General features: G+C 73.3%; 94 protein-coding genes (2 of these 94 only partly in view). 60 read left to right on the top strand and 34 right to left on the bottom strand.

Annotated elements, in window-relative coordinates:
* On the top strand, window positions 1-511 hold the 3' portion of the coding sequence (locus tag ACWEN6_RS11300; protein WP_452570084.1) for a DUF72 domain-containing protein. 401 nt of this gene lie to the left of the window's left edge; 511 of the gene's 912 nt are visible here — the last part of the coding sequence; its start codon lies off the left edge, out of view; the stop codon is at window positions 509-511.
* Window positions 512-593: 82 nt separating this feature from the next.
* Window positions 594-2,114 (top strand): purine-cytosine permease family protein, encoded by a 1,521-nt coding sequence (locus tag ACWEN6_RS11295; protein ID WP_452570083.1) that lies wholly within the window; start codon window positions 594-596, stop codon window positions 2,112-2,114.
* A gap of 112 nt (window positions 2,115-2,226) precedes the next feature.
* Here the strand turns inward: ACWEN6_RS11295 and ACWEN6_RS11290 are convergent, their stop codons facing one another.
* Both ACWEN6_RS11290 and ACWEN6_RS11285 read right to left on the bottom strand, forming a co-directional pair.
* Window positions 2,227-2,826 carry a DUF2087 domain-containing protein gene (locus ACWEN6_RS11290; protein ID WP_452570082.1) on the bottom strand — a complete coding sequence of 200 codons (600 nt, stop codon included), beginning with the start codon at window positions 2,824-2,826 and terminating at the stop codon, window positions 2,227-2,229.
* Window positions 2,827-2,919: 93 nt separating this feature from the next.
* Window positions 2,920-4,017, bottom strand: a complete 1,098-nt coding sequence (locus ACWEN6_RS11285; protein WP_452570081.1) for an NADH:flavin oxidoreductase/NADH oxidase — start codon at window positions 4,015-4,017, stop codon at window positions 2,920-2,922.
* Between the two features lie 139 nt (window positions 4,018-4,156).
* Between ACWEN6_RS11285 and ACWEN6_RS11280 the strand changes: the two genes are divergently transcribed.
* The 6 genes from ACWEN6_RS11280 (at window position 4,157) to ACWEN6_RS11255 (ending at window position 9,938) form a co-directional block, all read left to right on the top strand.
* Complete coding sequence (locus ACWEN6_RS11280) at window positions 4,157-4,513, top strand: ArsR/SmtB family transcription factor (RefSeq protein WP_452570080.1); 357 nt, start codon at window positions 4,157-4,159, stop codon at window positions 4,511-4,513.
* Between the two features lie 202 nt (window positions 4,514-4,715).
* Window positions 4,716-5,585 (top strand): MurR/RpiR family transcriptional regulator, encoded by an 870-nt coding sequence (locus ACWEN6_RS11275; RefSeq protein WP_452570079.1) that lies wholly within the window; start codon window positions 4,716-4,718, stop codon window positions 5,583-5,585.
* A gap of 5 nt (window positions 5,586-5,590) precedes the next feature.
* Window positions 5,591-6,343, top strand: a complete 753-nt coding sequence (locus ACWEN6_RS11270; RefSeq protein ID WP_452570078.1) for a sugar isomerase domain-containing protein — start codon at window positions 5,591-5,593, stop codon at window positions 6,341-6,343.
* A gap of 152 nt (window positions 6,344-6,495) precedes the next feature.
* A complete protein-coding gene (ngcE, locus tag ACWEN6_RS11265) occupies window positions 6,496-7,923 on the top strand; it encodes an N-acetylglucosamine/diacetylchitobiose ABC transporter substrate-binding protein (RefSeq protein ID WP_452570077.1) in 1,428 nt (475 codons plus the stop codon).
* Window positions 7,924-8,032: 109 nt separating this feature from the next.
* The gene (locus ACWEN6_RS11260) at window positions 8,033-9,001 is read left to right on the top strand and encodes a carbohydrate ABC transporter permease (RefSeq protein WP_452570076.1); all 969 of its coding nucleotides are present in this window, start codon (window positions 8,033-8,035) and stop codon (window positions 8,999-9,001) included.
* 16 nt (window positions 9,002-9,017) lie between these two features.
* Entirely contained in the window at window positions 9,018-9,938 is a 921-nt protein-coding gene (locus ACWEN6_RS11255) for a carbohydrate ABC transporter permease (RefSeq protein WP_354835527.1), read from the top strand.
* An 85-nt stretch (window positions 9,939-10,023) separates the two neighbouring features.
* Here ACWEN6_RS11255 and ACWEN6_RS11250 read toward each other — a convergent pair whose 3' ends face one another.
* The 4 genes from ACWEN6_RS11250 to ACWEN6_RS11235 form a co-directional block, all read right to left on the bottom strand.
* Window positions 10,024-10,305 carry a WhiB family transcriptional regulator gene (locus ACWEN6_RS11250; RefSeq protein ID WP_452570075.1) on the bottom strand — a complete coding sequence of 94 codons (282 nt, stop codon included), beginning with the start codon at window positions 10,303-10,305 and terminating at the stop codon, window positions 10,024-10,026.
* A 93-nt stretch (window positions 10,306-10,398) separates the two neighbouring features.
* Window positions 10,399-15,096 (bottom strand): SbcC/MukB-like Walker B domain-containing protein, encoded by a 4,698-nt coding sequence (locus tag ACWEN6_RS11245; protein ID WP_452570074.1) that lies wholly within the window; start codon window positions 15,094-15,096, stop codon window positions 10,399-10,401.
* On the bottom strand, window positions 15,093-16,493 hold the full coding sequence (locus tag ACWEN6_RS11240) for a DUF2398 family protein (protein WP_452570073.1): 1,401 nt from the start codon (window positions 16,491-16,493) through the stop codon (window positions 15,093-15,095). Before ACWEN6_RS11240 ends, ACWEN6_RS11245 begins: the two co-directional genes overlap by 4 nt.
* The gene (locus ACWEN6_RS11235; RefSeq protein ID WP_452570072.1) at window positions 16,490-18,040 is read right to left on the bottom strand and encodes a TIGR02677 family protein; all 1,551 of its coding nucleotides are present in this window, start codon (window positions 18,038-18,040) and stop codon (window positions 16,490-16,492) included. Before ACWEN6_RS11235 ends, ACWEN6_RS11240 begins: the two co-directional genes overlap by 4 nt.
* 327 nt (window positions 18,041-18,367) lie before the next feature.
* Between ACWEN6_RS11235 and ACWEN6_RS11230 the strand changes: the two genes are divergently transcribed.
* On the top strand, window positions 18,368-18,856 hold the full coding sequence (locus ACWEN6_RS11230) for a MarR family winged helix-turn-helix transcriptional regulator (protein ID WP_452570071.1): 489 nt from the start codon (window positions 18,368-18,370) through the stop codon (window positions 18,854-18,856).
* A gap of 34 nt (window positions 18,857-18,890) precedes the next feature.
* On the opposite strand, the gene ACWEN6_RS11225 is transcribed toward ACWEN6_RS11230, so the two are convergent.
* The 3 genes from ACWEN6_RS11225 to ACWEN6_RS11215 form a co-directional block, all read right to left on the bottom strand.
* Window positions 18,891-19,496: a TetR/AcrR family transcriptional regulator gene (locus tag ACWEN6_RS11225; RefSeq protein ID WP_354835539.1), complete on the bottom strand. Its 606-nt coding sequence runs from the start codon at window positions 19,494-19,496 to the stop codon at window positions 18,891-18,893.
* Window positions 19,493-19,840 carry an SPW repeat domain-containing protein gene (locus ACWEN6_RS11220; protein ID WP_354835541.1) on the bottom strand — a complete coding sequence of 116 codons (348 nt, stop codon included), beginning with the start codon at window positions 19,838-19,840 and terminating at the stop codon, window positions 19,493-19,495. The genes ACWEN6_RS11225 and ACWEN6_RS11220 overlap by 4 nt, the downstream gene beginning before the upstream one ends.
* Before the next feature lie 191 nt (window positions 19,841-20,031).
* On the bottom strand, window positions 20,032-20,649 hold the full coding sequence (locus ACWEN6_RS11215; protein ID WP_354928250.1) for a TetR family transcriptional regulator: 618 nt from the start codon (window positions 20,647-20,649) through the stop codon (window positions 20,032-20,034).
* A gap of 142 nt (window positions 20,650-20,791) precedes the next feature.
* Here ACWEN6_RS11215 and ACWEN6_RS11210 point away from each other — a divergent pair, with 142 nt between their 5' ends.
* Entirely contained in the window at window positions 20,792-22,000 is a 1,209-nt protein-coding gene (locus tag ACWEN6_RS11210; protein WP_452570070.1) for a cytochrome P450, read from the top strand.
* 208 nt (window positions 22,001-22,208) lie between these two features.
* Here ACWEN6_RS11210 and ACWEN6_RS11205 read toward each other — a convergent pair whose 3' ends face one another.
* Window positions 22,209-22,502 (bottom strand): hypothetical protein, encoded by a 294-nt coding sequence (locus ACWEN6_RS11205; RefSeq protein ID WP_452570069.1) that lies wholly within the window; start codon window positions 22,500-22,502, stop codon window positions 22,209-22,211.
* A gap of 418 nt (window positions 22,503-22,920) precedes the next feature.
* Here ACWEN6_RS11205 and ACWEN6_RS11200 point away from each other — a divergent pair, with 418 nt between their 5' ends.
* Complete coding sequence (locus tag ACWEN6_RS11200) at window positions 22,921-24,144, top strand: oxidoreductase (RefSeq protein WP_452570068.1); 1,224 nt, start codon at window positions 22,921-22,923, stop codon at window positions 24,142-24,144.
* A 66-nt stretch (window positions 24,145-24,210) separates the two neighbouring features.
* Here the strand turns inward: ACWEN6_RS11200 and ACWEN6_RS11195 are convergent, their stop codons facing one another.
* Window positions 24,211-25,893: an alpha/beta fold hydrolase gene (locus ACWEN6_RS11195; protein WP_452570067.1), complete on the bottom strand. Its 1,683-nt coding sequence runs from the start codon at window positions 25,891-25,893 to the stop codon at window positions 24,211-24,213.
* Window positions 25,894-26,140: 247 nt separating this feature from the next.
* The gene (locus tag ACWEN6_RS11190) at window positions 26,141-29,359 is read right to left on the bottom strand and encodes a glycosyl hydrolase 115 family protein (RefSeq protein WP_452570066.1); all 3,219 of its coding nucleotides are present in this window, start codon (window positions 29,357-29,359) and stop codon (window positions 26,141-26,143) included.
* A gap of 478 nt (window positions 29,360-29,837) precedes the next feature.
* Here ACWEN6_RS11190 and ACWEN6_RS11185 point away from each other — a divergent pair, with 478 nt between their 5' ends.
* The 5 genes from ACWEN6_RS11185 (at window position 29,838) to ACWEN6_RS11165 (ending at window position 32,982) form a co-directional block, all read left to right on the top strand.
* Complete coding sequence (locus ACWEN6_RS11185) at window positions 29,838-30,437, top strand: molybdopterin-dependent oxidoreductase (protein ID WP_452570065.1); 600 nt, start codon at window positions 29,838-29,840, stop codon at window positions 30,435-30,437.
* The gene (locus ACWEN6_RS11180; protein ID WP_452570064.1) at window positions 30,434-31,174 is read left to right on the top strand and encodes a ferredoxin reductase; all 741 of its coding nucleotides are present in this window, start codon (window positions 30,434-30,436) and stop codon (window positions 31,172-31,174) included. Before ACWEN6_RS11185 ends, ACWEN6_RS11180 begins: the two co-directional genes overlap by 4 nt.
* A 1-nt stretch (window position 31,175) precedes the next feature.
* The gene (locus ACWEN6_RS11175; RefSeq protein WP_452570063.1) at window positions 31,176-31,478 is read left to right on the top strand and encodes a DUF6510 family protein; all 303 of its coding nucleotides are present in this window, start codon (window positions 31,176-31,178) and stop codon (window positions 31,476-31,478) included.
* A gap of 139 nt (window positions 31,479-31,617) precedes the next feature.
* Entirely contained in the window at window positions 31,618-32,700 is a 1,083-nt protein-coding gene (locus tag ACWEN6_RS11170) for a WD40/YVTN/BNR-like repeat-containing protein (protein ID WP_452570062.1), read from the top strand.
* 3 nt (window positions 32,701-32,703) lie between these two features.
* A complete protein-coding gene (locus ACWEN6_RS11165; RefSeq protein WP_452570061.1) occupies window positions 32,704-32,982 on the top strand; it encodes a MoaD/ThiS family protein in 279 nt (92 codons plus the stop codon).
* Window positions 32,983-35,957: 2,975 nt separating this feature from the next.
* Here ACWEN6_RS11165 and ACWEN6_RS11160 read toward each other — a convergent pair.
* A complete protein-coding gene (locus tag ACWEN6_RS11160) occupies window positions 35,958-36,701 on the bottom strand; it encodes an SRPBCC family protein (RefSeq protein ID WP_452570060.1) in 744 nt (247 codons plus the stop codon).
* Window positions 36,701-37,312: an ArsR/SmtB family transcription factor gene (locus tag ACWEN6_RS11155; RefSeq protein WP_452570059.1), complete on the bottom strand. Its 612-nt coding sequence runs from the start codon at window positions 37,310-37,312 to the stop codon at window positions 36,701-36,703. Before ACWEN6_RS11155 ends, ACWEN6_RS11160 begins: the two co-directional genes overlap by 1 nt.
* A gap of 110 nt (window positions 37,313-37,422) precedes the next feature.
* Here ACWEN6_RS11155 and ACWEN6_RS11150 point away from each other — a divergent pair, with 110 nt between their 5' ends.
* Entirely contained in the window at window positions 37,423-37,656 is a 234-nt protein-coding gene (locus tag ACWEN6_RS11150; RefSeq protein WP_354835572.1) for a zinc-ribbon domain-containing protein, read from the top strand.
* 55 nt (window positions 37,657-37,711) lie between these two features.
* Window positions 37,712-38,173: a nucleoside deaminase gene (locus ACWEN6_RS11145; protein WP_380829848.1), complete on the top strand. Its 462-nt coding sequence runs from the start codon at window positions 37,712-37,714 to the stop codon at window positions 38,171-38,173.
* Between the two features lie 117 nt (window positions 38,174-38,290).
* Here the strand turns inward: ACWEN6_RS11145 and ACWEN6_RS11140 are convergent, their stop codons facing one another.
* Window positions 38,291-39,904: a sensor histidine kinase gene (locus ACWEN6_RS11140; protein WP_452570058.1), complete on the bottom strand. Its 1,614-nt coding sequence runs from the start codon at window positions 39,902-39,904 to the stop codon at window positions 38,291-38,293.
* Between the two features lie 223 nt (window positions 39,905-40,127).
* Between ACWEN6_RS11140 and ACWEN6_RS11135 the strand changes: the two genes are divergently transcribed.
* The 3 genes from ACWEN6_RS11135 to ACWEN6_RS11125 all read left to right on the top strand — a co-directional run bounded on the left by ACWEN6_RS11135 (window position 40,128) and on the right by ACWEN6_RS11125 (window position 43,038).
* Window positions 40,128-41,249, top strand: a complete 1,122-nt coding sequence (locus ACWEN6_RS11135) for an LLM class flavin-dependent oxidoreductase (protein WP_452570057.1) — start codon at window positions 40,128-40,130, stop codon at window positions 41,247-41,249.
* A 229-nt stretch (window positions 41,250-41,478) separates the two neighbouring features.
* Window positions 41,479-42,096: an FMN reductase gene (locus ACWEN6_RS11130; protein WP_452570102.1), complete on the top strand. Its 618-nt coding sequence runs from the start codon at window positions 41,479-41,481 to the stop codon at window positions 42,094-42,096.
* 147 nt (window positions 42,097-42,243) lie between these two features.
* Entirely contained in the window at window positions 42,244-43,038 is a 795-nt protein-coding gene (locus tag ACWEN6_RS11125) for a ribonuclease HII (protein ID WP_452570056.1), read from the top strand.
* Here the strand turns inward: ACWEN6_RS11125 and ACWEN6_RS11120 are convergent.
* Complete coding sequence (locus ACWEN6_RS11120) at window positions 43,025-43,945, bottom strand: LysR family transcriptional regulator (RefSeq protein ID WP_452570055.1); 921 nt, start codon at window positions 43,943-43,945, stop codon at window positions 43,025-43,027. The two genes, ACWEN6_RS11125 and ACWEN6_RS11120, sit on opposite strands and share 14 nt — an antisense overlap.
* A gap of 58 nt (window positions 43,946-44,003) precedes the next feature.
* Between ACWEN6_RS11120 and ACWEN6_RS11115 the strand changes: the two genes are divergently transcribed.
* Entirely contained in the window at window positions 44,004-45,230 is a 1,227-nt protein-coding gene (locus ACWEN6_RS11115) for an NAD(P)-binding domain-containing protein (protein ID WP_452570054.1), read from the top strand.
* 75 nt (window positions 45,231-45,305) lie between these two features.
* On the opposite strand, the gene ACWEN6_RS11110 is transcribed toward ACWEN6_RS11115, so the two are convergent.
* The 5 genes from ACWEN6_RS11110 to ACWEN6_RS11090 all read right to left on the bottom strand — a co-directional run bounded on the left by ACWEN6_RS11110 (window position 45,306) and on the right by ACWEN6_RS11090 (window position 48,617).
* Complete coding sequence (locus ACWEN6_RS11110; RefSeq protein ID WP_452570101.1) at window positions 45,306-46,127, bottom strand: NAD-dependent protein deacetylase; 822 nt, start codon at window positions 46,125-46,127, stop codon at window positions 45,306-45,308.
* Between the two features lie 126 nt (window positions 46,128-46,253).
* The gene (locus ACWEN6_RS11105; RefSeq protein ID WP_452570053.1) at window positions 46,254-47,015 is read right to left on the bottom strand and encodes an ABC transporter permease; all 762 of its coding nucleotides are present in this window, start codon (window positions 47,013-47,015) and stop codon (window positions 46,254-46,256) included.
* Window positions 47,012-47,857 (bottom strand): ABC transporter ATP-binding protein, encoded by an 846-nt coding sequence (locus ACWEN6_RS11100; protein ID WP_452570052.1) that lies wholly within the window; start codon window positions 47,855-47,857, stop codon window positions 47,012-47,014. Before ACWEN6_RS11100 ends, ACWEN6_RS11105 begins: the two co-directional genes overlap by 4 nt.
* Window positions 47,858-47,880: 23 nt before the next feature.
* Window positions 47,881-48,285: a DUF1048 domain-containing protein gene (locus ACWEN6_RS11095; protein WP_452570051.1), complete on the bottom strand. Its 405-nt coding sequence runs from the start codon at window positions 48,283-48,285 to the stop codon at window positions 47,881-47,883.
* Window positions 48,282-48,617 carry a PadR family transcriptional regulator gene (locus tag ACWEN6_RS11090; protein ID WP_452570050.1) on the bottom strand — a complete coding sequence of 112 codons (336 nt, stop codon included), beginning with the start codon at window positions 48,615-48,617 and terminating at the stop codon, window positions 48,282-48,284. The genes ACWEN6_RS11095 and ACWEN6_RS11090 overlap by 4 nt, the downstream gene beginning before the upstream one ends.
* Window positions 48,618-48,838: 221 nt before the next feature.
* On the opposite strand from ACWEN6_RS11090, the gene ACWEN6_RS11085 reads away from it, so the two are divergent.
* Window positions 48,839-50,164, top strand: coding sequence for a trypsin-like peptidase domain-containing protein (locus ACWEN6_RS11085; protein ID WP_452570049.1), 1,326 nt, complete (start codon window positions 48,839-48,841; stop codon window positions 50,162-50,164).
* Between the two features lie 484 nt (window positions 50,165-50,648).
* Here the strand turns inward: ACWEN6_RS11085 and ACWEN6_RS11080 are convergent, their stop codons facing one another.
* The gene (locus ACWEN6_RS11080) at window positions 50,649-53,396 is read right to left on the bottom strand and encodes a LuxR C-terminal-related transcriptional regulator (RefSeq protein WP_452570048.1); all 2,748 of its coding nucleotides are present in this window, start codon (window positions 53,394-53,396) and stop codon (window positions 50,649-50,651) included.
* Between the two features lie 336 nt (window positions 53,397-53,732).
* Between ACWEN6_RS11080 and ACWEN6_RS11075 the strand changes: the two genes are divergently transcribed.
* From ACWEN6_RS11075 to ACWEN6_RS10980, 20 genes are all read left to right on the top strand, one after another.
* A complete protein-coding gene (locus ACWEN6_RS11075; RefSeq protein WP_452570047.1) occupies window positions 53,733-54,461 on the top strand; it encodes a 2OG-Fe dioxygenase family protein in 729 nt (242 codons plus the stop codon).
* Between the two features lie 155 nt (window positions 54,462-54,616).
* Window positions 54,617-54,802 (top strand): lysine biosynthesis protein LysW, encoded by a 186-nt coding sequence (locus ACWEN6_RS11070; protein ID WP_354835614.1) that lies wholly within the window; start codon window positions 54,617-54,619, stop codon window positions 54,800-54,802.
* Entirely contained in the window at window positions 54,795-55,703 is a 909-nt protein-coding gene (locus ACWEN6_RS11065; RefSeq protein ID WP_452570046.1) for a RimK family alpha-L-glutamate ligase, read from the top strand. The genes ACWEN6_RS11070 and ACWEN6_RS11065 overlap by 8 nt, the downstream gene beginning before the upstream one ends.
* Window positions 55,700-56,728 (top strand): N-acetyl-gamma-glutamyl-phosphate reductase, encoded by a 1,029-nt coding sequence (gene argC / locus ACWEN6_RS11060; protein WP_354835618.1) that lies wholly within the window; start codon window positions 55,700-55,702, stop codon window positions 56,726-56,728. The genes ACWEN6_RS11065 and argC overlap by 4 nt, the downstream gene beginning before the upstream one ends.
* A complete protein-coding gene (locus ACWEN6_RS11055; protein ID WP_452570045.1) occupies window positions 56,719-58,731 on the top strand; it encodes a M20/M25/M40 family metallo-hydrolase in 2,013 nt (670 codons plus the stop codon). The genes argC and ACWEN6_RS11055 overlap by 10 nt, the downstream gene beginning before the upstream one ends.
* Complete coding sequence (locus tag ACWEN6_RS11050; protein ID WP_452570044.1) at window positions 58,728-59,501, top strand: 1-deoxy-D-xylulose-5-phosphate synthase N-terminal domain-containing protein; 774 nt, start codon at window positions 58,728-58,730, stop codon at window positions 59,499-59,501. The genes ACWEN6_RS11055 and ACWEN6_RS11050 overlap by 4 nt, the downstream gene beginning before the upstream one ends.
* Complete coding sequence (locus ACWEN6_RS11045; protein WP_452570043.1) at window positions 59,498-60,538, top strand: transketolase family protein; 1,041 nt, start codon at window positions 59,498-59,500, stop codon at window positions 60,536-60,538. The genes ACWEN6_RS11050 and ACWEN6_RS11045 overlap by 4 nt, the downstream gene beginning before the upstream one ends.
* 13 nt (window positions 60,539-60,551) lie before the next feature.
* Window positions 60,552-61,448, top strand: coding sequence for a family 3 encapsulin nanocompartment shell protein (locus tag ACWEN6_RS11040; protein WP_452570042.1), 897 nt, complete (start codon window positions 60,552-60,554; stop codon window positions 61,446-61,448).
* A 22-nt stretch (window positions 61,449-61,470) separates the two neighbouring features.
* The gene (locus ACWEN6_RS11035) at window positions 61,471-62,442 is read left to right on the top strand and encodes a sulfotransferase (protein ID WP_452570041.1); all 972 of its coding nucleotides are present in this window, start codon (window positions 61,471-61,473) and stop codon (window positions 62,440-62,442) included.
* Window positions 62,427-63,209, top strand: coding sequence for an SDR family oxidoreductase (locus tag ACWEN6_RS11030; protein WP_354835630.1), 783 nt, complete (start codon window positions 62,427-62,429; stop codon window positions 63,207-63,209). The genes ACWEN6_RS11035 and ACWEN6_RS11030 overlap by 16 nt, the downstream gene beginning before the upstream one ends.
* A complete protein-coding gene (gene cysD / locus ACWEN6_RS11025) occupies window positions 63,206-64,126 on the top strand; it encodes a sulfate adenylyltransferase subunit CysD (RefSeq protein ID WP_452570040.1) in 921 nt (306 codons plus the stop codon). The genes ACWEN6_RS11030 and cysD overlap by 4 nt, the downstream gene beginning before the upstream one ends.
* A 127-nt stretch (window positions 64,127-64,253) precedes the next feature.
* Entirely contained in the window at window positions 64,254-65,519 is a 1,266-nt protein-coding gene (locus tag ACWEN6_RS11020) for a sulfate adenylyltransferase subunit 1 (protein WP_354835635.1), read from the top strand.
* A gap of 204 nt (window positions 65,520-65,723) precedes the next feature.
* Window positions 65,724-66,974 carry a glycosyltransferase gene (locus ACWEN6_RS11015; protein ID WP_452570039.1) on the top strand — a complete coding sequence of 417 codons (1,251 nt, stop codon included), beginning with the start codon at window positions 65,724-65,726 and terminating at the stop codon, window positions 66,972-66,974.
* Complete coding sequence (locus tag ACWEN6_RS11010) at window positions 66,971-68,131, top strand: radical SAM protein (protein WP_452570038.1); 1,161 nt, start codon at window positions 66,971-66,973, stop codon at window positions 68,129-68,131. Before ACWEN6_RS11015 ends, ACWEN6_RS11010 begins: the two co-directional genes overlap by 4 nt.
* Window positions 68,132-68,140: 9 nt before the next feature.
* On the top strand, window positions 68,141-69,739 hold the full coding sequence (locus ACWEN6_RS11005; RefSeq protein WP_452570037.1) for a flavin-containing monooxygenase: 1,599 nt from the start codon (window positions 68,141-68,143) through the stop codon (window positions 69,737-69,739).
* A 27-nt stretch (window positions 69,740-69,766) separates the two neighbouring features.
* Window positions 69,767-71,032, top strand: coding sequence for a sugar efflux transporter (locus ACWEN6_RS11000; protein WP_354928139.1), 1,266 nt, complete (start codon window positions 69,767-69,769; stop codon window positions 71,030-71,032).
* Window positions 71,029-72,051: a glycosyltransferase gene (locus ACWEN6_RS10995; protein ID WP_452570036.1), complete on the top strand. Its 1,023-nt coding sequence runs from the start codon at window positions 71,029-71,031 to the stop codon at window positions 72,049-72,051. Before ACWEN6_RS11000 ends, ACWEN6_RS10995 begins: the two co-directional genes overlap by 4 nt.
* Window positions 72,041-72,784 (top strand): PIG-L deacetylase family protein, encoded by a 744-nt coding sequence (locus ACWEN6_RS10990; protein ID WP_452570035.1) that lies wholly within the window; start codon window positions 72,041-72,043, stop codon window positions 72,782-72,784. The genes ACWEN6_RS10995 and ACWEN6_RS10990 overlap by 11 nt, the downstream gene beginning before the upstream one ends.
* Window positions 72,781-75,420, top strand: coding sequence for a glycoside hydrolase family 3 N-terminal domain-containing protein (locus tag ACWEN6_RS10985; RefSeq protein ID WP_452570034.1), 2,640 nt, complete (start codon window positions 72,781-72,783; stop codon window positions 75,418-75,420). Before ACWEN6_RS10990 ends, ACWEN6_RS10985 begins: the two co-directional genes overlap by 4 nt.
* A gap of 198 nt (window positions 75,421-75,618) precedes the next feature.
* Window positions 75,619-76,233: a response regulator transcription factor gene (locus ACWEN6_RS10980; protein WP_354835651.1), complete on the top strand. Its 615-nt coding sequence runs from the start codon at window positions 75,619-75,621 to the stop codon at window positions 76,231-76,233.
* A gap of 113 nt (window positions 76,234-76,346) precedes the next feature.
* On the opposite strand, the gene ACWEN6_RS10975 is transcribed toward ACWEN6_RS10980, so the two are convergent.
* On the bottom strand, window positions 76,347-77,774 hold the full coding sequence (locus ACWEN6_RS10975; RefSeq protein WP_452570033.1) for an MFS transporter: 1,428 nt from the start codon (window positions 77,772-77,774) through the stop codon (window positions 76,347-76,349).
* Between the two features lie 138 nt (window positions 77,775-77,912).
* Between ACWEN6_RS10975 and ACWEN6_RS10970 the strand changes: the two genes are divergently transcribed.
* Window positions 77,913-78,509 carry a TetR/AcrR family transcriptional regulator gene (locus ACWEN6_RS10970; protein ID WP_452570032.1) on the top strand — a complete coding sequence of 199 codons (597 nt, stop codon included), beginning with the start codon at window positions 77,913-77,915 and terminating at the stop codon, window positions 78,507-78,509.
* 131 nt (window positions 78,510-78,640) lie between these two features.
* On the opposite strand, the gene ACWEN6_RS10965 is transcribed toward ACWEN6_RS10970, so the two are convergent.
* Window positions 78,641-79,444: an NPP1 family protein gene (locus tag ACWEN6_RS10965; protein ID WP_452570031.1), complete on the bottom strand. Its 804-nt coding sequence runs from the start codon at window positions 79,442-79,444 to the stop codon at window positions 78,641-78,643.
* 504 nt (window positions 79,445-79,948) lie between these two features.
* Here ACWEN6_RS10965 and ACWEN6_RS10960 point away from each other — a divergent pair.
* On the top strand, window positions 79,949-80,896 hold the full coding sequence (locus ACWEN6_RS10960; RefSeq protein ID WP_452570030.1) for a zinc-binding dehydrogenase: 948 nt from the start codon (window positions 79,949-79,951) through the stop codon (window positions 80,894-80,896).
* 89 nt (window positions 80,897-80,985) lie between these two features.
* Window positions 80,986-81,123 carry a hypothetical protein gene (locus tag ACWEN6_RS10955; protein WP_452570029.1) on the top strand — a complete coding sequence of 46 codons (138 nt, stop codon included), beginning with the start codon at window positions 80,986-80,988 and terminating at the stop codon, window positions 81,121-81,123.
* A 55-nt stretch (window positions 81,124-81,178) separates the two neighbouring features.
* On the opposite strand, the gene ACWEN6_RS10950 is transcribed toward ACWEN6_RS10955, so the two are convergent.
* The 6 genes from ACWEN6_RS10950 to ACWEN6_RS10925 all read right to left on the bottom strand — a co-directional run bounded on the left by ACWEN6_RS10950 (window position 81,179) and on the right by ACWEN6_RS10925 (window position 88,026).
* Window positions 81,179-82,276 (bottom strand): serine hydrolase domain-containing protein, encoded by a 1,098-nt coding sequence (locus ACWEN6_RS10950; protein WP_452570028.1) that lies wholly within the window; start codon window positions 82,274-82,276, stop codon window positions 81,179-81,181.
* 183 nt (window positions 82,277-82,459) lie between these two features.
* Window positions 82,460-82,744 (bottom strand): SHOCT domain-containing protein, encoded by a 285-nt coding sequence (locus tag ACWEN6_RS10945; protein ID WP_452570027.1) that lies wholly within the window; start codon window positions 82,742-82,744, stop codon window positions 82,460-82,462.
* A 184-nt stretch (window positions 82,745-82,928) separates the two neighbouring features.
* Window positions 82,929-83,573, bottom strand: coding sequence for an SRPBCC family protein (locus tag ACWEN6_RS10940; RefSeq protein ID WP_452570026.1), 645 nt, complete (start codon window positions 83,571-83,573; stop codon window positions 82,929-82,931).
* A 14-nt stretch (window positions 83,574-83,587) separates the two neighbouring features.
* A complete protein-coding gene (locus ACWEN6_RS10935; protein WP_452570025.1) occupies window positions 83,588-85,186 on the bottom strand; it encodes an aldehyde dehydrogenase family protein in 1,599 nt (532 codons plus the stop codon).
* A 29-nt stretch (window positions 85,187-85,215) separates the two neighbouring features.
* Entirely contained in the window at window positions 85,216-86,367 is a 1,152-nt protein-coding gene (locus tag ACWEN6_RS10930) for an acyl-CoA dehydrogenase family protein (RefSeq protein WP_452570024.1), read from the bottom strand.
* A 21-nt stretch (window positions 86,368-86,388) separates the two neighbouring features.
* Window positions 86,389-88,026: an AMP-binding protein gene (locus ACWEN6_RS10925; RefSeq protein ID WP_452570023.1), complete on the bottom strand. Its 1,638-nt coding sequence runs from the start codon at window positions 88,024-88,026 to the stop codon at window positions 86,389-86,391.
* Window positions 88,027-88,514: 488 nt separating this feature from the next.
* On the opposite strand from ACWEN6_RS10925, the gene ACWEN6_RS10920 reads away from it, so the two are divergent.
* The 4 genes from ACWEN6_RS10920 (at window position 88,515) to ACWEN6_RS10905 (ending at window position 95,847) form a co-directional block, all read left to right on the top strand.
* On the top strand, window positions 88,515-90,917 hold the full coding sequence (locus ACWEN6_RS10920; protein WP_452570022.1) for a TOMM precursor leader peptide-binding protein: 2,403 nt from the start codon (window positions 88,515-88,517) through the stop codon (window positions 90,915-90,917).
* Between the two features lie 37 nt (window positions 90,918-90,954).
* Window positions 90,955-92,493, top strand: coding sequence for a SagB/ThcOx family dehydrogenase (locus tag ACWEN6_RS10915; RefSeq protein ID WP_452570021.1), 1,539 nt, complete (start codon window positions 90,955-90,957; stop codon window positions 92,491-92,493).
* Window positions 92,494-92,762: 269 nt separating this feature from the next.
* Window positions 92,763-92,996 (top strand): hypothetical protein, encoded by a 234-nt coding sequence (locus ACWEN6_RS10910; RefSeq protein ID WP_452570020.1) that lies wholly within the window; start codon window positions 92,763-92,765, stop codon window positions 92,994-92,996.
* Between the two features lie 241 nt (window positions 92,997-93,237).
* The gene (locus ACWEN6_RS10905; RefSeq protein WP_452570019.1) at window positions 93,238-95,847 is read left to right on the top strand and encodes a sensor histidine kinase; all 2,610 of its coding nucleotides are present in this window, start codon (window positions 93,238-93,240) and stop codon (window positions 95,845-95,847) included.
* An 18-nt stretch (window positions 95,848-95,865) separates the two neighbouring features.
* Here the strand turns inward: ACWEN6_RS10905 and ACWEN6_RS10900 are convergent, their stop codons facing one another.
* On the bottom strand, window positions 95,866-96,516 hold the full coding sequence (locus tag ACWEN6_RS10900) for a TetR family transcriptional regulator (protein ID WP_452570018.1): 651 nt from the start codon (window positions 96,514-96,516) through the stop codon (window positions 95,866-95,868).
* Between the two features lie 116 nt (window positions 96,517-96,632).
* On the opposite strand from ACWEN6_RS10900, the gene ACWEN6_RS10895 reads away from it, so the two are divergent.
* The 7 genes from ACWEN6_RS10895 to ACWEN6_RS10865 all read left to right on the top strand — a co-directional run bounded on the left by ACWEN6_RS10895 (window position 96,633) and on the right by ACWEN6_RS10865 (window position 104,258).
* Window positions 96,633-97,241, top strand: a complete 609-nt coding sequence (locus tag ACWEN6_RS10895; RefSeq protein WP_452570017.1) for a (2Fe-2S)-binding protein — start codon at window positions 96,633-96,635, stop codon at window positions 97,239-97,241.
* On the top strand, window positions 97,238-98,233 hold the full coding sequence (locus ACWEN6_RS10890) for an FAD binding domain-containing protein (protein ID WP_452570016.1): 996 nt from the start codon (window positions 97,238-97,240) through the stop codon (window positions 98,231-98,233). Before ACWEN6_RS10895 ends, ACWEN6_RS10890 begins: the two co-directional genes overlap by 4 nt.
* Window positions 98,230-100,590 (top strand): xanthine dehydrogenase family protein molybdopterin-binding subunit, encoded by a 2,361-nt coding sequence (locus ACWEN6_RS10885; RefSeq protein WP_452570015.1) that lies wholly within the window; start codon window positions 98,230-98,232, stop codon window positions 100,588-100,590. Before ACWEN6_RS10890 ends, ACWEN6_RS10885 begins: the two co-directional genes overlap by 4 nt.
* 78 nt (window positions 100,591-100,668) lie before the next feature.
* Window positions 100,669-101,886, top strand: coding sequence for an acyltransferase family protein (locus ACWEN6_RS10880; protein WP_452570014.1), 1,218 nt, complete (start codon window positions 100,669-100,671; stop codon window positions 101,884-101,886).
* 142 nt (window positions 101,887-102,028) lie between these two features.
* Window positions 102,029-102,625 carry a PadR family transcriptional regulator gene (locus ACWEN6_RS10875; protein ID WP_452570013.1) on the top strand — a complete coding sequence of 199 codons (597 nt, stop codon included), beginning with the start codon at window positions 102,029-102,031 and terminating at the stop codon, window positions 102,623-102,625.
* Window positions 102,622-103,818 (top strand): FAD-dependent oxidoreductase, encoded by a 1,197-nt coding sequence (locus tag ACWEN6_RS10870; RefSeq protein WP_452570012.1) that lies wholly within the window; start codon window positions 102,622-102,624, stop codon window positions 103,816-103,818. Before ACWEN6_RS10875 ends, ACWEN6_RS10870 begins: the two co-directional genes overlap by 4 nt.
* Window positions 103,819-103,895: 77 nt before the next feature.
* Window positions 103,896-104,258, top strand: a complete 363-nt coding sequence (locus ACWEN6_RS10865) for an MmcQ/YjbR family DNA-binding protein (RefSeq protein ID WP_354835695.1) — start codon at window positions 103,896-103,898, stop codon at window positions 104,256-104,258.
* A gap of 92 nt (window positions 104,259-104,350) precedes the next feature.
* Here the strand turns inward: ACWEN6_RS10865 and ACWEN6_RS10860 are convergent, their stop codons facing one another.
* Complete coding sequence (locus ACWEN6_RS10860; RefSeq protein WP_452570011.1) at window positions 104,351-105,055, bottom strand: TioE family transcriptional regulator; 705 nt, start codon at window positions 105,053-105,055, stop codon at window positions 104,351-104,353.
* 91 nt (window positions 105,056-105,146) lie between these two features.
* Here ACWEN6_RS10860 and ACWEN6_RS10855 point away from each other — a divergent pair, with 91 nt between their 5' ends.
* Complete coding sequence (locus ACWEN6_RS10855) at window positions 105,147-106,304, top strand: erythromycin esterase family protein (RefSeq protein ID WP_452570010.1); 1,158 nt, start codon at window positions 105,147-105,149, stop codon at window positions 106,302-106,304.
* A 346-nt stretch (window positions 106,305-106,650) separates the two neighbouring features.
* A complete protein-coding gene (locus ACWEN6_RS10850) occupies window positions 106,651-112,116 on the top strand; it encodes an ATP-binding protein (RefSeq protein WP_452570009.1) in 5,466 nt (1,821 codons plus the stop codon).
* A 69-nt stretch (window positions 112,117-112,185) separates the two neighbouring features.
* Here the strand turns inward: ACWEN6_RS10850 and ACWEN6_RS10845 are convergent, their stop codons facing one another.
* Both ACWEN6_RS10845 and ACWEN6_RS10840 read right to left on the bottom strand, forming a co-directional pair.
* Window positions 112,186-113,061, bottom strand: a complete 876-nt coding sequence (locus tag ACWEN6_RS10845; protein ID WP_452570008.1) for an NmrA family NAD(P)-binding protein — start codon at window positions 113,059-113,061, stop codon at window positions 112,186-112,188.
* Between the two features lie 32 nt (window positions 113,062-113,093).
* The gene (locus ACWEN6_RS10840; RefSeq protein ID WP_452570007.1) at window positions 113,094-114,107 is read right to left on the bottom strand and encodes a saccharopine dehydrogenase NADP-binding domain-containing protein; all 1,014 of its coding nucleotides are present in this window, start codon (window positions 114,105-114,107) and stop codon (window positions 113,094-113,096) included.
* Between the two features lie 78 nt (window positions 114,108-114,185).
* Between ACWEN6_RS10840 and ACWEN6_RS10835 the strand changes: the two genes are divergently transcribed.
* Window positions 114,186-114,650, top strand: partial view of a TetR/AcrR family transcriptional regulator gene (locus ACWEN6_RS10835; protein WP_452570006.1) — the 5' portion only. Its footprint extends 144 nt past the window's final position; only the first 465 of its 609 coding nucleotides appear in the window; its start codon is at window positions 114,186-114,188; the stop codon falls past the right edge of the window.

The following is a 114,650-nucleotide window of genomic DNA, read 5'->3' as shown; positions in this document are numbered from 1 at the left end:
GCACGAGGCCGGCAAGCTCGGGGCCATCCTGCTGCAGTTCCCGCCGTGGCTGGTCCCCGGCGAGCGCGGCCTGCGCTACGTGCTGCACTGCGTGGAACGCTGCCGGCCCATGCGCGCCAGCGTGGAGTTCCGCAACGCCGGCTGGATGGCCCCCGAGCGCCGCGACGAGACCATCGGCTTCCTGGCCGAGCACGGCATCCCCTACGTGGCGGTCGACATGCCGCAGGGGCACTCCTCCTCGGTCCCGCCCGTGCTCACGGCGACCGCCGACCTGGCCGTCGTCCGCTTCCACGGCCACTCCGACAAGTGGACCAGCAAGGTCATCGAGGAGCGGTTCGGCTACCTGTACTCGGAGCAGGAGCTGGAGAAGTGGGCCGTCGACATCGCCGGCCTGGCCTCCCGCGCCCGCACCGTCCACGTGCTGATGAACAACTGCTGCGCCGACAACGCCCAGCGCAACGCCGCCCACCTGGCCTCTCTGCTCGCCGCCGGGGCGCCCGCCGCAGGGTGATCCGGCCCCGGGCCGCGGTTGCTCTTGACGGTGGAGCGACGGGGACCATACATTCCCCGGCAACTGAGGCAGGTGGGGAAATATGGCCGGCACGCAGGACGAACCCATAGATCAGCCGTACGGCCGCGCGGGCGGCGGCGGGCTCAAGGTGGAGGTCCACGGGCTCGACGTCATCGGTGACGCCGAGCGCAAGGGACGCCCCCGGCAGCTGTTCTGGCCCTGGTTCGGGGCCAACGTGTCCATCCTCGGGCTCAGCTACGGCTCCTTCGCGCTGGGGTTCGGCGTCTCCTTCTGGCAGGCGGTCGCGGCCGGGCTGGCCGGCATCCTGTTCTCGTTCCTGCTGTGCGGGTTCGTGGCGCTGGCGGGCAAGCGGGGCTCGGCGCCCACGATGGTGCTGAGCAGGGCCGCCTTCGGCGTGCGGGGCAACCGGCTGCCCTCGGCGATCTCGTGGCTGCTGACCGTCGGCTGGGAGACGGTGCTGACCGCCCTGGCGACCCTGGCCACCGCGACGGTGTTCGACCGGCTCGGCTGGGGAGGCGGCACCCCGACCAAGCTCGCCGCGCTCGTCGTGGTGACCCTGCTGATCATCGCGGGCGGCGTCATGGGCTTCGACGTGATCATGCGCATGCAGACGGTCATCACCGTGGTCACCGGCGCGCTGACCGTGGTCTACATCTTCCTGGTCGCCGGCCACATCCACTGGGACGCGGTCGCCGCCATCCCCGCCGGGCCCCCGCAGGCGTTCATCGGGGCGCTGGTCTTCATGATGACCGGCTTCGGGCTCGGCTGGGTCAACGCGGCGGCCGACTACTCCCGCTACCTGCCCCGCCGGTCCTCCGGCGCGGGCGTGGTGGGCTGGACGACCTTCGGGGCATCGCTGGCCCCGGTGGTGTTGCTGATCTTCGGCCTGCTGCTGGCCGGGTCGTCCAAGGGGCTCAACGAGGCGATCGCCGCCGACCCGATCGGCGCGCTGACGACCGTGCTGCCCACCTGGTTCCTCATCCCCTTCGCCGCGGTGGCCGTCCTCGGCCTGGTCGGCGGCGCGGTGCTGGACATCTACTCCTCGGGGCTCGCGCTGCTGGCCGCCGGCCTGCGCGCGCCGCGCTACGTCGCCGCCCTGATCGACGGCGTGCTGATGGTCGCGGGCACCGTGTACATCGTGTTCTTCGGCGGCACGTTCCTCGGGCAGTTCATCGGGTTCCTGACGACGCTCGGCGTGCCGATCGCCGCCTGGTGCGGGGTCATGCTGGCCGACGTGGCGCTGCGCCGCCGCGACTACGACGAGGCCGACCTGTACCGCCCGGCGGGCCGCTACGGGGACGTGCCCCTGACGCCGGTGGCGGTGGTCGTCGTGGCCACGGCCATCGGGTGGGGCCTGGTCACCAACACCTCGGCGAGCTGGCTCGGCTGGCAGGGCTACCTGCTCGGCGCGCTCGGGCTCGGCGGGACCTCCGGCTCGTGGGCCTTCGCCAACCTCGGCGTGCTGGTGGCGCTGGTGCTCGGTTTCGCGGCGACGCTGCTCGCCCGCCGCGTCCACGTCCGCGCGCAGGAGGACCTGCCGTCCACCGGCCCGGACGCCGAGCCCGCCGGCGCCCGCCCCTGAACGGCTCCCGACGCCGGGGCGCCCGCCCCTGAACGGCTCCCGACGCCGGGGCGCCCGCCCCTGAACGGCTCCCGACGCCGGAGCCGGCCCGTCCCCGCGGGCGGGCCGGGCGTCAGACGTCCACGATGCCGCCGGTGCGCCAGTACACGTTGTTCTCCCTGCCGAGCAGGCCCTCGTCGATGAGGTAGCGCCGCAGGGCGGCGTAGTCGTCGTGGAAGGCGCGCAGCACCACGTTCACGTCCTTCTCGGCGTAGCGGACGCCGGGCTCGAACGCCCGGGCGATGTAGTTGAGCACCGCCAGGCGCTTCTCGCGCCGCGTCGGGATCGCCCGCAGGCGCCCCTCGACCAGGAAGGTGCGCACGACGCGCTCCTCGGCCGAGACCGGCGCGGCGGGCGGCCTGGCGCCGGCGTGCAGCAGTTCACGGAACCGCTCGCGCCGCACCCGCCAGGCCGTGCCCTTGGTGCCCTCGGTGCCCTCGCGCACGGCCAGCCCGCCGCGCTCCAGCCGCTCCAGCGCCCGGCGCGCGACGTCCGGGGCGAGGCCGCAGCCGTCCGCCGACCCGTGCAGGACCAGGGCGGACAGCACGCGCAGGGTGTCCTCCTGGTACAACAGGCCGAGGACGCGCCTGACCGCTTCGTCGATTTCGCCGGTCTCGCCGGTCTCGCCGGTGCCGCCCGTCGCCCCGATGCCCTTGATGTCGTGCTCGCTCATGGTCTCCAGCCGATCGACGCCGCGCGGGCCTGGTCCCTTCGCCCTGGTACGGCCCGCCACGTCGATCCTCGCACTGGTCGAGGACTCGATCGGTCACACGGCCCGGTCGTACTGGTGCGGCCAGCGGGGTCCGGCGCCGAGCTCGCGGGCGGCGCGGTTCGGCCAGTACGGGTCGCGCAGCAGCTCGCGGCCGAGCAGGACGGCGTCGGCCTGCCCCGAGGCGACGATCTCCTCGGCCTGCCGCGGCTCGGTGATCAGGCCGACCGCGGCGGCGGGCAGGTCGGTCTCGGCCTTCACCCGGGCGGCGAACGGCACCTGGTAGCCGGGGCCGAGCGGGATACGCGCGTCCGCCGCGTTGCCGCCGGAGGAGGCGTCCAGCAGGTCGACGCCGTGGGCCAGCAGCTCCTTGGCCAGCAGCACGGTGTCTTCGGCGGTCCAGCCCTGACGAGGCTCCTCGGCGTTCTCGGTGAGCCAGTCGGTCGCCGAGACGCGGAACAGGACGGGCAGGTCGTCGGGCCAGACGGCGCGCACGGCGTCGACGACCTCCAGGGCGAGGCGGACGCGGTTGCCGTGGGAGCCGCCGTAGGCGTCGGTGCGGTGGTTGCTGTGCGGCGAGAGGAACTCGTTGATTAGGTATCCGTGGGCGCCGTGCACCTCGACCACCTGGAACCCGGCGGCGAGCGCCCGGCGCGCGGCCTGCGCGAAGGCCTCGACGACGCGCCCGATCTCCGCGACGCTCAGCTCGGCGGGCTCGGGGTGCCCGCCGGCGAACGGGATCGGGCTGGGCGCGACCGGCCGCCAGCCCCCGTCCTGCGGCCCGACCGGGCGGCCCCCGCGCCAGGGCCGGTCGGTGGACGCCTTGCGCCCCGCGTGGGCGAGCTGGATGCCGGGCACGGCGCCGTGCTCGCGCAGGAAGCCGGTGACGCGGGTGAACGCCTGCTGCTGCCGGTCGTTCCACAGGCCGAGGTCGTAGGGGCTGATGCGGCCCTCCGGCGTCACGGCGGTGGCCTCGGTGATGATCAGACCGGCCCCGCCGACGGCCCTGGCCCCCTGGTGGGCGAGGTGCCAGTCGGTGGGCGCCCCCCGGTCGGGGCCGTCGGAGGCCGCGCTGTACTGGCACATCGGGGACATCCAGACCCGGTTGGGGATGGTGAGGTTCCGCAGGGTCAGCGGCTCGAACAACGCGCTCACGTCTTCGCTCCTTGAGGTCAGGGCCGGAGTTCCGTCCCGTGTGCCGGGCGGCAGCTTGTACGATACATGACGTACTACGGTAAGTGTCAAACTACGGCGACCGTCGTACAATGGGTCACTGATCGAAGGAGGGAACACCGTGACGTCGACGTCCGCCAGAGAGCTGGAGCATCCTCAGTGCGGGGAGATCCGGCTGGAGGCGGTGCTGCACGCGCTCTCCGACCCCATGCGCCTGCAGATCGTGCGCTACCTGGCCACGCTCGGCCGTGACGGCGAGGCGCCGTGCTCGGCCATCGACCTGGTGGTCACCAAGTCCACCTCCACCCACCACTTCCGCGTCCTGCGCGAGGCCGGGGTGATCTGTCAGATCTACCGGGGCACGGCGAAGATGAACCGGCTCCGCCGCGAGGACCTCGACGAGCTGTTCCCCGGCCTGCTCGGCACCATCCTCGACGCCGACGCCGCCCAGTGCCGCCGCCTCGGCGACGGCCACTGACGGAGCGGGCACGCGCGAGGGTGCGCGCGACGGCCCGGCCGCACGGGCGACGGCGCGGACGTGGACGCCGCCACGGGCGCGGCGCCCCGCGCGGGCGGGCGCAAGAGGGGCGAGCCGAACTTGTGATGAAACCGTCCTTGCTAATCACGCCCGCCGTGGGCAATTATTTTCATCCGATCACTCATCGGTGAAAGGAACGGCCGTGACCGGAGGTGCGCTGGGCCGGATCCAGACGGAACTGCCTGGACTGCCCGAGGCCCTCCGGCGTGTCGGTGAGGCGATCATGGAGGATCCTGCCCTGGCTGCGCGCTCGACGATCACCGCGCTGGCCGGCCGCAGCGGCAGCTCCCCGGCGACGGTGACCCGGTTCTGCCGCCTGTTCGGCTTCGCCGGGTACGCCGGGCTGCGGGTGGCGCTCGCGACCGAGACCGGCCGCGCCGCCCAGGCGCACTGGGGCGCGGGGGTCGGCCGGGAGATCGGCCCCGCCGACGCCCTGGAGTCGGTGGTGGAGGTGGTGGCCGCGGCCGACACCCGCCTCATCCAGGAGACCGCGGCCCAGCTCGACCTGGCCGTGGTCGGCAAGGTCGCCGACGCCGTGCTGGCCGCCGGCCGGGTGCTGCTGTTCGGCGTGTCGGCCAGCGGCGCCGTGGCCGGCATGCTGGAGGGCCGCCTGCGCCGCATCCGGGTGCCCTGCTGGAGCTTCACCGACCCGCACGACGCGCTCGCCGACGCGGCGCTGCTCGGCCGGGGCGACGTCGCCATCGGCATCTCCCACCGGGGCCGCACCCGCGAGGTGCTGGAATCCCTCGCCGAGGCCGCCAAGCACGGCGCGACCACCGTGGCGGTGACCTCCTTCGCCCGCTCGCCGCTGGCCGAGGCCGCCGACCTGGTGCTGACCACCGCCAGCCGGGCGACGACGTTCCGCCCCGGCGGCCTGGCCGCCGTCCACTCGCAGCTGCTCGTCCTCGACGTGGTGTACGTCGCGGTCGCCCAGCGCACCTTCGAGCGCGCCGACCAGGCGTTCGAGCTGACGATCAGGGCCGTCGAAGGCCACCGCGTGGAGAGGAGCTGAGAGAATTGGACATCAGTGCCGCCGCCTACGTCCAGAAGGTCGAGACGCTGGTGCGCGAGGTCGCCGCCGGCCAAGAGCAGGCCGTGCGCGACGCCGCGACGCTGCTGTGCGCCTGCCTGCGCGGCGACGGGGTGATCCAGGCGTTCGGCTCCGGCCACTCCGAGGCGATCGCGATGGAGATCGCCGGGCGGGCCGGCGGGCTCGTGCCCACCAACCGGCTGGCCCTGCGCGACCTGGTGCTGTACGGCGGGGAGCCGCCCGGCCTGCTCGGCTCGCCGGAGCTCGAACGCGACCCCTCGATCGCCCGGCGCATCTACGAGCTGGCGCCGGTGCGGCCGCAGGACGCCTTCGTCATGATCTCCAGCTCGGGGGTGAACGGCTCGGTGGTGGAACTGGCCTCGATCGTCAAGGAGCGCGGGCACAAGCTCGTCGCCCTGACCTCGGTGCGGCACAGCTCCGAGATGAAGTCCCGCCACCCCACCGGGCTCAAACTGCTCGACCTCGCCGACGTGGTGCTGGACAACGGCGCCCCGTACGGAGACGCCGTCATCCCGCTCCCGGGCGGCGGCACCTTCGGAGCGGTGTCGACGATCACCTCGGCCCTGCTCGCGCAGATGGTCGTCGCCGAGGTGGTCAGGGAACTGCTGGAGGCCGGCGAGGCGCCGCCGATCTACCGCTCGGCCAACGTCCTCGGCGGCGACGAGCACAACCGGGCACTGGAAGCCCGCTACGCCGGACGCATCCGCCGCGGCGGATGACCGCGCTGGGGCCGCGCGGTCCGCGAGGCCCAGGCGACCTTCCACCCGCACACGACCCGACCAGGTTCGACCAGAGAACCGCCCGGCGTGCCGGGGCCCGCCTCACGGGCCCCGGGACGGCGGTCCGGGACTCCCGCCCCCCAGGAGGACTGATGGCGCAAAACCCTGTCACCCGGCGCGAGCTGCTGCGCAGCGCCGCCCTCGCGGGACTGCTGATCCCGGCCGCCGGCACGCTGTCGTCGTGCGCGACCCCGGCGGGCGGCGGCGGCCCCTCCGGCCCGGCGCCCCAGGCCACCGGGCCCACCAGCGCGGCCAACCCGCTCGGACTCGCCGAGGACAAGCCCTTCGAGGTGGTGATCTTCGACGGCGGGTACGGCGACGCCTACGCCAGGACCATCCACGAGCCGCTCTTCAAGACCAAGCACCCCAAGGTCGAGATCAAGCACACCGCGACCAAGGAGATCGCCAAGACCCTGCAGCCGAGGTTCGCCGGCGGCAACCCGCCGGAGTTCGTCAACAACTCCGGCGACAACTCGATGGACTTCGGCGCCCTGGCCCAGGACGGGCAGTTGCAGGACCTCTCCCCCCTGCTCGACGCCCCGAGCTGGGACGATCCGAACGTCAAGGTGCGCGACACCATTCTGCCCTCGGCCATCGAGCTCGGCACCTACGACGGCAAGTACTGCGTCCTCGAGTACGCCAACACGGTGTGGGGCATCTGGTACTCCAAGAAGCTGTTCGACGACAACGGCTGGCAGGTGCCCAAGACCTGGGAGGAGTTCACCGCGCTCTGCGAGCAGATCAAGAAGTCCGGCAAGTGCGCGCCGTTCACCTACGCCGGCAAGCACCCGTTCTACATCTACGAGACCATCCTCACCCTCGCCGCCAAGATCGGCGGCGTCGAGGTGCTGAAGAACATCGACAACCTGGCCGACGGGGCGTGGAAGGCCGAGCCGGTCGCCAAGGCCGCGGGCGCCTTCGCCGAGATCGGCGCCAAGTACCTGCTGCAGGGCACCGAGGGCCTGGACCACATCCAGACCCAGACCGCGCACAACAAGTACCAGGTGGCCATGCTGCCCTGCGGGTCGTGGCTGGAGAACGAGCAGAAGGACTCCACGCCGGCGGACTTCCACTACGCGATGTTCCCGCTCCCGTCCTTCTCCGCCTCCGACGCCCTGCCCTACGGCACGGTGCACTCCCGGCCGGGCGAGGAGTACTTCGTGGCCGCCAGGTCGGCCAACCCCCGCGCGGGCATGGAGTACATGCGTGCCATGCTGTCCAAAGAGGGGGCCGGCAAGTTCAGCGAGCTGCTCAGCACGCTGACCGTGGTCAAGGGCGCCTCACAGGGCCGCAAGCTGACGCCGGGTCTGGAAGCCGCGGCGACGGCGCTGCAGAACGCCGGCGCCAACACCACCTACTTCCGCTTCCGCCAGTGGTACCAGCCGCTGCACGACGAGGTGGCCGCCGCCACCGGCCAGCTCATGGCGGGCCGGCTGAAGGTCGGCGAGTGGGCCGACCGGTGCCAGAACAAGGCCGACGAGATCAAGGGCGACTCCTCGGTGAAGAAGTTCACCCGCTGAGATCATGGGCGGGAGGGGCCGCGGCCCCTCCCCCGTCCCGCGCGTCCGCCGGGCACGCCAGGCCGCCCCGCGGGCGGGGCCGCCGTCCGCCGTCATCGACAGAAAGCAGATGTCCCATGTCCAGCTCGGCCCCCAACCGGCGCCCGGACGGTTCGCCGTGATCCGCAAGGCCGGCCTCCTCCGGGCGCGGTTCATCGCGGGCTTCCTGGTGCTCCCGGTGGCGCTGTACGTGACCTACGTGATCGCGCCCTACGCGCAGGCGTTCTACATCGCGATGACCGACTGGCGCGGGGTGAGCGCCAGCCCGCGGTTCATCGGGCTGGAGAACTTCCGCCGGCTGTTCGCCGACTCGGTGTTCTGGACCGCCGTCGGCCACAACGCGCTGCTGCTGGTGCTGCTGCCGCTGCTGACCATCGTCATCGCCCTGTTCTTCGCCTTCCTGCTCAACGCGGGCGGGGAGTCCGGCGGCGGGCACGGCGGGGTGTCCGGCGCCCGCTTCTACCGCGTGGTGTTCTTCTTCCCCCAGGTGCTGGCGGTCGCGATCGTCGCGGTGCTGTTCCAGCAGGTGTTCCGGCCGGACAGGAGCGGCATGCTGAACGCCCCCCTGATGGCGCTCGGGCTGGACCCGGTCGGCTTCCTGTCCAACCCGGACGTGGCGTTCTGGTCGATACTCGGCGTGCTGGTCTGGCAGGCGGTCGGGTTCTACGTGGTGCTGTTCTCCGCGGGCATGGCCTCCATACCCCGTGAGATGTACGAGGCCGCGCGCATCGACGGCGCCGGCCGCGCCCAGCTGTTCTTCCAGGTCACCATGCCGCTGCTGTGGGACACCGTCCAGGTGGGGCTGGTCTACCTCGGCATCGCCGCGCTGGACGTCTTCGCCATCGTGTGGGTGATGACCGCCGAGCACGGCGGCCCCGACCACTCCACGACCGTGATGGCCGCCGAGATCTACCGCAACGCCTTCCAGTACTTCAGGTTCGGCTACGCCTCGGCCCTGGGCGTGGTGCTGTTCTTCTTCACGGTCGCCTTCGCGGCACTGACCCTGCGCCTGTCGCGGCGCGAGCGCATCGAGTTCTAGAGGGAGGCCTGGCGACATGGTTTCGCAGGCAGGCAAGGTGACGCTCGGCCGGAGCGCGTCGCGGGAGCGGCGCAGGGCTCGCCTCGGGCCGCTGTCAGGGCTGTCCCACCTGGCGCTGATCGTGTGGACGGTCCTGGTGGCGGTGCCGATCCTGTGGACGTTCCTGGCCTCGGTCAAGAGCGAGGACGAGATCTTCGGCAGCGCGTGGTCGCTGCCCGCGGCGCTGCGCTGGGACAACTGGGCCCGCGCGTGGGACACCGCCCACATCGGCCGTTACATGATCAACAGCGTCATCGTCGTCGGGTTCGGCACGTTCGGCACCATGCTGCTGGGGTCGATGGCGGCCTACGTGCTGGCGCGCTACCGGTTCCGCGGCAACCGGGCGATCTACCTGCTGTTCGTCTCGGGGCTGGCCTTCCCCGTCTACCTGGCGCTGACCCCGCTGTTCTTCGTGGTGCAGAACATGGGCGCCGTGCCGGTGATCGGCCGGTTCATCGGCCTGGACACCCACGGCGGGCTGGTGCTGGTGTACATCGCCTACTCGCTGCCCTTCACCGTCTTCTTCCTGTCGGCGTTCTTCCGCACGCTGCCCGAGGCGGTCGCCGAGGCGGCGTTCGTGGACGGCGCCTCCCACAGCAGGGTGTTCTTCCAGATCATGCTTCCCATGGCCCGGCCGGGCATCGTCAGCATCACGATCTTCAACGTCCTCGGGCAGTGGAACCAGTACCAGATCCCCCTGGTGCTGCTCAGCGGCCAGGCCAAGGACAAGTGGGTGCTCACTCAGGGCATCGCCGACATCTCCACCTCGGCAGGGTACGACGCCGACTGGTCGGCGCTGTTCGCCGCGCTCAGCATGGCGATCCTGCCGATGTTGATCGTCTACACGGTCTTCCAGCGCCAGATCCAGGCCGGCCTCACCGCGGGCGCGCTGAAATGACCCCGCCCCGCGGGTGCGGCCGCACCCGCCGCCGGCCCCGGCATGACGCGAAGGCCGGGCCCGGCCCGGCCGTCCGGGCACGGCGCTAACCGGTGCGCACGAACTTGTCGCGGCTCCTGGCCAGGCTGGCCCGGCGCTCGTCGGGGTCGGTCCCTCCCCAAATGCCGTGTTCCTGGCCGGTCCGCACCGCGTAGTCCAGGCACGCGTTCCGCACCGGGCAGCGGCGGCACACGGCCTTCGCCCGTTCGTGCTGGGCGTAACCGGGACCCTTCGCCGAGATCGGGAAGAACAGCTCGGGGTCCTCACCGCGGCAGGCGGCACGGCGCAGCCACGAAACGGCCGGTATGAGGGTGTCCTGGATGACCATAGCTATCCCATGAGAGTGAGTGGCGTTATGCGGTCTCTGCCGAGGGTTCGCGTGCCCGCTCTGGTGGGGTTGACACATCTTTGTGGAATTAATTTAAGGAGTCCGTTTTTCCGGATTCGGTCCGTTTACCTCGGCCGGAACCGCTGAGCCCCACTCCTCCTCGTCCTCCTCGTCGGCGTACAGGGCCTCCTGGGCGGACCCAGGGGGCACGTGGCGGCGGGGGGTGAAGCCGAGCAGCTCCTCCACCAGCTCGTCGTTGCCGGCGTATCCCGCGTCGGCGTCGAACACCTGGGCGCCGTCCCACAGCGCGAGGATCGTCGAGACCGTGCGCAGCTCGCTGTCGTGCATCAGGTCGTAGTGGGCGATCATCGGGACGGTCGGGTAGGTGCACCACAGGTCGTGGCCGGTCATGAGCAGGTCCAGGCCGAAGCGCACGGTCAGGCCGAGCAGCTCGGGCTTGTAGTTGTCGTCGATGCCGGCGAACGCCTCGTCCAGCGCGATCACCCGCGGGCACGAGGCCCGCCCCGAGGAGTACAGCGCGTTGGCGGCGGCGAACAGGGGCAGGTGGATCGAGGCGGACTTCTCCCCGCCGGACATCTGCGAGTGCCTGGCCCGGGTCAGCCGCACCTCCGGCTCGCCGCGCCGGGCCATCAGCAGCTCGAAGGTGTACCAGGAGCGGTAGTCCAGCGCCGCGGCGAGCGCCTCCTTGTAGGTGGCCCGCGAGTGGCGGCCCCGGTGGTCCCTGATCATCCGCCGCAGGTGCCCGCGCAGCGTCGCGAGCCCCTGCCGTCCCAGGGCGTCGGCGTCGCGCACCAGCAGCCCCGCCACCGCGCGCTGCGCGTCGTCGATGCGGTCGGACTGCACCCAGCGGATGCCGATCGTCGTGCCCGAGGACATCGGCTTGGACCGGGTGTCGGCGTTCATGCCGCGCACCAGTTCCCTGGCGGCGGCGACGCGGGCGTGGATCTGCCGGGCCAGCCCCGTGAGCAGCTCGTCCTCGAGGACGGTGCGCTCGCGGTCCTCCAGCAGGACGCCCTGCTCGGCGGCGCGCTCGGCGACCCCGCGGGCGAAGGCCGCCACCGGAACCCGCCCGTCGGCGTCGATCACGTGGACGGTCAGCACCGCGCCGGGCTCCCAGTCGAGCCGGTAGTCCTCCTGGCACCGCTCCAGTGCCGCCTGGAAGTCGCGAAGCCCGTTGGAGACGCGATCGAGGGTGTTCTTCAGGGTGGCCTCGGTGACGGCGCGCCCTCCCCCGGTCGCCGCCTCGAAGGCGTCGATGATCGTCAGGGCGTCGGGAGGCAGGGTGGCGCGGACGCTCTCCAGCGGGCCGGGCGCGGGATCTTCGAGCATGAGGTCGGCGACGGACTTGGCGGCCTGCTCGGGCCCCCGGGGGTCGTTCTCCCTCGGCCACGGGGTGGTGTCGGCGACGCCGGCGAGCGGGCGCAGGTCGGCCTGGGTGTAGGGGACCAACTCGGCGACCTGCCCGGCCAGCGCCTCGAAGGCGCCGGTCAGCGACTCGCGGGCGTGTTCCAGCTCGGCCCCCGCCAGGACCTCGGCCTCGCGCTCCCTGGTGGCGGCGCGGTCGCGCTCGTCGCGGGCCGCGCGCGCCCGTTCGATCAGCCCTTCGGTCTCGGCGATGCGGCCGAGCACGTCGCGCAGGTCGGCGTCGAAGGTGCGCTCGAGCGTCTCCAGCCGCTCGGCCAGCACCGCGTGGGCGGCCTCCCGGGCGGCGAGCGCCGCGGCGGCCTCGGCGTGCTCACCGCCCAGCCGCTCGGCCGTCCGCTCGCGCTCGGCGAGGTCTCCCTGCGCGGTGGCGGCCTTGTCGCGCTCGGCGCGCAGCCCCTCGGCCGCGCGGGTGAGGTCGTCCAGGGCCTGCGCGACGGCGTCCACTTCGCGCGGGTCGCGCGGCATCGACAGCTCGGCGGCGGCCTGGCGGAGCCTGCGGCCGGCCGCGCCGACCTCGGCGACCATCCCGTCGAGCTCCCCGCCGGCCTGCTCCAGCCGCGCGCGGGCCACCGCCAGGCGGGTGGCCCGGTCGGCGAGGCCGCGCGCCGCCGCGACGACCGGCGCGGTGCCGGGCAGCTCCTTCCTGGCACGGCCGAAGCCGGCCACGAGCGCGGCGAGACGCTCGGACTCCTCCTCCAGCCCCGTCAGGGCGGCGGCACGCTCGGCGATGAGCCGGTCGTAGCCGGCCAGGCGGGACGCGCGGCGCGCCGCGCGGGCCGTGGCCCCGATGTACTCGGCCGCCGCCTTGGGCCGGCCGCCGAGGTGCGGCCCGAGGCCGTACCGGGCGTCGGTGCTGACCACCGGGAAGGCGCCGGCCAGGTCGTCGCCGAGGGCGATCGAGCGCAAGATGGCCTCGACGACCTCGGGGGGCACCATGTCCTGGTCTTCGGCGATCAGGACGGCGGCGAGCGTGCGGCCGCCGGGGCGGCGCTCCTCGGGGAGGGCCACCAGGTAGCGGCCCGACGCGCCGGCGGCCAGCTCGGCCATGGTCAGCGCGGGGTCGGGGTGAATCCACGCGGTGAGCAGCCCGGCGCCCTCCAGCGCGCCCTCGACACCGGCGGCGGCCCGCTCGTCCACCCCGTCGGCGAACCGCACCAGCCGCCACAACGGCGCCCCCGCCCGCTCCTCCCCGGCGGTCGCCGCCCCATCTACGGCGGCCCGTGGCTCGTCCCCAGCGGCCCGTGGCTCTTCCGCAGCGATCGCCCGCCGCTCACCGGCTGTCGCCCAGCCCTCCCCGGCGGTCGCCTGCCGATCTCCTGATCGGCCCCGGCCGGCGGGACGCCCCTGGCCTTCTCCGCCTCCGCGGTCGCCGGAGTGCCCCGCCTCGCCGGGCGGGGCGTCGTCGCGTTCGGCCGCGACGGCGTCGCGTTCGGCGCGCAGGTCGCGCAGCAGGGCGCTCACGCGGGCGTGCTCGGCCCGCACCCGCGCCCTGGCCTCGATCACCTCGGCGCGGCGCTCCTCGGTCAGCTCGCCGAACGCCTCGGGCAGCCGGGGCGCGCCCGGCTCGCCGGCCGCGGCCAGCGTCTGTTCCAGCACGGCGAGGTCCGCCGGGGTCGCCACGGCCCACCCTTCAGGCGGCTCGGACGCCCCGAACGCGGCGAAGCCGACGGGGTCAGGCACGGCGGAGGCGGGGGGCGCGGCACCGTCAAGCGTGGCGGAGGCGGCGGGCTGGGCGGAGGCGGCGGGGCCGGTTGCGGGGGTGCTGGGGGCGGGGGTGCTGGGGGCGGGGGTGCTGGGGGCGGGGGTGCTGGGGGCGGGGGCGGTTGCGGGGGCGCTGGCGGCGGCGGGGTTGGTGGTGATCCACTGTGCCGCCCAGTGGGACAAGGCGGCGGAGGCCGTCGTGCGGGCCTCCTCCAGCGTCTCCTGAGCCGACGCCAGAGCCCCCTGCTCAACGGTCACGGCCTGGTCGGCGTCCTGGACCGACCGCTCGGCGCGACTGCGCCGGGCCTCGGCGGCCTCCAGGGCGGCCAGGTGGCCGCGCACGGTCTCCACGTCGCCGCGCCGTGCGGCGGCGCGGGCCCTGGCCATGGCCAGGCCCTCCTCGGGCGCAGCCTCGGCGATCTCGGCGCCGCCCGCGACCCCGGCCCGTGCGGCGGCCTCGACCAGCTCGTTCAGGTGGCGGTCGGCATCGGCCCGCGCGCCGGCGAGCCGCCCGGCGACCTTCGCGGCCTCGGCGCCGAGCCTGGCGACGTGCTCGCGGGCCTGGTCCAGGCGCCGCCGCTCGGCGTCGATGCCCGCGCTCTCGCCCGCGACCTGCCGGCGCAGCCCGTCGAGCTCTCCCCTGGCCTGGTAGGCATCGTGCTGCTTGAGCGCCGACAGCCGGCCGTCGTAGCGGTCGACCTCGGCCTGCGCGGCCTCGCGACCGGCGGTGGCCTCCTGCCGTGCGGCGCGGGCGCGGCGCAGCTCGGCCGCGGCCTGGGCGACCCGGGCGGCGACGCCGGCCGCGCCCTCGACGCGCTCGCCGACGCGGTCGAGCCGGTGGCGGATGTGGGCGCGCAGGTAGGCGGTGTAGTGGTCCAGGAACTCCTTGACCGCCCCGTCGGCGAGGGTCAGGTCGTCGAACAGGCGCTGCACGGCGGCGAGGTTCTCGAAGTCGCGGGCCGCCTGGTCGACCAGCGCCGGGTCGATGGGGCTGAGGCCGGCGCTGAGGGTGTCGGAGACCTTCACCGGGTCGAGGTCTTTCGCCAGCAGCGGGCGGCGCAGCGCCAGCAGCAGGTCCAGAAGCTGGGCGTAGCGTTCTCTGCCGAGCCCGAACAGGCGGGCGTCCACGGCCGCGCGGTACTCGGTGGCCGTCCGGTAGCGCGCCCCCGGCTCCAGGGACGCCCTGAGCTGCTTCTCGGTGAGCGGCCGGGAGTCGGCCGACAGCAGCCCGAAGTCGACGCCGACCCGCCTGCCGGTCACGAAGAACGAGGAGGCGACGCCGTCGCGGTGGCGGTGGGCCCGCAGGCCGATGACCAGCGTCACGGCCTGCGCGCCCTCGTCCCCCGCGCCGTCGTCGCGGGTGAACTCCATCCACACGTAGCCGTACTCGGCCTCCTGGCCGCGGTAGAGCAGGTTGGACTTCATCGTGCGGTTCTCGCCGCTGAACGGGTCAAGGCGCCGGGCGTCGCTCACCCCGTCCAGGATGAAGGGGAACAGCACCTCAAGGGCCTTGGTCTTGCCCGACCCGTTGTGCCCGCGCAGCACCAGACGCCCGTCGGCGAAGACGAACTCCTCGTCGATGTAGTCCCAGATGTTGATCACACCGGCGCGGGACGGTTTGAATCGGCCGAGAGCGGGTGTCATGAAGAGGGTTCCTCCACGGGAGACGTCGGCGGTTCCAGGTCGAGCCGGCCCTGCTCGGCGTGCTTGTCGGGCAACGCCAGTGTGATGTTGCGGTAGCGGGCGAACGCCGGGAGCAGCAGCACCCCGCCGGGATGGCGCCGCACCAGGCGCAGTTCGGCCAGCAGCGTCACCGCGGCCTCCAGCAGCCCCTCGGGGTCGTGCTGCCAGGCGGCCGAGAACGACGCCGCGCCCAGCTCGTCGTACAGTTCGTGGATCATGCCCGCCAGCCTGGCCCGCTCGACCAGTGCCACCGGGGCCGGCGGTGCGCCGGTCGCGGCGGGCGCGCGGGCGACGGCGGGCGGCGTCCAGGCCAGCGCCTCCACCACCCCGGCGCGTGGCAGCGCGGCGTCGACGCGCGCGAGCAGCTCGCGCTGGTCGGCGGCCCGCGCGGGCGGCTCGGCGAAGTGCAGCGCCGCCCGCTCGGCGGGATCCTCCAGCAGGTCGGCCATCTTGGCCAGCAGCAGGCCCGCCGCCCTGTTCACCGCCCCTCCCCTGCCCGGGAAGGGCTTGTCGGTGAAGCGGCCGCCGGGGTCTGCCAGCATGACGCCCTCGGCGCGCCGCTCCACGACCAGCCCGGTGAGCCGGGCGAGATCGGCGGCCAGGGCGGGGCGGCGCAGTTCCTCGGCGACCTCCGGCTCCAGCTCGCCGAAGTAGACGACCGGGTGCTCGACCAGGGCGCGGCGGGCCCGGCGGGCCGCCTCGCCGGGACGCGCGCCGCCGTCCGCGCCCTCCAGCAGGCCGGCGGCGCTGGTGAGGTGCTGTACCGGGCGAGCGGGCTTGAACAGCACCGCGCAGACGTCGTGGTCGATGTCGAACAGGGCGTCTCCCCGTTCGGTGTCGTGCGCCCAGGAGTCCAGCGAGCCGTCCGAGATGCGCAGGGCGCCCCGCTCGACCAGCCAGTCGAGGCAGTCGACCACCGCGGCCTTGTGCGCGCCGAGCGTCGGGTCGAAGCCGAGCCCCTCGATGGCGCCGGCGGCCGGGGCGAAGGCCCGCACCAGGTCGGCCAGGCTGATCTCGACGCGCGACCGCTGGAACAGGGCGAGCACCAGGCACAGGTAGGCCAGGCGGCGGCGGTCGAACGGCTTGCCCTTCTTGGCGAACAGGTGGCGCTGGGTGTCGTCTAGGACGTCCAGGCGGCGCACCACGCGCACCTGGCGGGTGGTCGCGACCACGGTGTAGCCGAGCAGCTCGCGCAGATCGCGGGTGAGCTGGTCGGCCCACGGCAGGACCTGCTCCAGCGCGCCGGGGCGCGGGCGGGAGCCGGTGATCAGGTCGTTGGTGAGGGTGAGCCGCACGGCGTGCTGGTAGGACCCGAGGTCGCCGGGTGCGACGCCGGCCGCGGCGCCGCGGGCGCTCATCGCAGCGCTCCCCTCGCGTGCGCGGCGGGGGCCAGTTCGAGCCGCAGGCCCGGGAGATGCAGGACGCCGTGCGGGGTGCGCACCGAGCTGCCCCGCGCCGCGGGGACCAGGCGGACGGTGAGCACCTCGTTGCCGCCGGAGGCGTCGCGCAGCCGGCCGGCGACGATGGTGCGGGCCTCCAGCGCGCGGGTGAGCAGGCGCAGGACGACCCGCGTCTCGGCCTCGTCCAGGACGCGGTCGTGCACGCCCGCCTCGATGAGCCCGCCGGCGGCCTCGCGCTCGGCGGCGCGGTGGGAGGCCTGGCGGCGGCGCAGCTCGCCGCGGATGCCGGCCCTTCCGCGCGCCGGCTGCGGGACGCCCGGCGCGGGAGCCTTGCCCTTGCGGAACAGCGGCACCGAGATCTCGACCCCGGGCGCGTCCCACCAGGTGGAGCGGACCGAGATGTCGTCGGCGTCCTCGTGGGCGCCGCCCAGGTGGCGGGCCGTGCGCGTGTTGAAGGCGGCGGCCATCAGGGCGTGGGCGGCGCCCTCGTCGGGGGCGTTGAACACCCATTCGGCCAGGTGGCGTAGCTGGGTCGACCGGTTGACCCCGCCGCGCTGAGCCTCGGCGATCTGGCGCAGCAGGGCGATGACGCCGGACACGCCCGTCCTGGTGGCGGCGCGCAGCTCGGCGGCGCGGGAGGCCTCGCCGCCGTCGGCGGCGAACCAGGCGCGCAGGACCGCCCAGCGCCGGCGCCAGTCCGAAAGGCGCTCGTCCTGGTGCAGGAAGGGACGCTCGTCGGCCGCGGCGGCCCGGGCCAGCATGGCGGCCACGCCCGTGCGCTCGACGTCGCGGACGGCCCGGTCGAGCCGGGGCAGGTAGCGGTCGAGCTCGGCCATGAAGTCGGTCATGTGCGTGAGCAGGGTGTTCTTGTGGCGCAGGAAGGTCTCGGGAGAGGCGTCGGTGGAGCGGGTGATCTCGCCGAGGGTGAGGTGGAAGCGCGCGGAGCGGCGGGCCATGTCCTCCATGACGCCGTCCAGGCGCGACAGCCGGCGCCAGATCTGCTCGCCGTGGCCGGCGCGGTTGGCCGCGGCCAGCGCCCGCAGGTCGTCCAGGATGTCGGAGAACACCAGGCGGGAGAGGTTGGCGTCCTGCGGCCGGGCCGCGAGCACCTCCTCGACGGCGGCGAAGGCCTGGTAGCCGAGCTCGCTGAACTGGTACACCGACTGGCGGTTGCGATAACGGACCAGGCTGCCCGCCCGTGAGGCGTCCTCCAGGCGGTGGACGACGCCGTCGTCGGCCAGGGCGTCCAGGCGGGCGCGGAGGTTCTCCTCGGCGGCCGGCACCTGGTCGTGCACGCGGCCCAGCTCGGCGAGCACGCGGGCGACGTCGTCGGGGTGGGCCTGCATCTGGTGGACGGCCCTCAGGGCGTCCATCGCGCGCAGCACCCACAGGTAGACCAGGTGGTCGTCGCGCCGGGTGAAGTTGAACAGGCGGAAGCGGTCGCTCACGGCGGCGGCGCTCAGCTCGGGCGCGCGCGGCCCGCCCGTGACGGCTCTGTCTGTCATCCCACTCCCCCGGCCGGACCGCGGGGCTCTCCGGCCGGAGGCCCGCGGCGGCGATCGCGTCGATCGCGGGGGAGCGGATCGTCCTCCCCCGGCTGTCTCACCCACCTGCCTGGCGACCCCGTGTGCGAACAAAGGATCGATACATGGATACACGAAGATCGGCTCTCGTGTGGCGGCCACGCGCCTCGGCACCCGTCGCACGGCCCTCGCGCGGGGCGTCCCGCGCGCGTTCCGGAGAACTTGCACACGCCGCTATTCGCCGTGTGCTTGGTACAATGCGCGCGTCGTCCCGTGCCGCCGGGCGGCGCGCCTGAGGAGGGACCGCTCATGGGAATCGCCGACGACGCCGTGGAGGTCCGCGCGCAGGGCTGGCGCACGCTCGCGGCGCTGCACGGCCTGATCGAGGCCGCCCTCGAACGTGAGCTGCAGGCAGGCCACGGGCTGTCGGTGGTCGAGTACACCGTGCTCGACGCCCTGTCGCGGCAGGACGGCTGGCACATGCGCATGCAGCAGCTCGCCTGGGCGGCGGCGCTGTCCAGCAGCGCCACCACACGGCTGGTCAACCGGCTGGAGGACCGCGGCCTGCTGACGCGCATTCTGTGCCAGGACGACCGCCGCGGCATCTACACCGAGCTGACCTCGGCGGGGGTGGCGCTGCTGGAGGAGGCGCGCCCGGCGCACGACGCCGTCCTCGCCAGGGCCCTCGCGGAGGCCGGCGCCCTTCCCGAGCTGGCCCCCTTGGTCCGGGCGCTGCACCACCTGCCGCCCCTTCCCGCCGCCCCGCCCGCCGCCTCCGGCGCTTCCCCGGCCCGCTGAGCGCCGGGCAGTCCCCACCGGGCTCACGTAGGCGTCAGGTGAGGGCTCTGACGATGAGATCGGCCACCATGTCGGGATCGATGTGGTGGCCGGTCAGCAGGCAGAGGTTCTCCTGGTAGAGCAGCACGGCCGCGAACGTCGCCGCCGCCGCCTCCAGCCGGGCGGCGTCGCCGCGGCCGCCCGGCAGGGTCAGCTCCAGCGCGAAGCCGGCGCGGCGGATGATCTCGGCGTTGAGGTGCCTGAGCCGCTCGCGCACCGAGGTGTGGGTGTCGGCCTCGCGGAACAGGATGCGCCGCATCGCCGGCGAGGCGCGCAGCGGCACCCGGCGGGCCAGCCCGGCCAGCGCGCGGGCCGGGTCGCCGGGGACGTCCTCGGCGGGCCGGTCGCCGAGCTCTTCGATGCCGGTGCGCTCGTCGACCAGCGCCACCAGCACGTCGATCTTGCGCGGGAAGTAGTGGAAGACCAGGCCTTTGGGCACGGCGGCCCGCTTGGCGATCTCGGCGGTGGCGGTGGCCTCGTAGCCGCCGGCGGCGAACAGCCCCTCGGCCGCGTCGAGGATGCGCGTGCGCGCGTCGGGCTCCCCTCCGGGGGCCCCGGACCGCCGGCGGGCGGTGCGGGACCACACGGAGGGTATGATCACGCGTTCACCCGGGCGCGGCCGCGGATCTGGCTGGCCGTCCACAGTGTGACGATAACCGTCGCGGCGCCCGCGATCCATGCCGTCCAGGCCGCGGCGGCCGAGCCGTCGAAGTCGAACGCCCACGGGGACACGACGAGCAGGGCGCCGAACGCGGCGGTCACCCAGGAACTCGCGCCGCCGGCTCCGAGCAGCGCCCACAGCGCCGAGACCAGCAGCAGCGCGCCGAGCACGAGCAGGGGCTGGGCGGCGTTGGAGGCGCCGCCCGCCCAGAAGAAGGGCGCCAGGACCGCGGCCGCGCCCGCGAGGAACGCCACGAGGTCCGGCCATGCTCTGGACAGATCCATCTCGGTGCCTTTCGTCCTCAAAGGTGTCGTGGACCTCGACCATCGTCCTGATTGACCGCCCGGTCAATCGACGCCGCCGTTACCTTATGCTCACCGCCCGTCGCGGCACGTGGTGAGCATTTCGCCGGAGCGGCACGCCGGGACACGCGAGGAACGCCCGGGCGGCGTCGCGGGAACGCGGCGGGGTGCGCTCAGCCGAACGAGCGCACGCCGGCCATGGCGACCTCGATGCCGCGCCGTAGCGCGTCCAGCACCTCCGCCTGCGAACGGCCGATCGCGGCGCCCGCGAGGCCGGCGCCCTGGACGGCGCCCATCATGGCGCCGACCACCGCCCCCGCGCTCACCGGGTCGAGCTCGCCGGGGAAGGCCTTCAGCAGCTCCTCGGCGATGCGGCGCTGCAGGTCGAGCATCAGATGCAGCGCCTTGGCCTGGAGTGCGGGCACCGTCATGATCATGTGGGCGTACGCCTGCGACAGCTCGCGCTCGCGCTCCATCGGGGGGTCCTCGGCCACGTACCGGGCGATGGTCTCCTCGTAGACGCGCGCCAGCAGGTCGGGGATGCTCTCGCCCTCCCGCCGGGCCGCCAGGGTGTCGAGCAGGACGCGGGAGTGCCGCTCGGTGTGGGCGAACAGCACGTCCTCCTTGCTCGGGAAGTAGTTGAAGAACGTCTTGGTGGCCACGTCCGCCGCGGAGGTGATCTGCGCGACGGTGGTCTGCTCGTAGCCCTGCTCGGCGAAGAGCCTGAGCGCCGTCTCGGCGATCAGCTGCCGGGTCATGCGCTTCTTGCGCTCGCGCCGCGTCTCCTCCATGCGGATCAGCCTACACGCGGCTCTTACATCTCTACTATTTTTATATCAGTTGTATCTTTATATTTGATGGTGTTACATGGAAACCGGCAGGAGGTCCGGCCTCCGTCCTGGAAGGCCGGCAAGCGCCCGCGAAAGGATCGCGATGTCCCCGACCCCTCCCCCGGCCCCGCTCCCGATGGCCCGGCGCGCCGGTCGCCCGTTCGACCCGCCCGAAGAGCTCGCCCGGCTGCGCGCCGAGCACCCCATCAGCCCGATGGCCTATCCCGACGGCCACGTCGGCTGGCTGGTGACCGGCCACGCCCTGGTGCGCGCCGTCCTGGCCGACCCGCGCTTCAGCCATCGCTCCGAGCTGACGCACATCCCGCTGCCGGGGGCCGGTGTCGGCCAAAGGCCCCCGTCGGCGCCCCCGGGACAGTTCACCGCGATGGACCCGCCCGAGCACACCCGCTACCGCCACCTGCTCACCGGCCAGTTCACCGTGCGGCGGATGCGCGGCCTCACCGGGCGCATCGAGGCGATCACCGCCGAGCACCTGGAGGAGATGGAACGCCACGGCCCCCCGGCCGACCTGGTGGAGGCGTTCGCGCTGCCCATCCCCGGCCTGGTCATCTGCGAGCTGCTCGGCGTCCCGGTCGCCGAGCGAGGCCGCTTCCAGCGCGACATGACCCTGCTGCTCAGCCTGGACGCCACGCCCGAGCGAAAGATGGCCGCTTACAAGGCGATCCAGGAGTTCATGGGCGACCTGGTGCGGGCCAAGCGCGCCGATCCCACCGACGACCTGCTCGGCGACCTGGCCGCGAGCGGCGACCTGACCGACGAGGAGCTGGCGAACATCGGCGGCACCCTGATGGGCGCCGGGTTCGAGACGACCGCCAACATGATCGCGCTCGGCGCCTGGGCGCTGATGAGCCACCCCGACCGGCTCGCGGCCCTGCGCGCCGACCCGGGCCTGGGCGACCAGGCCGTGGAGGAGCTGCTGCGCTACCTGAGCATCATCCCGGTCACGGTGCGGACCGCGCTGGAGGACGTCGAGCTGGGAGGACGGCTGGTCAAGGCCGGCCAGTCGGTCACCGTCTCGGTGCCGGCGGCCAACCGCGACCCCGCCCACTTCCCCGACCCGGACACCCTGGACCTGCACCGGGTGACGGCGGGGCATGTGGCGTTCGGCCACGGCGTCCACCAGTGCCTCGGACAGCAGCTCGCCCGCGTGGAGATGCGGGTCGGCCTGCGCGCGCTGTTCGACCGGTTCCCCGGGCTGCGCCTGGCCGTCCCCCCCGAGGAGGTGCCGCTGCGCACCGACATGCTCATCTACGGCGTGCACCGCCTGCCGGTCACCTGGGATCCCGCCTGACCCCACGCCGGCGCCCTGCGGCGTCGCGCCGCCGAGGCGCCCGCGGTCCTCACGTCATAGGTGGCACGCCCGGCGTCACGTCCGGCCCCGCCCCAGGCCATGCCACGCACCCGTTCACCGGAGCGGGCCGTGCCGCGCGCCCTCGGGCGCCTCCCGGCACGGCCCTACCCGGTTCGCGGCACGCCGTCAGCCGCTACTCGAACTGCTGCTACTGCTGCTGGAGCTGCTGCTGGACCCGCCGCCGCCCCAGCGGCCGCCGTCGTCCCAGCCGCCGCCGGAGCCGCTGGAGCTGCTCGAGCTCGAACTGCTCGAACTGCTCGAACCGGACCCGCCGCCTCTGCCGCCGCCCGAGCCGCTGCTGGAGCTTGAGCTGCTCGAACTGGAGCTGCTGGACCCGCTCGAACCGCCGCCCCTGCCACCGCTGGAACCGCTGGAACCGCTGGAACTGGAGCTGCTCGAACCGCTGGAGCTGGAGCCGCGCCTGTGCGAGTCGCCGCGGCACCACCGGCGCCGGCAGTCGTCGGTTAAGCCGGACGCCGCTCCTGGCGTGACGGTGGCCTGCCGGACCTGCGTGGTGGTGGCCGCGCTCGCCTGCTGGACGGGCATCGCGGCCGGGCCGATGAGGGTGGTGGCCACCACGGCGCCGGCGGCCAGAGCATGCTTGAGCATGAGAGATCACTCCGTGTCCTGCGTTGCGCCCGGCGGGTTGCTCGGGCTGACGGAGCGCCGTGTCGGTTCCCGGGAAGATGTCGAGACGACGTCTTACCTGAGACCCACGCTAGATGAAGCGAATCTGGGCGGTCATCCCGTATAGCCCAAAGCCTCGGTCCGGGCTCAGCAAGCCGGCGCGGCGCGCGGGGGCGGTCGCGCCGTCCTGCGAACATGGACGAAATAGATCATTTTGGGCTACTTTGCCGGGCATGATGCTTCGATCCGTGCTCGGGATGATCACAGCCGTGTCGGCGGTCGTCATGGCGATGCCCGCGTCCGCGCAGGGGGTGTCCGGCGCCCCTTCGGACGACGGCGCCGCGCCCTCGGCCTCCGCGGCCTCCGCCGCTCCCGCCGCCGGCGGAGCGGTGTCCGCCTCGCGCGCGCCCGCCACGGCGGGGGTCCCCAGGGCGGGCACGGCTGCGGGACGGGTGAGCCTCGCCTGGGACCCGCGGCCCACCGCAACCGAGGGGCGCCTGCGCGGGTTGTCGCCGGTCAGCAGCCGGGTCGCGTGGGTGTCCGGCAGCCTCGGCACCGTGCTGCGCACCACCGACGGCGGGCGCGACTGGAGCCCGGTCGCCCCGCCCGGCACCGCCGACCTGCAGTTCCGCGACATTGAAGCGTTCGACGCGCGCACCGCCGTGGTGCTGTCGATCGGGGAGGGCGACGCCTCCCGCGTCTACCGCACCGAGGACGGCGGGCGCACCTGGGCCGAGACCTTCCGCAACGACGAGCCGCGCGCCTTCTACGACTGCATGGCCTTCTTCGACCACAGGCACGGCCTGGCGATGAGCGACCCGGTCGACGGCAGGTTCCGCATCCTGTCCACCGACGACGGCGGCCGCAGCTGGCGCGTTCTGCCCTCCGCCGGCATGCCCGAGGCGCTGCCCGGCGAGGCGGGCTTCGCGGCGAGCGGGCAGTGCCTGGTGACCGCCGGAGGCCGCGACGTGTGGCTCGCCACCGGCGGAGGCGCGCGCTCGCGCGTGTTCCACTCCCGCGACCGCGGCCTCACCTGGACGGTGGCCGACACCCCCATCCCTGCGGGCGACCCGGCGCGCGGAGTGTTCGCGCTCGCCTTCCGCAACCCCCGGCACGGCATCGCGGTCGGCGGCGACTTCCAGCCGGGACTGCCCTCCCCCGACGCCGCCGCCGTGACCGGCGACGGAGGAGCGACGTGGCGCGAGGCGTCCGCTCCGCCGCAGGGCTACCGCTCGGGCGTCGCGTGGCTGCCACACCTTCCCTGGGCCGCCATCGCGGTCGGGCCCACCGGCAGCGACGTCACCTTCTCCGCCGGCGACCGCTGGCAGAACTTCGACGGCGGCTCCTACGACACCGTGGCCTGCGCCCCCGACCTGGCCTGCTGGGCGTCCGGCGAGCAAGGCCGCGTCGCCCGCCTCACCCTTCAAGGTGTTCCCTCCGGAACCGCCCGCCGGTAGCGGCCGGCCGGCGCGCGAACCTCCGCGACGCGTTCGGGCGCCTGTCGCTGAGGCGGAGCGCCGGGATCAGCAGGCGGTGTCGGCGGCCGGCAGCTCACCGGTGACGAGGTAACGGGCGACCGTGGCGTTGAGGCACTGGTCGCCGTAATACGGGAACGGGGCGTGGGTCTGGGCGTCGATCGTGACCAGGCGTGATCCGCGGATGCGCGCGGCGACGGCCCTGCTCACGGACGCCGGCACCGCCACGTCCCGCAGGGCCGCCACGACCAGGGCGGCCGGCGCGCGGTTGCGGTCGAGCCGCACCGGCTCGTCCTTGGCGGGCGGCCAGAACGCGCAGGGGTTGATATTGGCGTTGCCCGGCCCGAACAGCGGATGACGCGCCCGATAAGCGGCGATGTCGCGCAGGTAGACGCGCGGGTCGCGCGGCCAGGGGGCGTCGGCGCAGCGGTAGGCGGTGTTGGTGGCGGTGTGGTGGTCGGCGGGCACACCCGGCACGCCCTCCGGCGGCGCGGGACGGATGGGGAACGGGACGAACGGCTCCCGTCCGGCGGCGACGGCGGCGAAGGCCGCGGCGACCATGCCGAAGGCCCGCTCGTCGTAGATGCCGGCCACCAGCAGGGCGCCCAGCTCGCCGCCGGTCCAGGCGTGGCCGGCGATGACGATGGGCGCCCGGGTGGCCCGGTCGAGGATGCCGGTGAGCGCGGCGTGCACCTTAGCGGTGGTCTCCCCCAGGCCGTATTCGGCGTGCCGCGCGGCGACCCAGGCGGCGAAGGCCATCGTGCCCTCCTCGAACGCCGGGGTGCGGCTCAGTTCGAACGGCCGCCAGATCGTGTCGGCGTTCACCGGGCTGTCCAGGACGAACCGGTCAACGCGGTGCGGGAACAGCGTGCCGTAGACGGCGCCGAGCAGCCCCGCGTAGGAGCCACCCAGGTAGGAGATCTTCTCCTCGCCGAGGGCCGCACGGATGAGGTCCATGTCGCGGGCGGCGTTCGCGGTGGTGGCGTGCGGCAGGGCCCAACCGGAGACGCGCACGCAGTCCTCGGCGTACCGCCGGGCCTCGGCCGCCTCGGCGAGGAAGCGTCCGGGTGTCGCGGGCCGCACCCAGAACCCACCCGGCTCCTCCTCGGGCCGCCCGCAGCCGATGGGTGTGCTGCGCTCGACGAACCTCATGTCGAATCCGACCAGGTCGTAGCGGGCGCGGACGTCGGCGGGCAACGCGGGGGCGAGGCTCGCGGGCAGCGGAACGCCCGGCCCTCCCGGCCCGCCGCCGGTGGTGAGCAGCACCCCCCGGCGCCGCTCCGGGTCGGTGGCGGGCAGCCGGGAGATCACGATGGAGATCCTGGGGCCGGACGGGCGGTGGTGGTCGAGGGGGACGGTGACCCGGGCGCACCGCAGGTCCGGCGCGCTCACTCCGGCGCACGCCTCCCACCGCAGCCCCGGGCCTCTGACGGCCGCGGCGGCGCCAGGGGCGGCGACGGCGGAGACCGCGAGGGCCGCTGCGACGACCGGTGCGAGCGCGGTGACCGGCACTGCACGGGCGAGACGCTCGAACCCGCGCCGCCCGCGCGCCGCACGGGCCGGGGCCGCGCTCGCACCGTCCCGCTCTTCATCGACCGGCACGGCCGCGGCCTCACCTCCGGTGCCCTGCCTGTGGGCTTGTGCCGCGGAGGCCGGGGGCGGGTGCTGGGGTGCGCGCGCCGGGCCAGGCAGGTGCGCGCCGTCCGGGGAGTTGCCCGTGATGTCCGTCATGTTGCCGGTCTCCGTTCTTGTGACATGTCCGCCGATTCCGTCCCGCAGCGGTGCCCGGCGGACGCCGACGCGAGGTCCCGCCGGCCCGACCCGCTCGCCGGACGCCGAGAAGCGGAACGCCAGCCGCCGGTCAGGTCAGCGAGGTGCGGCGGGTGACGCCGAGAAGGCGGGCCTGCGAGGCACATCGGCTTGTCGGTGCGCGCGGTGGTGGCCTGACCGGGCCGCCGGCGTGCCGGCGGCCCTGACTTCAGTGTGCCGTTCGTGCCTGGACCACCTTGCTCTCGGGCGGGCCGAGGTAGCTGGGCAGGACGCCGCCGGTGTTCACCACCAGCCGCTGCACCACCACGGTCGGGTCGACCATCCAGAACTTCAGGACATGCACTCCTGGCGTGCTGATCGTGTGGGTGGTCGTGGTCACGTTGGCGTTGTCGGAGGTGTTGCGCTCCCACTGCCGGTTCATCGTCGTGTCGTTCGCGCCGGTCGCCTTGGTGACGTTCACGGTCTGCGGCGCCTGGTCGTCGAACGACACGGCGTACTTCAGCCCGTCGGTCGGCAGGACGTTGTTCCTCGGCGACAGGTACGCCGAGACCGTGACCGGGCCGGTGGTGAACACGGTCATCGTGTACTCCAGACGCGGGCCGTCCCCTCCTGGCGAGCGGCTCGCCGCGGTGACCGGCCAGGGCGTCACGCCGTCGCCGGTCTTGCCGATGCCCGGGATGCGCTTCCAGATGACGCCGGACGCGCCGACCGCCCTGGTGTGGTCGGCCGCCTCGGCCGCGACGTACCCGCCGGCCTCGACGAAGCCCTTGACCCGCGAGGGCGGCGTCGCGGGGTTGTCCACGACCGCCGTGACAACCACGCCCGCGCCCGCGCCCGCGACGGTGATGGGCACCTCGGTCCTGCCCTTCGGCGCCCGTGACCAGTCGACGCGCACGGTCACGCGCACCTGCTCGCCGACCTCTCCCGACCTCGGTGTGACGCTCACCCACGGCACCGACGGCTTGACGGTGTAGCCGAAGGAGGTCGTGCCGCGGTTGAACACCTCGATGTACTGCCGCGGCGAGGACTGGTACGGGCTGAACGCCGGCAGGACGGCCGGGGTCCGCTCGGCGGGCCACCACTTGTCCGAGCCGTCGACCGCGACGCCGAGGTCGGCCGCCGCCGGCACCTGGATGCGCTGCAGGTGCGGGTAGAAGGCGTCCGGCAGGGCGACGTTGTCCTTCTCGGGCTGCTGCCAGGGAGCGTTCGGTCCGTACCTCTCGATGTCGCCGTAGCCGATCTTCGGCTGGAGCTGGAAGCCATCCCACTTCCCATCGGCCATGGTCTTGTTGTAGTACTGCGACATCGCCTGGTCCTCGTCGAACCTGGCCTGGGCCAGGTCGGCGAGGCGGTTGGTGGCGGCGCGCCCCTGCCTGGCGTACAGGATGTCGGTGAACTGCGCCCTGCGCATCGCGTACAGATTGGCCGTCGCCTTCACCTGGTAGTAGACGAGCTGGTAGTAGGCGTCGTCGTACCCGGCGGGCAGGGCCTCGCGTATCTTCTCCGCCTTGGCGGCCAGGGCCTGCCACTCGGCGGTGACCCGGTCCATCTCCTGGTAGGCCGTCAGGCTGAAGGGGGTGTCCTTGTCGTCGTAGACGATGGCCGAGGAGTCGGTGGCCGGGTCCTTGGCGGGGTCGAGGCCGATGCGACGGTTCAGCAGCTCGGGCTTGCGCCGTGACTGCAGGCGGCCGTACGCGCTCAGCACCTCGGCGATGGCCCGCGCCTGCTCGGGCCCGAAGTTCTGCGCGGCGTACCCCCGCTCCCAGTCGTCCAGCCGGTCCAGCGTCAGGCCGGAGGGGTCCCAGGCGTAGTCGAGGAAGAGCTGCAGCGGCTGCTCCTCATTCTTCATGTCGCCGACGTTGACCACCCACAGCCGGTCCACGCCGTAGGTGTAGGCGAGGTTGAGCTGCTCCCAGGTGTTGGCCAGGTTGACGGTGTCGGCCCACTTGTAGTTGCGGCCGCCGCCGACGTAGTCGAAGTGGTAGTACATGCCGTAGCCGCCGCTGCGCCTGGGGAGCGCCTGGTCGGGCAGCTTTCGCATGTTGCCCCAGTTGTCGTCGCAGAAGACGACGGTTACGTCGTCCGGCGGGCGAAGCCCCTGGTCCCAGTAGCGCTGGACCTCCTTGTAGAGGGTCTGCACCTGCGGGATGGACGTCACGGGCTCGTCGCTCTCCTTGGCCAGGATCTCGCGCTGGGCGGCCAGAATGCTCTGCATCAGCTCGATGCCGTCGCCGTCGGGCAGGCCGACGTCGCCGTTGCCGCGCATGCCGAGGGTGACGACGCCCTCGAAGTCCTGCTCCTTCATGCGGCGGATGCCGTCGGCCCAGTACTTCTTGATGGCCTCGCCGTTGCGGCGGAAGCTCCACTCGCCGGTGCCGCCGTAGGGGTCGTGGCCGGGCACGGTGATCTCGCCTGCGCTGTCGCGCTGGGCGGCGACGGCGTGCCGGTTCCACTCCTCGATGCCGCGCATCATCGGCGCCTCGTGCGAGGTGCCCATCACGACGCCGTAGGCGGTGGCCGTCTTGTGGTTGTCGGGGTCGTCCTCGGCGAAGGCCCGTCCCCAGACCGCCGGCCACAGGTAGTTGGCCTTCAGCCGCAGCATGACCTCGAAGACCTTGGCGAAGAACTTGCTGTTGAAGCCGCCCGGGTAGCCCGCGGCCAGGCCGGGGCCGAAGTGGCGGGGCGCCCAGGTGCCGAGCGCCGGGTTCTCGTCGTTGATGAAGAAGCCGCGGTACTTGACCTTCGGCGTGCCCTGGCTGTGCCGGCCGGGCAGGACGTACAGCGCGTCGTGGTGGCGGGCCGGCACGTCGTCCCACCAGTACCACGGGGAGACGCCGATGCGCCTGGAGACGTCGTAGGCGCCGTAGATGGTGCCGCGCTGGTCGCTGCCGGCGATGACGAACGCGCGGCGCACGCCCGGCAGCGGGTCGGCGACGACCTGCTCCAGGGAGGTCTCCCATTTGCCGGCGATGCCGCTCACGTCGAGCTTGCCCTTGGAGATCAGCCCGTCGATGAGCGGACTCCTGCCGATGGTGCCGACGAGCACCACGTCGCCCCGGGGCGCCTGGTCCGTGGAGACGGCGGGCCTGACGCCGGTGACCCGCTCGATGTCGGCCCGCAGGTCGCCGACGACGCGGGTCACGCCGGCGTGGTCGCTCCCGCTGACGACGATGGGCGCCGCCTTGCCCGACGCGACGAGGGGGAAGCGCCCGGCTCCCCCGGTGAAGGCGATGTAGGAGCCGGGGTCGGCGGGCTCGTGCCGGGCCGTCGCGGCCGTCGCGGCCGTCGCCGTCGCCGTCGCGGCCGCGACCGCGGGCGCCGGCACGGCGGCCCCGGTGGCGATGACGGCCAGCGACAGCAGAATCCGGAGCGGCCTCCATGACCCGCGCCTTTTCGTATGAGGGGGAGCTGCGGCGTGCCTTCTCATTCTGGGATCTCCCTGAGGGGGCGGAACGGCGCGGATGACGGAAATTTGCTCCCGCATAACGAAAGTTTCGGTAATCCCCAAAAACAACCGGATGTTAACGAGCCCCATACAGGTGGTCAACCGTTCAGATAGTGCAGGCCGACAAGCCGGACCGCACACGAAGCGGCCGGTGAAACTTTCACCATGAATGTGTTCCCATCACCGCGCACGGCCGATGCCGAACCCGCGGGACGCCCGTCGCCGCCCTGGATGGTGCGCGAGGGCGCCGTCCTGTCCCGCGACCGGGGGTGGCGTGCGGGCGCGGGCCGACGCCGATCTCGCCCGGGAGTCCGCTCCGGCGCGCTGAGGGAAGACCGCTATTGTGAGTTGGAGCCGTACGAATCGGTTCACTCGGCTTCGATCGTCGCGTAATCGGGTCGAACCCTTCCTCTGGCACGATCTCCGCAACGACCGTCGGCGGCACGAAGGAAAGAGACCGATGGGCATCATCTCGCGCGGCTTCCGCGGCCGGCCCAGGGACGAGGGCGTCAAGCTCCCGCCCGGCCAGTACCTCACGCACGACTTCCCGGTGCTGTCGGCCGGGCCCACCCCGCGCATCCCACTGGACCGCTGGGAGTTCACGATCGACACCGAGGCGGGGCACACCCACCGCTGGAGCTGGGAGCAACTGCTCGGCCTGCCGGCCGAGACGCCCACCGTCGACCTGCACTGCGTCACCAAGTGGTCCAAGCTCGGCACCGCGTGGAAGGGCGTGTCGCTCGATGTGCTGATGGAGGACGTCGAGACCACCGCCGAGTACGCGCTGATCCACTCCTACGGCGGCTACACCACCAACCTGCCGGTGGAGGACCTGCTCGACGGCCAGGCATGGATCACCTACCAGTACGACGGGGAGGAGCTCGCGCCCGCGCACGGCGGCCCCGCCCGGCTGCTGGTCCCGCACCTGTACCTGTGGAAGTCGGCCAAGTGGGTGCGCGGCATCCGGCTGCTCAACGACGACTGGCCCGGCTTCTGGGAGACCGCGGGCTACCACAACTACGGCGATCCGTGGCGCGAGCAGCGCTACCAGGGCGATTGAACGCCCGCCGGCTGACGTGGCGGGCCGCGCGGCTGGTCGGCTCCCGCGCCGAGACCGACGCCGCGCGCACGCTGGTCTTCAAGATCCCCGGCTGGCCCGGCCATCTGCCCGGCCAGCACGTGGACGTACGGCTGACGGCCGAGGACGGCTACAGCACCCAGCGCAGCTACTCGGTGGCCTCCGCCTCCGACGGCGACCTCGTCGAGCTGACCGTGCAGAACGTCCCCGGCGGTGAGGTCTCGCCCTACCTCGCCGATGTCCTGGAGGTGGGCGACGAGGTGGAGATGCGCGGACCGGTGGGCGGCTGGTTCGTCTGGCGCCCCACCGGCGTGGAGCCGGTGCTGCTGGTCGCGGGCGGGTCGGGCATCGTGCCGCTGATGGCGATGATCCGCGCGCGCCGGCAGGCGGGGAGCCGGACGCCCTTCCGCCTGGTCTACTCGGTGCGCGAGCCGCGCCAGCGCTTCTACGCCGAGGAACTGCGCCACGCCGGCCCAGGCGACGCCGGGCTCGACGTCGCCTACCTGTACACGCGGTCCGCCCCGGACGGCTGGCCTCGCGCGGCGGGGCGGCTCATGGCGGCCGACCTCGGCGCCCACGGCTGGCCGGCCGGGCTCGCACCCGACTGCTACGTCTGCGGGCCCACGGGGTTCGTCGAGACGGCCGCCGACATCCTGCTCGCCCTCGGCCACGATCCCCGCAAGATCAGGACCGAACGCTTCGGCCCCACCGGAGGCTGACATGACCCGACCGATCGAAGACGCCTACCAGGACGGCAACGCCCTGGCCGGCCCGCTGCGCGAGATCTTCGCCGTCGACGTGACCGCCGCCGACGGCCGGTGCGCGGGCTGCGGGCTCGCCGGCCCGCTCGCGTCCCTGCGGGTGTACGGGCCCGGCCCGGGCTGGGTGGCCCGCTGCCCCGGGTGCGAAGAGGTCGTCATACGCCTGGTTCGCGGACCCGATGCCGCCTGGCTCGACATGCGCGGCACCGTGAGCCTGCGCATCCCGCTGCCCGCCGATCCGCAGGGAACCGCGGGCCCCTGATCCGCGCGAAGCGAGGGCCCACGACGCGCCCGATCAAACACCTGTTCTAGAAACCTGGCGTCCAGGTCTTCCGGAACCGGTGCCGTGGACGGAATACTGACCGTCGGTAACCATTCCGTCCACACCGAAAGGCATCGCGATGACCGTCCTTCTGGCCCTTGGAACCGCGAAGGGGCTGTTCCTGGCCCGCAGTGACGACGACCGCGCGTCGTGGGACGTCACCGGCCCCCACTTCCCCATGACCGGCGTTTACGGTGTGTGCCTGGACAAGCGGGGGCCGGTCCCGCGCCTGCTGGCCGGGGTCAGCAGCTCCCACTACGGGCCGAGCGTCGCCTACAGCGACGACCTGGGCGCCACATGGCACGAGCCCGACCGCCCGCCGGTGGCCTTCCCGCAGGACACCGGCACGGCGCTCGAACGCGTCTGGCAGCTGGTCCCCGACCCCTTCCGCCCCGGGCGCGTCTACGCCGGCACGCAGCCTTCGGCCCTTTTCGTCTCCGACGACGGCGGGGTGACGTTCGAGCTCGTGCGCTCCCTGTGGGATCACCCGCATCGCCCGCAGTGGCAGGCCGGATTCGGCGGGCAGGCCATCCACACGATCCTCCCCCACCCCGGCGACCCGTCCTCGCTGCTGGTCGCGATGTCCACCGGCGGCGTCTACCGCAGCGCCGACGGCGGTGACTCCTGGGCGCCGGCCAACTCCGGCATCCAGGCCACCTTCCAGCCCGACCGTTTCCCCGAGTTCGGCCAGTGCGTGCACAAGGTCGGCAGGGACGCCGGCGACCCCGACCGCCTGTACGCGCAGAACCACCACGGGGTCTACCGCTCCGACGACGGCGGGGCGCACTGGGAGTCCATTGCCGAGGGCCTGCCGAGCGACTTCGGCTTCACCATCGTCACCCACCCGCACCGGCCCGACGTCGTCTACAACTTTCCGCTCGTCGCCGACGCGATGCGCTTCCCTCCCGAGGAGCGCTGCCGCGTCTACCGCTCGCAGGACGCCGGCAAGAGCTGGGAGGCGCTGTCCGACGGCCTGCCGTCCGAGCCGTTCTACCCGGCCGTGCTGCGCGACGCCATGTGCACCGACGACGCCGACCCCGCGGGCGTCTACTTCGGCACCCGGTCGGGCGAGGTCTACGCCAGCCCCGACGAGGGCGACTCATGGGCACTGGTCGCCTCCCACCTTCCCGATGTGCTCTGCGTCCGGGCAGCGGTGGTCTGACCGATGGCGGTGACCGTTCTGGTGCCCTCCACGCTGCGCGGCGAGGTCGACGGCGTCAAGGCACTCAGCGTCGACGCCGCGGGCACGCTGCGCGCGGTGCTGGACGAGATGGGCCGGCGCTGGCCCCGCCTCGAACGGCGGGTGCGCGACGAGCAGGGCGCCCTGCGGCGTTACATGAACGTCTACATCGACGGGGTCGACTGCCGCTCGATCGGCGGCTCGGATGCCCCTGTGCCCGGTGAGGCGGAAGTCCACCTCCTCCCCAGCGTCGCAGGCGGCTGACCTCACGCAGCCCGGCACCCGGCCGGCCCCTGCACGGTCGTCGCCCATGCCAGTCCCGGACGGCTGATCTCTCGCAGTCGAAGACGGCCGACTCGGGCCGGCGCGAACGGCTGACGTCCGGCGGTGGCGGCCGAGGTCTGGCGGTGGCAGAGGAGTGCCCTGGCAAGGGCGGGATACCGATGTCCGGAAACGGCGATGCGGCCGGAGCCGTGTGGGCTCCGGCCGCATCAGGGTCACGGCTCTGATGGGGCTCAGCCCCAGGGAGTGTTGCCAACCTTGTCGGGGGTCAGGCTCAACCCCACCGCCGAAGTCAGAGTGTCGATGAGGGTTTGAGATGAGGCGGTGGTCCCGACGTACTCGCTCATTGCGCTGACCCCTCGTCCATGGCGGTTCTGGCGTTGTGCCGTCCCGCCGTCGCACTAGTGAAGCTATTCGCGCCCGCTATTCAGTCCCTATCGGTACGCTTCTCATGCAGGAAAACAGGCTCATGCAGCAGGTTGTCGCCCCCTATCTGAAGTATTCCGATATTTCAGGATGGTTTCCCCTGACTCATATCGGTAATACCATCACCGCCATTCCGGTCAACCCGATATCGCCATGAAACATTGTTTCGGTGACGATGGAAAACACCGAAGGCGGCCGGCACCCGCCGACCGCACCTAGGGGGAGACCCGCCGCGTCGACCGCACCAGAGGGAAGACGCGGCCGCGGGAAGGTGAAAGGCCGACGAGCCGGTACCCGCCGACCGCACCTGCGGCAGGCACCGGCTCGCCGGGCGACACGCCGGTCCGGATCCGGCGCCACGTGCCCGGCCCCGAAGGGCCGGGCCACCGGGCGGCGGCCCCTGAACCGGCAGCTCAGGATGGTCCTGATCACTCAGACGGGCACATACGTCCCCGCTCCTCGTCCTCGGACCGCCCATGGCGATGCGGGGCGGTTGGTCCGACGGCCCTCACTGTTCGTCACGGCGCCGGGCGCACCAGCATGTGGACGCGGAGGAGGAATCTCCGTCGGCCGAGGAAGGTCCAGGGCATCCGACACAGCCCATGCCGCGCAGGCATACGCCGGGCCGGCGCGGCACGGGGCGTGCCGCGGAAGCGGTACGACCCCCGCGTGCGGCGGCCTCCCGTCGCGCCTCGGCGATCTCCTCCTCCCAGAGGGCCACGTGCTGCTCCCACAGGTAGGTATGATCGCCGAGGGAGACATGCCGGGACGCCGCCGGCCGGGGCGTGTCCCCGTCACCCGGTTCCGCCGGGGCGGACCGGTCCGGATGCGAGGTCACGTCCTCTCCGCGCCACGACCGTCGCCGGTCATCGGAATACGCCTCCCCCGCCGCCGGACGGTCTTCGCGGCCGGGAGCGCCATTGCCCGGCCACGAAGAACCACCCTGCCCCGGGACCACGTTCTGCGGCGCCGTACGGTCCGATGAACCCGGCACGTCATGCCCCGTCCACGGACGACTCTCGCCGGACAACACATCCCTCGGCCCCGGCCGCCCTCCGAGGCCGGGGGCGCCATCGCCCGGCCGCGGACGACGACTCTCGCCCGAGAACTCGTCCTTGGACCCCGTCTGCTCCCCAAGACCGCGTGCGCCACCACCGGGCCCTGGACGACCGCTCCCGCCCGGGAACACATCCCTCCGCCTCGGCCGCCCTCCGAGGCCGGGGGCGCCATCGCCCGGCCGCGGACGACGGCTCTCGCCGGGAAACTCGTCCTTGGACACCGACTGCTCTCCGAGGCCGAATGCGTCGTTACCCGGCCGGGGAGAAGCACCCTCACCTGGGAACGTGTTCCTCGGGGTCGAGGGCCGCCTCGGCGAGGGGCCGTCCTGACCGCGGCGGGAAGGCCGGCTCGGGTCCGGGAACACCTCGCCGGGCGCGGAGAAGATCCCGGGCCGGAACGCGTCCCGGTCGGGACGTGGCAGCCGGCGCCGGTCGGCAGCGGCCGCGTCGTTCCCGCCCGGCGGGAGATGGTCGTCATCCGGGGTGGGGTGATGTGTCCACTCGGTCGGGTCCTGCTCCCACCAAGGCGGTTCCTCTTCCCAGCGCTCGTGGTGGTGGTCGCGTGGAGACATGGTCATCCTCATCGGTTGCGCGGAAGGTTCGGACCGCCGGCTCGCCCGCCGCGCGGCGCCGGCCCGCCGTCCCGGACGGGGACGGGGGCCGGGCCCGCGCGGCGGGCCGGGCGGTCTAGGGCCACCAGGCGAGTCCCAGGAGGAAGGACCTGCCGGAGCCGGGGGGCTCCTGGCGATGGTCGTCCTCGCCGGCCGGCCGATCGGCGTGCGCGTCGTTGCCGGCGGACGGCTCAGGCCGCCGCCTGTCTTCTTCTTCGCCCCTGCCGCCATCCGGGCCCGGAGAACCCGCGGCCGGACCATCCGGGTCCGCCGCACGCTCTTCCCCACCGGAACCACACGGATCCCGCTGGGAGAGCCCCTCGCCCGGAACCGGCTCCGTACGGCGAGTGCCGGGGGCCGCAGGACGTCCTGCCCCGTTGGGGGTGGGGTGGTCCCGATCGGCGGGGTTGGGCGGGGGACGTTGGAAGGGCCCGCCGCCGGGCGGCTCCGGGGGGCGTGGGAGCACGCCGCGGGCCGCCCCTGGAGGGTCCTGGTGGAACGGTTCCTCTCCGGGCTCGCCCGGGTCCCGGTGCAGGACCACCTCGTCCTGGTCCCGCGGGCCGCCGCCGCTCCCGGGAGGGAAGACGGAGGCGGAAGCGTGACCTAGGCGGTCGTGCGGCTCGCCCGCTTGGGGTTCGCCCTCAGCGCCGCCGTTCCCCGAACGGGGGACGGAGGCGGAAGGGTGACCCAGGCGGTCGCGCGGCTCGCCCGCCTGGGGGTCATCGTCGGCGCGACCGCGGTCGTCGCCGTATCGGGGATTCGTGCTCTCGTCCATGCCCATGGTGACCTTCGGTACCGGCGTCCTGTCGTCTGATGCTGCGCTGGTCGGGGCCGCCGCTCTCACGTGCGGCGGGAAGGGCCGTCAGGCGAAGAGCTTGTCCAGCCAGTCCTGCCAGGCCTGCTCGACCTTCCTCGGGTCGATCTTGTCGGTGAAGATGTGGTGCGCCACCACCACGGTGTCTTGCTGGCCACGGATGAACCGGTACAACCCTTCACCGGTCCGCACCCCCAGGAAATCGGGCGCCACATAATCGGCCACCCCCTCGATCGGCGTGAAGCCCTCCGGCGTCAACCGCACCCGATCGCCCTGAACCACCTTCCCCGGCAACCCCAGACCCCGCTCCAGCACCGACCACACCGGCTCCACCCCACCGCCACCCGGCCGCGCCGCGAACACCACCAGCGCGAACTGACCGGGAAAATGCGTCAGATACTGATCCAGCGTGTGCAGATACATGTCCCAGCCGCGCTCCAACGCCTCCACCTCCGCCTGCCATCCATCACCCAGAACACCGCTCTGCACGAGCCGCAGTACCGTTCCGCCCTGTTCACGCCCCTCGATCAGGAACTCGAAGGCCATGAACGTGCCGTCCTCGCCCTCGGCGCCGCGGAACTCGAACCGCCTCCCCGGCTCCCACGCCGTCACCGTCGCCTCCACCGGGAAGTCACCGAAGAACTGCACCGCCTTGCCGCCCACCCACGGCTCGACCTCATTGCGGCCCAGAAACCAGGAGTTCAACCCCGGCCCGCTGGCCACCGCCTCCCACACCTGCTCGGCGCTCGCCCGCAGCTCGATCTTCTTGCGCACTTCGAACGGATGCGTCATCACGGGGTCCCTTCAGGCTCGAGGTCTGTCTCACTTGGCACGTAGGGGTGCATCGCCACGATCAGGCGGTGCACGCGGCCGCCATCGGCCGACTCGTCGTGGTATTCGCCGGCCAGGGCCGTGACCGCCTCGGCCAGCCGGGTGGCGAACGCGGCGCGGTCGGCGGCCGAGGCGAAGCGCACCTCGCCGTCGATGGTGAAGGTCGGCACCCGCCTGCGGGCCTTGGCCGCGGCGATGACGAGCCTTCCCACGTCGCGCACGAGCCGCGAGGCGACGGCGAGCAGCCAGCGCGCCGAGAGCGCGTCCGGCGAGCGCGCCGGATCGGGCGCCACCGCCGCCAGTGCCACCGGCGAGATGACGTAGGAGGCCGCCGTGGCCCGCATCACCCGTTCGGTCACATTGCCCTTGCGCCGCTCCTCCGCCAGCTCGACCAGGCCGTGCCGCTCGAGCGCCTTGAGGTGGTAGTTCACCTTCTGGCGCGGCAGCCCGACCCGCCCGGCCAGCGTCGCGGCCGAAGCGGGTTCGGCCAGCTCGGCCAGCAGCCGGGCCCGCACCGGGTCCAGCGAGACCTGGGCCGCCGCCGCATCTTCGATCACCGCAACTTCGAACATGACACAACGGTCTCACCGACAAACGAAGTTGTCAAGACTGTCTAAGTTGTCGGATCGCGGGGGCGATGGCGAAACGGACTCGAGCGTCCCGCATTGGGTAGAGGTGGGTGATGTTCATCTTGTTCGGGCTCCGCACGACCATCCATCCGCTCGGCACGCTTCGCTCCGCCTGCCGCGTCTGCGGCACCGTGGCGGCCCAGATGCTGTCAGAACGGGTGACCCGGTTCAGTCTGTTCTTCGTCCCGCTGTTCCGGCTGCGCACCAGGTACGCGGCACAGTGCACGGCGTGCGGCGCGACGTACGGCTTGTCGCGGCAGGAGGCGACCCGCTCGGCCATCCTGTGACGCGGCGCGACGCGCGGCCGGTTTCCCGTGGCGGCCGTCGCGGAATGCTCACGCCATGACCGTCGAGCACACCTCCCCGGCCGCGATGCTGGCCGTGGCGCTGGAAGAAGCCAGGAAGGGGTTCGCCGAGGGCGGGGTCCCCGTCGGCGCGGCGCTGTTCGGACCGGACGGGCGGCTGCTCGGCCGGGGCCGCAACCGCCGTGTCCAGGACGGCGACCCGTCGGTCCACGGCGAGACCGCCGCCTTCCGCGACGCGGGCCGGCAGCGCACCTACCACGGGACCACCATGGTGACGACGCTGTCACCCTGCTGGTACTGCAGCGGCCTGATCCGGCAGTTCGGCATCACCGGCCTGGTCGTGGGCGAGAGCCGCACGTTCACCGGTCAGCACGAGTGGCTGGCCCGCCACGGCGTCCACGTGGTCGTGCTCGACTCCGCCGAATGCGCCGAGCTGATGACGGCGTTCATCGGCGAGCACCCGGAGCTGTGGTACGAGGACATCGGCCAGGACACCTGACCCCTCCGCCGGCGGCGGAGGGGTCAGGCCGGCGAGCACGGCCCGGCGTCGCGGCGTCCCGGCTTTGGGACCGCGTCGCGGGCGTACGGTGCCGGCAGGCGACGGGGAGGCCGGGACTCAGGCGTCGCGGGCGGCGGTGGCCTGCCTGGCGGGGATCGCGGACGCGGCCGGGGCGGCGACCGGTGCGCCGACGGGCGCGGCGGGCCCGTCGTTCACGGGCAGGTGGATGATGAAGCGGCTCCCGCCGGTGTAGGCGAGGTCCAGCTCGATGCGCCCGCCGTGGTAGGCGGCGATCTTGCGGCAGATCGCGAGCCCGATGCCGGTGCCCTCGTAGGCGTCGCGGGTGTGCAGCCGCTGGAAGATCAGGAAGATCTTGTCGGCGTACTTGGGCTCGATGCCGATGCCGTTGTCGGTCACCGTGATGCGCCACTCGTCGCCGTCCTGCTCGCCGTCGACCCGCTCGGCGTCGACCCGCACGACGGGGGCGCGATCGGGATGGCGGAACTTCAGCGCGTTGCCGATGAGGTTCTGCCAGAGCATCACCAGTTGGGTGCGGTCACCGATGATCTCCGGCAGCTCGCCCACCTCGACGGTGCCGCCGGTGTCCTCGACGCGGACCGCGAGGTTGCGCACGGCCAGCTCCACGGTCTCGCTGAGCTTCAGCCGCGCGAACTCGACGTTCAGCCTGCCGATGCGGGAGAAGGTCAGCAGCTCGTTGATGAGCGTCTGCATGCGCTTGGCTCCGTCGACGGCGAAGCCGATGTACTGCTTGGCCCGCTCGTCCAGCCGGTCGCCGTAGCGCTGCTCCAGCATCTGGGTGAAGCTCGCGATCTTGCGCAGCGGCTCCTGCAGGTCGTGGCTGGCGACGTAGGCGAACTGCTCGAGCTCGCCGTTGGAGCGCCGCAGCTCCTCGGCCTGCCGCTCGAGCATCTCGCGCGACTGGCGGGTCTCCTCCAGCTCCGTCACGATGCGCACCCGCATGGCCTCGATGTCCAGGGCCAGTTCCGCGACGTCGGAGGGGCCGCCGGTGTCGACGTGGTGGCCGAAGTCGCCCGCCGTGACCCGCCGCGAGGCGGTGCGCAGACGCTCCAGCGGCCGGAAGACCACCAGCCGGAGCAGCACCGCGATCGCGATGATGGTGAGCAGGAAGAAGACGATGATGCCGCTGAAGCTCACGTTCCTGACCGTGCGCGCGGAGCTCAGCTCGGCGCGGGCGGCCTGACGGGTCCGCGCCCACGCGGCGTCCTGCGCGTCGAGCGCGGCCCGCAGGGTGTCGAACGCGCGGCGGCCGGCCTCGGTGCGCTCGGCCGGCACGTTGTCGAACCCGTCGCGCCGGACGGTGGCGATCAGCGGCTCGGCGTAGCGGGCGCGCCACTCGGCGCTCAGCCGCTCGACCTCGTCCAGCTCGCGCAGCGGCGGGGCACCGGGCGCGAGCCCGCGCACGGCCGCGGCGGTCCGCCGCTCGGCGGCCTGCCCGGCGACGTAGGGGTCGAGCAAGTCCTCCTTGCCGGTGAGCAGGTAGCCGCGGACGCCGGTCTCCTGGTCGACGAGCGCGGTCCTGATGCGCTCGGACTCGATGCGCGCCGGAGAGATCACGTCGGTCAGGCGGTTGGAGACCTCCGTCGTGTGGCGCAGGACGACCGAGCCCGCCAATGCGGACAGCGCCAGCAGGACGACCATGACGACCAGCACCAAGGCGAACCACGCCTGGGCGCTCCAGCGAGCTCTCATAGGGTGCCCGAAACGACCCTGACGATGGCGGACATGCAAGGCATCGTAGCTTTCCCCCAGCGTGCTCCGGACCGTACGTCCCCGCGCTGCGCGTCTGTCGTCACAGCGGATATGGGAGACCGGCCCGGCGGGGCCGCGCGGCCGTGGGGCCCGCTGGAATAACCGGTGCGGTGACGACGCTTAGGTCGTTGAAACTTCAACAATACGAAGGATGATGAGGGCGATGCAGTTCGGGATCTTCAGCGTGGGCGACGTCACCACCGACCCGACCACCGGCACGACGCCGAGCGAGCACGAGCGCATCAAGGCGATGGTCGCCATCGCCCTGAAGGCGGAGGAGGTCGGCCTGGACGTCTTCGCCACCGGCGAGCACCACAACCCGCCCTTCGTCCCCTCCTCCCCGACCACGATGCTCGGCTACATCGCGGCGCGCACCGAGCGGATCATCCTGTCCACCGCCACGACCCTGATCACCACCAACGACCCGGTGAAGATCGCCGAGGACTTCGCCATGCTCCAGCACCTGGCCGGCGGGCGCGTCGATCTGATGATGGGCCGCGGCAACACCGGCCCGGTCTATCCGTGGTTCGGGCAGGACATCCGCCAGGGCATCCCGCTCGCCATCGAGAACTACGCGCTGCTGCACCGCCTGTGGCGCGAGGACGTCGTCGACTGGCAGGGCCGGTTCCGCACGCCGCTGCAGGGATTCACCGCGACACCGCGCCCGCTGGACGGCGTCCCGCCGTTCGTCTGGCACGGCTCGATCCGCAGCCCCGAGATCGCCGAGCAGGCGGCCTACTACGGCGACGGGTTCTTCGCCAACAACATCTTCTGGCCCAAGGAGCACTTCATCCGGCTGATCGGCCTCTACCGCGAGCGCTTCGCCCACTACGGGCACGGCTCTCCCGAGCAGGCCATCGTCGGTCTCGGGGGGCAGGTGTTCATGCGCAGGAACTCCCAGGACGCGGTGCGCGAGTTCCGGCCGTACTTCGACAACGCCCCGGTGTACGGCCACGGCCCCTCCCTGGAGGAGTTCACCGAGCAGACCCCGCTCACGGTGGGCAGCCCGCAGGAGGTCATCGACAAGACGCTGACCTTCCGCGAGTCGTTCGGCGACTACCAGCGCCAGCTGTTCCTGATGGACCACGCCGGCCTGCCGCTGAAGACCGTCCTGGAACAGCTCGACATCCTCGGCGAGGAGGTCGTCCCGGTGCTGCGCAAGGAGTTCGCCTCCGGCCGGCCGGCCCAGGTGCCGGACGGGCCCACCCACGCCGCCCGCGTCGCCCACCGCGACGCCGAGGCGGCGGCCCAGGAGCCCCAGGTCACCACCGGGCCCGCCTTCTGAACCTCCGCACCGGGTCGCGGCCAACGGGCGCCGTCGCCGCCTGACAAGCGCCCGCTGAGCCCGGGCCTCCGAACCGGCCACTCGAGCCCGAGCCTCGGAACCGGCCACCCGGGCCCGGGCCTCGGAACCGGTCCCCCTTGTGCTGCGTCCCACCCACCCCCTGACCGGCGTCGATCCGCCCGGGACGCCGGTCCCCTTCCCCGCCATCCCCGACCTCCGGGAGCACCCCATGAAGCCGTTGAAGCTCGTCGCCGTGTCCGCGGGCCTCAGCCTGCCGTCCTCGACGCGCCTGCTCGCCGACCGCCTGACCGAGGCCGCCCGCGCCCGTCTGACGCAGGACCGGGAGGTGGAGGTGCGCGTCGTGGAGCTGCGCGAACTGGCCGGCGACATCGCCGCCAACCTGACGACCGGCTTTCCCTCCCCGGCGCTGGACGAGGCACAGCGGGCGGTGGGCGAGGCCGACGGCCTGATCGCCGTCACCCCGATCTTCACCGCCTCCTACAGCGGGCTGTTCAAGTCGTTCGTCGATGTGCTGCCGAACACCGCGCTGGTCGGCAAGCCGGTGCTGATCGCGGCGACCGGCGGCACGGCCCGGCACTCTCTGGCGCTGGAGCACGCCATGCGCCCGCTGTTCGCCTACCTGCGCGCGGTGGTCGTGCCGACCGCGGTGTACGCGGCCTCCGAGGACTGGGGCTCGGCCGGGGACGAGCGCACCGAGGGCCTGGCGGCCCGCGTCGCCCGCGCGGCCGGCGAGCTGGCCGATCTGATGCTGCGCCGGCCCCCGGCCGCCGAGCCGGTCGAGGAGCTCATCCCCTTCGAACAGCAACTTGCGGCGCTGCGCCCCTGATCCGGGCTCCGTCCGCCGACCCGCGCCCGTCCAGCGACAGGCGGCCGTGCCTGCCGGAGACGCCGCCGGCGACCACCGCCCACCCGGTGACCGGGGTCCGCCGGGGAAGCGGCGCCGCCGTGCGTGCCGTCCTGCCATGATGGACCGATGCGAAAGCGGACCACGCAGGCCACCCAGGCCACGCAGGCCACGGGGGCGACGGCTGCCACCCGGGCCACGCGGAAGGAGGCGCCCGCCGAGCCTCGTGCCGCCGGCTACCTGATCGAGCAGGAGCTGCGCGCCGGAGGGGCTCGCGTCATCGCCGGGGTGGACGAGGTCGGCCGCGGCGCGTGGGCCGGTCCGGTCGTGGTGTGCGCCGCGGTCACCGACCTCGGCCCGCCGCCCGAGCTGCCCGGCCGCGGCGGGGCGACGGTACGGCTCACCGACTCCAAGCTGCTGGCGCGCACCCACCGCGAAGCGTTCGCCGAGGCGCTGCCCGGCTGGCTGACCTGCCACGCGATCGGCGCGTCGAGCGCCGAGGAGATCGACGAGGTGGGCATGACCGAGGCGCTGCGCCGGGCCGCGTCCCGGGCGCTGTCGGCCCTGCCCGTGCGTCCGGACGCGGTCATCCTGGACGGCAAGCACGACTTCCTGCGGGCACCGTGGCGGGTGCGCTGCGAGGTCAAGGCCGACCTGCGGTCGATCAGCGTGGCGGCGGCGTCGGTGCTGGCCAAGGTGCACCGCGACCGGCTGATGGCCGATCTGTCTCCCGGGCATCCGGCCTACGACTTCGCGGGCAACGCCGGCTACCCCTCCCCCGTCCACCAGGCGGCGCTGGCCGAGCACGGCCCGACGCCGCACCACCGCCTGAGCTGGTCCTACCTGGACGACCTGCCCAAGTGGCGGCACCTGCGCCGGCACCGTGACCCGCTCGCCGCCTCCGGCCAGCTCACTCTGCTCTAACCGGCGGTTCCCGACCGGCCGCGCGCCGCAGGAAGCCGACCACCGTGCGGGCGGCGGGCAGCGGCGCGGGCGGGAGCACCGCCGACACGGTCCGGCACGGCGCCGGCTCACCGAGCGGGCGCAGCGCGAGGCCGTCCGGCACGGCCCACGCGGCGATGGAGGGAACCAGCGTGACGCCGAGCCCGGCCGCGATGAACCCGAACTTCCCCGTCCACTCGGCGATCTTGAGCGTGCGCGGGGTGAAGCCGGCGCGGGCGCAGGCGTCCGCGAGCATGGTGCGCTGCCCGGGAGGCGGCGCCTCCAGCCAGGTCTCCTCGCGCAGGTCGCGCAGGTCGACGTGGCCGGCCGCCGCGAGCGGATGGTCGCCGGGCAGCGCGACGAGCAGCTCGTCCCGCACCAGCTCGACGAACTCCAGGTCCTCGTCGTAGGGGAGCCCTGAGGGATAGTCGCTGACCACCGCGACGTCCAGGCTCCCCTCACGCATGCGGCGCAGCAGCGCGCCGCTCTGTCCCTCGGCGGGGACCATCTCGACGTGCGGGAACTCCCGGCGGAAGGCGCTCAGCGCGGCCGGGACCAGCGCGACGTTGGCGGTGGCGAACGCCCCGAGGCGGACGCGCCCCCGGTAGCCGCCGTGGATGCCCGCCAGGTCGTCCGCGGCCCTGGCCAGGCGGTTGAGCACGGCCCGCGCGTGCTGCCACAGCAGCTCCCCGGCCGGGGTCGGCCGCACGCCCCGCGGGAGCCTTTCGAACAGCGGCCCGCCCGCCTGCCGTTCCAGGGACGCGATGCGGCGCGAGACCGCGGACTGGGTGTAGGCGAGCTCGCCGGCCGCGGCCGTGAACGAGCCTCTGCGTGCGACGGCGTCGAGCAGGCGCAGCGCGTCGATGTCGAACACATTCCTCCAACGCATGGGATACATGCAATCTAGTCGCTGGTGGAATGCGTAGCGCTTCTCTACGGTCGAGCCCGTGATTGCCCTTCTCGGACTGGGACGCATGGGCGTCCCCATGGCCCGGCGACTCGTGGAGGCCGGGCACGACGTGACGACGTGGAACCGCACTCCGCGGACGGTGCCGGGCGCGCGAACCGCCGCCTCGCCGGCCGAGGCCGTGGCGGAGGCGGAACTGGTCATCACGATGCTCAGCGACCCGCCCGCGGTGACGCACGTGCTCGGCCTGGCGGCGCCTGGACTGCGGGAGGGGACGCTCGTGGTCGAGATGTCCACCATCGGGCCCGGCGCGGTGGCCGCCCTGCGCGACCTGCTTCCCGCGAGCGTCGGCCTGGTGGACGCACCGGTGCTGGGCAGCGTGGACCCGGCGCGCGAGGGCACGCTCACCGTCCTCGCCGGCGGGTCCCCCGGCGACCTGGCGCGGTGCCGCAAGGTGCTGGAGGTCTTCGGGCACGTGCGGGAGATCGGCGGCCCCGGCGCCGGGGCCGCGATGAAGCTGGCCGTGATGAGCGCGGTGGTGCCCGCCCAGGTGCTGCTGGCCGAGACGGTCGCCTACGCCCGCGCGGCGGGGGTGGACACCGGGGCGCTGCTGGACGTGCTCGGCGCCAGCCCGCTCGCCGCCCTGGCCGAACGGGTGCGCCCCGCGGTGGAGGGCACGCGCGCCGAACGCCGCTACGGGCTCGGCCTCGCGGCCAAGGACCTCGCGCTCGCCACGCACCCCGTCCAGACGCTCGCGGGGGCGGCGGGGAGCCGGCTGGACGCGGCGGTCGCCGCCGGCCTCGGCGGCGAGGACCTGACCGCCGTGTTCCCCCACATCGCCGGCGGCCCGGCGCCGCGCGTGCGTGCCGGGGTGGACAGGCTCAACCCCGCCTCGGTGCCCGCCACCAACGGGCGCTACTCCCACGCCACGCGGGCCGGCGACCTGCTGTTCGTGTCCGGACAGGTGGCACTGGACGCCGAGGGCAACGTGATCGGCGGGGACGACATGACCGCGCAGACGGAGCAGGTGATGGAGTACCTGTCCCGCATCCTCGCCGACCAGGGCTGCACGTTCGACGACGTGACCCATATCAGGACGTTCCTCACCGACATGTCACGCCTGCAGGAGCACGCCGCCGTGCGCGCACGCCACATCACCGGCGAGCCCCCCGCCAGCACGACCGTAGAGGTCACCCGCCTGTTCCGCCCGGGCCTGCTGGTCGAGGTGGAACTCACCGCCGTCATCCCCCCGCCCGCCGCCGGGTAGCGGGACCTCACCGGGGGTGGCGGGGACCTTCCGCGTGAGGACGTCCATTTCTGGAGGAGAGGCGCGCCCGGCCGGTCAGGAGTCGGCGGTGGTGTCCAGGAGGTCGGCGGTGTGGGTGAGGGTGGGGCCGAGGGGGGCGTCGACGGTGAGGTCGGCGTAGTCGTCGCCGCGGGTGGGGCCCTGGTTGACGATGGCGACCGGGACGCCCAGCTTGGCGGCCCTCAGCACGAACCGGCGTCCGGACATGACGCTGAGTGACGAGCCGAGGACCAGCAGCAGCCGAGCGCGCTCGACGAGCGCGAAGCACGCGTCGACGCGGTCCCGCGGAACGGTCTCGCCGAAGAAGACCACGTCGGGCTTGAGCATCTCGCCGCCGCACGCCCGGCAGGCGGCGGGGACGAACGCCTCGACGGCCTCGCCGGGCAGTTCGACGTCACCGTCGGGGTTGACGGCGGTGACCAGGGCGCCGAACCGGGGGTTCGCCTCCCGCAGGCGGCGGTCCAGCTCCTCGCGCGGGGTCGTGTCGCGGCAGTCGAGGCAGACGACGCGGTGCAGGCTGCCGTGCAGCTCGATCACGCTCCGAGCGCCGCCGGCCTGGTGCAGGCCGTCGACGTTCTGGGTCACCAGGCCGGACACCAGGCCGCGCCGCTGGAGGCGGGCGACCGCGTGGTGCCCGGCGTTCGGCCTGGCCCGCGCCATGGACCGCCACCCGGCGTGGCTGCGCGCCCAGTAGCGGCGCCGGGCGGCCGGGTCTCCGGTGAAGGCCTGGTAGGTCATCGGGGTGTGCCGGCGCAGGGCGCCGCTCGGCCCCCGGTAGTCGGGGATGCCCGACTCGGTGGAGATGCCGGCCCCGGTCAGGACCACCACGTCGCCCTCGGCCAGGAACTTCGCCAGCATGCCCGCGCCCTCGTTCACCCCTCCATGGTGCCCCACGCCTGCGTCCAGGTGGAAATCCTGCGCGTGAACCGCATTCCGCCTGTTCGTGACGCTGAGGTGGATCAGGACGGGCGCGACCACCATGGTTCAGGCGATCTTGCGGCGGTAGGTGGCCATGGCGGCGATGTAGGCGACGACGAGGATGCCGGCACACCAGGCCAGGGCGATCCAGATGTCGGTGCCGACCGGCCGCTGGGTGAACAGGTCGCGGATGGCGTTGACGATGGAGGTCACCGGCTGGTGCTCGGCGAAGGCGCGCACCGGGCCGGGCATGGTGGCGGTGGGCACGAAGGCCGAGCTGAGGAACGGCAGGAAGATCAGCGGGTAGGAGAACGCGCTCGCGCCGTCCACGGACTTCGCCGACAGGCCGGGGATGACGGCGATCCACGTCAGCGCCAGGGTGAACAGCACCAGGATGCCGGCGACGGCGAGCCACGCCGGCACTCCCGCCGCCGAGCGGAACCCCATGAGCAGGGCGACGAGCACGACGACCACGAGCGAGATCAGATTGGCGACCAGCGAGGTCAGCACATGCGCCCAAAGCACCGACGACCGGGCGATCGGCATGGAATGGAAGCGCTCGAAGATGCCGCTCTTCATGTCCGTGAACAGCCGGAACGCGGTGTAGGCGATGCCCGAGGCGACCGTGATGAGCAGAATGCCGGGCAACAGGTAGTTCACATACGATTCCGCCCCTGTCTTGATCGCGCCGCCGAACACGTAGACGAACATCAGCATCATGGCGATCGGCATGATCGTGGTCGTGATGATGGTGTCCACGCTGCGCGTGATGTGACGCAGCGATCGTCCCAGCAGGGCGGCGGTGTCACCGAAGAAATGCCTGGTCATCGTTGCTCCTCACTCGTCCGTGCCGAGATGGCGTCCGGGCCGCTCTCGCCGTGCCCGCCGTGCTCGCTGTTCTTGCCGCCGCCGCCGACGAGGGTGAGGAAGACGTCCTCCAGGGTCGGCTGCTTCTCGACGTATTCCACCTTGGCCGGCGGGAGCAGTCGCTTCAGTTCGGCCAGGGTGCCGTTCACGATGATCCGGCCCTCGTGCAGGATCGCGATCCGGTCGGCGAGCTGCTCGGCCTCGTCCAGATACTGCGTCGTGAGCAGCACCGTCGTACCTCGCGCGGCGAGTTCCTTGACGGCCCGCCACGCCTCGATGCGCGCCTGGGGGTCGAGACCGGTCGTCGGCTCGTCGAGGAAGACGACCGGCGGATCACCGACGAGGCTCATCGCGATGTCCAGGCGGCGGCGCATGCCACCCGAATACGTCGACACCTTCCGCGCGCCCGCGTCGGTCAGCGAGAACCGTTCCAGCAGGTCATCGGCGATCTGGCCCGGATCCTTCAGGTGCCGTAACCGGGCGACCAGCACGAGGTTCTCCCGCCCGCTGAGGATCTCGTCCACGGCCGCGAACTGCCCGGTGAGGCTGATGGACTCCCGCACGTCCGCGGCCTGCGTGGCGACGTCGAAGCCGTTGACGCGCGCCTTTCCCGCATCGGCCTTCAGCAGCGTGGAAAGGATTCTCACGACCGTGGTCTTCCCCGCCCCGTTCGAGCCGAGCAGGGCGAAGATGCCGCCCCGCGCCACGTCGAAATCGACGCCGCGCAGCACCCGCAGTTGTTCGTACGATTTCTCCAGGCCCTGCACCCGGATCGCGGGGCCCTGAATCCGATCGGCTGTCATTCCGATATCCGTTCTCTGTTTCGTCACGACTTGTCGCCCGCGGCCAGATCGGCGGCGCGGTCGATGGCGTGGGTGAGCCGTTCCCGCTCGCGGCTGATCCACTGACCCTCCGGGTAGTTGCGGAGGAACGCCTCGGCGAACTCGACCGGGTCCTCCCCGACGACCTCGCGGACCGGAGTCCCGTTCGCCGCGCTCTGCTCGAACAGGTCGGCGAGATCGTCCAGCATCGCCAGCAGGCTGTCCGCCTTTCCCGGCCCGAAGAACAACATGTACCGCTGCAGCGCGTCGATCGCCGTGTGATAATCCGCGGGAAGCCGCTCCGTGCGCGCCTTGTACTGCCGGTAGCGCTTCTTATGCTCGAACGGCCCGGTGACCAGCTCCAGGTACCGCAGGTAGCGATTCTTCTGCTCGATCGGATCCGTGGTCATTCTCCATTACCTCCGTCGCGGAGCTGTTCGAGCCGTTCGGCGAGAAAACTCCAGGTCTTCCAGAACTCTTCGAGATACTCCCGTCCCTGCGCGTTCAGGGAATACACCTTGCGCGGCGGCCCTTTCTCGGACGGAACCCTCCGCACGTCGACGAGACCGCGCTGCTCGATCCTGATGAGCAGCGCGTAGACGGTGCCTTCGGCGATGTCGGAGAAGCCCTGGTCGCGCAGCCACGCCGTGATCTCGTAGCCGTACGCGGACCGGCCGGACAGGATCGCGAGGACGATGCCCTCCAGCGTCCCCTTGAGCATCTCCGTCACCAGCTTGCCCATGAGGCATCCCTCCTCCAGCTACTTGGTGACACTAGCTACTAGTACATAGTAACGCTGAATAGCGACGGCGCAAGCCCGCGTGGCTCCGGTCGCCCCGCAGATGGCCGGCGGCCTCTCCGCTGGGCACGAGCTGCCTCGGAACAGGGAGTAAGTGGGATGCAAGGGAGCTTTCAGGGGGTTCGCCCAGACTCTGCGGAGGAGATGCCTGAGGGGGTGGAGCCATGCGAACGGGCTTACGGATGGCGGCGGCGGGGCTGAGCTTGGCGGGAATGGCCGTGGTGCCGGGGGTCACCGGGGCCGCCCCGGCGCAGGCGGAGCGCGGAGTGGCGGTCGGCACGCGGCTGGCGGCCCGCACCGATCCGGCGGTGCAGCTGATCGAGACCGACTACGCCGCGACCGTCACCGTGCCGTCGCCCAAGGCCAAGAAGGCGTTCTCCGCGCTGTTCGACGCGGCCGCCCGGCACGCCAAGGCGGGGCGCATCCCCGCCGACCACCAGAGCCAGGCCAAGTGGGTGCTGCGCACCGCCGCCGGGCACGTCGAGCGCTACCTGGCCCCGGCCGGGCCCGCACGCACGGCCAAGCTGGTCCGTCCCGGCCTGTGCACCGGCTGGTGGGTGACGCCGGACGGGTACATGGTGACCGGCGCGCACTGCGTGAGCGCGACCCGGGCGGCCCTGCGGCGCTTCTACGGCGCCAAGGTGCTCCCCACGGTGACCGGGGCGGACGCGAAGTCGTTCCTCACGGCGATCCGCAGGAGCGCCCAGCCGGACGACGAGCTGGTGCGGCTGGCCAAGGAGATGTTCGGGCGGTTCAACGCGCGGCAGATGCGGGTGACCGGGATCCGCCGAAGCATCGCCGTCATCACTCCGCTGCCCGGCGGCGGCAGGGACAAGACGGCCAAGGTGACGCCGATCCGGTTGATCGCCAAGGGCCGCGACTACCCCGGTGAGGACTTCGCCGTGCTCAAGATGCCCGGCGCCCATGACCTGCCCACGGTGCCGCTCGGCCGCGACTCCGACGTCCGCGTCGGCGACCCGCTGTACATCAACGGGTTCCCGGGGCTCATCACCACCAACACCGCCGTGTTCGACCTGCGCTCGCGGCTGTACCCGGCGCTGACCGAAGGCGCCTACAACGCCCGGCGCACCACCGTGCTCGGCGTGCCGTACATCCAGGCTCAGGCGCCGTCCTACCACGGCAACTCCGGCGGACCGGTCTTCGACGAGGACGGCAAGGTCATCGGGACGCTGATCGCCGGCTCGGTCGACCCGGCCACGGGCGAGACCGCCGAGAACCACAGCTTCATCCTGCCGGTGAGCATCGTGCGCAAGCGGCTGGCCGCCGCCGGGGTCGCGCCGTCCGCCTCACGGACGACGGTGCTGTACGACGCCGCCTTGGCGGACTTCTTCGCCGGCCGCTACCGGGCGGCGCTGCCCCGGTTCCAGCGGGTGCGCGCGCTCTTCCCCGCCCACCCCTACGTCGCCTCGTACATCACCGAGTCGCGGCACGCCATCGCCGCCGGCAAGGACAGAACTCCCCGCCGCTGACCCCCGCCCGGTCTCGCCGGCTCGGCGCCACACCAAGGCGCCGAGACCGCCGTACCACCTCCCCCCGGGTCGGCGCCTGGAGAGAGGGACCCGAGGGGCGGAACCGGGGACGCCGACCGCCGCCGATCAATCAAGAGGCGGAGGGAACGCCGACTCCCGGCGGTCCACGGGGAACCCGCCGCGTCGGCGCCCGAGGAGGCTCGCGAGTCGCGGAACACGGGTACGCCCGCCCTCGCGGCCATGACCTCGCTCGCCGTTCGCGACGGCCGGGTCACCGTTCGCGAGGGGCGGCTGACCGGGGGCCAAGGCCGGGTCGTCGTTCGCGCGGGCCGGGTCGGCGGGTCTGTGGTCCTGGTCGCCGTGTGGGGGCCGCGTGGACGGGGGCCCCGCGAGGGCGTCGGGGGTGGTGGGGACCTGGCCCCAGCGGGCCCTGACCATCCATTCCACGTAGGACTGCATGCCGGAGTTCATCGCACACCTCGTTTCACGTCGCCGGGTCACGGTCGTCGTCGGGGGCGGGCTGGAAGAGACCGAGAAGGGCGCCCAGCTCGGTGCGGTCGCCGATGCCGAGCTTGCGGTAGGCGCGCTGCAGGTGGTTCTCGACGGTGCGCACCGACAGCACGAAGTGGGCGCTGATCTCCTTGCTGGACATGCCCTTGGCGGCCAGCTCGGCGATCTGGTGCTCCCTGCGGGTGAGCCGCGGCCGTTCCAGCGCGGACAGGGCGGGAGTGCGGGCGCCGCTCGACTTCGCCAGGCGCAGCGCCCTGGCCGCCGCGGCCGAGGCGGCGGCGAGGTCGCCGGCCGCGCGGTGGCAGTTGGCCTGCTCGGCCGCCGCCTCGGCGGCCAGCAGCGGGCTGCCGAGCCGCTCGAGACCGGCCGAGGAGGCGGCGAGCCCGTCGCCGTCGCCGGCGGCGGCCGCCGCGACGTGCGCCGCGTACAGCGGCACCGCGCCGCCGCCGGCCTGCCCGGCCAGCTCGCGGAGCCGGTTGAGGACGTGCTGGGGGGCGCCCATCCTGGCCACGTCGTGCAGGGCGAGGGCCTCCATGCCGACGGCGCCGAACTCGCGGGCGAGCGCCGCGCCCTTCTCGGCGATGGCGGGGGCGTCGGGAGAGTTGCCGGCCGCGGCGACCCATGAGCGGGCCAGCTCGATCCACGGCTGGAGCAGCCACAGGCACCGCTGGTCCAGGCCGTCGGCCTCCGCCAGGGCCCTGCGGGCCGCTTTGACGTCCCCCGCGAGCGCGAGGCCCTGGGCGAGCTGGGCGAGCAGGACGGCGAGCAGGCCGCGGTTGCCGTGGTCGCGGGCGATGGCGACGCCCTCGCGGCAGCGGTGCAGCTCCTCGCGGACCTCGCCGCGCGCCCGGGCGACCAGGCCGCGCAGCAGGCAGAACCAGGCGATCGCGAAGGGGAACTGCCGCGCCACCGCCCGGTCGTACCCCTCGGTGGCGCACTCCTGGGCCTCAAGGAAGCGGCCGGTGAGCAGGCAGGCGTGCACCCGTCCGAGCTCGATGAAGATCTCCAGCCAGGGCAGCTCGCCCTGCCAGCGCAGGCTGTGCTCGCGGGCCTCGGCCAGGGCGGCGAGGCTCTCCTCGGGCCGCCGCAGGAAGGCCAGCGCCACGCCGCGGGCGACCTCGGCGACGCAGCGGGCGCGCACGCCGGCGGGCGCCTCGGCCATGACCTGCTCGGCGAGCACGACGGCCGTCTGGCAGCGTCCGGCGAAGACGTGCAGCAGGGCCTGCAGGGCGCGAAGCTCGGCGCGGGGTTCGCCGCCGTGCAGGTCGTGCAGCTCGGCGCGGAGCAGCAGCCACGCCTCGGACACGCTGTCGAGGCCGAAGGCCAGGTTGAAGGCGCGGACGCCGGTCAGCAGCGCGCGCTCGCGCTCACGGGTGGGGCGGCCGAGACGGGCGAGCTGCGCCTCGGCGTCGCCGGGCCGGCCGGCGAACATCAGCCCGTAGCCGAGCGGCTCGGCGATCTCCACGCCCTTGCCCGCGGCGACGGCGCAGGCGGCGAGCTGCCGGCTCAGCGGCAGGTCCAGGTGCGACCAGGCGCTCCTCATGGCGGCGGCGACGGCGCCGGCGGGCGGCTGCACGCCGTTCTCCAGGCGCCAGGCCGCGACCCTGAGCAGGTCGTCCGCGCCGGGTTCCGCGGCCTCGACGGCGTCGGCGAGCTCTTCCCTGCATCGGCGCGCCCGCAGGCGCGGGGCGCGGGCGCGCAGGACGTCCCCGTACAGAGGGTAGGCGAGCCGCGCGCGGTCGCGGCCGCCGAGCCGCTCGACCTTGACGATGCCGCGCGCCTCGACGGTCTCGACGGCGGCGCGGGAGACCAGGGCGGCCAGGACGTCCGGGCTGACCGAGTCGCCGAAGGCGAGCAGCTCCAGGGCGCGGCGGCATTCGGGGGTGAGGCCGGCGAGGCGCTTGTCGACCAGCCCGGCCAGCCGGGAGGTGACCGGGAGCGGGTCGCCGCCGCGCCAGACGCCCTCCGCGGGGATGAGCGCGCCGGTCTCGAGCATGGCGGTGATCAGCTCGCGCAGCAGGAAGGCGTTGCCGCGGGTGGCGTCCCAGCACCGCTGGACCAGCACGCCTTCGGCCGGGCCGCCCAGCGTGGTCGAGAGGATCTCTCTGACCTCGTCGCGGGTGAAGGGGCGCACCTCGATCCACTCGGCCAGGCCGCTGGTGCACAGGTCGGCGACGGGGTCGGGGACGCCCTCGCCGCTGCGTGAGGCGGTCAGGACGAACGCCTCGCGGTGGCGGGCCATCTGGAAGGCCAGGGCCACCGAGGCCTCGTCGAGCTGGTGGGCGTCGTCGATGACCAGGAGCAGGTCACGGCCGCCGGACTGGCCGATCAGGGCGTCGGCGGCCATGCGCAGGGCGTTGCCGTTGAAGGCGGTGTCCATGAGGGCGGCGGGGAGGTACTGCGCGAAGGCTCCGAACGGCACCGCCGAGGTGGCCTGGCAGGCGCAGGCACGGACGACGTGGAACCGTTCCTCGTCCGCCCGCCGGACCACCTCGGCGAGCAGCCGGCTCTTGCCGGCGCCGCCGTCGCCGATGAGCGCGGCCCCGGACAGGCCGGGGTGGCGCATGGCGACGGCGATGCGGTCCAGCTCGTCGCGCCGGCCGACGAAGACGTGCCCGAGCTCGGCCATCGCGACCCATGACCGCGGAACGTAGAGCGGGGAGCGCCCGTCGCCTGCGATCAGGCCGACCTGGTCCGGCGCGACAGGGACTTCGAGCGTCATATCGCCTCTCCCGTGTCATCGTTGCGCGTTTCCTGATCATTGTCATTTAGTGCCCATCTCCGACACCAGTGCGCCGGTCATTCGGCCGATGTGAATCCGTCATGTGCGTTCCCTTACACGCTCACAATGGGCTCCCACCTGCGCCGTTACCGGCGGCAAAGCGGGTGAGTAACGGCCCGGCGCCCATTGAGTAGCGCCGTGCGCCCAACAGAGCAGCGCGAGGTATTACCTCGCGATAAACCGTTGCCTACCTTGGTCGCAGGCAAGGCTGAAAGTTCCGATCGGACCGGCACTCCGCGCACAGAACAGGGAAACCCGACACGAGAAAGCAGCCCAATGCGTATAACGAAAACGTCCGCCCCATGGCCCGCCGAGGTCGTCGAGAAAGGGTGGAGCCACGGCAGGCTCCCCATCACGGCGACCAGCGAATGGAACGAGTTCGCCAAGTACTGGGAAGACCTTCCGGCCGACGAGTACGTCAGGGAAAGTCACGGCACCACCCGGCTCCGCCGCATCGGGCACCTGCTGGCCCGCGGCGGCGAGGGCGCGGGCGTGACCATGGAGAGGGCGCCGCACGGGGCCTTCTACCAGAGCGCTGAAATCAATTCGGTGTACGGCGGGCAGGTGCGCACCTTCGCCCCGATCACCGCCGAGACCTACGAGAACCTCTGCTTCCGTGCGGCCCTCGAACATGACCTCGGCCTGGTCAGGCGCCTGGAAGGCGACCACCAGACCTGGCTGGTCACCGTGCACCTGATCCGCATCGTGGCCACCGGCGACGCCGCGTCGGCGCCGGCCCCCGAGGGGCGGCACAGCGACGGTCACGACTACGTGATCATGCACCTGGTCAACCGGGAGCGCTGTTCCGGCGGCCTCAGCCGCGTGTTCCGCAAGGGCGGCGACCGTCCCGCGCTGGAGCACACGCTGCTGGAGCCGATGGAGACCGTCGTGATCGACGACCGCACGATGGAGCACGAGGTGACCCCGATCAGGCCGGCCGACGCCACCAGCGCCGTCCGGGACATGATGATCATCGATTTCGACCGCGTGCAGCCCGGCGGCTGAACCGACCGCCGCCCCGGGCGGCGCCCGCACGCCATCGGCGCCCTGCACCTCGAGGGCGCCGCATGCGAGGCGCGCGCGAACGCGCCGGCCCCGGGCGAACCGGCCGGGCCGGACGTCCCGTCACCCGAAACGCCACACCACGCCGAGGAGTTGTCATGGCAAACATCACGGCCGCCCCCGCCTGCCTGCAGTGCGAGACGGACATCGCCGTGCCGTCCGACGTCGAACTGGGCGACATCCTGGCCTGCCGCGGCTGCGGCCAGGAGCACGAAGTGCTGGACACCGCGCCGGTCGTCCGTCTGGACCTGGCGCCGGAGGTCGAGGAGGACTGGGGTGAGTGACGCCCCTGCGGACGTGCTGGTCTCCGTCACGATCATGCGCCCGGAGGAACGGCTCATCCTCTCGGCGTTCCGCGCGGCCGGTCTGACCGCGCGGTCCGTGACGCCCCGCCACACCACCGCGTTTCTCAACGACCCGGCGCTCGCGCCGCGGCTGGTCATCCTGCGCAACGTCTCCCACCGCGAGCTGGCGGGGATGTCCGACCGCTTCGAGCATGCCGGCATCCCCACCCTGAACTCGCCCGCCGCCGTGCGCCTGTGCCTGTCCAAGGACCTGCAGGCGCTCGCCTTCGCCCGCGCCGGGCTCCCTCACCCGACCACCCGCATCGCCTTCTCGGCCGAGCAGGTGGGCGAGCAGATCGAGGCCCTCGGCGGCCACGCCGTCGTCAAGCCGGTCAGCGGCTCCTGGGGCCGGGGCATCGTGCACATCACCACCCCCGCGGAGCTGGCCGCCTGGAGCGGCGGCTGGGAAGGACTGGACCCCGGAGGTCGCTCCTTCCCGGTGGTCGTGCAGCAGTACATCCCCAAGCCCGGCTTCAACGAGCGGGTGATCATCGTCGGACACACGCCGGTCGTGGCCTACAAGCAGGTGAGCCCCGACCTGCGGACCAACACCCACCTCGGCGGGACGGTCGAGCCGATCCCGCTGTCGCCGAGGTCGGCGGAGCTGGCCAGGCGCGTCGTGGACCTGTTCGGCCCCGGCTTCTACGGCGTCGACCTGGCCGAGTCGGCCGAGACCGGCGAGCTGTACGTGCTGGAGGTCAACACCAATCCCGAGTTCGCCAAGTCGGTGGGCGTCCACGGCGTCGACATCCCCGCCCACCTGGCCCGCTTCGCCCGTTCGGTCATCGACGCCCAGGACCGGGCCGGCAGGTTCGCCGAGCGGAAGGAGAGGGCGGCATGACCGAGCGGATGAGAGTCGCCGTGCTCGGGGCGAGCGGCTTCATCGGCGCCGAGCTGATCCGGCTGCTGAGCGACCACCCGCAGGCCGAGGTGTCGTTCATGTCGTCCCAGCAGCACGCGGGCAAGCCGCTCGGGCAGGTGGTGTCCGGGCTGCGCAACTCGCGGCTCGCCGGGCGGCGGCTGCGCGCCGCCGACGAGCTGTCCAAGGTGGACGTGGCCTTCTCCTGCCTGCCCAACGGGGTGCTCCCGCGCATCCTCGACGAGGTGAGCGGCCAGGCCGACCTGGTGCTGAACGTCGCCGGCGACTACCGGCTGCGCGACCCGGGCGAGATCGCCGAGCACTACCCCGAGTCGGCGGAGGGCTGGCGCGAGCCGATCCCCTACTACGTGCCGGAGTTCACCGCCAAGCCGAGCGAGCCGGTGGTCAACCTGCCTGGCTGCATGGCCTCGGCCGGGTTGTACGCGCTGTACCCGCTGTTCCGTGACGGGCTGGTGGAGCCCAGGGCGGTGGTCGACGCCAAGACCGGCTCCAGCGGCGGCGGCAACCACAGCGCCGAGCATCCGGCGCTGCGCGACGGCAACGTGCGGGTGCACAAGCTGCACGGGCACCGGCACGCGCCGGAGATCCGCCAGGCCCTGTCCACCTGGACGGGCGCCGCGCCGGAGCTGCAGTTCTCCGCCTTCAGCCTGCCGGTGACCCGCGGGGTGTTCGCCACCGCCTACACCTGGCTGCGCGAGGGCGTGGACGCCGGCCAGGTGCGCCGCGCCTACGCCAGGGCCTACGCGGACGCGCCGTTCGTGCGCATGAGCAACGGGCGCTCGCCGATGGCGTTCCCCATGCTCAAGACCGTGGTCGGCTCCAACACCGCCGAGGTCGGGGTGTCGGTGGAGGGCTCCCGCTGCGTGGCGGTGTCCGCCCTGGACAACCTGATCAAGGGCGGGGCCGGCCAGGCCGTCCAGGCCATGAACCGCATCTTCGGCCTGGAGGAGACCCTCGGACTGCCGGAGGTGGGACCGTGGCCGTGAGCAGGGCCGTGAGCAGGGCCGCCGGGTACGGCGCCCCCGCGTTGAAGGCCGTCAACGGCCACCGGGCGCTGTACGTGGTCAAACTGGGCAGCTCGACGCTGCGCCACGACGGCGTGTACGACGAGCTGGCCGAGCTGAGCGGGCGCGGCGTCCGGCTGCTGGTGATCACCGGCGGCGCGGCCGACATCAAGTTGCACTACGCCCTCATCGGCCGGCCGGTCAGGACGCTGACCCTGCGCGGCGGCGACGAGGTGCGCTACTGCCCTCCGGAGGAGATGGCGCACATCATCGACGCCTACGAGCAGATCACCCTGCCCCGGGTGCGCGAGGAGCTGGGCCGGCGCGGGCTGTCGGTGTTCGCCACCACCGGCCGGGCCGAGAGCCTGGTCACCGCGACGCCGAACGGCCCCATCCGGGCGCTGGACGGCGGCCGGCAGCGCTTCGTGCGCGACCACCGCGCCGGCACCGTCGCCCAGGTGGACGGCGCCCGCCTGGCGCGGCTGCTGGAAGCCTTCGACGTGGTGTGCCTGTCGCCGCCGGTGGCCGCCACCGACGGCGGCTCGGCGCTCAACGTCGACGCCGACGTGCTGGCCGCCGAGGCGGCGCTGGCCCTGGACGCCGACCACCTGCGGCTGGTGACCGGGACGGCGGGGCTGCTCACCGACCCGGCCGACCCCGGCAGCACGCTTCCGGAGGCCGCCGCGGGCGAGGGCATGGGCTACGCCGGGGGCCGGATGCGGCAGAAGGTGCGCGCGGCCGAGCTGGCGCTGGCGGGCACGCCCGACATCGCCATCACCGGCCCGCACACCCTGGACGCGCGGGGCGGCACCCGCTTCTGGCGGGCCCCCGCCCCCGCGCCCGACCTGGGGCTGCTGACCCGGATGGTCGAGCTGTCCTCGGTGTCGGGCGACGAGCGGGAGCTGGCCGATTACCTGGTCGACTGGTGCGCCGCGAACGGCGTGGACGCACGCGTCGACGCGGCCGGCAACCTGGTGGCCACCCGCGGCACCGGGCCGCGGCGGCTGCTGATGCTGGGCCACCTGGACACGGTGCCCCACCGGTGGCCGGTCCGCTGGGACGGCGAGGCGATCACCGGGCGCGGCAGCGTCGACGCCAAGGGCAGCCTGGCCGCCTTCCTGGCCACGCTGGCCGCCCTGGAGGTGCCCGAGGACGCCACCGTGCGCGTCGTCGGCACCGTCGAGGAGGAGCGCACCGCGGAAGGCGCGTTCTACGCCCGTGACCACTACCCGGCCGACGCGGTGATCATCGGCGAGCCGAGCGGGGCCGCGGCCCTGACCGTCGGCTACCACGGGGTGTGCAAGGCGCGCCTGAGCGTGTCCCAGACGACCGCGCACACCGCGGGCAAGGCGGCGCGGACCGCGGCCAGCCGGATCGCCGACGCCGTCACCGCGGCGGAGGCGGAGGTCGCCCGCCTGGGCGCCGACACGCTGTTCGCCGTGCTCAGCCTGCGCGCGGGCAGCGAGGGCGAGGCTCAGACGGCCGAGGCCGTCGTGGACGTGCGGGTCCCGCCCGGCACCACGACGAGCGAGGTCATCGACGCCCTGCGCAGGGCGGCCCCCGACCCGGTGCGCGTGGAGACCCTGCTGGCGACCCCCGCCGTGGCCACCCCGCGGACCAGCGCGCTGGTCAAGTCGTTCACCCGCGCCCTGCGGGCCACGACAGGCGCCTCGCCCCGGCTGCTGGCCAAGAAGGGCAGCAGCGACATGAACACCCTCGCCACCACCTGGCGGGAGGTCCCGATGGTGGCCTACGGGCCGGGCGACGCCTCGCTGGACCACACCCCGCACGAGCGCCTGGAGGCGGCCGAGTACCGGCTGGCCGTCCAGGTGCTCGGCGAGGCGGTGCGGCGCTGGCTGAGCGACGGCACCCCCGCCGCGTCCCCGGCGCCCGCGGTCACCGCCGTACCCGCAGTGTCCCCAGTGTCCCCAGTGTCCCCTGTGCCCGTCGTCGCGGGCGCCGTCACGACGGGAGAGAGGAGATGAACGACATCGACCTGGCTCGTGAGCGCGCCCGGCGCGCTCGCGGGTCGGTGGTGGACATGGCGGCGAGCCCGGTGGGCTGCCACCTCGGCGGCAGCCTGTCGGTGCTGGACATCCTGGTCGCCGCGCACACCGTCGCGGAGTCCAGGCCCGGCGTCGAGGTGGTCCTGAGCAAGGGCCACGCCGCCGCCGCGCTGTACGCGGTCCTGCACCAGACCGGCGACATCGAGGAGGACCCCGCGCCGCGCTACGGCCGGGCCGGCGGCCCCTACACCGGTCACCCCTCCCCCAAGGTGCCCGGCGTGCGGTTCCCCACCGGCAGCCTCGGCCACGGGCTCGCCTACGCGGCCGGCTGGGCGCTGTCGCGGCGGCTGCTCGGCGAGCCCGGCGGCGCCATCGCCGTGGTCGGCGACGGCGAACTGCAGGAGGGCCTGGTGTGGGAGACCCTCCAGATCGTCCAGGCCAAGCGCATCGGCGGCCTGACCGTCGTGGTCGACGTCAACGGCGGCCAGAACGACGGGTACGTGGCCGACATCTCGCCGATGACCGACCTGCCGGCGCGGCTGGCCGCGTTCGGGTTCGAGGTGGCCGAGGTGGACGGGCACGACATCGAGAAGCTCGCCGCCGTGCTGGTCCCCGAGGACCGGCCCAAGGCGGTGCTCGCCGCGACCGTCAAGGGCAAGGGCGTGCCCGCCACCGAGGGCAAGGCCGCCTCCCACTACGTCAAGATCAGCCCGGCCCGCGCCCGGCAGTGGAAGGCGGTGCTCCGATGACGCTCCCCGGACGCGAGGCCTACAAGGACGAGCTGACCGCGCTCGCGGCCCTCGACCCGCGCATCGTCTGCCTGGAGGCCGACCTCGGCGGCCCGTCGCACCCGTTCGCCGAGCGCTTCCCCGAGCGGTTCCTCAACCTGGGGATCGCCGAGGCCGCCGCGGTGGACATCGCGGTCGGGCTGGCCTCGGCCGGCCTGCGGCCCTTCCTCAGCACCTTCGCCGCGTTCGGCACCTGGCGGGCGGCCGAGAGCGTCAAGCTCGGGCTCGGCTACCAGCAGGCGCCGGTCGTGCTGGTCTGCCCGTACGGCGGGGTGTCCGGCGGCTGGTTCGGGCCCACCCACCACAGCCTGGAGGACCTGGCCGTGGTGCAGAGCCTGCCCGGGGTGCGCATCGCCGTGCCGTGCGGCGAGGCCGAGACCCGGGCGGTCATCCAGGCCGCCGCCGACGAGGACCGGCCCTGCTACGTGCGGCTGGCGCGCAACGAGCCCTACGAAGCGCCGTTCGATCCGGCCGGGCGCGGCGAGGTCGGCTGGGTCAGCGGCACGGGCGGGCCCACCCTCCTGGTGTCGGTCGGTGAGAAGCCCGCGCAGCTCTGCGTGGCCGCCACCGAGCGGCGCCCGGACCTCTCGCACGCCCACCTGTGCTGGGTGGACTTCGAGAGCCTGTCACAGGCCGCCGCCGAGCTCGCCGACCACGCCCGGCGGATCGTCGTGGTCGAGGAGCACCGGGCCGCCGGCAGCGTCGCCTCGACGCTGGCGCTGCTGCTGCCCCGGCACGAGGTGCACAGCGTCAACGCCGGGCCCTCCTGGCCCTCGCAGGGCGGGTCCCACGACGAGACCCTGGCCGCGCTCGGCCTCACCGTGCCCGCCGTGCTGGCCGCGGCGGGCGCCGGCGAGACCCCCGCAGGCGCATCGGTCCTCGGCGCGTCCCGCCCGACGCGGCCCCACGACCCCCTCACCCGTCCGGCGGGCGCCCCCGCCGGCCGTCCCACCCCCAGCATGGCGAACCCCGGCGCCACGCTCTCCCCCACCATCTGAGCCAGGGAGCGACATGACAACGACAACCCACAGCAGCGCCACCGCCCTTGAGGTGACCCGCCAGACCCTCGCCGACCCGGCGCTGACCAGGCGCAGTCCCGGCGAGGAGTTCGCCTGGACCGTCTCGCGCGGCCGGGAGGACGGCGACACCGTCGTCCCGATCCACGGCTACCTGCCGGCGGCGTTCCCGCTGTTCGCCACCCGCCCGCGCTACACCGTCCGCCACCTGCTGAAGGTGGCCAGCGTGAGCGACCGGCCCTCCGCCTACGTCCGCGAGGCCCCCCAGGCGGGCCGCGACGTGCCCGGCAACACCTACGCCAGCACGCCGGAGTCGGCGTTCGGGCCGAGCGTCCAGCACGCCGAGCTGACCGACCTGGTGATCGACGTCCCGCTGCCCAAGGGCCTGCTGGACGAGCCCGCCCTGCTGGCCGCGTTCGTCGACTACCGCGTGCTGGTCCGCATGGGCGTGGTGGAGAACGAGTCGCTGCTGCACGGCACCGCCGACGGAAGGATCAGCGGCCTGCTGACCCTGCCCGAGGTGCGCACCGGCGAACTCGGCGACGACGTCTGCGCGGACCTGACCGCCGCCGCCGCACGCGTGGAGGACACCGGCGGCTCCTGCGACGGCATCGTCGCCCACCCGTCCCTGTACTGGCGGCTGGTGCAGGACGGCACCCTGAGCAAGCTCACCGAGGTGGGCATCAAGGTGGCCCGCACCCGCATGATGCCGCGCGGCAAGGCGCTGCTCGGCGACTTCCGCGCCGCGGTCACGCTGCTCGACCCGGGCGTGTCGTCCCTGTCACTGCGCAGGAACGCCGGGCCCGAGGGCGAGGACGTGGTCAGGGCGCACGCCCGGGTCGGCCTGGCCGTGCACCTGCCCCAGCACTTCCTGCTGCTGTCCCGCCCCTGATGCGACCGGAGGTTCACCCACGATGACAGACCGACCCAGAGTCCTGTACATCACCGGCTGGCTGCGCAGCGGCAGCACCCTCCTGGGGAACGTGCTCAACGAGCTTCCGGGGGTGCTTCACGCGGGCGAGCTGCACTATCTGTGGCAGAACGGGGTGCTGCGGGCGGGTACGAACTCGGTCTGCGGCTGCGGGGAGCAGGTTCGGGCCTGCTCCCTGTGGTCGGCGGTCCTCGCCTCCACCGGCGAGGAGGACCTCGCGGCCGCGGCGCGCGGCATGACGGCCGCCCAGCGGCGGCTGCTGCGCACCCGGCACACGCGGGCCCGGCTGGCCGAGACGCGGCCCGGCCGGACCGCCCCGGCCCCGGTGGCGGCCGTGCTCGACCGGATGGCCGGGCTCTACCGCGAGCTGGCCGCCCGGGGCGGCGAGCGGCTGGTGGTCGACGGCTCCAAGTACCCGGCCGAGGCCGCGGCGCTGCTGGGGCGCGACGACCTGGACGTACGGGTGCTGCACGTCGTACGCGACCCGCGCGCCACCGCCCTTTCGTACCACAAGAGCAAGCAGTACATCTCCCCCATGAGCCCGGCGGCCAGCACCGCCTACTGGACGGGGTTCAACGTGGCCTCCGAGCTGGTCGGCTCCGCCGCCGGCGACCGCTACCTGCGGGTGCGCCACGAGGACCTGTGCGCGGCCCCGGCCGAGGTGGTCGAGCGGGTCATCCGGTTCGCCGGGCTGGACGACGCGACGCCGGTCGACGCCGGCGGGACCGTCCACCTGGGCGGCAACCACACCGTCACCGGCAACCCCGACCGGCTGCGTCAGGGCGCGGTGGCGATCCGCCCGGACGAGCGGTGGCGCACCGACCTGCCGGCCCGCCACACGGTGACGGCGACCGCTCTGGCCCTGCCGCTGCTGCCCCGTTACGGCTACCCCGTGCAGGTGCCGGGTCGCCGCACCCCGATCGGAAAGGAGAGCCTGAGATGGACCTCGGACTGACCGGGCGGGTCGCCCTGGTCGCGGCGGCGAGCAGCGGGCTCGGCCTCGGCGTTGCGCGCGCGCTCGCCGCCGAGGGCGCGCACGTGTCCATCGCCGCCCGCGACCCCGAGCGCCTGGCCGCCGCGCACGCCGAGGTCGACGCCGCCGGTCCCGGGCGGGTGCTGAGCACCGCGGTGGACCTGCGCCACGACGGCGCGGTGGCCGGCTGGGTGGAGCGCACCGTCGCCGCGTTCGGCGCGCTGCACGTGGTGGTGACCAACTCCGGCGGGGTGCCGCACGGCCGGGCCGACGCCTTCACCCCTGACCAGTACCGGGAGGCGATGGACTCCTCCATGCTCCCGCACGTGGCGCTGGCGCTGGCCGCGCTGCCGCACCTGAAGACCGCCGGCTGGGGCCGCGTCCTGCTGATCACCTCAGAGGCGGTGCGCCAGCCGCTGCCGGGCACCGCCCTGTCGGCGACCGCCCGCCTCGGACTGCTGGGCTTCGCCAAGGGCCTGGTGCACACCCTGGGCGCGAGCGGCGTCACGGTGAACGTGCTGGCGCCCGGGTGCCACCGCACGCCCGCGTTCGAGACCTTCCTGGACGCTCGGCTGGCCCACGACAAGGAGACCGCGCTCAAGGAGATCACCGCGGAGATCCCGCTCGGCACGGTCGGCGATCCGGACGATTTCGGGGCTCTGGCGGCGTTCCTCGCCAGTGAGCAGGCGCGGTTCGTCACCGGCACGGTGCTGGTCGCCGACGGCGGCAACACGCGGGGGCTGGGATGAGGGCGGCGGTGATGGACTACCAGCTCGGGCAGCTCGACGCGCTGGAGTCGGAGGCGATCCACGTCTTCCGCGAGGTCGCCGCCGAGTTCGAGCGCCCCGCCGTGCTGTTCTCCGGCGGCAAGGACTCCATCGTCCTGCTGCGCCTGGCGGAGAAGGCGTTCTGGCCGGCGCCGATCCCCTTCCCCGCGGTGCACGTCGACACCGGACACAACTTCCCCGAGGTGCTGGACTTCCGCGACCGGCGGGTGGACGAGCTCGGCATGCGGCTGGTGGTGGGCTCGGTGCAGGCCTCCATCGACGCCGGCCGGGTGGCCGAGCCGGGCGGGCGGTGGCCCAGCCGCAACCGGCTGCAGACCACGACGCTGCTGGACACCATCGCCGAGCACCGGTTCGACGCGGTGTTCGGCGGCGCCCGCAGGGACGAGGACAAGGCGCGGGCCAAGGAGCGCGTCTTCTCCTTCCGCGACGAGTTCGGCCAGTGGGACCCCAAGAACCAGCGGCCCGAGCTGTGGAACCTGTTCAACACCCGCATCCGCAAGGGCGAGCACATCCGGGTGTTCCCGCTGTCCAACTGGACCGAGCTGGACGTGTGGCAGTACATCGAACGCGAACGGCTGGAGGTGCCCTCCATCTACTTCGCCCACGCCCGGCGGGTCTTCGAGCGCGACGGCATGCTGCTCGCCGAGAACCCGTACCTGTCGCCCGGCCCGGACGAGCCGGTGTACCGGACGACGGTGCGCTTCCGCACGGTGGGCGACATGACGTGCACGGGGGCGGTCTCCTCCGCCGCCTCCGACGTGGACTCGATCATCAAGGAGATCGCGGTCGCCAGGACCACCGAGCGCGGGGCCACCCGGGCCGACGACCGCGCGAGCGAGGCGGCGATGGAGGACCGCAAACGCGAGGGCTACTTCTGACCCTCAGGCGCCGGCGGGGAGCCCGCGCCGTCGACCGCCTCCGGGCCCCCGTCCCGCTTCCGCCCAGCCCTCCGCAATGACCCCCGCAATGACACGGGCCACTTCCGACTCGGCGAAACGAGCAGCCATGACCATGGACATCCTCCGGTTCGCGACGGCCGGCTCGGTCGACGACGGCAAGAGCACGCTCGTCGGCCGCCTGCTGTACGACTCCAAATCGATCTTCGAGGACCAGCTCGACGCGGTCGAACGCGTCAGCCTGGCCCGCGGGAACGACCGCATCGACCTGGCGCTGCTCACCGACGGCCTGCGGGCCGAGCGGGAGCAGGGCATCACCATCGACGTGGCCTACCGCTACTTCGCCACGCCCAAGCGCAAGTTCATCATCGCCGACACCCCCGGCCACGTGCAGTACACCCGCAACATGGTGACCGGGGCCTCCACCGCCGACCTGGCCATCGTCCTGGTCGACGCGACCAAGGGCGTACTGGAGCAGAGCCGCAGGCACGCCGTCCTGCTCAGCCTGCTCGGCGTGCCGCACATCGTGGTGTGCGTCAACAAGATGGACCTGGTCGGCTACAGCCAGGAGGTCTTCGAGCGCATCAAGGACGAGTTCACGGCGTTCGCCGCCAAGCTCACCGCCTCCGACGTGACCTTCGTGCCCATCTCGGCGCTGAACGGCGACAACGTGGTCGCCCGATCGCCGGAGATGCCCTGGCACGAGGGGGGCTCGCTGCTGCACCTGCTGGAGACCGTGCACATCGCCTCCGACCGCAACCTGGTCGACCTGCGCTTCCCCGTGCAGTACGTGATCAGGCCGCAGACCGGCGACCACCGCGACTACCGGGGCTACGCGGGCCAGCTCGCGGGCGGCACGCTGCGGCCCGGCGACGAGGTGCTGCACCTGCCGTCCGGGCTGACCACCCGGGTCACCGCCATCGACACCCTCGACGGGCCGGTGGCGGAGGCGTTCCCGCCGATGTCGGTGACGCTGCGGCTGGCCGACGACATCGACATCTCCCGCGGCGACATGCTCTGCCGTCCCCGCAACGCGCCGTCGGTCACCCAGGACGTCGACCTGATGGTGTGCTGGATGGGCGACCAGCCGATGCGGCCGCAGTCCACGCTGACCGTCAAGCACACCACCCGCACCGCGCGGGCGCAGGTCCGCGACCTGCACTACCGGCTCGACGTGCACACGCTGCACCGCGACCAGGACGCCGGCGTCCTGCGCCGCAACGAGATCGGCAGGGTGAGCCTGCGGGTCACCCGCCCGCTGTTCTGCGACCCCTACTCGCGCAACCGGCTCACCGGCGGGGTCATCCTCATCGACGAGGCCACCAACGCCACGGTGGGCGCCGGAATGATCACCGGGTCGGGCGGCCTCGACTGAAGGTCCCGCCTACCGTCACGCGGACGCGGCGCCACCCCCGGGACGGACCCGCCCGGGGGTTCCGGGGGGCCGGTCCGCGAATTGAGTAACGCCGGGCGCCAATGGAGTAGCGCCGGCCATTAACCCGGCACCGCCGCCTTTCGTACCTTCGTCTTGGCAAACGGCGCCGCCCCCGTATGTCCCCCTTAACCGGAAGGAGCTCCGATGCCCACCTTGCGACCGTCGGATCTCGATACTCTCGCCACCGCCGTCGTGGACTCCATCGCGGTTGCCCTCGACCCGGACGCGCCCCAGTCGGGCCTTTACTACTGGGAGTGCGCGCGCCCGTTCACCGGAGCGGTGGTGGAGGCCGTGCGCGACGCCGAGGACCCCGCCGTCCGGGAGCTCGGACGCGCCCTGATCGCCGACCCGTCCGACGCCGGCCGGTACGCCGCCCTGCGCGAGGCCCTGAAGGCGCCCGAGGCGCAGGGGCCGGGACTGGACCGCATCTTCGACCTGGCGTGGCGGTCGGAGTGCAACAACCGCCTGGGCCACCATGTGGGAGCCGCCTACACGGCCAAGGAGAGCGTGGTCACCGTCGAAGACCTGCGCACCCTGCCGCCGGGGCCCGGGCTGCCGGCCGGCGCCGACCCCGAGGTGCTCATCGTCGTGCCCTTCCGCGACCGCGACACCGGCGGCGCCCGCCTGCGCAACCTGCTGGCCTGCCTGCAGTCGCTGCGCGACCAGTCCTTCCCCCGCGAGCGCTACCAGGTCACGGTGGTGGAGTCCGACTCCTTCCCGCGCTGGCGCGACGTCATCGAGCCCTACGCCGACAACTACCTGTTCGCCCCCAAGGCGAGCACCTTCAACAAGTCGTGGGTGGTCAACGTCGGCGTGGTGCACTCCCCCGGCCACTCGGAGGTCATCTCCATCCTGGACGCCGACGTGCTCGCCGACCGCGAGTTCGTCGAGCGCAACGCGACCCGCTTCGAGCGGCCCGGCACGATGGGCCACCTCACCTACCGCAACATGCTGTGCCTGGACACCCCCTCCAGCCAGAGGGCGATCAAGGAGCGGCTGTGGGACCGCGCCGGCCAGCCTGATCTGGACCGGCTGCGCGGCTACACGCTGCGCCGCGGGCCGGGCTGCTCGCTGTGGGTGCGCACCAGCGCCTTCCACCGCATCGACGGCATGGACGAGCGGTACGAGGGCTGGGGCGGCGAGGACATCGACTTCAACTACCGCTTCGACTTCGCCAACGCCTACGACAGCTACGACGACCCGCTGCTGCACCTGCGCCACCCCCCGGCGTCGGCGCTGCGCGAGGACGGCGAGCTGACCAACGCGCACATCCCGCCGCTGAGCTGGAAGCCCGAGGAGCCCATCGGGCGCATCGACCGCTTCGCCCACGAGTTCACCGAGCGCGCCGAGCGCGGCGACTCGGCGGAGCGCGCCGCGGCGGTGGAGGCGGCATGACCCTCATCCACGACCTGTCGGCCGCCGGCAGGTCCGAACGGACCCTGGGCACCGACCGGATCGACCGCAACCTCGACCTGGCCGGCAAGCTGTACCAGCGGTCGGTGTACCCGAGCGCCGCGGAGGTCGCGCACGGGCGCAGGCTCGGCTCCCCCCTGGTGGTCGACCTGGACCCGACCACCCTGTGCGACCTGGCCTGCCCCGAGTGCATCAGCGCCGGGGTGCTGCACAAGGGCCAGCTCTCGCGCGACCGCATCGTCGAGCTGGCGCACGAACTGGCCGCCTCCAGCGTCAAGGCGGTGATCCTCATCGGCGGCGGCGAGCCGCTGATGCACCGGTCGATCGGGACGATCATCACGATCCTGTACGAGGCCGGCATCCAGGTCGGTCTGGTGACCAACGGCACGCTCATCGCCCGCTACATCGACCAGCTCGCCGAGATGGTGTCCTGGGTGCGGGTGTCGATGGACGCCGGCACCCAGGAGACCTACGACAAGTTCCGGCCGAGCCGCCGCAAGACCAGCGTCTTCCCGCTGATCGTGGACAACCTGCGGGCGCTGGCCGAGCGCAAGCGCGGCGCGCTCGGGTACTCCTTCCTGCTGATGCAGCGCCGCGACGCCGCGGGCGCCGTGGTCGACACCAACTACCACGAGGTGTACACGGCCGGGAAGCTCGCCAAGGACCTCGGCTGCGACTACTTCGAGCTGAAGGCGATGCTCGACGACGACCACTTCACGGTCAACCAGACGCCCGCCGACGTCGCCCTTGTCGAGGAGCAGCTCGCCCGGCTGCGCGAGCTGGAGGACGGCTCGTTCCACCTGCTCGGCTCCTCCAACTGGGAGACGGTGCGCCACGACCTGGACCCGGTGCAGCCCAAGGACTACCGCACCTGCCACGTGGCCGAGCTGCGCACGACCGTGACGCCGAACGGCGTGTTCGTCTGCCCCTACCACCGGGGCAACGACAAGGCCAGGCTCGGCGACATCAACGAGTCGTCCTTCGCCGAGCTGTGGGCCAAGGCGGACACCACCGTCGTCGACCCGAGCACCGACTGCCGGTTCCACTGCGCGCGGCACCAGACCAACCTGGAGATCGCCGCGATGCCGGGCCGTGGCCGGCCGGTGGAGCTCCTCGACGACTTCGACCCCTTCATCTAGGCGGCGGGAATGCGCATCGCGGTGATCGGAGCGGGGCCCGCGGGCCTCACCAGCGCCAAGCAGGCGCTGGAGGCGGGACATGACGTCGTGGTGTTCGAGAAGCACGACGACGTGGGAGGCATCTGGAATCCGGCGTCGCTCGGCGCCTACGAGGGCGTCAGGATGCAGACCTCGCGGTCCGGCTTCCCGTTCTCCGACTTCGCCCCGCGGCAGGGCGGCGACTTCCTGACCGTCCCCGAAGTGCACGCGTACCTGCGCGGATACGCCGAGCGGTTCGGGGTGTGGCCGGTCATCCGGTTCGGGCACGAGGTGACCCGGGTGGCCGGCGGCGAGGGCGACTGGCACGTCACGGCCGAGTGCCGTGGCGTGCCGGTCACCGCCCGGTTCGACGCGGTCATGGTCGCCAACGGCGAGCTGTGGCGGCCCAGGGTGCCGCCCGCCGCCGGCGAGGCGCCGCACGGCGTGCGCGTGCTGACCGCCAAGGACTACCGCCGCCCGGACGCCTTCCGCGGCCTTCGCGTGCTGGTGGCCGGCGGCGGGGTTAGCGGCGCCGACATCGCCTCGGAGCTGGTCGGCGAGGCGGCGGCGGTCGACTGGGCGGTGCGCCGCAAGGCGCTGTTCCTGCCCCGCGACTGCGGCGGCCTGGCCAACGACATGCTGTTCTCCTACATCGGCCGGGTCGCCCTGGAGGAGATGCCCTACGACGGCTACCTGGCGTGGCTGTCGCGGCTGATGCCGGAGTACATGGCCATGTACCGGGAGACGGGTCTGCTGCCGGAGACCGGATTCCACGGCGCCGTGCACGTCAACGAGAAGATCGTGCCGCACGTGCACCGCGGCGAGGTGGGGGCCCGCGCGGCGTTCGACCGCTTCGCCGCCGACGGCCGCGTCGTCTTCGCCGACGGGACGTGGGGCCGGTACGACGCGGTGATCCTGTGCCTGGGGTACCAGATGCCCGACTACGGGTTCGTCGAGGGCTTCGACCGCCGGGAGCTGTACGAGCACTTCTTCTGGTACCGGGACCCGTCCCTGGTGGTGGTCAACACCCCGGTGGACACCGACGCGTTCGGCACGGCCTGCCCGTACTTCGAAGCCATCGCCGGATGGGCGCTCGCCGTGCTGTCGGGCAAGGCCGAGCTGCCCGGCCGGGAGGAGATGGCCGCCTGGTGCGAGCGCCACATGGGCGCGCTGCACGAGCGCCGCTACTACGACTGCTGGCTGGAGACCGTCCGCATCGGCCTGGACAGCGGCGCGCTGCCCGACCCCGCCACCCAGTTCGCCGACTACTGGCGGCTGGTGTCGGGGGTCGTCGACCCGGCGAACCTGCGGCCGGGCGCGCAGGCCGACCGTCCGGCGCCCTGCGACGAGCTGTTCGACCTTCCCGGCCTCAAACTGCGGGTCCTCGCCTGGCTGCCCCGGCCGGCGCTGGACGCTCTGCTGGCGTCCGGCCAGATCGGCGCGGCCGAGCATGCCGGGGCGCTGGAGGTGCCGCCGGCGCGCCGCGTCGCCCCGTGGCTGCCCTACCGCCAGCGGCTCCAGGGCGATCCCCCACCGCCCACCGCGGGGACGGCGTCCCTGCGGGCGCGTCCCGGGCCGGACGCCGGCTAGTCCCGCCCTCACCCCCAAGGAGACGATGTGTATTCGACGAAGAGCAGCGGCCTGCGCATCTTCAGGGACGGCGCGGTCACCCGCCTCGCGGCCGCCACCGCCGCCATCGGGGTGGGGGGCGCGATGGTGGTCCCCACCGTCAGCCTCTTCCTGGCCGACGCCGTGCGCGCCACGCCGCTGATGATCGGGGCGTTCGTCGCCGGGCGGGCGATCGCCGAGATCGCCACCGACCTGTCGGTCGGTGTTCTGTCGGACCGCATCGGCAACCGCAGGATCGTGCTGGGCGTGTGCGCCATGTTCGCGGCCGGGGGCGCGCTGTGCTACCTGTTCATGCGCGAGTACTGGCTGCTGCTGGCCTCCTCCGCGGTGATGTTCGGGCTCGGCGGCGCCACCTTCCCGCAGATGTTCGCCTACACCCGCGAGCTGGCCGAGACCCGCGGCCACGGCGTGACGTTCTTCAACTCGGCGCTGCGGGCGGTGACCTCGCTGGCCTGGATCGCCGGCCCGCCGCTGGCGTTCGCGCTGATCGCCACCCGCGGGTTCGAGACGCTGTACGGGGTCGCCGCCGTGCTCTACGCCATCGGCGGGGTGATCTGCTTCGTGGGGCTGCCCAACACCGACCGGCGGCCGGCCCCGGACGCGGACAGCACCGCCTCCCTCATCGCCGACGCCGACGCCGGGACCGGCGGCTCCGGCGGCGCGGCCGTGACCGCGGAACCGGAGCGCAGGACGCGCAACCCGTTCGCGGGGCTGACCCCGAAGGTGAAGGCGCTGCTGGTCACGATCGTGCTGCTGCTGGCCGTCAACGCCATGTACCAGTTCGACATCGCGCTCTACATCACCAAGGACCTCGGCATGGACGAGGGGTTCACCGGGCTGGTCCTCGGGCTCGGCTCGGCACTGGAGGTTCCCGCGATCATGTACATCGGCGCGAAGGCGGACCGCATCGGCCACTGGCGGGTGGTCATGGGAGCCGCCATCTGCGCCACCCTGTTCTTCGCCGCCATGCCGTTCGCGACCTCCAAGCCGGCGCTGCTGCTGCTGCAGGTGCCCAACGCCATCTGGACGGCCATCGCGCTCAGCATCCCGGTGACCATCCTGCAGGACTCGATGCCCGACCGTCCCGGCGTCGCCTCCTCCCTGTACTCCAGCGCGTTCAAGGCGGGCATCTTCCTCGGCGGGGTCGTCGCCGGGATCGTCGCCCAGTACGTGGGCTTCACCAACGTCTTCTGGGCCTGCGCCGTCCTGTCCGCCGGAGCGCTCCTCTCCGTCATCCTTAGGAGAAAAGCATGAAAAGCACGCCCACGTGCAGTGTGATCATCCCGACGTACAACCGGGCCGAGCTGCTCGCCCACACCCTCAACTCCCTCGTACGGCAGACCCTCTCCCCCGCGGACTTCGAGGTGCTGGTGGTCGACGACGGGTCGAGCGACGACACCGCCGCCGTGGTGGAGTCGTTCAAGAATCGTCTCGACGTGCGCTACTTCTACCAGGAGGACCGCGGCTACCGGGTGGCCAAGGCCCGCAACGTGGGCATCGCGAACGCCCGGGGCGAGGTCTGCGTCTTCGTCGACTCCGGCGTCCTGCTCGCCTCCGGCTGCCTTGTGGCCCACCTGGCCAGCCACGCGGCCTGGCCGGGCCCGGTGGCCGTGGTCGGCTACGTCTACTGCTTCAACGAGGGCAACGAGGACGGCGCGCAGATGCTGCGCGTCATCGACGTCGACGACCCCGACGCCACCATCGCCATGCTGCGCGACAAGGGGCAGTGGCTGGACATCCGCGAGGACTTCTACGCCATCTACGGCGACGACTTCGCCGACGAGCCGGTCCCCTGGGTCGTCTACTGGACCTGCGACGTCTCGGCGTCCACCGATCTGCTGCGCGAGATCGGCGGGTTCGACGAGTGGTTCAGCCGCTGGGGCGGGGAGGACGTCGAGATCGGCTACCGGCTGCACCGCGGCGGCGCCAGGTTCGTGCTCAACCGCGAGGCCGCGGCCATCCACCACCCGCACGAGAAGGACTACGACGCCAACGTCGGCGGCGCGCTCGGCAACTACGAGTACATCGCCCAGAAGCACGACACCCCGATCACGCGCCTGGTCGTCGGCAACCACTTCTTCCTGATCAACGACCTGGTCCGTGAGCGCGGCCTGCCCTCCTGCGAGGAGTACCTGGCCGGCGCGGCGGCGCCGGAGCCGGCGGGGACCGTCTATCCGAAGCTGCCCCTGCTGGAGCAGGCGGAGATCGTCAGCGCGCGGGCGCGGGCCGCGCGCGAGCGGGCGCTGGCCAAGGTGGTGGAGCATGCGCGCTGAGCCGGCGGCGGGCGAGAAGGTCATCGTCTTCGCCCCGCACCCCGACGACGAGGTCATCGCCTGCGGCGGCGTCATCGCGGCCAGGGCCGCCGCGGGCGCCCGCGTCCTCATCGTGTTCTCCACCGACGGGTCGCGCTCGCACAGCGCCGTCCTCGGCATCGACTCCGACCCCACGCCCGCCGAGCTGGCGGTCATCCGGCGCAAGGAGGCCGAGTCGGCCGCCAAGGCGCTCGGCGTGCCGGCCGAGAACGTGGTCTGGCTGGGCCACACCGACACCCGGCTCGCCGCGTCGATGGACGCCTTCCGCGCCCAGGTGACGCGCCTGCTGGCCGGGCACAGGGACGTGGCCGAGGTGTACCTGCCGCACGACGTGCGCGAGCTGAACGCCGACCACCGGCTGACCGGCGAGGGCGTGGCCGGCTGCCTGGCCGGGCTCGGCCTGTCGCCGCGGCTGCGCAAGTACGTGGTGTGGGACGAGGACACCGAGGCCGCGTTCGCGTTCGCCAACCGCGCCGAGCCCGGGCGCGAGCCGTCCCCCACCGAGCGGCTGGTGAGCGTTGACATCGCGCCGTGGGTGGCCCGCAAGCTGGACGCGCTGGAGGAGCACCGCACCCAGGTGACGCTGTTCTCCCCGGCGCAGACCCGCACCGTGGTGCCCGAGCCGTTCCTCGCGCGCCTGCGCGCCAAGCGCACCGAGGACTTCTGGATCGACGAGCCCGAGGAGGACGCGTGACCGGCCGGCCGGAGACCCGGACCACCGAGGACGCCGCCGCCGCCGGCGGGACGGCGCGGGACGGCGCCGGGACGCCCGCGGCCGGGCTGCCCTACTTCCCCGAGTGGCCGCGCGTGGCCTCGGCGTTCGCGGCCGACCCGCGGGTCGAGGAGCGCGTCGAGGGCATCCTGGCGCAGATGACGCTGGAGGAGAAGCTCGGCCAGATGATCCAGCCCGAGCTGGCCGAGCTGACCCTGGAGGACGCCCGCGAGTACAAGATCGGCTCGGCGCTGAACGGCGCCGGCATCTGGCCGGGCGGGAACCGGCACGCCGACGTCAAGGAGTGGGTCGAGACCGTCGACGCGTTCTGGGAGGCCGTCGAGGAGGGCTACGCCGACCGCCCCTTCCGCGTCCCGTTCATGTGGGCCACCGACGCGGTGCACGGCCACAACAACGTGTACGGGGCGACGATCTTCCCGCACAACATCGGCCTGGGCGCCGCGCGCGACCCCGGCCTGGTGCGCAGGATCGGCGAGGCCACCGCCCGCGAGATCGCCGCGACCGGGATGGACTGGACCTTCGCCCCGACCGTCGCCACTCCCAGGGACCGCCGCTGGGGGCGCTACTACGAGGGCTACTCCGAGGACCCGGAGGTCGTGTACGCCTACGCGCGCGAGATGGTGAGCGGGTTGCAGGGCGGCACGGACGGGCTGGCCACCGACGCGCACGTCATCTCCACCATCAAGCACTGGGTCGCCGACGGCGCCACCTTCGAGGGCGTCGACCGGGGCACGGCCCGCTGCGAGGAGGACGTGCTGCGCAACATCCACGCGATGGGGTTCATCTCCGCCATCGAAGCCGGCGCGCAGGCGGTCATGGCGTCGTTCAGCGGCTGGTCGGGACCGGCCAACTACGACCACACCCCCGGGCGCCCGGTCGCCTACAACCACAAGATCTGCGGCAGCCGGTACCTGCTGACCGACGTCCTCAAGGGCGCGATGGGTTTCGACGGCATCGTGATCAGCGACTGGGACGCGCACGCCGAGGTGGCCGGCTGCACCGTCGGCGACGCCGGGTACGCGATCAACGCCGGGCTGGACGTGCTCATGGTGGCCGGGCGGGAAGCCTGGCGGTCGGTGTGGCGCAACGCCCGCGAGCAGGTCCTGTCCGGCGTCATCCCCATGGAGCGCGTCGACGACGCGGTGCGGCGGGTGCTGCGCGTCAAGATGCGGGCCGGGCTGTGGGACAAGCCGCGCCCGCGCGAGCGGTCGCTGGCCGGCGAGGCGTCGGTGCTCGGCCACCAGGACCACCGCGCGCTCGCCCGCGAGGCGGTGCGCAAGTCGCTGGTGCTGCTGAAGAACGCGGGCGGCACGCTGCCGCTGTCCCCGGCGTCGCGGGTGCTGGTCGCCGGCAGCGCCGCCGACGACATCAGGAAGCAGGCCGGCGGCTGGACCCTGAGCTGGCAGGGCAACGAGGTGACCCTGTCGGACCTGCCCGGCGCGACGACGCTCGCCGCGGCCGTGGCCTCGGTCACCGGCGAGGACCGCTGCCAGGTGGACCCCTACCTGGAGCACGCCGACCCGGCCGCGTTCGACGTGGCCGTGGTGGCGATCGGCGAGGACGCCTACGCCGAGATGCGCGGCACGATCAAGCCGTGGGGGACGCTGGAGTACGCCAGGCTCAAGCAGTCCTACGCCCGTGACCTCGCGACGCTGCGCCGGCTCCGCGAGGCCGGGGTGCGCGTGGTGACGGTCATGTTCACCGGGCGCCCGCTGTACGTCACCGAGGAGATCAACCTTTCCGACGCGTTCGTGGTGGCCTGGCTGCCCGGCACCGAGGGTGTGGGGATCACCGACGTGCTGTTCGCCGGGCCCGACGGCGCGCCGGCCCACGACTTCCAGGGGCGGCTCACCTTCAGCTGGCCGCGCAGGAAGCGGTCGATGAGCGTCAACCGCGTCCCGCCGCACATCCCCGGCTACCGGGTGCCGGCGGAGGAGCTGTCCCCCGAGGGCGAGCACGAGCCGCTGTTCCCCTACGGCTTCGGACTGTCCCTGCGCGACACGGGCACGGCCGCCGACCCCGGTGAGCTGCCGCTGGACCAGGAGCCCCCGCCGCCGCCCGCTCCCCCGGTCACCGGGCCGCTGGAGGTGGCCGGAGCCCGCGCGGGCGGGGCGTACCGGCTGCGCATCGGCGGGCACAACACCTGGTCGCGGGAGGACATCTCCTTCGACCGGCCCACCGAGACGCTGGTGGTGCGGGCCGAGCCCGTCCCCGGGCCGGGCGGCACGTCCGCGGTGTCGCTGCGGTTCATGGGGTACGTGGCCTTCGTCTACGCGCAGGACCCCGAGCAGCGGCCGCGGGACCTGCGCGGCTACCGCGAGGCCGGCGGGCGCATCGCCTTCGACGTGCAGGTCGTCGAGGCCCCGGACCTGCCGGTGTACCTCGGCTGTCACGACGACTACCCGGCCCAGCCCGGGCTGGACCTCGCCCCGTCCCTGCGCGCGCTGCCGGCGGGGACCTGGACCACCTTGGAGGTGCCCCTGGCCGACCTCGAACGCGCCGGCGTGGACCTGCGCCACGTGGACGTGCCCTTCATGCTCTACACCGAGGGCCGGACGGTCCTTTCGATCGGCGAGGTGCGCTGGCTGACCGATTGACCGATTTCCGGTCACTCGACCGCTTTGACCAGCCGCTTGACCTGAACGGCGGGAGTTCCCGAACTCCCGCCGTTCACCTTTGTGCGAAGGGGAAGTCAAATGGGACCGTCGCTTACGTTTCCGGGGCCGGGCACATAGGGTTGTCGGGGAGATCAACGAAGGGAAGCGGCGGGTGCCTACGGAAAGCGGGATCTGTTGGTGCGCACCCTGAAGATCCTCCTGGCGGAGGACGTCCACATGGTGCGTGGAGCGCTCGTGGCCCTGCTCGAACTCGAGCCCGATCTGACCGTCGTGGCACAGCTCGACCGGGGTGACGCGATCGTGTCGGCCGCCATGGAGCATCGGCCCGACGTGGCGATCATCGACATCGACCTGCCGGCCGTCGACGGCCTGACCGCGGCCGAGCTGCTGCGGCAGCAGCTGCCGTCGTGCCGCACGCTCATCCTCACCAGCCTCGGCCGGCCGGGCACCGTGCGCCGCGCGCTCGCCGCCCAGGTGTCGGGGTTCCTGCTCAAGGACGCCCCCGCCGACCAGCTCGCGGAGGCGGTGCGCAACGTGGCCGCCGGCAAGCGCGTCATCGACCCCCAGCTCGCCCTGAGCGCCTGGGACGTGGGGGACAACCCACTGTCGGAACGCGAGCTGCAGGTGCTGCGCATGGCCGCCAAGGGCGCCGAGGCCCCCGAGATCGCCGCCGGCCTCCACCTGTCCGCCGGCACGGTGCGCAACTACCTGACGACCATCGTCATGAAGCTCAACGCCCGCAACCGCGTCGACGCCATCCGCATCGCCACCGAGGCCGGCTGGGTCCCCTAGACCCGCCCCGCCGGCCGCGGGTGGCGACGGTCTGGAGGCCGACGCCGACTACGTGATCGCGGGATGAGGGGACCGGCGCCGTCCCCCTCACGAGACGGCGCCGATCTCACTGTTCAGCCCTGGTCCGCGGGGGTGGTCCTGCGCGCCCCCGGGCCGAACCAGAACACCAGCGCCACCGCCAGAGCCAGCACCATGGCCGCGCAGGCCCAGACGAACACCGACGAGATGGTCCCGCCGACATCCCGGCCGCTCTCGGTGAAGGGGACCAGCATCGCGGCCAAGCCGAGAGAGCCGCCGACCGTGAGCGCCGTCTGCAGCAGTCCCGCTGTGACGCCCGCGTGCTCGGCCGGGGCGGTGGTCAAGATGATCATGTTCAGCGGGATGATGGCCACCCCGACGCCGACGCCCATCACCAGGAGCGCGGGGAACACGCCGGTCAGGTAGGTGCTGCCGGCGTCGAGGCGGGTCAGCCATGCGACCCCGGCCAGCACCACGACCAGGCCGAGCAGCGCGCGGGTTCGCATGCCCACGCTCGCGATGTGCTTGGTGAGCTGCTGGGTGACGACGAGCAGCGCCAGGCCGAAGGGCAGGATGGCCAGACCGCTTCGCAGCGCGTCCAGCCCGAGCACGCCCTGCAGGTACTGGACGAGATAGATCAGGAAGCTGGTGAGCACCGCCGCGAGGAGCACCAGGCTGAGGAAGGCGCCGGCGCGTTCCCTGCCGGTGAAGACCGACGTCGGCAGGAGCGGCTCCTGGGCGCGCCGGTCGGTCACCAGGAGCGCGGCGGCCAGCACCACGGCCGCTCCGAGGGCGGCCAGGGTCCAGGTGTCCCCCCACCCCTTCTCGGCGGCGTGCACCAGCCCGTAGACGGCGGCGGTCACGGCCGCGGCGCCCAGCAGCGCGCTCGGCAGGCCGAGCGGGCGCGGCCGGGTGGCCTCGTCGCGCAGGCCCAGGGCCTTGGCGGCGACGGCGATGACCAGCAGGCCGATGGGCACGTTGACCAGCAGGCTCCACCTCCAGTCCCCCGCCCACGTGAGCACCCCGCCGAGCACCATGCCGGCGGAGGCCCCGAGTGCGGTGACGGTGGAGTACAGGCCGAAGGCGCGCTGCCGGCGCTCCCCCTCGAAGACGATCGCGAGCAGCGCCAGGCCGGTCGGGCCGGCGATCGCCGCGCCGGCGCCCTGCAGCACCCGGCCGAACAGCAGGATCTGCGGATTCGGCGCAAGCCCGGCCACCAGGGACGCGACGACGACCAGCGCGATGCCGGTCAGGAAGACCCGGCGGTGGCCGAGGACGTCGCCGAGCCGGCCCGCGAGAAGCAGCAGCCCGCCGAAGGCGAGCAGGAAGCCGTTCGGCACCCACGAGCCGCCGGCGACCGTGAGCCCGAGGTCGGACTGCAGGGTGGGCAGCGCGACGTTCACGATGGTGCCGTCGAGCTGAAGCATGAACTCGGCGCCGACGATGGCGGTGAGCGCCAGGCCCCATGGCCGGGCCGGGGCCGCCCTGACCGGTACGCCGTCGGAGACGCTTTCAGTACTCATGGAACCTCCAGGGGGCGATCCGCCGGGCACTATTCTGAGGCACCCTCAGGTTAGCGGCCGGAACTATACTGAGGGAGTCTCAGCTTGGATGGACGAAGTCAAGCTGAGGCTGCCTCAGGATGTCAAGCGGGAGGATCGATGACGAGCGGCACGCCCCACATCGCGGTACGCCCCAAGCGGGCGGACGGCCGGCGCAACTACGACGCCATCCTGGCCGCGGCCCGCAAGGCGTTCGAGGCCGACGGCTCGGAGGCGTCGCTGGAGAACATCGCCGCCCAGGCCGGCGTCGCGATCGGAACGCTCTACCGGCACTTCCCCACCCGCGCCTCCCTCGTGGAGGCCGCCACCAGGGACGGACTGGCCGACCTGGTCACCGGCGCGGAACGCCTGGCCGCATCGTCCGACCCGCTGGCGGCCCTGACGGAGTGGATGGAGCGCGCCGTACGGCACTTCAGCACCTTCCGCGGGCTGGTCGGCATCCTGGCGCAGAGCATGTACGACGAGGGGACGCCCTCGCACGCCATGTGCAACGCCATGCACAACGGCGGCGCCGACCTGCTCCGCGCCGCGCAGGCCGCCGGGATGGTGCGCGCCGACCTGACCCCCCAGGAACTGTTCGACCTGCTCAGCGGCGCCGCCTGGGTGCGCGAGCAGTCGCTGCCGGACCGCGATGGCACCCGGCGCTTCCTCCAGTTCGCTCTTGAGGGCATCACCACGCGAGCAGACGAGGCCTGAGCGGGCCGGACCCGCCGCCCCCGAGGACGGCGGTAGCGGCGGCGTCACAGCGGGAGCAGGGTGGGGGCCGAGCGACCGGTGAGGGCCGGTCGCCACCGCCGGCCGGGCGGGCGGAGGCGGCCGGCGGCCGGTCAGGCGAAGGGGTCGAAGGGGATGCCGGCCGGCTTGGAGCGCGACAGGAGGTCCTGGAAGCGCCCGTCGTTGATCTTGATGGTCGCCGCCCCGAAGTCGGCGTTCATCAGCCTGTCGCGCAGCGCGGTGCTGGGCCAGCCGTTCCAGTCCACCAGCGGGGGGTAGCGCCAGTTGTGGTAGTGGTTCTCCGGCGGCTCGTCGTTGCCGTTGGCGAGCCGGAAGAAGTGCGTGGACAGTCCGTCCTTGTGGTAGACGATCTTGGGGTGGGAGCCGTCGAAGCGCACCTGCGAGCGCGCGTAGGTGACCACGCCGCTGTGCTGCGTGGTCGACACGTACTCCACCCGGTTGGACGCCTGGTCGATCCAGGAGATGACGTGCTCCCAGTCGTGGCGGTGCCCGCCGAGGCTGCTGCCGGGCAGCGCCTGGTCCTTTTCGAAGTACCCGGCGTAGACGACGGCGCACCAGCCGTTGTTGCAGGTGGAGCGGGCGTAGGTCTGCGAGTTGTCCAGGTCCGACTGGTCGCGGCAGTTGCCGTTGACCGCGCCGGTCGGGTTCAGCCCGGGAGCCAGGGTGCCGTCCGGCCCGATGGCGGGGGTGGCGTAGCAGCCGTCGCCGTCGTAGTCGAAGGCCGGCGAGAACGACTGCTCGTAACCGCCGGCGTTCTGCGGCAGGTTGTGCGGCGGGTCGGCGAAGGCCGCCGACGCGGGAACCACGACCGCCATGGCGGTGAGGCCGAGCACGACCCCGAGCCGGGAACGGCCGCGCTTGGAGCGCCTCGTGGGGGACGCGCTCCTGTCCGGCACGGTCGCTGACTTCGATGCCCTGGGGGACGACGTGAATGACGGCAGTTTTCGCATGCTTCCGCTCTCTCGACGCACGGGCCATGCCGCGACATCGCGCCGGCATGGTGGGGGGTGGCAGGGGCACCGGCGGCGTTACGGCGCCGATGTGGAACATGCCTCGCAGTGTCACGACACCACGTGGCAGGCACATGATCAAGGTCCCCGCGCCGGATGACACCGGCATGGAGCGGCGACGGCCGAAAGGTGGATCACGAGCGAACGCTCGGCTCACCCCCGGGTGGCCGTCATCGCCTCCCGGGCCGTCATCGCCACTCCCGCGGCCGGCCGCGCCTGCGCCACAGAGACGATCAGGCCAGGCCACCCGCGCGGGGTTGACCTCAACCTGGGTTCAACTCGCATGCTGGCCCCTGCGAGACGAAGCGGCCACCCGGCGACCGGCGTGCCGATCGTCCGGGACGCGCCGGCGACGGCGCTTCGACGAAGGTTCGGGAAGGGACGGCGGGCGTGCGTGCTGTGGTGATGGAGCGGTTCGGCGGACCGGAGGTCCTGCGCCTCCGGCAGGTCGAGGACCCGGTCCCAGGACCAGGGCAGGTGCTGGTGGAGGTCGCGTACGCGGGCATCACGTTCGTGGAGACGCAGGTGCGGAGCGGAAACGCTCCGCCGGTCTTCCAGACGCCCACCCTGCCGCGCATCCCGGGCAACGGTGTCGGCGGCCGGGTGCGCGCCGTGGGAGCGGACGTCGATCCCGGGCTGGCCGGGCGGACCGTGGTCACGACGACCGGCGGCGAGGGGGGGTACGCGGAGCTGGCCCTCGGCCGGGCGCAGGACGCGATCGCGGTCCCGCCGGGCGTGGGCCTGCCCGACGCGGTGGCCCTGCTGGCCGGCGGGCGCACGGCGGTCATGCTGCACCGGCAGGCGAAGATCGAGCCGGGCGAGTGGGTGCTGGTCCAGGCGGCCGGAGGCAGCGTCGGCACCCTGCTGGTGCAACTGGCGGCGGCGTCGGGCGCCAAGGTGGTGGGCGCGGCCGGCCCCGGCAAGGCGGAGCTGGTCAGGTCTCTGGGCGCGGTCGCCTGCCTGGACTACACCCGTGCCGGATGGGAGCGCGAGGTGGTCGAGTTGACCGGCGGCGCCGGTGTCGACGTGGTCTTCGACGGGGTGGGCGGGCCGGTGGGCAGTCAGGGCATGTCGGCCGTGCGGCCCGGCGGGCGCGCGCGCATCTACGGCATGGCCGGCGGGTCGTGGCCGCAGGCCGGCGAGCACGTGAAGGTGATCTCCGCCCCTCCGCCCGACGCCGCGCGGACGCGCGCCCTCATCGAGGAGGCCCTCGCGCTCGCCGCGTCCGGCCGCCTGCGCCCCGTCATCGGCCAGACCTACCCCCTCGCCGAGGCGGCCGAAGCTCACCGGGCCATCGAATCCAGGATGACGACCGGCAAGACCCTGCTCATTCCCTGAGCCACCAGCGGGTCTTCGTCGGTGGTGCGGAATCCGACGCAGGCAAGATCGTCTCGCGGCGGGCCGAGCGTTGAGGTGTGTGTCCCGTCGTGCCGGTCGCCGGTCCGCTCCTGCTCGTCGTGGACGGATTGTGGGGCCTGCTCGACCCCGGCGGCCGGCCGCTCCACGACCGCCTGGCCACGACCGAGGCCGCGCGCCGGACGCCGGACGCCCAGCCTCAGACGTAGCGGGCCTGGCCGGTCCTTCGCGGGTGATGGCGCCGACGAGGAAAGGAGCCGGCGCCTACGCCGGAAGGCTCTCGTAGGCGGCCGTGACGAGCAGGAGGCCGCGGTCGTCGCCCAGGCTGCCGCTGAGCATGCGGTTCATCGCGTAGGCGACGGTCATGCGGGCGTCGAGGTCGTTGACGACCAGCGAACCGCCCCACCCTCCCCAGTAACAGGTGCGCCGGCCGGGGAACATGCCGCCCCCCAGCCCGTACCCGATGCCGTAGCGCATCGGCACACCGAGGACGCGGTCCGGGCCGTGGTACTGCTCCTCCAGGGCGCGCTCACAGCCGGCCGGTGACAGCAGCCGCACCCCCCGCGCCGTCCCGCCGTTGGACAGCACGGACTGGACGGCGCCGACCGCCCGGGCGTTGCCGTGCCCGTTCCCGGCCGGGATCTCGGCGCGCCGCCAGGCGACGGTGTTGGCGTCCTCGGCCCGGAGCGGGGGGTTGCCGGGCTCGCCGGAGTCCTCCGGCGACGGCGGGGGCGCGATGACGGGGGCGACGCGGTGGTCGTGCTCGGCCGGCGTCCCGATGTGGAAGTCGGCGCCGAGCGGCCCGGCCACCTCCTCGGTGAAGAAGGCGCCCAGGGTGCGGCCGGTGACCCGGCGGACGACCTCGCCGACCAGGTGCCCCTGGGTGACGGCGTGGTAGCCGGCCCGGGTGCCCGGCTCCCAGCGCGGGAACTGCCCGGCGAGCCGCCGTGTGGACTCCTCCCAATCGCAGACCTGCTCGACGGTGATGGGCTCGTCGAAGGCGGGCAGGCCCGCGGTGTGGGAGAGCAGGTGCCGCACCTCCACGCGTTCCTTGCCCGCGGCCGCGAACTCGGGCCAGTACTTGGCCACCGGGGCCGTCAGGTCGAGGTCGCCGCGGTCGGCGAGGATCAGCGCGCACAGCGCGGTCATGGTCTTGGTGGTGGACCAGACGTTGACGATGGTGTCGCGCTCCCAGGGGACGGTGCGTTCCGCGTCCGCGTACCCGCCCCAGAGGTCCACCACCGGCTCGCCGTCGAGGTACACCGCCACCGAGGCGCCGACGTCCCGGTCGTCCAGGGACGCCGCCAGCGTCTCGCGCACCGCGCCGAACCGCTCGTCACACGCGCCGTGAACATCCGCCATGACCGACAACCTAACCCGGCCGCGCCCGCACGGCCACCGCTCGCGCGGCGAACACCCGGCCGGTGGGCGACGCGGCCTGCTCCGGCCGCTTCCCTGCCGGCGTCGACGTCCCCGGCCAGGCCGGGCATCGTCGCAGGGCCGCCGTGACGGAGGGCGGCCCCGCGACGGGAGCCGCGCCCGGCCTCAGTCGCCGGGAGGGCGGGCGCCGCGCAGGGTCTGCAGGCGGGCGTGGTACTCCTCCGCGTCGATCTCTCCCCGGGCGTAACGCTGCGCCAGCACGTCCTCCGCCGCGGGCACCGCGGGGCCTGAGCCGCCCCGGGCGCCCGGCCTGCGGGCCAGGTAGCGGAAGAGCAGCACGACCACGGCGATCACCAGGCCCCAGAAGAGCACCATGTTCAGGATCATCAGGCCGTAGCCCCAGCCCATGCCGGGCCCGTTCCAGTACATCATCCTCATCTCCTCGCTCATCGACTCATTCGCCGAGATCGGAGCCATGGTGCTCAGGATGCGGCCTCGCGCCCCGTGCCGGAAGGGCCGAAGGACATTCCCGCCCGGCCGTCGTTCCCTCAGTGGCCGTGCCCGCCGGGCTCGGCCCCTGCGGTGGTTGACGGTCGCGGCGCCGGTGGTGAGGGCCGCTCCTGCGGCCCACGCTTCAGCGGGCGGCCGACAGGGCGGCGGCCACCTGGCGTTCGGGGGCGGGGATCGTCGGCGGGTCCTCCTCGGTCTCCACGTGGCCGTAAGCGGCGGCCAGGACCGCCCGTACGGCTCGCGCGAGCACCCGCGCCAGCAGCGGCTCGACCACGCGGTCGTACATCGGCACGCCGAGGTCGAACCGGGCCTCGAAGACCACCTCGCAGGAGGCGTCACCGGCGCCGGGGAGAAGGTTCCAGGCGCCGGACAGGGCGGCGAAGTCGCCGTCCACCTGCTCGAAGGCGATGCCCGGCGCCGCGGAGGAGACGTCCGCCGGTGCGGCGGGCGTCCACTCGCGCTGGCGCCAGCGCACCGTGCCGCCGCGGAAGGGCAGGGCCCATTCGCTGAGGCGGTCGTCGTCGCTTCCCACTCCGGCCGGTCCTGCCGGGCTCACCGGGCGGCCGGGGACCGCCTCGATGCCGGGGGGCGACTCGATGTCGAGGGGGGTCGCAGGCTCGGAAGGCGCCCCCGGGGCGGGAGGTCGCTTCCCTGTGGTCACCGTCAGGGCGTCGCCGTCCAGGCGGCCGTGCCAGGCGCTCGTGGTCAGGCGGGCCAGCGCGGTGCGGGCGTCGAGGGCGACGCGGGCACGCACCCTTACCTCTCGCATGTCATGGTCCCCTTTCACATCCCGCCGGCCGCGGCCGGTCTCGCGGGGGTCAGGGCGACGCCCTGGAGGTGGGTGGTGCGGATCATCATGTAACTGGCCTCGCCGAAGACGCCTCCGGTGAAGCCGGTGCCGCCATGGGAGGGCATGTAGGGATAGAAGCCGCAGTGCGAGTCGTCGTTGACCTTGAGCACGCCGCCGTTGCGCACCTCGTCGGCGAACCGCCCGGCGATTCGCTCGTCGGCGGTCCACAGCGAGTTGCGCAGGCCGTAGGCGTTGCCGTCGACGAACGCCAGCACCTCGTCCAGCAGGCGCTCGTCGGAGCCGCCCGCCTCGGGGACGACCACGGGCAGCAACGGGAAGAAGGTCTCGCTGCGCACGGCCTCGACCTCCCGCGCCCCGGCCAGGCCGTTCACGCGGATCACCGTGGGCTCGATGAAGAATCCCGTGTCGGACGGCGTGCCGTCCACCTCCAGGCGCCGCCCGCCGCACACCAGCTCGGCCCCCTTGCCGAGCGCGTCGGCGAGGAAGGCGAAGAACCCATCGGCGGCCAGCACCGGGGTGAGGACGACGCCCTCCTGCTCGGGGTAGCCGGGCCTGATCCGCGCGGCGGCGTCCGCCAGGCGGGCGATCAGCTCCTCGGCTATGGCCGGGTGGGCGATCACCTGGTTGGGGATGTTGCAGATCTGGCCGGAGGCGTGGAACGCCTCGGCCAGCGCGCCGGCGGCGAGGTCGAGGTCGGCGTCGCGCCAGACGACCGCGCAGTCGTTGCCCGCCAGTTCGAGGATGGGCTTCTTGCCGGCGGCGACGCAGTCGTTCTGGAAGACCAGCCCCTTCTCGGTGCCGCCGAAGTAGATGATGTCGTCGACGTGCTCGCTGGCGAGCCACTCCTGCATCATGGGCGGGCCGCACACCACGTTGAGGGTGCCTGGCGGGGCGCCGGCCTCCTCCAGGGCGGGGGCGACGATCTCCCGCAGGGCGTACATGACGCCGAACGGGATGCTGCGCGGCGCGCGCACGACGACCGCGTTGCCCGACAGCACGGCGGCGGCGCCGTAGATGGCGTTGGAGTGGGGGGCGTTCTGCGGCGGGGCGACGCACACCACCCCGTCGGGCTTGCGCCGCATCGAGATGCGCTTGCCGCCGTAGTGGAAGTCACGCCGCAGCAGCTCGGCGCACCAGCTCAGCGTCTCGGGGCTGACGATGTGCAGCAGCCCGTCGACCTCCCACTCCGCCAGCGTCCGCGTCCGCCCTTCGGCGACCATGATCTCGACGAAGGCGGACCGCGTCTCGGCCAGGCGCTTGCGGATCAGCTCACCGGCCCGCAGTCGTACGTCCAGGGGGCTCCTGGACCACTCGCGGGCCGCGGTGGCGGCCGCCTCCAGGGACGCCCGGGCGGTGGCGGCGTCGGCCAGCGCGCACCGGCCGATCACCTCGGGGCCGGCCGAGGCGGGGTCGATCTCGCCGCGCTCCAGCATGCGCTTCAGGCGCAGGGCGCGCGGGGCGTCCTCCAGGATCGCGCGGGACGAGACGGCGTAGATGTGCTCGGCCGCGTCGATGTCGCGCCCTCCAACATAGGAGGCGTAGGTCGGCAAGGGTGCGTGGGGTTCGCGCATCAGGCGGTCTCCGCTCGTCGGGTGGACGGTCAGGGGGCGTTCTCGCGGCCGAGGAACTCGCGGGCGATGACCAGCTTGGTCGCGGCGGCGGTGCCGTCGGCGAGCTGCGTGCCGATCACGTCGCGCAGGCGCCGCGCCACCGGGCCGTCCTCCGACCAGCCGAAGTGCCCGAGGGTGAGCAGCGCCTGGTGGGCGGCCTCGGCCGAGGTCTTGGGCGCCCACCACTTGGCCATGTTCGCCTCGACCCGGTGGTTGAGGCCGGCGTCGTTGCGCCACAGCGCCTCGTAGGCCAGCAGCCGGGCGGCGTGCAGATAGGTGGCGTGCTCGACCAGGGGGAACGTCAGCCCCTGGAAGCGGCTGAGCGGCTGGCCGAAGGCCTCGCGCTCGCTGGCGTGCTCGAAGGCCGCCTCCAGCGTCACGCTGGCGGCGCTCACGGCCATGAGCGCGATGAGCGCGCGGGAGTAGTCGAAGCCGCGCATGCCCTGCACGAACCCGAGCCCGGTGCCGCCGACCACGTTCTCCTGGCCGACGCGCAGCCCGTCGAAGACCATGGTCGCCCGCCCGCCGGTCCGGCTGCCGAGGCTGGGCAGCGTCGTGCGGGTCACGTGGGCGTCGTCGAGCCGGGTGTAGAAGGCGGTCACGCCGCGCGAGCGCTCGCGCTTCTCGCCGGTGCGGGCGAACACCAGCCCGTGGGTGGCGTACGCGCCGAGCATGATGGAGGTCTTCTCGCCCGACAGCCGCCAGCCGTCGCCGTCCGGCTCCGCGCGCAGCTCCAGCGCCGCGGCGTCGGTGCCGTGGGCCGGCTCGGTCATGCACACCGCGACGACGGCGTCGCCCTGGGCGATGGACGGCAGCCAGCGCGCCTTGAGCTCCTCGCCGCCGTGCAGGTTGAGCACCCCGCCCACCAGGGCGGCGTTGAGCACCGGGTAGCAGGCGGTGATGTCGCCGCGCGCCAGTTCCTCGATGGCGACGCCGGTGCTGACCGCGTCCAGGCCCATGCCGCCGTACTCGACGGGGATGCGCAGCCCGAACAGGCCTTCGGCGGCCAGCTCGGCGAACAGGCCCGGCGCGAACCGGCCCTCGCGGTCGCTCTCGGCGGCGGCCGGGGCGAGCCGGTCCGCGACGTAGGCGCGGACCTTCTCGGCCAGCGCGTTCTGCTCAGGAGTCAGGAGAAAGTCCATGGGATGCCCTCACTCAGCCGTTCAGCCGGTCAGCCGGTCGCGTAGAACGAACTTCTGCACCTTGCCCGAGGGAGTCCTGGGCAGCGCGTCCACGATCTCGACGCGCTCGGGCCAGTACTGCTTGGCCATCTCCAGCTCCGCCAGGTGAGCGCGCAGGTCCGAAATGGTGGGCGGGGTCCCGTCCGGGACGATGACCGCGCAGGCGCGCTCCCCCATCCGCTCGTCGGGCAGGCCCACGACGGCGATGTCGCGGATGGCCGGGTGGCGCAGCAGCGCCGCCTCCACCTCCACCGCCGGTATCTTCACCCCGCCGCGGGAGATGACGTCCTTGACCCGGCCGGCGATGCGGATGCCGCCGTGCCCGTCGTCCCTGGCGAGGTCGCCGGTGTCGAACCACCCGTCGGGGGTGAGCGACTCGGCGTAGAGCTCCTCGCGGCGGTAGTAGCCGAGACACTGGCTCGCGCCGCGCACCTGGAGCAGGCCGGTCGCGCCGGGCGCCACGGGCCGGCCGGTCCGCTCATCGACGATGCGGACCTCCATGCCCGGCACCGGCGTCCCGTCGCTCTCGGCGGCCCGCATCGGCGGGTCCTCGGGACGGGTGACGGTGACCGCGCCGTTCTCGGTCATCCCCCACAGCGCGTACAGCCGGCAGCCCAGCACGTCGCGGGCCTGCTCGACGAGCACCGGCGGAATGGGGGCGCTGCCGGTGGCGAAGGAGCGCAGCGCCGACAGGTCGCGCGGATCCTCCTGCTGGGCCCGGATGAGGTCCATCAGGAACGGCGGCGGGCCGTAGAAGAAGGTGACCCCCTCCTGCTCCATGACGCGCAGCATCAGGCCGGGGTCCCAGGCGTCGATCTGGACGGCCGTGGCGCCGAGGATCAGCGGCATCAGGAAGTTCCAGGTGTAGCCGGCCTGCAGGGTGGTGGGCGAGCCCATGGCGGTGACCTCGTCGGAGGTCAGGCCCAGCACCTCGATCTGCGCGCGGTTCAGCGCGCCCAAGGTGTTGTGGCTGTGCATGACGCCCTTGGGCTCGCCGGTCGTGCCGGAGGTGAACATCACCTGCGCCAGGTCGTCCGGCCGCGCCTCGCGGGCGTCCAGCACGCCCGGCTCGACCTCCCGCTCCCACTCCCGTCCGAGCAGGTCGCGGTCGAGGTCCAGCGTGCCGCCGGCCCCGCCGCCGCCGAGCAGCACCCGGTGCCGCAGCGTGGGCACCGCGGCGGCGACCTCCGCGCTCATGTCGGCGAAGGAGAACCCGCGCACCTCGGCGGCGGCCACGTAGAGCGGGCTGCGGGTGAGCCGGGTCATGAACTCCACCTCGCGGCGGCGCATGATGGTCGCGACGGGGCCGGCGATCGCGCCGACGCGGGCGCAGGCCAGGCTCAGCGCGACGAGTTGCCAGGAGTTCGGCAACTGGAGGGTCACCACGTCGCCCCGGCGCACGCCGAGCCCGTGCAGGGCGGCGGCCAGCCGTTCGACGCGCGCGGCCAGTTCCGCGTAGGTGAGCCGGTCGGGCTCGCGGCCGTCCGCGTGCCAGACGACCACCGCCGTGCGGCCGGGGAAGCGCTCGACCGCGCCGCGCAGGTCGTCCATGGCGGTGCGGTCGCGCCACACCCCCTCGGCCCTGAAACGGTCGCCGGTGATTTCCAGCACCGGAGCCATGTTTCCGCTCCCTTCCTGGAGGCAGATTTTCGGCTGTCTGGTATTTCGCCGCCGGCATGTCCGGTCATCGAAAATGCGGCGGCCGATCGCTTGAGGAGAACTTGCTAGTAGGACATCGGGCGACCGGCGGGAGTTCGCAGGTCCAAATGGTCCGTGAGCCGTTTTCCCGCTGATTTCGGGGTGGCGGGTCTTGTGCACCGGATGCGACGCATGCCCGGCTCCCTCCGATCGGTCCGACGTTCGACAAGTGTGCTCGGGAATGGGGCGAAAGGGCCACTGACCGGCTCATCGGTGCGATGTGAAGGATTCATGCCGCGAAGGTGAGCGGCGAACTGGCCCCGTGGCGGGGCGGCGGTGCAAGATGCGGTGCGCGGGGTCGCTCCACCGGGGCGGCGGTTGCGCCCCGCGCCCGCGGGTAATGCGCCGACCGAGGCGGCGAGGTCCGCCTGCATCCCCCTGTGCCCCCCGACGGCCCGGAAGAGGCTCTCATGGTGGAAACGGAAACCGGCACCGGCGTCACCGTCGCCCATCGCCGCCCCGGCACGACGACTCCCGGCGCCCGCGTCGCCGGCACGCCCCTCCCGGCGCCCGCGCCGGCGCCCGTGGCCGACCCGGCCACCCCCGGCGCCGCCGCGGCCCCGCGCATCGGTTTCAAGAGCCACCTGCGCCCCGAGATCGTCCCCGGCGAGGCGGTGTACCTGGTCTCCGCGCGCGGCACGACCGCGCTGTCCGGCCGACCCGCCGAGGTGCTGGCCCCGCTGCTGGACGGCACCCGCACCCTCACCGAGATCCACGAGCAGGCCTCCCGGGAGCTGCCCGCCGCACAGGTCGGCCAGGTGCTCGGCCGCATGGCCAAGGCCAACCTCGTCGGGCACCGCGCCTCCACCTGCCCGGCCGACCCGGCCGCCGAGGCGTACTGGGACCTGGCCGGGCTGGACGGCTCCCGCGCCCCGGCCGCGCTCGCCGGCGCGGTCGTCGGCGTCCTCGCGCTCGGCCACGTCGAGACCGGGGCCGTCCTGGCCGCCTGCCGGGCGGCGGGCCTGTCCGCCGTGCCCGACACCGGCGCGGGCGAGCCGTGCGGCGAGCTCTCGCTGGTGGTCTGCGACGACTACCTCGACCCGGCGCTGGCGGAGGTCAACGCCCGCCGGCTGGCCGACGGGCGGCCCTGGCTGCTGGCCAAGCCGAACGGCGCCGACGTGTGGGTCGGCCCGGTGTTCCGCCCCGGCTCGGGCCCGTGCTGGGCGTGCCTGGAGCGGCGGCTGCGCGGCCACCGCCGCGCCGAGAGCTGCCTGCTGACGGCCTCCGGTGCCCCCGCGCTCCCGCCCGAGGCGTCGACCGCGCTGACCCGCGGCATGGGACTGCTGGCGGTGGCGCTGGAGGCCGCCAAGTGGCTGGCCGGGCACCGCCACGACGGCCAGGACGCGGTGTGGACGCTGGACACCCTCACCATGGCCGGGCGGCACCACCGGCTGACCCGCCGCCCGCAGTGCCCGTCGTGCGGGGACCCCGGCCTGGTCGCCCGCCGCGTGCGCCGGCCCGTCGTCCCGGTCTCCCGGCCCAAGGAGGCGCTCGGCGGCACCGGCGAGCGGGCCGTGTCCGCCCGCCAGGTCTGGGAGCGGTTCGGCGGCCTGGTCGACCCGGTCACCGGGATCATCGGCGGGGTCCGGCGCGACCCGCGCAGCCCCTCGTTCCTGCACTGCCACCTTGCGGGCCCGAACCTGGCGCTGCCGGTGAGCAGCCTGTCGACGGCGCGGGCGGGCCTGCGCGCGCAGGCCGGCGGCAAGGGCGTCACCGACCTCGATTCCAGGGTCAGCGCGCTGTGCGAGGCCGTGGAACGCTACTGCGGCTCCCGCTTCGGCGACGAGCCGGCGATCACCGACACCTACCGGGGGCTCGGCGAGGCCGCCGTCCACCCCGACGCCTGCCAGCTGTTCCACCCGCGCCAGTTCCGCGACCGCGACCGGTGGAACGCCGCGCAGCCGCCGTTCCAGCACGTCCCCGCCCCGTTCGACGAGCGGGCGCCGCTGGAGTGGACCCCGGTGTGGTCGCTCACCGGTGAGCGGCACCGCTACCTGCCGTCCGACCTGCTGTACTACCGGCCGTTCACCCCGCGCGGCTCCTCGCCGGTGCGCGCGGACTCCAACGGCGCCGCGGCCGGCGCCAGCGTCGAGGACGCGATCCTGCAGGGGTTCCTCGAACTGGTGGAACGGGACGCGGTGGCGCTGTGGTGGTACAACCGCACCCGCCAGCCCGGGGTCGCGCTGGACTCCTTCGACGACCCGTGGATCGCCACCGTGCGGCGGGGCCTGGCCTCGATGGGCCGCGAGGTCTGGGTGCTGGACCTCACCTCCGACCTGGGCATCCCGGTGATGGCGGCGATCTCGCGGCGCACCGGCGGGCGGGCCGAGGACATCATGTTCGGCTTCGGCGCGCACTTCGACCCCAAGGTGGCGCTGCGCCGCGCGCTGGCCGAGCTCGGCCAGTTGCTCCCCATCACGCCGGCCGGGGACGGCGCGGGGTACGCGACCACCGACCCGGGACTGCTGGCCTGGTGGACGCGCGAGACGGTGGCCCGGAACCCGTACCTGCTGCCCGATCCCGGCCTGGCGCGGACGACGGCGGCCTGCCGCCCGTACACCCCGTTCGCGGACCTGCGCGACGACGTCGCCCACATCACCGAGCTGGCCCGCGCCAAGGGCCTGGAGGTGCTCGTGCTCGACCAGACCCGGCCCGACGTCGGGCTGCCCGTGGTCAAGGTCGTGGTCCCGGGTCTGCGCCACTTCTGGGCCAGGTTCGCGCCCGGCCGCCTGTACGACGTCCCGGTGGCGCTCGGCCGCCTTGACGCGCCGACGGCCTACCAGGACCTCAACCCGATCCCGTTCTTCTTGTGATCCGCGCCGCGCCGTAACACGAACCAGGAGAAGCCACGTGTCCCCACCTCTGGACGAGGAAGCCGCCTCAGGCGGCTTCCTGCTCTGGTCGCTGCGCGAGGACGTGCACGTGGAGCCCGACGCGCGCGAGGACGTGGTCACGCTGCACAGCCGCTGGGGCGACGAGAGCGTGCCGCATCCCGCGCCCCGGGTGGTGGAGGCGCTGCGCCGGATGAGCCTTGGCCCGGTCTCGCTGGAGAACGCGATCAGCGACCCCGCCGAGCGGGCCGAGCTGGACCGGTTGCTGGTCCGGCTGCAGCACCTGGTGGTCCGTTCGCTCGGCCTGGACCAGGAGCGGGCCCTGCTGTCGGTCGTGCCGCTGAGCAGGCAGGCCCGCTTCCGGCCGGCGCGGCTGTCGCCGGTGCGGGCGGTGCGCATGTCCCGGTTCGCGGTGCTACGCGCCGAGGAGGGCGCGTACTGGCTGGAGTCCCCGCTGTCGCTGCACCGCGTGGTGTTCCACCGGGCGGAGGCGATGTGGCTCGTCGGCGCGCTGAGCCGGGGCTTGACCCCGGACGCCGCGCTGGCGGGACTGCCCGCGTCCGTGCCGGGCGCGGCGGCCCTGGCCTACCTGGTGGCCGCCGGCATGGTGGTCCAGGCCGAGCCGGGCGAGTCGCCCGGCCCGCCCACCTTCGCCGAGGACACCGACCCCGCGCTGGTCACCTGGCTGCCGCAGGACCTGATGTTCCACACCCGCTCGACGCTCGGCCGGCACGACCGCGACTTCGGCGCCACCTACCCGATGGGCGAACGCTGGGCCGTCGAGCCGGTCACCAAACCCGCCACCGAGGGCGGGTACGTCCCGCTGCCCCGGCCGTGCTGGGACCGGCTCATCGAGGGCGACCCGCCGCTGACCGCCGCCATCGAGGGCCACCGCCCCGCGTTCCGCTTCGGCGACGAGCCGCTGAGCGACCGGCAGCTCGGCGAGGTGCTGTACCGGACGGCCCGGGTGCGCTCGCTCACCTCGGCCGCCCACGGCGGGGCGGGCAGCGGCCTGGCCAGCGACCGCCCGTACGCGAGCGCGGGGTCGGCCTACGAGCTGGAGCTGTACACGGCCGTCAGCGGGTGCGCCGGCATCCGCGATGGGATGTACCACTACGACCCGCTGGGGCACCGGCTGGAGCCGATCGACGTGGACGCGGTGGACCTGCGGGAGCTGCTGGACCGGGGGCGGCTGTCGGCGGGGCTGGCGTCCGTCCCGCCGGTGCTGATCCTGGTCACCGCGCGGTTCAGGCGCGTCTCCTGGAAGTACACCGGCCCCGGGTACGCGCTCATCCTGAAGAACGCCGGCGCGCTCACCCAGACGCTCTACCTGGTCAGCACGGCCATGGGGCTGGCCGGGTGCGCGCTCGGCGCCGCCGACATCGAGGCGACGGCCCGGGCCCTCGGCACCGACTGGCGCACCGAGTCGTGCGTGAGCGGGTTCGCGCTCGGCAACCGGGACGAGGAGCCGCAGGCCCTGCCGCCCGGCCGCCGCCCGGCCAACGACCCCGCCTGGGGAGACCTCGCCGCGGAGCTGCTGCACAAGACCGCCGGCTGACCCCGCCGCCGCGCTCCCTGGCCGTCCTGCGGCGCCTTCGGGCGGGCTTCCTCCCGCCTCGCGCCGCGCCCTCCGGTCGCCTCCTGACGCCCGCCGCGCCATATCAAGCGCTGATTTCGGTCCGATATAAAATGCTCGGTCAAACCATGGGGAATACCGGCCATGAGGAATTCACGACCGGTTCGTGAAGTGCGGCCTTCCTCTTACCCGGGTTCTCATCGCACAATTAGGACAGCTGGGAACGCCACCGCGAAAAGAAGGGGAAGGCCATGCCGAACTGCACCATCGACACCGACCGGCACTTCACCGAGTTCGTCGCCCAGGCCTGGCAGGACCCGAAGTCCACGGGACCGGGGGAAAACCACCTTCTCGGTGCATTCGGCATTCGCCCCGCCGACGCCGGATACGAGTTCGAGTCACATTTCGACCTGGGGCAGGACCTGATCATCGAGCAGCTGGACGGCTCCACCCCGGCGTTCGCGGTGCCCACCTACTGCGGGTGAACCACCGGCGGCGCCGCCCGCCCCCCCCCCCGCGCCTGCGCCCCGCGCCGGCGCACGACCGAGACCCTTCGCACGCCAAGCCCGCGCTCGACCGCGATGAGCGTCAACCCCTGTTCTTCCGTAGAATCCCCTGAGACCCTGATCACGGCGCGCACCATCCATGGACATCCGTAGAGAGCGGCGGACACATGGGAGCGCTCCCAGTCCTCGCGCTTCGGAGCGGGAGTCAATGGACAGCGAAGTGACAAGCGGGCTTTCACCGTTGCGTACCAGGGGCGCGCGAGCGGCGCCCCTGCAGCCCTCCGGCGAGTCGGAGGGCCCGCCGTGGACCCCCCGGGTGGTGCTGCCCATCACCGTGGTGATGCTGGCCGGGTTCGCGCTGACCACGATCATGAACGTGCTCATGACCGGCCCGGACGCGGCCCGTCTCGCCGGCTTCGCGGTCTGCCTGACGCTCGTGTTCACCCTGCAGCTCGCCCACTCCCTCGCCGGACCGCGGCACTGGCGGGCCGGCACCAGGGCCACCACCCTGACGCTCCAGGCGCTGGCCACCTATCTGCCGTTCTGGTGGCTCGGCAGCGCGTGGGGCGGCATGATCGGCTTCCTCGCCGGGTCGGCGCTGCTGTCGGTGACCGGACCCGCGCGCTGGCCGCTGTACGTGGCCGGAGGCGCGGGCATCCTGCCGGTGCTCGCCTCCGAGGGCGTGCCCCCCGTGGGCCTGGCGTACGGCACCGGCTTCGCCCTGCTGACCGGCCTGGTGGTCTACGGGATGAGCTCGTTGTCGACGCTGGTGGCCGAACTGTACGCCGCACGCGGCAAACTCGCCCGCATGGCCGTCACCCGCGAACGCCTGCGCGTCGCCCGCGACCTGCACGACCTGCTCGGCTACAGCCTCTCGGCCATCACCCTCAAAAGCGAACTCACCCACCGCCTGCTGCCCGCACACCCCTACCGCGCCCGCGACGAGATCACCGACATCCTCACCGTCGCCCGCCAAGCCCTCTCCGACGTCCGCACCGTCGCCAACGGCTACCGCACCATGTCCCTCACCACCGAAGCCGACTCCGCCACCAGCGTCCTCACCGCCGCCGACATCGACGTCACCACCACCATCACCACCCCCGACCTACCCCCCCACATCGAAACCGTCCTGGCCACCGTCCTGCGCGAAGCCGTCACCAACATCCTGCGCCACAGCAAAGCCCAGCACGCCACCATCCACGCCACCCTCCACACCAACGGCCACAACGACACCATCCGCCTGCACATCGCCAACGACGGCGTCGACCCCACCGAAACCACCCCCACCGTCAACGGCGGCAACGGCCTCGGAAACCTCACCACCCGCCTACGCACCATCAACGGCCACCTCACCGCCGGCATCGACACCGACGGCTGGTTCCACCTCACCGCCCAAGCCCCCACCACCACCACCGGGCACCGGCCCGTCCCGGAACGGGCGCTGCCGCCGGACGCGATCGTCCCCCGGCTGGTCCCCCGGCTCGCGCAGCGGGCGCTCTCCCGGGGCCCGGCCCCGCGCGCCGAGCCCGCCGACGGCGCCGCGCCGCGCGTCTCACCGCTGTGGCGGCTGAGGTCGGCGCGGCACCGGCTGAAACAGATGCTGCCGTTCCCCCGCGCGCGCATGGTGCCCGACGACGTCGACACCGACCTGTGGGGGCCGCGCCAGCCGATCCCGGTGACCTTGGTGGTGCTGGCGGGATACGCGGCGATCATGCTGATCAACGTGATCGACGCCGCCCCCGGCACCGCCGGCCTGCTCGGTTTCGCGGCGTGCCTGGCCGCCGACCTCGGGCTGCAGCTCGTCCACTCGTTCCGCGGTCCCCGAACCTGGTCGCGAGGGGCCCGCGTGTTCTCTCTGTGCGCCCAGGCGCTCGTCTGCTATCTGCCCCTGCTGTGGGTCGGCCGTCCGTGGGGCTCCATGGTGGGCTTCCTGGCCGGATCGGTGCTGCTGGTGGTGCCCGGCGGCGCCGGGTGGGCGCTGTACGCGGCCGTGGTGGGCAGCGTGGTGCCGCTGGCGATGGCCCTCGGCGCCGAGCCCCGCTACCTGGTGTACCTCCCGGTGTCCAGCCTGCTGACCGGCATGATCGTGTACGGGATGAGCTCGTTGTCGACGCTGGTGGCCGAACTGTACGCCGCACGCGGCAAACTCGCCCGCATGGCCGTCACCCGCGAACGCCTGCGCGTCGCCCGCGACCTGCACGACCTGCTCGGCTACAGCCTCTCGGCCATCACCCTCAAAAGCGAACTCACCCACCGCCTGCTGCCCGCACACCCCCACCGCGCCCGCGACGAGATCACCGACATCCTCACCGTCGCCCGCCAAGCCCTCTCCGACGTCCGCACCGTCGCCAACGGCTACCGCACCATGTCCCTCACCACCGAAGCCGACTCCGCCACCAGCGTCCTCACCGCCGCCGACATCGACGTCACCACCACCATCACCACCCCCGACCTACCCCCCCACATCGAAACCGTCCTGGCCACCGTCCTGCGCGAAGCCGTCACCAACATCCTGCGCCACAGCAAAGCCCAGCACGCCACCATCCACGCCACCCTCCACACCAACGGCCACAACGACACCATCCGCCTGCACATCGCCAACGACGGCGTCGACCCCACCGAAACCACCCCCACCGTCAACGGCGGCAACGGCCTCGGAAACCTCACCACCCGCCTACGCACCATCAACGGCCACCTCACCGCCGGCATCGACACCGACGGCTGGTTCCACCTCACCGCCCAAGCCCCCACCACCACCACCACCGGGCTCGGCGAGGACTACCCCGGGGAGCACGCGGCGATGGGCGCGGCCGGGCCGCCGGTCCCCTGAGGCGCGGGTGCGGAAGGGTCAGCGCAGCGCGGGCAGGCCGACGGCGGCGGCCATCACGATGCGCTTGAGCGCCGGCAGGAACGCGGGGCAGGCGGCCGCCATGACGGGGTCCTCGGCGTAGATCTCGCGCAGCACCGCGGGAGGGTTGGAGACGGGGTAGAGCATTCCGGCGCCCGCGGTCGCCAGCCCGACCAGCTCGTAGGCCTCGCTCTCGGTCAGGCCGGAGGGCGCCGCGGCGACGCGGGCGGCCAGGTCGCCGATGACGTCCAGCACGGCGCGCTTGCACGCGCGCGCCGCCTCCACCGAGACGTTGTGCTCGAGGCTGGTGGCCGTGTTGCCGAGCAGGTCGCACATGAGCGGCCGCGCCTCGAGCGTCTCGGTGAGCGCGGCGACGACGGCCTCGAGGCCGGTGGCCCGGCCGAGCCGTTCGGCGACCTCGCCCCCCCACTCTCGCCACTCCTCGGCGGCCAGGACGAGGTAGATCTCCTCGCGGGTGCCGAAGTAGCGTCCGACGTTGGACTTGGCCAGGCCCGCGGCGGCGGCGACCCCGCCGAGGCTGACCGCGCGCACGCCGGATCGCAGGGCCAGTTCGCGGGCGGCCTCCAGAATGGCCTCGCGCCGCTGCCGCTTGTGCTCGGGCCGTCTGGCCCGGAGGAATCCCTGCGTCATGTCGCAGCAAGCATACGGCGACGATAAAAGAACGCCGTTCTCTTGTTAAGATGACATCGTTCTGTTAACGTCGGTGCACATCTGGACGCATCACGTCCACCGGCGGGAGGCAGCGCGTGGTCGAGGTACAACTGAGGATCAACGGGACCGTCCACACCTGCGAGATCCCGCCACAGGTCAGCCTGCTGGACGTCCTGCGCGAGCACCTCGGGCTCACCGGCACCAAGAAGGGCTGCGACCAGGGGGCGTGCGGCGCGTGCACGGTGCTCGTCGACGGCGAGCGCATCAACTCCTGCCTGACGCTCGCCGTGCAGTACGCCGGCCGCGAGGTCACCACCATCGAGGGCATCGCGGGCGAGCAGGGCCCGCACCCGCTTCAGGCGGCGTTCATCCGCAACGACGGCTTCCAGTGCGGCTACTGCACCTCCGGGCAGATCTGCTCGGCGATCGGCATGCTCGCCGAGCACGCCTCCGGCGCGCCGAGCCTGGTCACCGAGCACCTGGCCGCGACCGGCGCCGAACTGACGGACGCCGAGATCAGAGAGCGCATGAGCGGCAACCTGTGCCGCTGCGGCGCCTACAACGGCATCGTCGACGCCATCCGCGAGGTCGCCACCGCGAAGGCCCGGCGGGAACTCGCCGGAGACGGGGACGGGCGGGCGGACCGCGAGCACACCGCCGCGCGCGCCGGACGGCCCGCCGCCGCGGCGGAGGCCGCCCGATGAGGCCGCTCGCCTACGTGCGCCCCGGCGACGTCCCGGCCGCCCTGCGCGCCATCACCGCCGAGCCGGGCGCGAGGTTCCTCGGCGGCGGCACCAACCTGGTCGACCTGATGCGGCAGGACGTCGAACGCCCCGCCACGGTCGTCGACATCACCGGCCTCCCCCTGGACCGGGTGGAGCAGGCCCCGGACGGCGGGGTGCGCGTCGGCGCCCTGGTGCGCAACAGCCACCTGGCCGCCCACCCGGTCATCCGCGGCCGGTACCCCGTGCTGGCGCAGGCCGTCCTCAGTGGCGCCTCGGCGCAGCTGCGGAACATGGCGACGGTCGGCGGCAACCTGCTCCAGCGCACCCGCTGCCCCTACTTCTACGACGGCGCCGCCGCCTGCAACAAGCGCGAGCCCGGCAGCGGGTGCGACGCGATCGGCGGGCTCAACCGCGACCACGCCGTGCTCGGCGCCAGCGAGGCGTGCGTCGCCACCCATCCCTCCGACATGTGCGTCGCCCTGGCCGCGCTGGACGCCGTGGTCGTCGTCGAGAGCCTGCGCGGCGAGCGGCGCGTCCCGATGGAGGACTTCCACCGGCTGCCCGGCGGCACCCCGCACATCGAGAGCGCGATCGAGGCCGACGAGCTGGTCACGGCGGTGGAGCTGCCCCCCTGCCCGGTCGCGGTGACCTCCCGCTACCGCAAGGTCCGCGACCGGGCGTCCTACGCCTTCGCGCTGGTCTCGGTCGCCGCGGCGATGGAGGTCCGCGACGGCGCGGTGGCGGAGGTGCGCCTGGCCCTCGGCGGCGTCGCGGCCAAGCCGTGGCGGGCCCGGGAGGCCGAGCGGATCCTGCTCGGCGCGCCGGCCGTCGAGGAGTCCTTCCGGCGGGCCGCCGAGGCCGAGCTCGCCGCCGCCACCGCCCTGTCCCACAACACCTTCAAGATCGAGCTGGCCCGGCGCACCGTCACCGCGACGCTGCTGCGGCTGCTCACCGACGGGAGCGCGGCATGACCCGCACCGATGCGCACGGCACGACCGCGGCGGAGGGCCCGCGGGCACCTTCGCCGGCCGGGGAGCGAGGCCCCGCGCGCGTGGAGGGCTCCGGGCCGCTGGTCGGCAGGCCGATCGACCGGGTGGACGGGGTGCCGAAGACCACCGGCGCGGCCCGGTACTCGGCCGAGCACCCCTACCCCGGCCTCGCCCACGCCGTCCTGGTGCACGCGACCATCACGCGCGGCCACCTCACCGCCATCGACACCGCCGAGGCGTCGGCCGTGCCGGGCGTGCTCACCGTCATCACCCACCACAACGCGCCCGCGCTGAAACCGCCGCCGCCGGTCAGCGTCATGAACCTCAGCACGATGGCCTCCGGCACGTCGGTCGCCTACCTCAACACCGACGAGGTCCACTGGAACGGCCAGCCGGTCGCGGTCGTCGTCGCCGAGACCCTGCACGCCGCCCAGCACGCCGCCCGGCTGGTGAAGGCCGCCTACCGCGAGTCGCCCGCGGCCGTCGACTTCGCCGCCGAGGAGCCGAACGCCACGCCGCAGAAGAACGACATGGTCTCGGAGGGCTCGGCGAAGAAGGGCGACGCCGAGGCCGCGCTCGCGGCGGCGCCGGTGTCGGTGGACCTGCGGTACACCACGCCGGCGCACGCCCACAACGCGATCGAGCCGCACGCCACCACGGCCGTCTGGGACGGCGACCGGCTGACCGTCCACGACGGCGCGCAGAACGTGGCCTGGATGCGCGACCATCTCGCCCTGCGCTTCGGCGTGCCGGCCGCCGGGGTACGCGTCGTCGCGCCGTACGTCGGCGGCGCGTTCGGCGGCAAGACCGTGGTGTGGGCCGGGACGATCCTCACCGTGATGGCGGCACGGGTGACCGGCCGGCCGGTGCGGATGACGCTCACCCGCGAGGGCGTCTACCGCACGGTCGGCGGGCGCACCCCCTCGGCGCAGCGCGTCGCGCTCGGCGCCCGGCCCGACGGGCGGCTCACCGCGCTGGTCCACACCGGCGTCACCCAGGTCGGCCGGGTCGGGGGCGGGCCCGAGCAGGTCACCTCCCAGTCGCGGCACCTCTACGACGCCGAGAACATCCTGCTCCAGCAGAGCCAGGTCGCGCTGGACACGGTCTCCAACACCTACATGCGCGCGCCCGGGGAGTCGATCGGCACCTTCGCGCTGGAGGCGGCGATCGACGAGCTGGCCTGTGAGCTCGGCATGGACCCGATCGAGCTGCGCATGCGCAACGAGCCCGAGCGCAACCCCATCGACGGCAAGCGCTTCTCCCACCGGATGCTGCGCGAGGCGTACGCGATGGGCGCGCGGCGGTTCGGCTGGGCGGAGCGCACGCCGGAGCCCGGCTCGATGCGCGACGGCAGGTGGCTGGTCGGCATGGGCGTCGCCTCGGCCTACCACCCGGCGTGGCAGTTCGCCGCCAACCTCACGGTGCGCCTGTCGGCCGACGGCACGGTGCTGGTGCGCTGCGGGTTCCACGAGATGGGCATGGGCGGGGCGACCGCCCAGGCGCAGATCGCCGCCGACGCCCTCGGCGTGCCGTTCGAGGCCGTGCGGGTCGAGTACGGCGACTCCGACCTGCCCACCGGGCCCGGGGCGGGAGGCTCGGGCCAGACCGCCAGCGTGGCGGCGAGCCTCGGCACCGCCTGCGCGAGGCTGCGCGGCACGATGCTCGCGCTGGCCCGGCGGTCGAAGGACTCCCCGCTTCGGGGAAGCCGCCGGGCCGAGGTCCGCGCCCGCGACGGCGGGCTGTGGGCCTCCACCGCCGGGACCGTCGCAGGCGAGACCTACGCGGCGATCCTCGCCCGGGCGGGCCGCCCGCACGTCGAGGTGGCCGTCGGATCCGACACGCGCGTCGGGACGGCGGTCGGACAGGCCCGGTTCATGGCCAAGTTCCTGCTCGACCGGCGGCGCTGGACGAAGGCGGCGTGCGGGGCGCAGTTCTGCGAGGTGCGCGTCGACCCCGACACCGGCGAGGTGCGGGTGTCGCGGTGGGTGGGGGCGTTCGACGTCGGGACGGTCATCAACGCCAAGACCGCCGCCGCCCAGCTGCGGGGCGGCATCGTCATGGGCATCGGCATGGCCCTGTCGGAGGAGACGCTGGCCGACCCGCGCACCGGGCGCATCATGAACCCCGGCCTCGGCGGGTACCACGTCCCGGTGCACGCCGACATCCCGCCGATCGACGTCTGCTACCTGGACGAGCCCGACCCGACCATGCCCCTCGGCCTGATCGGCGTCGGCGAGGTCGGCATCACCGGCGTCGCCGCCGCCGTCGCCAACGCCGTCCACCACGCCACCGGCCGCCGCGTCCGCGACCTGCCCATCACCCCCGACAAACTCCTCTGATCACCCCTCCGGCTCCCCCGCCGGCGCCTCACCCACGGCCGGCGCGGAGGCGGGAAGGGGTTCGGTAAGTTGTGTCGGGTGTCTGTCGTGCCCGGTACGCCGTCCGTGTCCGCGGTGAGCCCCTCCTCCCGCCTGGCGTGGCTGGACGCGTTGCGGGGCATCGGCGCCGTCGCGGTGGTGGCCGAGCACCTGCTGCCCTGGGTGGTCCCGTGGCTGCGCCCGTACTGGTTCAACATCGGCATCTACGGCATCCTGGTGTTCTTCCTGGTCAGCGGCTACATCATCCCCGCCTCGCTGGAGCGGCACGGGGACGTGCGGGCGTTCTGGATCAGCCGCGCCTTCCGGCTGTACCCGCTATACCTGCTGGTCATCGGGCTGGTGCTGGCGATGGCGTGGCGTCTGCCGGTGCGCGAGGCGGTGCCACGCGACCCTGTCGCGGCGGTCGCGCACGCCACCATGCTGCTGGACGTGGTCGGCGTCGGCGGCGTCGCCGACACCATGTGGACCCTGTCCTACGAGATGGTCTTCTATCTGCTGGTCACCGCGCTGTTCGTCACCGGCGCGCACCGGCGCAGCGCCGTGCCCGCGGTGGTGCTCGGCCTGGGGGCGGTCGCCGTGGCCGCGCTCGTCCCGGCCGCCGCGCTGCGCGGCGCCTGGGTCGTATGGGCGTCCGGCGCGGTCCTCGCCATCGGGCTCGCGTGCGTGGTGTCGGGCCGCCTGCGCAGGACCGGCGCCTGCCTGCTCGGCGTGATGGCGCTGGTCCTGCTGTTCCTGGGCAGCCGGGTGCCCTGGCTGGGCGTGCTCATCCTGGCGGTGATGTTCGCCGGCACCGCCGTGTACCGCTGGGAGAGCGGCACCGGCCCGTTCTGGCCGGTCGCCCTGACCATGGCGCTGGTGGCCCTCACCCCGCTGCCCGCCCTCCAGGCCGGCTGGTGGTGGTCGGCGCCGGATGTGTGGATCACCACCGTCGCGCTGGCCTGCGCGACCTTCGCGGGCGCCTTCGCCCTGCGCCGCCGCCGCGTCCCGCGGGTGCTCACCTGGCTCGGGCTGGTCAGCTACTCGCTCTACCTGCTGCACCATCCGCTGCTGCGGCTGTACGTCTCGGTGACCGGCGACCTGCGCTGGTCGGCCTGGCACGTCCAGGTGCTGATGGCCGCGCTGTTCCTGGCACTGGTCCTGCCCGTGTCCTGGGTGACCTACCGCCTGGTCGAGCGGCCCGCCCAGCGCCTGGGCCACCGCCTCGCCCGCCGGGCCCCGCAGGGCGACCGGCGCCGCAGCGCCTCCTCCGCCGCGTAGGCGCCCGGCTTCGGCCTTTCGATCCTGCGAGACGTCCCGGGAGCGGCTCAGGAGACACCGAGGGTGCCTCGTCGTGGAAGTCATAGTTGACATCAACTAGTCGATGATTGATAGTCAGCATCAACCAACAAGGTGGGAACTCGTGGAGAAGCGACGCAAGGTGTCCAATCCGCTGGCTCTGGCCGTGCTCGTCTACCTGATGGCCGAGCCGATGCACGCCTACGAGCTCGGACGACGACTCCAGGAGCAGGGCAAGGACCGCAGCATCAAGTACAACCGCGGGTCGCTGTACATGGTCGTCGAGCAGCTGCGCAAGGCGGGGTTCGTCGCCGAGCGGGAGACCGTGCGCGACACCCAGCGTCCAGAACGCACCATCTACGGCATCACCGAGGCGGGACGCGCCGAGCTCTACGACTGGATGCGCGAACTGGTCGCCGTCCCCCGCGAGGAGTACCCCTCCTTCGGGGTCGCCCTGTCGCTGCTGGCCGTGCTCGCCCCTGCGGAGGGGGCCGGCCTGCTCGGCCGCCGTCTCGCGGCCCTGACCGAGCAGGCCGAGGAGGTGCGGGGCGTGCTGCGGCAGGCCGGCGAGGACCAGGTGCACTGGGTGTTCCTGGCCGAGGAGCGCTACCGGCTCGCCCTGGTGGAGGCCGAGATCCGCTTCGCCGCCGATCTCGCCGAGTCCCTGAAGGACCCCGCCTACGAGCGGGCCTGGCAACGGATGCGGGAGGACATGACATGAGCAAGGTGAGGACGGCACTGGTCATCGGCGGCGGCGTCGCGGGCCCGGTGGCGGGAATGGCGCTGCGCAGGGCCGGGGTGGAGGTCACCCTCTACGAGGCCTACCCGACCACGGCCGACGGCGCCGGCGGCTCGCTCGGCCTGGCGCCCAACGGCCTGGCGGCGCTGGAGATCGTCGGTGCCGCCGACGCGGTGCGGGCGCGCGCCCGGCCGATGCCCCGCTCGGTCATGGCCGTCGGGCGCAGACGGCTCGACACCCTGCCCACGCTGCCCGGCCTCGCGCCGTTGCAGCTCATCTGGCGTGCCGACCTGCACCGCGCGCTGTACGACCGCGCGGTCGCGCTCGGCGTCCGGGTCGAGCACGGCAAGCGCCTGGTGGGAGCCGAGGAGACCGGCTCGGGGGTCACGGCGCGGTTCGCCGACGGGACCACGGCCACGGCCGACATCCTGGTCGGCGCGGACGGCATCCGCTCCACGGTCCGCACGCTGATCGACCCGGACGCGCCGGGCCCCACCCCCACCGGGCTGCTCGGCTTCGAGGCCATCGCCGACTTCGACCTGCGGCAGCGCGAGGGGACGATCACCTACGCCTTCGGCAGGCGCGGCTTCTACCTGTTCCGCCCGCATCCCGGCGGCGGGGCCGAGTGGGGCGCCAACCTGCCCCACCCGCCCATGACCCTGACCGAGGCCCGGCGGATCCCGAACGAGGAGTGGCTGCGCAGGCTGCTGGAGCACCACGCCGAGGACCACCCCGGCGCCGAGCTGATCCGGCACACCGACCCCGGGCGGCTCCAGGTGCTGGGGTCGATGTACATGATGCCGCGCGTGCCGCGCTGGCACAGCGACCGCATGGTCCTGGTCGGCGACGCCGTGCACGCCCCGTCCAACAGCTCCGGCCAGGGCGCGTCACTGGCCGTCGAGAGCGCCGTCGAGCTCGCCCGTTGCGTGCGGGACCTGCCCGACGCGCCCTCCGCCTTCGCCGCCTACGAGCGCCTGCGCCGGCCGAGGGTGGAGCGGGTCGCGGCGCGCGCGGCCAGGATCAACGGCAGCAAGGCGGCCGGGCCGCTGGCCAGGGCCCTGATGCCGCTGCTGATGCCGATCATGCTGAAGACGGTCATGCACCCCGAGCGGGCCTTCGGCGTCGAACAGCGCCACGTCATCGCCTGGGACGAACCGGCCGCCACCCTCGGCTAGACGTTCACTCGTGCGCGCGCACCGGACGAGGAGGCGCCCCCTGAGGAAATGTCGGTGAGGTCTGGTAGAGGTTGGTCATGGGCGTGAGCATTGAGGAGTTCCTGCTGATGCTGACCCGTCTGCCCGAGGTGAAGCAGGCGGACGGCGGCGACTGGACGGCGCTGAAGGTGCGCGGGCGGGGCTTCGGCTACCTGTGGGAACGCACCCGCACCGTCGGGCTGAAGGCGACGATCGAGGAGCAGATCGCCCTGGTGGCCGAGCGGCCCGAGGTGTTCGAGGTCCAGTTCACCGCCGGCCGGTTCGGCTGGGTCGTGGTGCACCTCGACAAGATCGACGCCGACGAGCTGTTCGAGCTGGTCACCGAAGCGTGGTGCCTGACCGCCCCCCAGCCCCTCCTTTCGGCCCACGCCGCCACAGGAGCCCTGCCCTTCACCCCCTGACCCCGCCCGCAGAGGCGTCTGCCCGGGTGGCGGCCGCGGGCGGCGATCGCCTCCGCCGCGTCGCGGCGCTCCGGCGGCACGGCCCCGGCCCGCTAGGGCGGCGGGTCATCACCACGTTGCTCGCGGGCGCCGAGGTAGGCGTCCAGGGCGGCTGCGCCCTTGAGCATGGCGCGGCCCCGGGCCGACAGGCGGGCGCGCCAGTCGCGCAGGGTCGCCTCCAGCGGAGCGACGCCTCCGGCGGAGCGCACCTGGTCGATCAGCGGGGCGATCTGCTCCAGCAGGTAGCCGCCCCGCCTGAGCTGGTGGACCAGCCGGACGTCCCGGACGTCGGCCGCGCTGTAGACCCGGTAGCCCGTCCGCGGGTCGCGGCGCGGCCGGACCAGCCCGGCGTGCTCCCATTTGCGCAGGGTGGCGGGGCGGACGCCGAGCCTCCTGGCCAGGGGGCCGATGAAGGTGCCGCCGCGCTCCTGCGGCACGGGCGCCAGGTCGCCGAGCGCGGCCTCGACGGCCTGGAGGGTGCGGCGGTCGTCGAGGAGCAGGCCGTGGCCGTCGTCGACGATCCGCAGCGCCTCCTCGATGGCGCCCCGGCCGACCGCCCGCATGATCGCGGTGGCCGCCTGGTGACCGTGCCCGGCCACCAGGGCGCGGAACGCGCGCAGGGCGTGCGCGTGCAGCGGCGTGTAGGTGCGGTGGCCGTGGACGGTGCGTCCGGCGGCGGGCAGGATGCCGGCCTCCTCGTAGTTCCTGACCGCCTGGGTCGACAGGCCGTGCTCGCGCGCCAGGTCCACCGGCCTCATGGGTGCATCACCGTTTGAAGGTCCATCGCGATGGGATCGGGGTTTTCGGCGGCGAAGTTTACACCGAGGGTTCAACGATACCGTTGAAGGAATGGACATCAAGGACACGGCCCGGCCCCTCGACGGCGCGGGCGTCTCGGCGTTCCTGCGGTCGCTTCCGGCCGAGCCGCTGCTGCTCGGCCTGGGCGAGGCCAGGCACTTCGTGGGAGAGCTGGGTGGGCTGCGCAACGAGATCTTCCGGCACCTGGTCGAGCACGAGGGCTACCGCTCGTTCGCCATCGAGAGCGACTGCCTCATGGGCCTGGTCGTGGACGACCACCTCATGACGGGCGCGGGCACGCTCGACGAGGTCATGGAACGCGGCTTCAGCCACGGCTTCGGCGCCTTCCCGGCCAACCGCGAGCTCGTGCGCTGGATGCGGGCCTACAACGAGGAGCATGACGAGAAGCTGCGTTTCTTCGGGATGGACGGCCCTCTGGAGTACTGGGCGGCGAGCCCGCGCGAGGCCCTCACCGCCCTCCATGCCCTCCTCGACGGCCCGCTCCCCTGCACCAGGGAGACCCTCGACGCGCTGCTCGGCCCGGACGACCCGTGGACGAACGAGGCCACGGTCATGGACCCGTCCCGGTCGATCGGCCGGTCCGCCGACGCCCAGCGGCTGCGGCTGCTCGCCGACGACCTGGTGGCGCTGCTGGACACCCAGCTGCCGCGGCTGGACGCGAGGGACAGAGAACGGGCGGCGCTGTACGGGCGCACCGCCGTCGGCCTGCTCCGTTACCACCACTGGATGGCCGACACCTCTCCGGCGCGGATAGCGCGGCTGTCGGCCCTGCGGGACGCGATGATGGCCGCCAACCTGCGCGCCGTCGCCGAGCACGGGCCGGCGCTGGTCTTCGCCCACAACCTCCACCTGCAGCGCGACAGCAGCCTCATGTCCTTCGGCGACCTGCCTCTGGAGTGGTGGGGCGCGGGGGCGATCACCGCGACGCACCTCGGCGACCGGTACGCCTTCCTGGCCTCGGCCCTCGGCACGGTCGGCGACGACGCCCCGCCCCCGGACACCGTCGAGGGGATGCTGTCGGAGCTGCCGTGGGACCACTGTCTCATCGACGCCCGCCGCCTCGCCGATGCCATCACCGAGCCCGCCCCTCGGGTCTCCCCCGATTTCGCCTATTTCCCGCTGGACCCCGCCCGGCTCGGCCTGATCGACGGCGTCGTCTTCGTCAAGCGGGCCGTCACGCTCGGTTGACGGGCAAGCCAATCGCGCCGTCCGCGCATGGGCCCGCCATGACCGCGCTCGGGCCCGCCATGACCCGGACTCGAAGATCACGGCTTAAAGTGTCCTGGACGTCCCCGCCGGGGCCGCGTCGCCTCCGGGCGGCGCGACCTGGCGGGAGGCGGCCGTCGCTCCGTTCGCCCGTGGTCCGGCCGAGCGCGGGCGGCAGGGGCTTTTGGTCCTCTCCCACAACTGGAGCGGCCCAGCCTTCGTCGTCAGCGACATGGCGCCGCGGGCCGCCAGGGGGAAGGGTGAAGACTACAGGGGGGCCGCCGTCGTGACGGCGCGCACATCGTTGTCTACAGGAGGGCTCGGTCGGGTGTTCAGACGTGTCGCCATCGTCAACCGTGGTGAGGCCGCCATGCGCCTCATCCACGCCGTACGGGAGATCGCCGCGGAGACCGGTGCACCGATCGAGACCGTCGCCCTGCACACCGACGTCGACCGCGACGCCACGTTCGTGCGCGAGGCCGACGTCGCCTACGATCTGGGCCCCGCGTCCGCGCGCCCGTACCTCGACCTGAAGGCGCTGGAGCGCGCCCTGGTGAAGACCGGAGCCGACGCCGCGTGGGTCGGCTGGGGCTTCGTCGCGGAGGACCCCGCGTTCGCGGAGCTGTGCGAGCAGATCGGGGTCACCTTCGTCGGGCCGGGCCCGGAGGCGATGCGCAGGCTCGGCGACAAGATCGGCGCGAAGCTGATCGCCGAGGAGGTCGGCGTGCCGGTCGCCCCGTGGAGCCGCGGCGCGGTCGAGAGCCTGGACGCCGCCCTGGCCGCGGCGGCCGAGATCGGCTACCCGCTGATGCTGAAGGCCACCGCGGGCGGCGGCGGGCGGGGCATCCGCGTGATCGCGAACGAGGCCGAGCTCGCCGACGCCTACGAGCGCACCAGCCAGGAGGCCGCGCGGGCGTTCGGCAGCGGCGTGGTGTTCCTGGAGCGCCTGGTGACCGGGGCCCGGCACGTCGAGGTGCAGGTGATCGCCGACGGCGAGGGCACCGCGTGGGCGCTCGGCGTCCGCGACTGCTCGGTGCAGCGCCGCAACCAGAAGATCATCGAGGAGTCCGCGTCCCCGGTGCTCGCCCCCGAGCAGGCCGCCGAGCTCAAGGCGTCGGCCGAACGGCTGGCCCTCGCGGTCGGCTACCGGGGCGCGGCGACCGTCGAGTTCCTCTACCACCCCGGCGACCGGCGCTTCGCCTTCCTGGAGGTGAACACCCGCCTGCAGGTCGAGCACCCGATCACCGAGTCCACCACCGGGTTCGACCTGGTCAAGGCACAGCTCCACGTGGCGGCCGGCGGCCGGCTCGAAGGCGCGCCGCCGGTGGAGCGCGGGCACGCCGTCGAGGCCCGGCTGAACGCCGAGGACCCCGACCGCGACTTCGCGCCCTCCCCCGGCCGCATCGCGCGGCTGGACCTGCCCGCCGGGCCGGGCATCCGCGTGGACACCGGGGTGAGCGAGGGCGACACCATCCCCGCCGACTTCGACTCGATGATCGCCAAGATCATCGCCTACGGCCGCGACCGCGACGAGGCGCTCGGCCGGTTGCGCCGGGCGATGGCGCAGACCACGGTGATCATCGAGGGGGGCGCGACGAACAAGAGCTTCGTGCTCGACCTGCTCGACCGGCCCGAGGTGATCGAGGCCACCGCGGACACCGGCTGGATCGACCGCGTCCGGGCCGAGGGCGGGCTGGTCTCGCACCGGCACTCCGCCGTCGCTCTGGCCGCCGCCGCCATCGAGGCCTACGAGGAGGAGGAGCGCGCCGAGCGGCAACGGCTGCTGTCGACGGCCTTCGGCGGACGCCCGCAGGTGCAGCACATGAGCGGACGGCCACTGGACCTCAAGCTGCGCGGCGCCGGCTACCGCGTGCGCGTCGCGCGGGTCGGCCCGCATCGCTTCCGCGTCGGCGTGGAGGCCGGTGAGGACGTGCGCACGGCCGACGTCGAGCTCGACCGCTTCGACCGGCACACCGCGCAGATCATCGTCAACGGCGCCCGCTACCGCCTGCTCACCGGCACGCACGGGCCGATCCACCTGGTCGAGGTGGACGGGGTGGCACACCGCGTCAGCCGGGACGAGGGCGGCGTCGTCCGTTCGCCCGCGCCCGCTCTGGTCGTGGCCACGCCGCTCGCGGTCGGCGCCGAGGTCGAGGCGGGCGCGCCGGTGCTGGTGCTGGAGAGCATGAAGATGGAGACGGTGCTGCGGGCGCCGTTCAGGGCACGGCTGAAGGAATGCGCCGTCTCGGTGGGCAGCCAGGTGGAGACCGGGGCGCCGCTGCTGCGGCTGGAGCCGCTCGCCGACGGCGGCGCCGTGGCCGAGGCCGGCTCGGCCGCCGGGTCCGTCGAGCTGGACCTGCCCGCCGCTTCCGGCCAGATCCCGGCGCGCTCACGCGCCGGGCGGGGCCTTGAGGACCTGCGCAGCCTGCTGCTGGGCTTCGACGTCGACCCGCACGACGAGGGCCGGGTGCTGGAGGAGTACCTCGCCGCGCGCCGCGCGGCCATCGATGACGACCACCGGCCGCTGGCCGGGGAATTCGAACTGCTCGGGGTGTTCGCCGACCTGGCCGAGCTGAGCCGCAACCGGCCGGCGGGCGAGGACGTCGGCGGCGAGGGCCACGTGCACAGCGCCCGCGAGTACTTCCACACCTACCTGCAGAGCCTGGACGTCGAGCGTGCCGGGCTGCCGGAGGCCTTCCAGGCCAAGCTCGCCAAGGCCCTCGGGCACTACGGCGTCAGCGGGCTCGACCGCTCCCCCGAACTCGAGTCCGCGGTGTTCCGCATCTTCCTCGCCCAGCAGCGCGCCTCCGCCGACGTCGCGGCGGTGACGGCGTTGCTGCGCGCCTGGTTGCGCGAGCCGCCGCCGGACGAGACGCTGCGCGAGCCCGCCGGTCTGGCGCTGGAGCGGCTGGTGGCCGCGACGCAGGTCCGCTTCCCCGTGGTCAGCGATCTGGCGCGCGGCGTGGTGTTCGCCTGGTTCGGCCAGCCGCTGCTGCGCCGCAACCGCGCCCGCGTCTACGCCGACGTCCGCAGGCACCTGCGTCACCTGGACGAGCACCCGGACGCGCCCGACCGCGCCGAGCGCGTCGCCGAGATGGTGCGCAGCACCGAGCCGCTGGTGCGGCTGCTCGGCCGGCGACTGGTCCGCGACGACCTGGACAACGCGGTCATGCTGGAGGTGCTGACCCGGCGGTACTACGGCAACAAGGGGCTGACCGCCGTCCGCACCAGCGAGGTCGCGGGCTGCACGTTCGTGGTCGCCGAGCGCGCGGGCTCGTGCCTGGTCTCCTCCGGGGTGAGGTTCCAGGCGCTGGGCGACGCGCTGCGCGGGCTCGCCGAGCTGGCGAGCGGCGAGGACGCCGTCGACGCCGACATCTACCTGGCCTGGGAGATGCAGCCGGAGGACTCCGAGGCGATGGCCGCCGCGCTGCACGAGGTGATCAGCGCGCACCCGCTGCCGGGGCAGGTCCGCAGGATCACCGCCACCGTCGCCGGCAGCGGCGGCGCGGTGATGCACCACCACTTCACCTTCCGCCCGTCGGCCGCGGGGATGACCGAGGAGCGGCTGATCCGCGGCCTGCACCCCTACATCGCCCAGCGGATGCAGCTCGAGCGGCTGAGCAAGTTCGACCTCACACGGCTGCCGTCGTCGGACGAGGAGGTCTATCTGTTCCGCTGCGTGGCGCGGGAGAACCCCGCGGACGACCGGCTCGTGGCCTTCGCGCAGGTGCGCGACCTGACCGAGCTGCGCGAGCACGAGGGCAGGCTGCTCGCGCTGCCGACGGCCGAGGACACCATCGCCACCTGCCTGGACTCCATCCGCCGCGCGCAGGCGCGGCGCCCGTCCAAGAAGCGCTTCACCACCAACCGCATCGTGGTCTACGTCTGGCCGCCGAGCGACCTCACCCGCGCCGAGCTGGAGATGCTCGCCGGACGCGTGCTGCCGACGACCGCCGGCGCCGGGCTGGAGGAGATCCTGATCATCGGCCGGCAGCGCGACCGCGAGACCGGCGAGCTGACGAAGATCGCCGTGCGGATCTCCTTCGACGCCGTCGGCGGCGCCGAGCTGACCATCGGCGAGCCGTCGGACGAGCCGGTCGAGCCGATCGACGACTACCGGCAGAAGGTGCTGGTCGCCAGCAGCCGCAACACGGTGTACCCGTACGAGCTGACCGGCCTGCTCGGCGACTTCGTCGAGCACGACCTGGACGAGGACCACGCGCTGGTGCCGGTCGAGCGGCCGAAGGGGCGCAACACCGCGGCGATCGTCGCGGGCGTGGTGACCACGCCGACCCCGCGGCACCCGCAGGGCGTCACCAGGGTCGTGCTGCTCGGCGACCCGACCAAGTCGCTCGGCGCGCTGTCGGAGCCCGAGTGCCGCAGGGTGATCGCCGCGCTGGACCTCGCCGAGCGCATGCGGGTGCCGCTGGAGTGGTACGCGCTGTCGTCGGGGGCCCGCATCTCCATGACCTCGGGCACGGAGAACATGGACTGGGTGGCCGCGGCGCTCAAGCGCATCGTCGAGTTCACCCAGGACGGCGGCGAGATCAACATCGTGGTCACGGGCATCAACGTCGGCGCGCAGCCATACTGGAACGCCGAGGCGACGATGCTCATGCACACCAAGGGCATCCTGGTGATGACGCCGGACTCGGCGATGGTGCTCACCGGCAAGCAGGCGCTGGACTTCTCCGGCGGGGTGTCGGCCGAGGACAACTTCGGCATCGGCGGTTACGACCGGGTGATGGGCCCGAACGGGCAGGCGCAGTACTGGGCGCCCGACCTCGCCGGGGCGCGCGGGGTGCTGATGTCGCACTACGACCACACCTACGTCGCGCCCGGCGAGCGGGGGCCGCGGCGGGCGACGACCACCGACCCCGTCGACCGTGACATCTCGGGCTTCCCGCACGCCGTGGCGGGCAGCGACTTCACCACCGTCGGCGAGATCTTCTCCGCCGAGGTCAACCCCGACCGCAAGAAGCCGTTCGACATCCGGACGGTGATGCGAGCCCTGTCCGACCAGGACCACCCGGTGCTGGAGCGCTGGGCGGGCATGGCCGACGCGGAGACCGCGGTGGTGCAGGACGTGCATCTCGGCGGCATCCCGGTGTGCCTGCTCGGCATCGAGTCGCGGTCGGTGCAGCGGCGGGGCTTCCCGCCCACCAACGGCCCGGACGCCTACACCGCCGGCACGCTGTTCCCGCGGTCGTCGAAGAAGGCCGCGCGGGCGATCAACGCGGCCAGCGGCAACCGCCCGCTCGTGGTGCTGGCGAACCTGTCGGGCTTCGACGGCTCGCCGGAGTCGATGCGCAAGCTGCAGCTGGAGTACGGCGCGGAGATCGGCCGCGCGATCGTGAACTTCCGCGGGCCCATCGTGTTCTGCGTCATCTCGCGATACCACGGCGGCGCGTTCGTGGTGTTCTCCAAGGCGCTGAACCCGAACATGACGGTGCTCGCGCTGGAGGGCTCGTACGCCTCGGTGCTCGGCGGCGCCCCCGCCGCCGCGGTGGTGTTCGCCGGCGAGGTCAACTCCCGGGCCGCGGCCGATCCGCGCGTGCGCGATCTGGAGGCCCGCGCCGCGGCCGCCTCCGGCGCCGACCGCGCCACGCTGACGGCGGAGCTCGACGAGCTGCGCTCGTCGGTCCGGACGGAGAAGCTGGGCGAGGTGGCCGCGGAGTTCGACCGCGTGCACGACATCCGTCGCGCGGTCGAGGTCGGCTCGGTCGACGCCGTCATCCGCGCCGCGGAACTGCGCCCGCGCATCATCGAGGTCATCGAGTCCCACCTGAGCTGACGGTCGCGCACCACCCGGGCGCGAGGCCGGGCACGGCGTCGCCGCCGTGCCCGGGGAAACCTCGCGCGGTCAGCAGAAGGGGCCCTCGGCGGCGACGAAGGCGCGCAGCGTCTCGGGCGGCCGCCCGCCGAGGCGCTCGATCGCCTCGGTCACCTCGTACAGCTCGTGGTGGTCGCCGATGAGGCGGAACAGCTCCCAGAGGTGGGACAGGTGCTCGACGGCGACCGCGTCCTCGTACAGGGCCATCGCCTTGCGCCGCCACTCCTCGGCGTCCTGGTCGACGTACACCAGCCCCGCGCCGAAGGTCCGCACGGCCTGTCCGATGGTCATGACCTCGCCGGTGAGCCGGCACACCGGGTCGGCGGGGCCGTCAGGCGCGGTGAGCAGGCCCGCCGCCACCCGAGCCACGTCGGTCGCCGCGACCAGCGGGAGCACCGTCTCGGGCGGTCCAAGCGGCAGCGCCAGCTCGCGCCCGCCGCCGGCCCGCACCAGGACGGCGAGGTTCTCGAAGAACACCCCGGCGCGCAGGTGGACCGCGCCGACGTCGGCCCGGTCGAACAGCTCTTCCGCGACCCAGTGGCGGCGCATGTGCGGCGTACCGGCGTAGGGGTCGGCGGCGAGCTGCGACACCTCGACCACGCGCTCCACGCCCTCGCGCCGGGCGGCCGCGGCGAACACGGCCGCGGCGTCGAGCATGCCCTCGGTCACCGGGTAGGTGAAGAACGCCCTGCGCACCCCGCCGAGGGCGGGGATCACCGAAGTGATCTCGCGCAGGTCGGCGACCACGACCTCCGCCCCCCACCCGCGCAGGCGCTCGGCCCTGGCGTCCTCGCGGCGGACCACCGCCCGCACGGCCTGCCCGCGCTGGAGCAGCATGCGGGCGACGTGCAGCCCGGTCGAGCCCTGCCGTCCCCCGGCCGCCCCCGTGACCAGCACCGGTTCCATCGAGTCTCCTCCATCGGGTCGCATGCGGGCGGTCACAGGGTGAGGGTGAACGCGCCGAGCCCTTCGAGCGCGCGCAGGAACGGCTCGGCGGGGAAGACCTCGGCGGGGCTGAGGACTCCGCCCTTGGCGGGGACGTCGCCGCCCGCCAGCAGCAGCGCGCCCTGCACCGAGGCCAGCGCGCCCGCCCGCCACAGGTCGCGCCCGGCGAGCCGTCCGGCGCGGCCCCCGTCGCCGGTGATCGCCTGGACGGCGACGGTGAACTCGGTGCCCGCCCGCGTGCCGAGCGGGACGTGCTCGCTCTCGAACACGCCCTCCTCCTCGAACGTCCTGGCCGTCAGCATGGCCTCGACGTTACGGGCGGGGAGGTGCCGCGGGACCGTCAGCGCCTCGGGGAACGGCACGGGGGCGATCATGGCGCGCGGGCCGATCGGCGGGGGGAAGGCGAAGACGGCGTTGCGCGGCTCGACCCAGCCGACACGCAGCGCGCCGTCGGTGAAGCCGATGCGCTGGGTCTCGGCGAAGAGCTGCCGGGCCGTGGCGAGCGCTCCGGTGGTGAGCCGCCAGCCGCTCACCGCGTAGGCGACGGTCACGCGGTCGATGTCGCTCATGCCGCCGGCCACGGCGGCGGCGAGCAGGTCCCCGAGGCCGCCGTAGAAGCTGAGCGAGGGCACCATGGTGGCCCCGGTGCGCTGGGCCGGCGCCTGGAGGGTGTCGAACAGGTGCTTGACGTGGTGCGGCTCGACGGCGTGGTCGATGTAGTGGCAGCCCGCCTCGGCGGCGGCCGCGGCCACCGGCTCGCCGGTCACCGAGAACGGGCCGGCGCAGTGGATCAGCACCGCCGCGCTCTCGGCGAGCCCGCGCAGGGCCGCCGGGTCGTCCAGCGGGGCGTGCACGGCGCGGGCGTCGAGCTCGCCGGCCATCGTCTCCAGCGCCGCGGCGTCCCGCCCGGCCAGCACCATGCCCTGGCCGCGCGCGTGCAGTTCGGCGGCGACCAGGCGGCCGGTATGGCCGGTGGCACCGTAGATTGCGATGAGCGGTTGAGTCATGACGGCTCACTTCCATACCGTGGGTATGTAACTAGCATCGAACCTACGTTCGAGCGAAAACCGTGTCAAGGGGGTGCCATGGCCCGCCGTACCCAGGCGGAGCGCTCGGAGGAGACCACCTCCAGGCTCGTCGCCGCCGCGCAGGATCTGTTCGGGCGCGACGGCTACGCCGCCACCACGATCGAGGCGGTCGCCGCGGCGGCCGGAGTCACCAAGGGCGCCGCCTACCATCACTTCGCCACCAAGGCGGCGCTGTTCCGCGACGTGTTCGTCCAGCAGCAGCGGCAGGTCTCGGGCCTGCTCGAGCGCTCCGCCGCCGCCGAGCCCGACTCCTGGTCGGCCCTCACGCGCGGCTGCCTGACCTTCCTCCGGCACTGCCTGGACCCGGCGTTCCGGCGCATCGTGCTGCTGGACGGGCCGGCCGTCCTGGGCTGGGAGACGGTGCGCGAGATCGAGTACGAGCACACGCTGCGCGTGCTGACCGAGGGCATGCGCGCCGCGATCGCCGAGGGGCGCATGGCCGACGGCGACCTGCCCGTCCGC

The sequence above is a fragment of the Sphaerisporangium sp. NPDC004334 genome (genome assembly GCF_053602655.1).
The sequence above is the reverse complement of the archived record's forward strand: the minus strand, read 5'-3'. Positions and strand labels throughout refer to the sequence as shown.

Excerpts from the sequence above, each read along its gene's own strand:
- ACWEN6_RS11295 (WP_452570083.1), top strand. The coding sequence starts at position 594 with ATGGCCGGCACGCAGGACGAACCCATAGATCAGCCGTACGGCCGCGCG.
- ACWEN6_RS11290 (WP_452570082.1), bottom strand. The coding sequence starts at position 2,826 with ATGAGCGAGCACGACATCAAGGGCATCGGGGCGACGGGCGGCACCGGC.
- ngcE (WP_452570077.1), top strand. The coding sequence starts at position 6,496 with ATGGCGCAAAACCCTGTCACCCGGCGCGAGCTGCTGCGCAGCGCCGCC.
- ACWEN6_RS11260 (WP_452570076.1), top strand. The coding sequence starts at position 8,033 with ATGTCCCATGTCCAGCTCGGCCCCCAACCGGCGCCCGGACGGTTCGCC.
- ACWEN6_RS11255 (WP_354835527.1), top strand. The coding sequence starts at position 9,018 with ATGGTTTCGCAGGCAGGCAAGGTGACGCTCGGCCGGAGCGCGTCGCGG.
- ACWEN6_RS11250 (WP_452570075.1), bottom strand. The coding sequence starts at position 10,305 with ATGGTCATCCAGGACACCCTCATACCGGCCGTTTCGTGGCTGCGCCGT.
- ACWEN6_RS11245 (WP_452570074.1), bottom strand. The coding sequence starts at position 15,096 with ATGACACCCGCTCTCGGCCGATTCAAACCGTCCCGCGCCGGTGTGATC.
- ACWEN6_RS11240 (WP_452570073.1), bottom strand. The coding sequence starts at position 16,493 with ATGAGCGCCCGCGGCGCCGCGGCCGGCGTCGCACCCGGCGACCTCGGG.
- ACWEN6_RS11235 (WP_452570072.1), bottom strand. The coding sequence starts at position 18,040 with ATGACAGACAGAGCCGTCACGGGCGGGCCGCGCGCGCCCGAGCTGAGC.
- ACWEN6_RS11230 (WP_452570071.1), top strand. The coding sequence starts at position 18,368 with ATGGGAATCGCCGACGACGCCGTGGAGGTCCGCGCGCAGGGCTGGCGC.
- ACWEN6_RS11220 (WP_354835541.1), bottom strand. The coding sequence starts at position 19,840 with ATGGATCTGTCCAGAGCATGGCCGGACCTCGTGGCGTTCCTCGCGGGC.
- ACWEN6_RS11215 (WP_354928250.1), bottom strand. The coding sequence starts at position 20,649 with ATGGAGGAGACGCGGCGCGAGCGCAAGAAGCGCATGACCCGGCAGCTG.
- ACWEN6_RS11210 (WP_452570070.1), top strand. The coding sequence starts at position 20,792 with ATGTCCCCGACCCCTCCCCCGGCCCCGCTCCCGATGGCCCGGCGCGCC.
- ACWEN6_RS11200 (WP_452570068.1), top strand. The coding sequence starts at position 22,921 with ATGATGCTTCGATCCGTGCTCGGGATGATCACAGCCGTGTCGGCGGTC.
- ACWEN6_RS11195 (WP_452570067.1), bottom strand. The coding sequence starts at position 25,893 with ATGACGGACATCACGGGCAACTCCCCGGACGGCGCGCACCTGCCTGGC.
- ACWEN6_RS11190 (WP_452570066.1), bottom strand. The coding sequence starts at position 29,359 with ATGAGAAGGCACGCCGCAGCTCCCCCTCATACGAAAAGGCGCGGGTCA.
- ACWEN6_RS11185 (WP_452570065.1), top strand. The coding sequence starts at position 29,838 with ATGGGCATCATCTCGCGCGGCTTCCGCGGCCGGCCCAGGGACGAGGGC.
- ACWEN6_RS11175 (WP_452570063.1), top strand. The coding sequence starts at position 31,176 with ATGACCCGACCGATCGAAGACGCCTACCAGGACGGCAACGCCCTGGCC.
- ACWEN6_RS11170 (WP_452570062.1), top strand. The coding sequence starts at position 31,618 with ATGACCGTCCTTCTGGCCCTTGGAACCGCGAAGGGGCTGTTCCTGGCC.
- ACWEN6_RS11165 (WP_452570061.1), top strand. The coding sequence starts at position 32,704 with ATGGCGGTGACCGTTCTGGTGCCCTCCACGCTGCGCGGCGAGGTCGAC.
- ACWEN6_RS11160 (WP_452570060.1), bottom strand. The coding sequence starts at position 36,701 with ATGACGCATCCGTTCGAAGTGCGCAAGAAGATCGAGCTGCGGGCGAGC.
- ACWEN6_RS11155 (WP_452570059.1), bottom strand. The coding sequence starts at position 37,312 with ATGTTCGAAGTTGCGGTGATCGAAGATGCGGCGGCGGCCCAGGTCTCG.
- ACWEN6_RS11150 (WP_354835572.1), top strand. The coding sequence starts at position 37,423 with ATGTTCATCTTGTTCGGGCTCCGCACGACCATCCATCCGCTCGGCACG.
- ACWEN6_RS11145 (WP_380829848.1), top strand. The coding sequence starts at position 37,712 with ATGACCGTCGAGCACACCTCCCCGGCCGCGATGCTGGCCGTGGCGCTG.
- ACWEN6_RS11140 (WP_452570058.1), bottom strand. The coding sequence starts at position 39,904 with ATGAGAGCTCGCTGGAGCGCCCAGGCGTGGTTCGCCTTGGTGCTGGTC.
- ACWEN6_RS11135 (WP_452570057.1), top strand. The coding sequence starts at position 40,128 with ATGCAGTTCGGGATCTTCAGCGTGGGCGACGTCACCACCGACCCGACC.
- ACWEN6_RS11130 (WP_452570102.1), top strand. The coding sequence starts at position 41,479 with ATGAAGCCGTTGAAGCTCGTCGCCGTGTCCGCGGGCCTCAGCCTGCCG.
- ACWEN6_RS11125 (WP_452570056.1), top strand. The coding sequence starts at position 42,244 with ATGCGAAAGCGGACCACGCAGGCCACCCAGGCCACGCAGGCCACGGGG.
- ACWEN6_RS11120 (WP_452570055.1), bottom strand. The coding sequence starts at position 43,945 with ATGCGTTGGAGGAATGTGTTCGACATCGACGCGCTGCGCCTGCTCGAC.
- ACWEN6_RS11110 (WP_452570101.1), bottom strand. The coding sequence starts at position 46,127 with ATGCTGGCGAAGTTCCTGGCCGAGGGCGACGTGGTGGTCCTGACCGGG.
- ACWEN6_RS11105 (WP_452570053.1), bottom strand. The coding sequence starts at position 47,015 with ATGACCAGGCATTTCTTCGGTGACACCGCCGCCCTGCTGGGACGATCG.
- ACWEN6_RS11100 (WP_452570052.1), bottom strand. The coding sequence starts at position 47,857 with ATGACAGCCGATCGGATTCAGGGCCCCGCGATCCGGGTGCAGGGCCTG.
- ACWEN6_RS11095 (WP_452570051.1), bottom strand. The coding sequence starts at position 48,285 with ATGACCACGGATCCGATCGAGCAGAAGAATCGCTACCTGCGGTACCTG.
- ACWEN6_RS11090 (WP_452570050.1), bottom strand. The coding sequence starts at position 48,617 with ATGGGCAAGCTGGTGACGGAGATGCTCAAGGGGACGCTGGAGGGCATC.
- ACWEN6_RS11085 (WP_452570049.1), top strand. The coding sequence starts at position 48,839 with ATGCGAACGGGCTTACGGATGGCGGCGGCGGGGCTGAGCTTGGCGGGA.
- ACWEN6_RS11080 (WP_452570048.1), bottom strand. The coding sequence starts at position 53,396 with ATGACGCTCGAAGTCCCTGTCGCGCCGGACCAGGTCGGCCTGATCGCA.
- ACWEN6_RS11075 (WP_452570047.1), top strand. The coding sequence starts at position 53,733 with ATGCGTATAACGAAAACGTCCGCCCCATGGCCCGCCGAGGTCGTCGAG.
- ACWEN6_RS11070 (WP_354835614.1), top strand. The coding sequence starts at position 54,617 with ATGGCAAACATCACGGCCGCCCCCGCCTGCCTGCAGTGCGAGACGGAC.
- argC (WP_354835618.1), top strand. The coding sequence starts at position 55,700 with ATGACCGAGCGGATGAGAGTCGCCGTGCTCGGGGCGAGCGGCTTCATC.
- ACWEN6_RS11050 (WP_452570044.1), top strand. The coding sequence starts at position 58,728 with ATGAACGACATCGACCTGGCTCGTGAGCGCGCCCGGCGCGCTCGCGGG.
- ACWEN6_RS11045 (WP_452570043.1), top strand. The coding sequence starts at position 59,498 with ATGACGCTCCCCGGACGCGAGGCCTACAAGGACGAGCTGACCGCGCTC.
- ACWEN6_RS11040 (WP_452570042.1), top strand. The coding sequence starts at position 60,552 with ATGACAACGACAACCCACAGCAGCGCCACCGCCCTTGAGGTGACCCGC.
- ACWEN6_RS11035 (WP_452570041.1), top strand. The coding sequence starts at position 61,471 with ATGACAGACCGACCCAGAGTCCTGTACATCACCGGCTGGCTGCGCAGC.
- ACWEN6_RS11030 (WP_354835630.1), top strand. The coding sequence starts at position 62,427 with ATGGACCTCGGACTGACCGGGCGGGTCGCCCTGGTCGCGGCGGCGAGC.
- cysD (WP_452570040.1), top strand. The coding sequence starts at position 63,206 with ATGAGGGCGGCGGTGATGGACTACCAGCTCGGGCAGCTCGACGCGCTG.
- ACWEN6_RS11020 (WP_354835635.1), top strand. The coding sequence starts at position 64,254 with ATGACCATGGACATCCTCCGGTTCGCGACGGCCGGCTCGGTCGACGAC.
- ACWEN6_RS11015 (WP_452570039.1), top strand. The coding sequence starts at position 65,724 with ATGCCCACCTTGCGACCGTCGGATCTCGATACTCTCGCCACCGCCGTC.
- ACWEN6_RS11010 (WP_452570038.1), top strand. The coding sequence starts at position 66,971 with ATGACCCTCATCCACGACCTGTCGGCCGCCGGCAGGTCCGAACGGACC.
- ACWEN6_RS11005 (WP_452570037.1), top strand. The coding sequence starts at position 68,141 with ATGCGCATCGCGGTGATCGGAGCGGGGCCCGCGGGCCTCACCAGCGCC.
- ACWEN6_RS10995 (WP_452570036.1), top strand. The coding sequence starts at position 71,029 with ATGAAAAGCACGCCCACGTGCAGTGTGATCATCCCGACGTACAACCGG.
- ACWEN6_RS10990 (WP_452570035.1), top strand. The coding sequence starts at position 72,041 with ATGCGCGCTGAGCCGGCGGCGGGCGAGAAGGTCATCGTCTTCGCCCCG.
- ACWEN6_RS10975 (WP_452570033.1), bottom strand. The coding sequence starts at position 77,774 with ATGAGTACTGAAAGCGTCTCCGACGGCGTACCGGTCAGGGCGGCCCCG.
- ACWEN6_RS10970 (WP_452570032.1), top strand. The coding sequence starts at position 77,913 with ATGACGAGCGGCACGCCCCACATCGCGGTACGCCCCAAGCGGGCGGAC.
- ACWEN6_RS10950 (WP_452570028.1), bottom strand. The coding sequence starts at position 82,276 with ATGGCGGATGTTCACGGCGCGTGTGACGAGCGGTTCGGCGCGGTGCGC.
- ACWEN6_RS10945 (WP_452570027.1), bottom strand. The coding sequence starts at position 82,744 with ATGAGCGAGGAGATGAGGATGATGTACTGGAACGGGCCCGGCATGGGC.
- ACWEN6_RS10940 (WP_452570026.1), bottom strand. The coding sequence starts at position 83,573 with ATGCGAGAGGTAAGGGTGCGTGCCCGCGTCGCCCTCGACGCCCGCACC.
- ACWEN6_RS10935 (WP_452570025.1), bottom strand. The coding sequence starts at position 85,186 with ATGCGCGAACCCCACGCACCCTTGCCGACCTACGCCTCCTATGTTGGA.
- ACWEN6_RS10930 (WP_452570024.1), bottom strand. The coding sequence starts at position 86,367 with ATGGACTTTCTCCTGACTCCTGAGCAGAACGCGCTGGCCGAGAAGGTC.
- ACWEN6_RS10925 (WP_452570023.1), bottom strand. The coding sequence starts at position 88,026 with ATGGCTCCGGTGCTGGAAATCACCGGCGACCGTTTCAGGGCCGAGGGG.
- ACWEN6_RS10920 (WP_452570022.1), top strand. The coding sequence starts at position 88,515 with ATGGTGGAAACGGAAACCGGCACCGGCGTCACCGTCGCCCATCGCCGC.
- ACWEN6_RS10910 (WP_452570020.1), top strand. The coding sequence starts at position 92,763 with ATGCCGAACTGCACCATCGACACCGACCGGCACTTCACCGAGTTCGTC.
- ACWEN6_RS10900 (WP_452570018.1), bottom strand. The coding sequence starts at position 96,516 with ATGACGCAGGGATTCCTCCGGGCCAGACGGCCCGAGCACAAGCGGCAG.
- ACWEN6_RS10890 (WP_452570016.1), top strand. The coding sequence starts at position 97,238 with ATGAGGCCGCTCGCCTACGTGCGCCCCGGCGACGTCCCGGCCGCCCTG.
- ACWEN6_RS10885 (WP_452570015.1), top strand. The coding sequence starts at position 98,230 with ATGACCCGCACCGATGCGCACGGCACGACCGCGGCGGAGGGCCCGCGG.
- ACWEN6_RS10870 (WP_452570012.1), top strand. The coding sequence starts at position 102,622 with ATGAGCAAGGTGAGGACGGCACTGGTCATCGGCGGCGGCGTCGCGGGC.
- ACWEN6_RS10865 (WP_354835695.1), top strand. The coding sequence starts at position 103,896 with ATGGGCGTGAGCATTGAGGAGTTCCTGCTGATGCTGACCCGTCTGCCC.
- ACWEN6_RS10860 (WP_452570011.1), bottom strand. The coding sequence starts at position 105,055 with ATGAGGCCGGTGGACCTGGCGCGCGAGCACGGCCTGTCGACCCAGGCG.
- ACWEN6_RS10855 (WP_452570010.1), top strand. The coding sequence starts at position 105,147 with ATGGACATCAAGGACACGGCCCGGCCCCTCGACGGCGCGGGCGTCTCG.
- ACWEN6_RS10845 (WP_452570008.1), bottom strand. The coding sequence starts at position 113,061 with ATGGAACCGGTGCTGGTCACGGGGGCGGCCGGGGGACGGCAGGGCTCG.
- ACWEN6_RS10840 (WP_452570007.1), bottom strand. The coding sequence starts at position 114,107 with ATGACTCAACCGCTCATCGCAATCTACGGTGCCACCGGCCATACCGGC.